We start from the raw sequence: 115,343 nt of genomic DNA, 5'->3' as shown, positions 1-115,343 counted from the left end.
CAAAAGAATTATTTGACGCAATTCATGGAGAGAGCAGAGATTTAATAATTACGAATAATGATTATTTAAATGCTCAAGTGAATTTTAAGGTTACTGATAAAAATATAGCTTCATTTTTTGAAAAAAACAAACATCAAGTTGTTGTTTTAGGTGGCTTTATTTCTTCTGATATAAATGGAGAAACTACAACATTAGGAAGAGGTGGATCTGATTTTACCGCAGCAATTTACGCTGCTGCTTTAAATGCTGATGAATTACAAATTTGGACAGATGTTTCTGGGATGTTTACTGCAAATCCGAGAGTTGTGAAACAAGCATATCCTATTTCAGAAATTTCTTATGAAGAAGCAATGGAATTGTCTCATTTTGGCGCAAAAGTTTTATATCCACCAACAATTCAACCAGCTTTAAGAAAAGAAATTCCTATTAGAATTAAAAATACTTTTGAGCCAGATAATTTTGGAACATTAATTTGTAATAATCCAAAAAACAGCAATGAAGTTAAAGGAATTTCGCATATTGAAGACATCAGCTTAATTACTTTAGAAGGCGGAGGAATGATTGGCATCCCTGGTTTTTCTAAGCGTTTGTTCGAAACACTTTCTATAGCAAAAATAAATGTTGTTTTTATAACACAAGCTTCTTCTGAACATTCAATTTGTGTGGGTGTTTATGAAAATGATGCTGCAAAAGCAAAAGAACTTTTAGACGAAACTTTTAGCATAGAAATAGACAAGAAAAAAATAAAGCCAATCATTGTAGAAAAAGATTTGGCAATTATAGCTGTTGTTGGTGAGAGCATGAAAAACTACCAAGGTTTAAGCGGACAAATGTTTAGCGCCTTAGGAAGAAATAATGTAAATGTTAGAGCAATTGCACAAGGTTCATCAGAAAAAAACATCTCTGCAGTTATTAATAAATACGATGCAAAAAAGGCTTTAAACACATTACATGAGCAATTCTTTGAAGAAAGAACGAAACAACTAAACTTGTTTGTAACTGGTGTTGGTAATGTTGGCGAACGCTTTTTAGCTCAAATACATCAACAAAAAAAGTTCTTAAAAGAAAACTTAAAATTAAGTATTAAGGTTATCGGAATTGCGAATTCTAAAAAAATGGCTTTCGATGATAATGGTATCGATCTAAATAATTGGAAAGAAGCTTTAGAAAACGGAGAACCTACAACTTTAGACAGTTTTCATAAAAAAGTAAAAGAAAGCAACCATATTAATAGTGTTTTTATAGACAATACTGCAAATCAGCAAGTTTCTGAAATCTATGAAAAATATTTACGTGATAGCATTTCTGTTGTAACTTGTAATAAAATTGCTTGTGCTTCTAGCTTCGACAATTATAAAACCTTAAAACAAGTTTCTAGAAAATACAATGCTTCTTTCTTATTTGAAACAAATGTTGGTGCAGGTTTACCAATTATAGATACTTTAAAGAATTTAGTAAACTCTGGCGATAGGGTCAATAAAATTCAAGCAGTATTATCTGGAAGTTTAAATTTTGTTTTCAATAACTTTAATGCAGATTCAACTTTTCATGATGTGGTTGCTGCTGCTCAAAAAGAAGGATATACAGAACCGGATCCAAAAATTGATTTAAGTGGTGTTGATGTTGCTAGAAAAATCTTAATTTTAGCCAGAGAAAGTGGTTATAAAATGGAATTAGAAGAAATTGCTAAAAATGCTTTTTTACCTGACGACAGTTTAAACACAACTAATAATGACGATTTTTATGCATCGTTAACTAAAAACGAAGCACATTTTCAAAATATATTTAAAGAAGCAAATGACAAAGACTGTCGTTTAAAATATGTTGCAGAATTTGTTGACGGAAAAGCGAATGTTGGTTTACAACATATTCCTTCAGATCATCCTTTTTATAATTTAGAAGGAAGTGATAATATTGTATTATTTTTTACTGACAGATATCCAGAAAATCCTTTAATTATAAAAGGTGCTGGTGCTGGTGCAGATGTTACTGCTTCTGGTATTTTTGCTGATGTAATTAGAATTGCGAATCAATAAAATAAGTAAACAGTTTTCAGTAGGCAGTTATCAGTAATCAACTGACTGCAAACTGAATACTGCTTACTGAAAACTTAAAAAAATGGATTATTTAAAAATTTTTGCTCCCGCTACTGTTGCCAATGTTTCTTGCGGATTTGATTCTCTAGGTTTTGCTGTTGATGCAATTGGAGATGAAATGACCTTTACAAAAACAACTGAAAAGGGCGTTAAAATAACCAATATTACAGGTGCAAATTTAACTTACAATGTTGATGAAAATGCCGCAAGTGCCGTTGTAAAAAAAATACTGAATGAAGCAAATGCAGATTTCGGAATTGAATTAACAATTCACAAAGGCTTTTCTCCAGGAAGCGGACTAGGAAGTTCTGCTGCAAGTGCTGCTGGTGCTGCTTTTGGAGCAAATCAATTATTAGGAAATATATATTCTGATTTAGAATTGACAAAATTTGCCATGTTTGGCGAAGAAGTTGCTTGCGGAACTCCAATTGCAGACAATGTTTCTGCAGCAATTTATGGTGGTTTCGTTTTAGTAAGAAGCTACAGTCCTTTAGAAATTATAAAATTACCGGTTCCTAGTGAATTAAGAGTTGTAGCCATTCATCCGCAGGTAGAAGTAAAAACAAAAGATGCTAGAGAAGTTTTACCTACAGAAATAGCTTTGAAAGATGCTGTTACACAATGGGCAAATGTTGGTGGTTTAATTAGCGGTTTATATTCAGATAACTATAATTTAATCAGTAATTCTTTAGTAGATATTATTGTAGAACCTCATAGAAAAAAATTAATTCCGTTTTTTGATGATGTAAAAAACGCAGCATTAAAATCTGGAGCTTTAGGTGCTGGAATTAGCGGTTCTGGACCCACAATTTTTGCTTTATGTAAAGGCGATGAAGTTGCTACTAATGTTTACAAAAGCATTGAAGAAAGTTATAAAAATACGGGAATTGATTTTGAAATGTTTATTTCAAAAGTGAATCACGAAGGAATAAAAATATTATAATAATCGTCATTAAGAAGGAAGAATGACTGAAGTAATCTCTTTCGAACAGACAGATTGCTTCGTTTCTCTCGAAATGACTAATAATCAACAAAAAATGAACTACTACAGTTTACACCATAAATCACCAAAATCAACTTTTAAAAATGCAGTTGTACAAGGTTTAGCAAAAGATAGAGGAATTTATTTTCCTGATAACATTCAACAACTTTCAAAAGATTTTATTGAAAATATTTCTGATTATTCAAATCACGAAATTGCTTACGAAGTAATAAAACAATTTGTCGGTGATGAAATTCCTGCTGAAAAATTAAAAGAGATTGTTGCAAAAACGGTTTCTTTCGATTTTCCTTTGGTAAAGATTGATGACAATATTGCTTCTCTAGAATTGTTTCACGGACCAACCATGGCTTTTAAAGATGTTGGTGCTAAATTTATGGCACAATGTTTAGAGTATTTTAATAAAGATAATGATGATGAAGTTACAGTTTTAGTGGCTACTTCTGGAGATACAGGAGGCGCTGTTGCCAATGGATTTTTAGGAGCAAAAGGTGTAAATGTTGTTATTTTATATCCTTCAGGAAAAGTAAGTGACATTCAAGAAAAACAATTAACAACTTTAGGTCAGAATATTACTGCGCTAGAAGTTGATGGCGTTTTTGATGATTGTCAAGAAATGGTAAAAACCGCTTTTTTAGATGAAGAAATTACAAAAACATTAACCTCAGCAAATTCTATAAATGTTGCACGTTGGTTGCCACAAATGTTTTACTTTTTCTTTGCTTATAAAGAATTACATAAAAAACATAAAGATTTAATCTTTTCTGTACCAAGTGGAAACTTCGGAAATATTTGCGCGGGAATTATGGCACAAAAATTAGGTTTACCTATTAAACATTTTGTAGCATCTACAAATGTAAATGACACTGTTCCTAATTATTTAGTTGACGGAGTTTACAAACCAAAACCATCTAAAGCAACCATTTCTAACGCTATGGATGTTGGTAACCCAAGTAATTTTATCAGAATACAAGAATTGTTTGATAATGACTTAGAAGCTCTTAAAAGCGCTTTTTCTTCGTATAGTTTTTCTGACGATGAAACTCGTGAAACAATGAAGGAGATTTACAAAAACTCTGGCTATGTTGCAGATCCTCATGGAGCAGTTGGCTACTTAGGTTTAAAAAAGCATGGATTAAAAGAAAACGAATTCGGAGTTTTTCTTGAAACTGCACATCCAGTAAAATTCTTAGATGTTGTAGAAGAAACTTTACCAGTAAAAGTAGAAATACCAGAACAAATTAAAAAAGTAATCAATAATACTAAAGTAGCTATAAAAGCTTCAACTTATGAAGATTTGAAAGCTTATTTAATGAAATAATAAAATAAGTTATTTCTATAAAAGTAAAAACTCCTAACAAATTTAATTTGTTAGGAGTTTTTTGTTGGCCTACAAGGACTCGAACCTTGAATGTCGGTACCAAAAACCGGTGTGTTACCAATTACACCATAGGCCAATGCTTTTATGCGGGTGCAAATTTAACCTAATCTTTTAATTCTACAAATTTTTTTTTATAAATTTTTAGTTTAACATTTTTTTATGAGCTTTTATCACATCAGAAAATAGAACAAACATACTTTTAATCATAATTATTAGTAAATTCGCCCACAGATTATTAAGGAAACTATGACATCAGAAAAATTTAAAAAATGGAACATCATCTTAGGATGGGCTACATTTGCTATCGCTTTAATTACCTACACCTTAACGCTAGAACCAACTGTTAGTGCCTGGGATTGTGGAGAATACATATCAACCTCAGTAAAATTAGAAGTTGGGCATCCACCAGGAGCACCTCTTTTTCAAATGTTAGGTGCGTTTTTTGCAATGTTTACTTCGGATGTTACAGAAATAGCTAAAATGGTAAACTTCATGTCTGCTTTAGCGAGCGCATTTACTATTTTATTTATGTTTTGGACGATTACCAATTTAGCCAAAAAAATGGCTGTAAAAACTGGTGGAATTACTGACGGAAAATATATTGCAATTCTTGGAAGTAGTTTAGTGGGTTCTTTAGCGTATACTTTTTCTGATAGCTTTTGGTTTAGTGCTGTTGAAGGTGAAGTATATGCGATGTCATCGTTTTTAATGGCTTTATTATTCTGGTTAGGCTTAAAATGGGAAAACGAATTACATCAACCAAGAGGAAATAAATGGTTAATTATAATTAGTTTTGTTGTTGGTTTATCATTTGGTGTTCACATACTTTCTTTATTGGTGATTCCTGCAATTGTATTATTATATTTCTTTAAAACCTATAAAACAATCAACCTAAAAACAACGGCAATTGCTACCGTAATTTCTGTGATAGTTTTAATGTTTGTCTTTAAATTTTTATTCCCTTTTACACTAAAATTCTTTAGTGCTTCAGAATTATTTTTTATCAATACAATTGGATTACCTTATAATTCTGGTTCTATAATTGCTGCTATAATTTTAATTGCTCTGTTTTATTTTGGATTAAACTACACCAGAAAAACTAAAAAAGTTACAGCAAACACTTTAATACTTTCTGTTTTATTTATTATGATTGGTTTTTCTTCTTGGATGATGTTACCAATTAGAGCCAATGCAAATACAACTATTAACGAAAATAATCCGTCAAGTGCGCGTGAGTTATTAGCGTATTATGAACGTGAACAATATGGTGATGCAAATGTTTTTTACGACACCTATTATTCAAATTCTTACAGTAGAGAACAAGATGCTAAAAATCCTACAAAAGACGATAAACCAAAATATGAGAAAAAAGATGGTAAATATGTTATCGTAAATATCTACAAAGATGTGTTGCCTAATTGGTCTGATAAACACAAGGGTTTTATTCCAAGAATGGTAAATCCTGCTTCAGAAAAAATGTACAAAGCTATTGCTGGCATTCCAGAAAAAAGCAACAGAAGACCAACGTTTGCAGAGAACATTAAGTTTATGGTAAGCTATCAATTTGGTTATATGTATGGGCGTTATTTTATGTGGAATTTTGTTGGGCGTCAAAATGATACCCAAGGAAATTTAGACATTTTTAACGGGAATTGGATTAGCGGAATTGATGTTATTGATGAAGTAAGATTAGGTTCTCAACAACAACTTCCAGCAGATGTATTAGAAAATAAAGGTCGTAATACCTATTATTTTTTACCGCTTATTTTAGGAATCATAGGTTTATTGTATCAAATAAAATGGGACAAAGAGAACTTTTTCACCTTGTTTATGTTTTTCGTTTTTACAGGTTTTGCAATTATATTTTACACAAATCCGAAGCCTTTTGAACCTAGAGAACGTGATTATGCAGTTGTAGGAAGTTTCTACATATTTGCCATTTGGATTGGTTTTGGAGTACTTGCTTTATTTGAATATTTACAAAAATTAGGTCCAAAAAAACCGATAGCAATTGCAATTACTTTAATCTCAATATTAGCAGTTCCGTCATTAATGGCGTTCGAAAACTGGGATGATCACGATCGCTCAAACAGATACACAACACATTTAAATGCACAAGCGTATTTAGAAAGTTGCGACCCAAATGCAATTATGTTTACCATTGGTGATAACGACACCTTTCCGCTTTGGTACATGCAAGAAGTAGAAGGTATTAGAACGGATGTAAAACTAGTGAATACAAGCCTTTTTCAAACAGATTGGTATATAGATCAAATGAAACGCGCAACGTATAAAGCAGCTCCTATTCCATCAGAATTAACACATGATGAATATAAATACGGAACTTTAGATGTTGCATATTACTATCATGAATTATTTCCTAGTTTAAAAGATTCTGTAATTGATTTAGACAGTTATATGAAATGGATTCGTAGCGATAGCCCAAGAACTTTTTATGATTTAGATGATGATGGAATTCCTGAAAAAATGCTACCAACTAATAAAATTAGAATTCCTGTTAATAAAGAAAATGTTTTAAAATATGGAATTGTAGCTCAAAAAGATGCAGACAAAATTGTGCCTTATATTGATATTACAGTTGATAGAGCTTTGGCTAAAAACACTATTTTAATGTTAGATATTTTAAATAATTTTAATTGGGAACGTCCAATTTATTTTACTGGTGGCTCTAATACTGATAGCGAATATATTTGGCTTAAAGATTATTTACAGTTAGATGGTGTTGCTTTTAAATTTGTACCAATTAAAACACCAACCAAAATTTATAATGAAAACGGACAATTAGTTAGAGAACTAAGTTTGTTTGACATTGGTAGAATAGATCCAGAGAAAATGTACAAAAATGTACAGAAATGGAATTGGAGAAATATTAATGATGGTAAAATTTATTTAGATGAACAAACCAAAAGAAATGCCATTTCTTTACGAAATAGTTTAATGCGTTTATCTAGTGCTTTTGCAATTGAAGGCGACACTTTAAAAGCTATTGAAGTGTTAGATTTATCATTAGAAAAACTACCAATTGAAGATTTTGATCATTATAGCTTATCTATGGATTATCCAGAAATGTATTACAAATTAGGTGAACCAGAAAAAGCTAGAGCCGCAGCAAAAACCTTAATTAAGCTATTTAAAGATAAATTAGTTTGGCATAGTACTTTTCCGTCAGAAAAGTTTGATATGGTTTTTGATGAGTTTGATATGACGTTTAGATATTTATTTAGAGGCGTTATCGATCAAGTTGTAGAGTTTGATACAGATGAAGCTTTTATAATGGAGTTACAAACAGAGTTTAATCAAACATTACAATTGTTTGATCATATAATACCAAGTGAAGAAGCAAAATAAAACAACAAATGCAGATATTAAAGTTAGTTTAAACCAACTTTAATATCTGCATTTTTTTAAACAAAAGATTTAGAGCTAAAAATATTTTTGCACTAAACCAATTAAAGTATTTGCATCTTGATGGCCCGTTTGGCGCCATTTCATTTCTCCATTTTTATAAATTATAAAAGTAGGATTTCCTTTAACACGCAAAGCATCTGCTAAAGTCTCATTTTTTTTAATGTCAATTTTTATAACTTTTGCTTTATCTCCTAGAGCTGCAGCCACATCTCTTAAAGTATCAGTACTATTTTCTACCTCATTCCAATCAGCATAAAAATCGATTAAAACAGGTATATTTACTCCAATTAATTCTCCAAATTTTGTCATAACAGTTTTTTAGGATTTAAGAACTAATAATTTTACAATTGTAATATAACAAATTTAATTGAAATTAGAAAAATTCTCTTTAAATATACTGATCATCAAGCTTTTTTAAGCTCAATAACTGTAATTTCTGGCCAAATACCTACTCTACCAGGAAATGCATGATAACCAAAACCTCTGTTTACATTTATAAACCTACTAGATTCTTCATACAAACCTGCCCATTGTTTGTACACATATTTAGATGGACTCCATTTTATAAACCCCGGAATTTCAATTCCCAATTGCAAACCATGCGTATGACCGCTTAAAGTAAGATGATAATTAAAATCGTCATTTTTAACTTTTTCTTGCCAGTGACTTGGATCGTGACTCATTAAAATTTTAAAATCTTCTTTTTTAATTTTTGCGGATGCTTTTTGTAAATCTCCAGCTTGATTAAATCCTTTTCCCCAATTTTCTACACCAAGAAGCGCAATTCTTTGTCCGTCTTTTTCTATATAACGATGTTCATCCAACAATAAATCGAAACCAATTTTTTGATGAATATCTTTTACATCTTGAAAATTTTTGACTTTATCTTCTGGTTTATCCCAATCCATATAATCGCCATAATCATGATTTCCAAGAATGGAATATTTACCTTCTTTCGCTTCCAATTTACTAAAAACATCAATCCAGTTATCCATTTCATCCGCTTTATTATTTACAATATCACCTGTAAATAACATCAGATCAGATTTTTGCTGATTTATTAAATCAACTCCGTATTGAATTTTTTCTTTATTCGTGAAGCTTCCAGAATGAATATCAGAAATTTGCGTAATTGTATATCCATCAAAAGCTTCTGGTAAATCTTTAAAAGTTAACTGATATTTTAAAACTTTATAATTGTATTTTCCTTGTACAATTCCGTAGATAAAAGACGCAAAAGGAATTGCCGCCAAACCTAAAGCCAACTGCGAAATAAATTTTCTTCTACCTGCTAAAGGTTCAGTTTTAGAACTAGAAACTGCAGAAATTCCTTTTAAGGCTGATCTAAAAATATCTTCGCCAAAAAGCAAAATAACAATTACTAATTTAGGAACTAAAACTACAAGTAATAAACCAACTGCCATTTGAAATTGTGGTGTTTGACCATCACTTCTAGAATACGTTAACATGGTAACTAAAAAGTTGGTATATGCAGCAATACTTATCAGTAAAAAACCATAACGTAAAAATTTATTTTTAGTAATCGTTTTTAAAGCTTGGAATGTATAAATTTCAAGAACTACAGTTAAAATAAGTAGTATTATAAGAGGAAAAACCCAACGTGGCATAAATATATTTTTAAGAATGCACAAAGGTAACTGTTAAAAAACGAATGAATTTTAACATCATGTTAAAGTTTTTTCAGTAAGTTTATAGATTAAATTTTGATAAAATGATGGATGCTATTGTTGCTTTTTTTGAAAACCTAACAAGTCTACAAAAGTTTTTTTGGGTTGTTGGTTGCCTTTCTTTATTCTGGATTTTAGAAGGCGTTTATCCGTTAAAAAAACATCAATATAACAAATGGAAACACGCTAAAACAAACTTAATTTTACTACTTTCTACGATGATTATTAATGTGGTTTTCGGAATTTTAACTGTCGGAATTTTCTCTTGGATCGACGCCAATAATTTTGGTTTATTAAAGATGATTGACTTGCCAGTTTGGATAGAAATTATTTTAGCAATTATGATTTTAGACTTTATGTCTCAATATATTGTACATTATATGTTACATAAAATTCCTGTAATGTGGCGTTTTCACACGATTCATCATAGTGACACGCATGTAGATGTTACCTCTGGAACTAGACATCATCCAATAGATTTTATTTTTAGAGAAACCTTTGCTTTATTAGGAATTATAATTGCTGGTTTGCCTGTTTCTTACTATTTAATGTACAGAATTTTAACGGTACTTTTCACTTACTTTTCGCATGCGGATATTCAATTGCCACTTTGGTTAGACAAAACGATTAGTTATGTTTTTATTTCGCCAAATACACATAAATTTCACCATCATCATGTAATGCCTTGGACAGACACAAACTTCGGAAATATTTTCTCTTTTTGGGATCGTATTTTTGGAACCTTCATATATAAAGACACCAAAGATATTGTGTACGGAATTGATATTTTAGATGCAGAAAAATCCGAAGATATTTTATATCAATTAAAAGCACCTTTTAAAAAGGAGTTAAAATCTGCTGAATACAAAGCTTAAATTCTGATTTACAATCTAATTAACTTCTTATATTGATAGATTTTTATCAAAAATTTTCAATTTGATAAATAGTCTTTGAAGTTTCCTACTCATCATAACTTTTTGTAGTTTTATCTTTTTTCAATTAAAGATAAAATGGCAGATCAAAAAAGACTTTTTTTAGTTGATGCGTATGCATTAATTTTTCGTGGATATTACGCATTTATAAAGAACCCAAGAATCAATTCTAAAGGTTTAGACACCTCTGCAATTATGGGTTTTATGAACTCTTTGTTAGACGTAATTAAACGTGAAAGACCAGATCATTTAGCGGTTTGTTTTGATAAAGGCGGCAGTGTAGATCGAGTTGAAATGTTTGAAGCCTACAAAGCAAACAGAGATGCCACTCCAGAAGCTATAAAATTAGCAGTTCCTTATATTCAAGAAATCTTAAAAGCCATGCACATTCCGATTATGGTAAAAGACGGTTTTGAGGCAGATGATGTTATTGGAACACTTTCTAAACAAGCAGAAAAAGAAGATTATAAAGTGTATATGGTTACGCCAGATAAGGATTTTGCGCAACTTGTTTCCGAAAATATTTTTATGTATAAACCACGTTTTGGTGGTGGTTATGACATTTGGGGAGTTCCAGAAGTTTTAGAGAAATTTGAAATCACAGATCCTTTACAAGTCATCGATTTTCTTGGAATGATGGGAGATTCTGCTGATAATATTCCTGGTTTACCTGGAGTTGGAGAAAAAACTGCCAAAAAGTTTTTAGCTGCTTATGGTTCTATGGAAAACTTACTAGCAAATACACATGAGCTAAAAGGAAAAATGAAAGAGAAAGTGGAAGCTGCCAAAGAATTAGGGTTGCTTTCTAAACAACTAGCAACAATTATGTTAGATGTTCCTGTGGTTTTTGACGCAACTGATTTTACTTTAGATCAACCAGATACAGAAAAAGTTACAGAACTTTTTAACGAACTAGAATTCAGAAATTTATTAACTAATTTTTTACGAACTTTTGCGGTTGAAAATGCAGAAAAAGTAAATTCAGTAGAAGATTCATCCGAAGAAAAACCAAAAACAACTTCTAAAAAAGCACCTGTAAGTGCAGAAGGTCAATTTGATTTATTTGCAGCTCCAGGAACCGGAAGTGTAACGAAAGAAGAAATAATATCTGGCTTTAAAACTATAGAAAATACCAATCATTTTTATCAACATATAAACTCGCCTTTATCAAGAAAAATCTTGTTGCAAAAATTAATGCAGCAAAAATCTGTTTGTTTTGACACAGAAACTACTGGTTTAAAAGCCTTAGAAGTTGAGTTAATCGGAATCGCTTTTTCTTTCGAAATTGGCAAAGGATTTTATGTTTCTTTTCCGGAAAATCAGGAAGAAACAACAACTATTTTAGAAGAATTTAGACCGTTTTTTGAAGCATCAGAAATTGAAAAAATTGGTCATAATTTAAAATATGATATCAAAGTTTTATCAAATTATAATATGCCTGTAAAAGGGATTTTGTTTGATACCATGATTGCGCATTATTTAATCAATCCAGATATGCGTCATAATATGGATATTTTAGCAGAAACTTATTTAAATTATCAGCCAGTTTCTATCACAGAATTGATTGGTAAAAAAGGAAAAAATCAGCTTTCTATGAGAGTTGTGCCTATAAATGATCAAACAGAATATGCCGTTGAAGATGCAGATATTACACTTCAATTAAAAGAACATTTTACATCAGAATTAGAAAGTGGAAACGTTACCAAACTTTTTAAAGAGGTTGAATTACCACTAGTTTCTGTGCTAACTGCTATGGAAATTGAGGGAATTAACATCAACACAGATTTCTTAAAAGAATTATCAGTTGCTTTAACGGATGACATCAACAGACTTGAAAAAAATATTTACGAACAAGCAGGAGAAGAATTTAATATCGCTTCACCTAAACAATTAGGAATCGTTTTGTTCGAAAATATGAAGTTAGTTGACAAGCCTAAAAAGACAAAAACGGGTCAATATAAAACCGGCGAAGATATTTTATCTTACTTGGCTAAAGACCATCAAATTATAAGAGATATTCAAGAATATCGTCAATATAAAAAATTACAAAGCACGTATGTAGATGCGTTGCCAAATGAAGTAAATCCGAAGACAAAAAGAATTCATACGGAATATATGCAAGCGGTTGCTGCAACAGGAAGATTGAGTTCTAATAATCCGAATTTACAGAATATTCCGATTAGAACAGAACGAGGACGACAAGTTAGAAAAGCGTTTATTCCTAGAGATGAAAATTACGTTTTATTGGCTGCGGATTATTCTCAAATTGAATTAAGAATAATTGCTGCGTTAAGTGAAGAAGAAAACATGATAAATGCTTTTAAAAATGGTGAAGATATTCATGCTTCAACTGCCGCAAAAGTGTTTAATGTTCCTTTGGATGAAGTTACTCGCGAGCAAAGAAGCAACGCAAAAACAGTTAATTTCGGAATTATTTATGGTGTTTCTGCTTTCGGATTAAGCAATCAAACAGACTTATCTAGAAGTGAAGCAAAAGAGTTGATTGATACCTATTATGAAACCTATCCGAAGTTAAAAGCATACATGTCTGCACAAGTTGATTTTGCTAGAGATAACGGGTATGTAGAAACGGTTTTAAACAGACGAAGATATTTAAAAGACATCAATTCTAGAAACGCAGTTGTAAGAAGCGCTGCTGAAAGAAATGCTGTAAATGCGCCAATTCAGGGTTCTGCTGCAGACATTATAAAACTAGCAATGATTAATATTTACAAGCGTTTTGAGAAAGAAAACTTTAAATCTAAAATGTTATTACAAGTGCATGATGAATTGGTTTTTGATGCGCATAAAGACGAGTTAGAAATTATAAAACCAATTATTAAATTCGAAATGGAAAATGCTTTTAAAATGAGTGTTCCTTTGGATGTTGAAATAGGAATTGGAGAAAATTGGTTAGAAGCGCATTAAAAATAAATATGGAATTAGATTACATAGAAAACATTGACGGACACGACCAAAACATTGTTCGTTTATATAACTTTAACAAAGCAGAAGCGATTCTGTTTAGAAAACTGATAAAAGATACCATTATTGACAAAAAACAGAAGTTAGATTTATCTCAAGTAGATTTTATAACGCCACGTAATTGCAATTTAATTTTTGGTTTATTTAAGTCTGATGAAGGAATTCTTACAAAAGATAACCAAACCTTTTTTTGTATTCTAACATTAGATGGTTTTATAAACATGGCAAAACTTATTGAACCATTTTGTAAAAAGGAATCTAAAGGTTATCAGTATTTATATGATATTGACAATCCTACAGATTTATTATTTTGTCCAACGGCTAGTTATGATGAATGATACATTTTTTGAAAAATTAAAAAAACTGATTACAATTTCGAAAACTCTAAAACACATTTTATAATTTAACATAAAAACGAATTTTAAATAGAAAACAACGTAAGATTCTTATAAAACTTTCAGTAGAAAAAAAGTAACTTTGAAATGTAAGATCAAAAAAGAAAAAGAATGAATTTAACGATTGAAAACATACTACTTGTTGGCTCTTTATTACTTCTTGTAAGTATTTTTGCTGGTAAAACTTCTTATAAGTTTGGCGTTCCTACTCTTCTACTCTTTTTAGGAATTGGCATGTTGGCTGGTTCTGATGGTATTGGAGGTATTCGTTTTGATGATCCAAAAACTGCTCAATTTATAGGAATTGTATCTCTAAATTTTATCTTGTTTTCTGGTGGACTTGACACGAACTGGACAGCTGTAAAACCAATTCTTAAAGAAGGAATTATGCTATCAACAGTAGGTGTTTTATTAACCGCAGTTTCATTAGGAACTTTTGTTTGGTTTGTTACAGATTTTACTATTTATGAAAGTTTACTTTTAGGCTCAATTGTATCATCAACAGATGCAGCAGCCGTATTTTCTATTTTGCGTTCTAAAAATTTAGCTTTAAAAACGAATCTAAGACCAACATTAGAGTTAGAAAGCGGAAGTAACGACCCGATGGCGTATGTACTTACGATTGCCTTTTTAACACTGGTAATTCATCAAGATCAAAGTTTTATGTCTATAATTCCTATGTTTTTACAACAGATGATTTTAGGCGGAATTGCAGGTATTTCTTTTGGATTTTCTAGTAAATATATTATCAATAAAATAAAATTAGACTTTGAAGGTCTTTATCCTGTTTTAGTAATTACTTTGATGTTTATCACATTTTCAGCAACAGATTTTATTGGTGGAAACGGATTTCTTGCTATTTATATTTGTGCAGTTTATTTAGGAAATCAAGATCTAATTCATAAAAAAACCATTTTAAAAATGTTCGATGGTTTGGCGTGGCTAATGCAAATTGTGTTATTCCTTACTTTAGGATTACTTGTTTTTCCTTCTGAAATTATTCCTTACATGGGAATTGGACTACTTATTTCTGTATTTCTAATTCTTGTTGCCAGACCAATTGGTGTATTTATTAGTCTTCTATTTTTTAAAATGAGAATGAAAAGAAGGTTTTATATTTCTTGGGTTGGTTTGCGTGGAGCAGTTCCTATTGTGTTTGCAACGTATCCGCTTTTAGCAGGAATTGACAAAGCAAATATGATTTTTAATATTGTGTTTTTTATTTCAGTTACCTCCATATTAATTCAGGGAACTACACTTTCACTTGTTGCAAAATGGTTAGATGTAGGATTGCCAGAAACACTAAAAAAACTATCTCCAACAGATATGTTAATGGCAGAAAATCCGAAAGCAGAAATGAAAGAACTTTTAATAACTCCAGATTGTTTTGCTGTAGACAAAAAAATAGTAGAATTAGGCTTTCCGAAAAATGCAATTATAGCAATGATTAAAAGAGATGAAAGCTATATAATTCCAAATGGTTTAACAATAATTAACGCACAAGACACACTAATTGTACTTGCAGACAGACCTCATATCTTTGATGAAGTTTACAAAACACTTAAAAACAAGTAGAAAATAAGAAGTTCAATTTGAAACATTTCCAATATTTTAAAACTGATATTTCTGAGGTTCAGCTTCCAGAAAAATTTACATTTCCTTTTTATTACGAACCACATTCTTTGGCTAAAATTGCTGCAGAAGAAATTCAAGAATATTTAGAATCTCAAACTGATTTTGAACATAATTTTGGATTAAAAAAAAATCAAACGGATTTACCAATCGGAAAAATGTTTGGTGTTTTAATTGTGCAAAACAAGGAAAATGAAATTGGATATTTAGCAGCCTTTTCAGGAAAACTAGCGGATAAAAGTTTACCAGAAAAATTTGTTCCGCCTGTTTTTAATATGAGAACAGAAGGCAGTTTTTATATAAAAGGGGAACTTGAAATTGATGAAATAAATGCGCAATTAACTCAATTAAAAAATAACGAACAATATTTAACTTTAAAAAAATCGTTTAAAAAATTGAGTGAATCAATTGCTAAAGATTTAGAAAACCAAAGAAAGAAAATGAAACTTTCTAAATCTGATAGAAAACTTCAAAAGAAAAAAGCAATCTCAATATTAAGTGATTTAGAATTTAAAAATCTCACCAAAAAATTAATGCAAGAAAGTTATAATGATCAATTTTTCTACAAAGAATTAGTTGAATATTATGATGACAAACTAGAAAAAAACGGAAAAGAATTCCTTGTTTTTGAAAACAGAATTGCAGCGTTAAAAAAAGAAAGAAAGGAAAAATCAAACTATTTACAGCAAACATTATTTAGTAAATATGCATTTTTAAATCAGCAAAAAGAATTAAAAAACTTATTAGATATTTTTAATGATCCAGCAATAAAACCTCCTGCAGGCTCAGGGGAATGTTCTGCTCCAAAATTATTAAATTATGCTTTTGCTAATGATTTAAAACCTATTTCTATGGCAGAATTTTGGTGGGGAATTTCGCCAAACTCAGCCGTTAGAAAACACAAAAACTATTATCCTGCTTGCCAAAGTAGATGCAAACCAATTTTAACACACATGTTGCAAGGTCTTGAAATGGATGATAATTTATTGTTAGAAAATTTATCAGAAAAACAAGAACTTAAAATCATTTATGAAGATGACGTTTTAATTGTTGTAAACAAACCTGCCGAATTTTTATCTGTTCCTGGTAAAGAAATTACAGACTCGGTTTATAGTAGAATTAAAGAAAAATATCCAACTGCAACTGGCCCTTTAATTGTGCATCGTTTAGACATGTCTACTTCTGGCATTTTACTTTTAACCAAAACGAAAGAAGCTAATAAAATTTTACAAAGTCAGTTTATAAATAGAACCGTTAAAAAACGATATGTTGCCTTATTAGATGGAAATTTAACTGAAAATAGCGGAAAAATAAAACTTCCTTTAAGAGTAGATTTAGACGACAGACCTAAACAATTGGTAGATTTTGTGCACGGCAAAAATGCTGAAACAGATTGGAAAATCATCCAAAGAGAAAACGGAAAAACACGCGTTTATTTTTATCCAATTACAGGAAGAACGCATCAATTAAGAGTACACGCTGCGCATAAAAACGGATTAAACACTCCAATTATTGGTGATGATTTGTATGGAAAAAAAGTAAACAGATTACATCTTCATGCCGAATTTATTGAGTTTTTTCATCCATCAACAGGTGAAAAAATGAATTTTACTGTTGACCCTGAATTTTAAAAGAAAGAAAAACCAATTCCGAAAGAAATACTGTCTAATTGATCATTTTCAAAACCAACAATTCCTTTTCTATGGAAATCTAATCTTATAATTGTATTCCATCTTTTTTCTCCTGCAACTTGAACTCCCAAACCTAAACCATAATAATTTCCATCGGGATAATTAGAAGAAGGTGTCCACATCTTACCATAACGAGCTTCTACAAAAAATGCATCATCATCAGCTTCGCTAATATTATATTTTAAACTTCCATAAGTTGGAAACGCACTTACAGCATAATTCCAATGATAATCGTAACCTGCGTTAAAGCCAACAGCAAGTTTTCGTTTAAATTCGTAGCCAAATCCTACTCTAAAAAATAATGCTGAAGGAACCAAAAAAGTTTCATCGTCATCATTAAAAGGAGTGTAATTTTCATTGATTCCTAGTGTAAAATTAACATCTCCTGTAAAAAAAGACCTTCCTAATTTTTCTTGAGAAAAAGAATTTTGAAAAATAAATAGCAATCCAAAAGCAAGTAGTATTTTTTTCATTGGTAAATTTTAGATAACCAAAACTACCAAAAACTATTCCGTTTTAAATTTCTTGTAAAAGTTAATTTGAAATATGTTGCTGCATCAATTTTATCCGTAATTTTGCAAACGAATTATGAGCATTATTTCTAAAGACATACAAAAAGCAATTGCGCTTTTATCAAACGAAGAATTGGTTGCAATACCTACAGAAACTGTATATGGTTTAGCCGGAAATATCTTTAGCGAAAAAGCGATTAAGAGTATTTTCGAGACTAAAAAACGACCTTTTTTTAATCCGTTAATTGTACATCTTTCTTCTGTTGATGAATTAGAAACGATTGTTTCTGAAGTGCCTGAAAAAGCAAGAATCTTAGCAAATGCATTTTGGCCAGGTTCTTTAACTTTAGTCTTAAAAAAACAAAAAAATATTCCAAATATAATTACTGCTGGTAAAGATACGGTTGCTGTTCGTGTGCCAAATCATCCTGTAACTTTAGAACTTTTACGAAAATTACCTTTTCCTTTAGCTGCGCCAAGTGCAAATCCTTTTAATCAAATTAGCCCAACAAAACCAGAGCATGTAGAACGTTATTTTAAAAACGAACTGAAACTAGTTTTAGACGGCGGTTCTTGTAAAAATGGCATTGAATCTACCATTATAGGTTTTGAAAATGGCGAACCAATTATTTACAGACTAGGCGCTTTGGCACTTGAAGATATTGAAGCTGTTGTTGGTAAAGTTGCCGTAAAAAATAAAAAGGAAGAAAATCCTGATGCTCCAGGAATGTTAGACAAGCATTATTCGCCATCAACTTTTACAGTTTTAACTTCGGATATTACATCAGAAATTAAAAAATATCCAACTAAAAAAATTGGAGTTTTAGCATATAATTCCTCTTTTACATCTGATGAAATTTTTACTGAAATTATTTTATCTAAAACTAGTAATTTACATGAAGCAGCATCAAAATTATATGACTCTCTACACGAATTAGATCATTTAAATTTAGACATTATTATTGCCGAAAAACTACCAGAAATAGGTTTAGGAAAATCTATGAATGATCGTTTACAAAGAGCTGCTTTTAATAATTAGTTTGTTTGTTTTCTTTTAAAAGCGAAAATAAAATAGTTCTAAAAAACGAAAGTAGAATACTAAATAGCAAAGCGGTAAAAAATCCTGGAACCTCAAAACCATCTACTAATTTATCTGCTAATAAAATAATTACTGCGTTTATTACAAAGAGAAATAATCCTAAAGTTACAATTGTTGCAGGCAAAGTAAAAAACACTAAAAGTGGCCTTACAAACATGTTTAATAGCGCAATTACAATAGCTACAATTATTGCTGTTGTGTAACTTAATACCGTAACTCCTGGTAAAATTTTAGCTAAAACTACAACTGCTAGAGCTGTTAATAATATTTTTAAAAAGGTTTTCATTACATTTAGTTTAACTTACTTACAGCCAAAATTATACCAAATAAAAAAACTGCTTTTTTGGCAGATGAAATCTTTTTACTTATTCTTGCTAAGAAGGTCTTCTACAGCTTTACGTTCTAACTCTGCTTGAAATTCTTCCATTACTGGTTTTACAGTACTATCAGGAATGTCTGCAACTTTAATATACATTAATCCATCAACAGCATTGTTAAATTTAGGGTCAACATTAAAAGCAACTAAACGTGCATTTTGCTTTACATACTTTTTAATTAGAACCGGAATTCTTAATGCTCCAGGTTCAATTTCATCAATAATTTTATCAAACTTTTGCATGTCTGCCTTTGTAGAATCAAACACAAAATCTTTATCTGCATCTTTTAATTTTACTTTGTATTCTTTCTTCGGATAAATATATTGTGCAATATATGGATCGTAATAATGAGATTTCATAAACTCAATCATTAACGATTTAGAAAAATCAGAAAATTGATTACTAATAGAAACGCCACCCATTAAGTATTTATATTCTGGATAACGCAATGTAACATGCACAATTCCTTTCCAAAGTAAAAATAAAGGCATTGGTTTTTGCTGATATTCTGCAATAATAAAAGCACGTCCCATTTCTATGGTATTGCTCATCATTTGATGCAATTCTGGTTCTATCCTAAATAAGGTTTGAATATAAAATCCGTTGATTCCGTATTTTTTAAAAATTTCTTTCCCAAGTCCCATTCTGTAAGCTCCTGCTAAACAGTTTGCTTCTCTATCCCATAAAAACATGTGATAATAATACTTGTCATATTTATCTAAATCGATAGATTTGTTTGTTCCTTCACCAACCTCTCTAAAAGTAATTTCACGCAATCTACCAATTTCATGTAATAAATTAGGAATCTCTTTGGCGTTTGCAAAAAACACCTCGTAATTTTTACTTTCTAATAAACGTCCATCTGCTTCTCTTAAAGCATTTATCTCTTTAACAAATAATTCTGAATTTCTTTGAGTGGTTATTTTTTTAGCAGGTTTCTTCGGTATTTTTATATTCTGAGTAGAAATTAATTTATGTGCTTTCTCAAAAGGATTTGCCAACATGTAAGTTTTCTTTCTGATAAACTCATAGAAAGACGTAATATCTTTAAACTCATTTTGATCTTTTACAGAAATTGGTTTTCCGATTCTTACTTTTATAATTTTACCTCTTTGAGACATTAACTCCGATGGTAATTTTGCTGTTCTTAAAGTATCAGAAATTTTTGCTAAAAAATAAAAAAGCGTACTATTTTTTGCATGAAAATAAATAGGAATTACAGGAACATTTGCTTTTTTAATCAACTTAATAGCTCCTTCTTCCCAAGGTTTATCTACATTTAACTTACCATCTTTATATGTAGAAACTTCTCCTGCAGGAAAAAGACCTAAAGGATTTCCTTCTCTTAAATGCAACAGTGCTTTTTTTACACCTGCAAGGCTAGATTTTGCATCCTTTCTATCTTCAAAAGGGTTTACAGGCATTACATAAGGCTTTAGAGGCTCTATTTTATGTAATAAAAAATTGGCTATAATTTTATAATCTGCTCTTTTTTCCATGAGCAGTTTTAACAATAAAATACCATCTATTCCTCCTAAAGGATGATTAGAAATAGTAATAAAAGCACCACCTTTTGGAATTCTTTTTAAATCTTCTTCTGGAATTTCAAATTTTATTTTAAAATCGTCTAAAACTCCGTTTAAAAAATCTAAATCAGACTTATTTTTATTTTTATCATAGATTCTATTAATCGCAGAAATGCGAAGTATCTTTAATAAAATCCAACCAATAAAAGTACCAAGAAAACCAAATTTCTTTAAGCCTATTACTTGTGCAATTTCTTTAGATGTTACTAATGCCATAAATTAAAATTAGACGCGCATTTGCAAACTTACTAAAAAAAGTAAAGCAACTTTTTTTTAATTCGTTTTCACAACAATTTGAGACGTTTCTTTATTAATTTGCGTTAGCAAAGAAGCTCCTTTTTCTTCAATTACAGCTATAGCTTTTGCATCAAAATGACGTACAGTAAATAAATCTACTTCTTTTTGAACATCAATTCTAAACTGCGCTTTTAGCTCATTATAAAATTCATCAAACTTATTAAATTTATCATCTATACAAACAGAAAAGCTAATGGCTGAATTCTGAATTAAATTTACTTTTAGTTGATATTCGTGTAATTGTTGAAAAATATAACTAATATTATTCTCTACCATAAAAGAAAAATCTAATGCAGAAATCGATATTAAAATCTGATTTTTCTTTACAATAAAACAAGGTATATGAGGTACTAAAGTAGTTCCTTTAGATACTTTTGTTCCTGCTTTTTTAGGATTTAAAAAAGAACGAACTAACAAAGGAATTTCCTTTTTCTGAATTGGTTGTAATGTTTTTGGATGAATTACAGATGCACCATAAAAAGCCATTTCTATTGCTTCTTCATAAGAAATTTGTTCTAACAAAGTAGTATCAGAAAAAGCCCTTGGATCTGCATTTAAAACACCTTCTACATCTTTCCAAATTGTAACGCTTTCGGCATTTAAGCAATATGCAAAAATTCCTGCTGTATAATCTGAACCTTCTCTACCTAAAGTTGTAGTATTTTCTGTATCGTTTGCTGCAACAAAACCTTGCGTAATGTTAATTTTATTAGTATCAACTTTTTTGGTAATAATAGCTTCTGTAAGTTTCCAATCTACTTTTGCGTCTCTATAATTACTATCGGTTTTTATATAATTACGCACATCAAACCAAGTATTTTCTGTGCCTATTTTAGATAAATATCCACTTACAATTCTGGTTGATAACAACTCGCCAAAACAAATAATTTGGTCGTATACATAATTATATCTTTGTGATGAATTTCTAGCCAAAAACCAACCTAATTCGCCAAAAAGAATATCAACATCTCTGTAAACTTCATCTTCTTTATCAAACAGAGAACTCATAATATTTTTATGATATTCTTCTATAAAACTTAATTTACTTGGTAATTCTTCTGATTTGTTATAGTAAGCATCTACAACTTCTTCAAAAGCATTTGTAATTTTGCCCATTGCAGAAATTACTACTAAAGTATCTTTTGCTCCTTCATTTTTAATGATTGAAGCAACATTTTTTACCCCTTCTGCATCTTTTACAGATGCACCACCAAACTTAAAAATTTTCATTTTAATTATTTTGAATATATTTTTCTAAATTTTCTTTGTCCATTTGTACCACAGACCAATCGTTTAAATAAGTAGCTCCTGTACTTTTATAAAAATTAACGGCATTTGTATTCCAATCAATTACTTCCCAAGCAACTCTTTTAAAATTGTTTTCAAAAGCATATTTTAAAACAGCAGTGTACAAAGCTTTTCCTGCACCAATTTTTCTTTTACTTTCTGTTACCATTAAATCTTCTAAATGAATTGTTTTTCCTTTCCAAGTAGAATATCTTTCGTAAAATAACGCAATTCCGATAACAACATTATCTTCTTCTGCTACAAAAAGTTTAAATTTTGGAGAATCAGAAAAACCGTCTTTTAACAAATCGTCTACAGTTATTTCTACAGCATCTGGTTCTTTTTCAAAAACAGCCAATTCTGTAATTAAATTTAATACAGATTGTGCGTCTTTTTCTTCTCCTTGTCTAATTATAAAACCCATTTACTACTAATTTTGGTCAAAGATAATGGTTTTGAAATCTCAATAAAATATTTGATATTTTTTACACATTTATTTTTGATTTGTTAAAAATTTATACTTTTCATAATAAAACACCCTTTTTTTTTAGTAAAAACATTGATTACTAAATCGGTATAGTAAAAAAAAAATAGCATCTTTGTATAATCAACTTTAATTAAAAAAATGACTGCACAAAAACAAACTCTTGGAGAATTTATTATTAAAAACCAACATGCTTTCAAATACAGTTCTGGTGAACTTTCGAGTTTATTAAACTCTATAAGATTAGCAGCTAAGGTTGTAAATCACGAAGTAAACAAAGCCGGTTTGGTAGATATTATTGGCGCTGCTGGCGATACTAATATTCAAGGTGAAGATCAACAAAAATTAGATGTGTATGCAAACGACAAATTTATACAGACTTTAACACGTAGAAATATTGTTTGTGGAATTGCAAGTGAAGAAGAAGATAGTTTTATATCTATTAACAGTATCGATGAGAATCATCAAAATAAATATATTGTTTTAATAGACCCTTTAGATGGCTCATCTAACATTGATGTAAATGTTTCTGTTGGAACAATTTTTTCTATTTACAGAAGAGTTACTCCTGTTGGAACCCCAGTTCAATTAGAAGATTTTTTACAAAAAGGAAGTGAACAAGTTGCTGCTGGCTACGTAGTTTATGGCACCTCTACTATGATTGTTTACACAACCGGCGATGGCGTAAATGGTTTTACCTTAAACCCAGCAATTGGTTCTTTTTATTTATCACATCCTAATATGGAGTTTCCAGAAGATGGAAACATGTACTCTGTAAATGAAGGAAATTATTTAGATTTTCCTCTTGGGATAAAAAAATACATAAAATATTGTCAGGAAGAAGAAGGAGAAAGACCTTATACAAGTAGATATATTGGTTCTTTAGTTTCTGATTTTCATAGAAATATGATTAAAGGCGGAATTTACATGTATCCAAAAGGTTCTAGAAATCCTAACGGAAAATTACGTTTATTATATGAATGTAATCCAATGGCTTTTTTAGCAGAACAAGCAAACGGTAAATCTTCTGATGGCTATACACGAACAATGGATGTTGTGCCAACAGAATTACATCAAAGAGTACCTTTTGTTTGCGGAAGTAAAAATATGGTTGATAAAGTTGAAGAATTTATGCGTGAATATGGAGAATAAATCCTTTCTATTCAACTATAAATTATCAAAACGAAATCTACTTGTTAAACCATTTTTTAATTGTTAGATTTGTAAAACAATTATTAATTTAATCAGAAAAAAATATACAATTATGGCTTTTGAATTACCAGAATTAGGATACGCTTACGACGCTTTAGAACCAAACATTGATGCAAGAACTATGGAAATACACCATACAAAACATCACCAAGGTTATACAAATAATTTAAACAACGCAATTGCAGGTACAAATTTAGAAGGAAAATCTATCGAAGATATTCTTACCAACTTAGATATGAGTAATGCTGCTGTAAGAAACAATGGAGGTGGTTTTTATAATCATTCTTTATTTTGGACCGTTTTAAATCCAGAAGATAGAGGTTATTTATCTGGCGAATTAAAAGACGCTATCGAAGCTGCTTTTGGTTCTAAAGATGCATTTATCGAAGCTTTTTCTAAAGCTGCTGCAACACAATTTGGTTCTGGTTGGGCTTGGTTATGTGTATTACCAGGAGGAAAAGTAGAAGTTTGTTCTACTCCAAACCAAGATAACCCATTAATGCCAGGTGTTACTTGTGGCGGAACTCCTATTTTAGGATTAGACGTTTGGGAGCATGCTTACTATTTAAACTACCAAAACAGAAGACCAGATTATATTAACGCTTTCTTTAAAGTAGTTAACTGGAACGAAGCTGAAAAAAGATATGCAGCTGCAAAATAAGTAACGTTTTTACTTTAAGTATTTCTCACAAGTAAAAAAGTGATTTTACTTGAACTCAAATACATAAAAAAGCATCCAAAAATTGGATGCTTTTTTTATACTATTTACTCTTTAAAAGCTTTTAGTAAGCTCTTTTAGAATTCCCTTCATAAAAGTTTATATAAGCCTGATTTACAACCCTATGACCTCCAGGAGTTGGATAATCACCTGTAAAATACCAATCACCTAAATGATCAGGACACGCTTTGTGCAAACCTTCTATAGTTTGATAAATTACCTCAACATCGGCTTTAATATCTTCGGTTTTTAACATTTCAGCAATCTTAGCAGAAATTTCTTCTGTAGTAAATGAACTGTAAATTTCTTTTACATAATTTACAATCTCTACATCTTCATTCTCTTGTTGATTTTTACACTTTTGATAAACATCTGCTACAACATGATATTTATTATGATCTTTTAACAATTCTAATGCAGCTTTAAAGGCAATAAAATCTTCAATTCTTGCCATGTCTATTCCATAGCAATCTGGATAACGAATTTGAGGAGCAGAAGAAACTACTACAATTTTCTTAGGCTCTAATCTATCTAAAATTCTAATAATACTTTTCTTTAAAGTTGTTCCACGCACAATACTATCATCAATAATAACCAAGTTATCTGTAGGTTTTACAACACCATACGTAATATCATAAACATGTTCTACCAAATCATCTCTAGAACTATCATCAGCAATAAAAGTTCTTAATTTCGCATCTTTAATTGCAATTTTTTCAAAACGTGCTCTTTCTGATAAAATTTGAGTAACTTTTTCTGCGGATAAATTTTTTCCGCCTTCTAAAATTTTTGCTGTTTTTTGTTCATTTAAAACATCTTCAGCAGCTTCTGTCATTCCATAAAAAGAAGTTTCTGCCGTGTTTGGAATATAAGAAAAAACGGTGTTAGAAATATCAGAATCTATTGCAGTTAAAATCTTAGGAAACACATATTTTCCTAAATTTTTACGTTCTTCATAAATACCTGCATCACTTCCTCTAGAAAAATAGATACGCTCAAAAGAACAAGCTTTATTTTCTTTAGGCTCTAAAACTTTTTCAATTGATGTAGTTCCGCTTTTTTTAATAATTAGCGCATGACCTCTTTCTAATTCTTTTACATCAGTAATCTTAACATTAAAAACAGTTTGTATAACTGGTCTTTCTGATGCAACTACAACTACTTCATCATCTTCGTAAAAATAGGTAGGTCTAATACCGTTTGGATCTCTTAAAACAAAAGCATCTCCATGCCCAACTAAACCAGCCATTGCGTAACCACCATCCCAATTTTTAGATGATCTTTTTAAAATATTTTTTAAACTTAAATTTTCTTCAATAAAAGGCGATGCATCTTTTTTATTAAAACCTTGTTCTTTAGCTTTTAAATATAAATCAGAAACTTCTGCTTCTAAAAAGTGCCCAATTTTTTCCATAACAGTTACAGTATCTGTATTTTCTTTTGGATGCTGACCTAACTCTATTAACTCTTCTAACATTTGTTTAGAATTCGTCATATTAAAATTCCCTGCAACAATTAAGTTTTGATGTCTCCAATTACTTTGACGCAAAAAAGGATGTACACTTTCTATAGAGTTTTTACCAAAAGTACCGTAACGAACGTGTCCTAAAAACAGATTTCCAACATAAGGCATGTTTTCTTCTTGCCAATCAACATCGTCTTTTTTATCAGGATTTTCTTCTAAAACACTATTTAAACGTCCATTTATTTGCGCAAAAATATCTTGTATTGGTTGCGATTGATTAGAACGAACTCTACTAATATATCTTGTACCAGGTTGTACATTAAATTTTACACTTGCAAAACCAGCACCATCTTGACCACGATTATGTTGCTTCTCCATCAATAAATACATTTTGTTAATTCCGTAAAAAGCAGAACCATATTTATCCTTGTAAAACTGTAAAGGTTTTTTTAATCTAACTAATGCAATTCCGCATTCGTGTTTAATTGCGTCACTCATTTAACTGGGGTTTTGTTGTTTTTTATGTATAAAAAAATCCGCGTTATTAGACGCGGATTTTTATTTATGATAATGTTATATCAAACTGGGTTAAATCTTTAAACGCTTGCAAACGCTCTTTAACTTCATCTGCTGTAAGCTCCTGCATTCGTTCTGTTCCAAATTTCTCTACACAAAATGAAGCTAAATTAGAACCGTAAATAATAGCGTTTTTCATATTCTCGAAAGAAATATCTTCTGTTTTTGCTAAATATCCGCAGAAACCACCTGCAAAAGTATCTCCTGCTCCTGTTGGATCAAAAACTTCTGCTAAAGGTAAAGCCGGTGCATAAAACATACTGCCATCGTTAAATAACAATGCGCCATGTTCTCCTTTTTTAATAACCACGTATTTTGGTCCCATTTCATGGATTTTCTTAGCTGCATTTACTAAAGAATATTCGCCTGATAATTGACGAGCTTCTTCATCATTTATGGTAATTACATCTACTCTTTTAAGAACAGTATGTAAATCTTCAAGTGCAATATCCATCCAAAAATTCATAGTATCTAAAACTACTAATTTTGGTTTTTCTGTCATTTGATCTAAAACAGATGCTTGTGTTAATGGGTGTAAATTACCCAACATTACAATTCCAGCATCTTTAAAATCAGCAGGAACAACAGGTTCAAATTTTTCTAATACATTTAATTCTGTAATTAAAGTATCTCTAGAATTCATATCATTATGATATATTCCACTCCAGAAAAAAGTTTTTCCTTCTTTTATAATTTCAATACCATCAGTATTAATTCCTTTGCCATTCATCATTTTTAAATATGATTCTGGGAAATCTCCACCAACAACAGAAACAACTCCTGTTTTTACACCAAACTGACTTGCCGCTAACCCAACAAAAGTTCCTGAACCTCCAAGAATTTTATCTGTTTTACCAAAAGGAGTTTCAATTGCGTCAAATGCTACAGTACCAACTGCTAATAATTTACTCATGTTACTTTTTTTATTTTTTTCACTTCTAACACCTATAAATAAAGAAGTAAAATTGGAATTTAATACATCAATTACTATTTCTAAATATTATTCTAACTAGAATAACTATTAGTTTACTTTATACTTAACAAGCATTTAAATGCTTTTTTATCGTATTTTTGCCCCTTTAATAAAACGGCTACGATGCCGCAAAAATAACTTTAAAAAATGACTATCAAAGAAATACAAGAAGAAATTATTGATGAGTTTTCTATGTTTGATGATTGGATGGAACGTTATGAATATATTATAGAACTAGGCAAATCTTTACCAATTATTGATGATAAATATAAATTAGATGAAAATCTTATAAAAGGCTGCCAATCTAAAGTTTGGCTATATTCTGAATTAAATAATAACACAATAAAATTTACTGCAGATAGCGATGCTATTTTAACCAAAGGAATTGTGGCATTATTATTGCGCGTTTTTTCAAATCAAAAACCAACAGATATTTTAAATGCAGAAACTACTTTTATTGATGAAATTGGTTTAAAAGAACATCTTTCGCCAACCAGAGCAAATGGTTTAGTGTCTATGGTAAAACAAATAAAAATGTATGCAATTGCACAACAATCAAAATTAAATAATTAAGAATAAACATAATGACAGATAAAGAATTAGAAGAAATTGGAGATAAAATTGTAAGAGTTTTAAAGACAATTTTTGATCCAGAAATTCCTGTAGATATTTACGAATTAGGTTTAATTTATGATGTTTTTGTATCCGAAGAAAATAATGCAAAAATATTAATGACACTAACATCACCTAATTGCCCAGTTGCAGAATCTTTACCAAGAGAGGTTGAAGACAAAATAAAAACACTAAAAGAAATTAACGACTGTGAAGTTGAAATTACTTTTGACCCTACTTGGACTCAAGATATGATGAGCGAAGAAGCTAAGTTAGAATTAGGAATGCTTTAATTTAGTTAAAATATTTAATTCTGATAGATTAAATTAACAATTTTAAAACCTTAATAATGCAAGAAGAAATAATAAATAGGGTATCTAATAGCAAACTAATGACTTTTGATCTTGAGGAAATTTATCCTGAAGGAAAAAGAGTTCTTTTAGATATTAAAGACTGGTTATTTCAAGAAATTATTTTAAAAGAAAAAGATTTTAGAAAATCTGTTAGTGAACATAATTGGTCTGAATACAAAAATTCTTTTGTTGCTATAACTTGTTCTGCAGATGCAATTATTCCTTCTTGGGCTTTTATGTTAGTAGCATCAGAATTAACACCTTATGCAAATAAAGTTGTTATTGGCGATTTAGTTTTGCTTGAAACTGTTATTTATCAAGAATTAATGGAGTTTTTAGATTTAAGAGACTTTGCTGACAAACCAGTTATTATAAAAGGTTGTGCAAATAAACCAATCCCAAATTCTGCTTACAGTTTTTTAATTGCAAAATTACAACCAATTGCAAAAAGCATTATGTTTGGTGAAGCTTGTTCTACAGTTCCTCTTTATAAATCTAAAAAATAATTTTAATTTTTATGAGATATTGTTATTTTTGTATACCAAAGAATAAAAATTTGAAGAACTTTTTCTTACTTTTTTGCATTTTATTTTCAGTAACTTTTTCTGCGCAAAAAAAGAAAGACAAAGAACCACTGCCTACTCCTAAATGGAAAATACAAGGAAGATTTGCATTTATTTTTAATCAATCTTCATTTACCAATTGGGTTTCTGGAGGAGAAAACACTATTGCTGGTAACATAAATATTAACTACGACATTAATCATAAACACAAAAACTTAAACTGGGACACAAGAATTATAACCGGTTATGGTTTAAGCCATTTAAGCGAAAAAGGATATCGTAAAACTGATGACCGTTTTGAATTTAATTCCCTTTTAGGTTTAAAATCTAAAGATTATTGGTTTTTTTCTTTCTTTACAAATTTTAAAACCCAATACTCAGAAGGTTACAACTACAAAACAGAACCTAAAACACCAGTTTCTAACTTCTTTTCTCCTGCATATTTAAGTTATGGACCAGGAATGCTTTGGAAAAAATCTGACAATTTAAATGTAAATATAGCTCCAGCAACAGCTAGATTTACTTTTGTAAATGATGAATTTTCTGGAAAATTTGGTGTAGAAGAAGGCAAAAATTCTGTATTTAGTTTAGGTTTTAATCTTACAGGATATTCTAAATTTTCTCTGATGGAAAATATAGAAATGGAAAACATTGTAGCTCTCTATTCTGATTATTTAGAAAACCCTCAAAACATTGACTTAGACTACCAATCAAATATCCGTTTTAAGGTAAATAAGTTTATAAAAATGCAGATGACTTTTCATACAATTATTGATGATAATTCATCTGGAAAAATTCAATTTAGGCAACTTTTTGGTATGGGACTTAATTATAATTTCCATGAAAAAGTGACTTATTAAAACTTTTTAGGTCTAAACTAGAAAGATTACTTAATCAAATATTTTAAATTTTAATAATGAAAAAATTATCAATCCTATTATTGTTCGTTTTTATAGGTTTATCTATAAACGCACAAACTGCTGATGAACTTAAAAAAACATTAGCTTCTAAAAAAGATTCAATTGCTAAATTACAATCAAAAGCAAAAGCTTTACAAGGCAAAATAGACGCACTTCCAGGTTGGAGAAAAGGTGCTTTTGGTACAATTGGTGCTAGTTTATCTGGCTTTAACAATTGGTATTCTAGAACAGCACCAGATGCATCTGCAGGTAATATTGGCGTTACAATTAATGGTTATGCCAACTTAATTCAAAATGATTTTTTCTGGAGAAACTCTGCGGCAATTAACTTAGGTTGGGTAAAGTTAGATGACAAAACTCCTGGTGTAACTGGTGATGAAGATTTTGAAACCGCAACAGATGTTTTTACAATCTCTTCTTTATATGGTAAAAGATTAAATAAAAAATGGGCAATTTCTGGTTTAGCAGAATACAGAACAACTTTAATAGATAATTTTAATGATCCTGGATTTTTAGATCTTGGGGTAGGTGCAACATGGACACCTACAAACAATTTAGTTGTTGTAATACACCCAGGAAACTACAATTTTGTTTTCAGTAATTCTGGTAGTATTTTCGAATCTTCTTTAGGTGCTAAGATAGTAGCAGATTACACCAAAAAATACGGAGGTTTAAGTGTAAAATCTAACTTATCTATGTTTCAAAGCTATAAAGATGGTGATTTTTCTAACTGGACATTTACAAACTCTTTTGGATATACTATATGGAAAGGAATTGGTTTAGGCTTTGAGCTTGGTTTAAGAAAAAATAAACAAGAAGCTTTAAATAATGCTTTAATTTCTAATCCTGCAGAAACTTTTAATACTGTAGATAATAAACTACAATCTTACTGGTTATTTGGTTTAAGCTATTCTCTATAAAGAATAATTAAGATAATAAAAACACCCTTAAAAATTTATTTTATAAATTTTTAAGGGTGTTTTGTTTTTAAACGTTTTTTACTATTATTTTCCGGTTAAAAATTTTGGTTTGATTACTAACATTGCCCAAGCCCAATTTTGAGTTCCTGCAGCAGCAGTTTTTGCAATTCCTTTTAACTCATACATTCCATCACTTGCAAACATTTGAGAATATCCAAGAACTAATGCATATCCTTTAAATTTCTTTTTGTAAACTAAATCTACTTCAGTTCCTAAAGATTTTTCTCCACTTGCTAACGCTTGTTCTCCTCTAAAATTAAGAGCTTTTACCATTAAACTTGAAGATTTATTTAAAGAAATATTCGCACTTACATGAAAATCTACTAAACCAATAGAATTTGCATGATTACCTACATAAAAATAATCCATAAACCCGTTAAACTTATGATTTGTTCCATATAAAGGAAAGAAAGCTCCTGTTTCCCCAACTCCACCATCGTTTCCACTAATAGCCTCTACACCTAAACCTAAACTTAATTTAGATGTTACTTTATAAGTTGCATCTAAACCTAATAAATAAGCACCTTTTACATCAACTTTTCCTTGACGTTTTCCAGTTTGTAAATATGCATTTGCAGCTAAACCAATTTTTCCTTCCTTATAGTTTAAATGCGTTCCTAATGTTTGTAAATTACTTACTCCATCTGCAGCATTATTAACATCATACTCTTGAAAACCATTATTTAATAGTAATAAACTACCAGTAATTTTATCCCATTTTTGTTTCATATATAACATCTGCATTGTTTTATATGAGAAATAACCTGTTGTGTTGTATGCAGTTCCTACTGACTGAAAACCAGTTGGATTTGAATAATCTTGATTAAATGCTAGTGCAAAATCTAACATAAAGTTTCCTTTTACATGTTTTAATAAAGCAGCATCATGATTTCTACCTTGCTGTGCCCAATCTAATCCCCCTAAAATTCTTTGATCATCATAAGATAAAACTTGACGACCAATTCTTGTAGATGTATTTTCTCCTAACTTAAGTTCTGCCCAAGCTTGAAAAACTGCAAAAGAATTATTTTGATCGTAAGGTAAAATCTGTCTGTTTTCTCCCCAAACCATTACATCTTGTAAACTAACATAAAACCAATAATTATCTGTCATATAACTTGTATTCAGTCTTACTCTTGTTGAAATCCCAAAACCAGCATCTGTTCCATCCGTTATTAAATTTCCAAATCCATTTCTATACTCTGTACGTGGTCTAAATTCTCCATCTAGAGTAAATTGTGCGTTTATAAACTGACAACTCACCAACATTAGCGCTAATATTATGTATTGTTTTTTCATTTTTATTCTATTTTTAGTATTAAATTAATATATATTTAAAGGCGCAATATAAAAAGACAAAAATATCTTATTTATGACAAATCAGATGTTTTTAACTCTATAAATATCACTATTTTATTTTTTAATGTTCTAGAAAGTCTATTAAATGCTTTCTGTATTTGTAATAATCGTCGTGTTCTAAAACTGATTTTCTTGTTCTTGGTCTTTCAAAATTGATATCTAAAATGTCTCCTATTTTTGCTTTGGGACCACTTGTCATCATTACTACTCTATCTGCTAAAAAGATGGCTTCATCAACATCATGAGTAATCATTACAGCAGTAATTTTTTCTTTATTCCAGATTTCAATTAATATATCTTGTAATTCTCCTCTTGTTAAAGAATCTAACATTCCAAAAGGTTCATCTAATAAAAGTACTTTAGGTTTAATTGCAAATGCTCTGGCAATACCAACTCTTTGCTGCATTCCTTGAGATAATTCGCTTGCTTTTTTATGAAAAGAATCTTCTAAACCAACTTTTTGTAAATAATATTTTGCAACATCATTTCTTTGTGCTTTTGTTGCATCAGGAAAAACTTGATTTACGCCTAACAATACATTTTGTAAAGAAGTCATCCATGGCATTAAACTTGGCGATTGAAAAATAACACCTCTATCTGGTCCTGGTCCTTTTATATGTTTACCAAGTACAGAAATGTTTCCTCCAGAAATTGGGTTTAATCCTGCAATCATAGAAAGCATCGTTGTTTTACCACAACCAGAATGCCCAATAATGGTAACAAATTCTTCTTTTTTTATCTGAAGATTCAAATCTTCTAAAACCACATAATCACCTTTTGGAGTAGGATATACTTTTTTTAGGTTCTTTAAATCCAACATCACTTCACTAGAAGGAAAAAGGCCGTTTTCTATTACATTTTTGGTAGTTGTACTTTTTGTTATCATACTCATTAGTTTCCAAATTTAAACTGGTTAACAAAATCCTTAGGAACTAAATCTGGAAGTATTATTTCTTCTTTAGCCACAGATTTACGCTCATTTCCAATATCCATTAAATACTCAATAATTTCATTTCGAGTTTTCTTAAAATTAGGATTATCATTCATTTCTGTTTTGTCTCTAGGACGCTCTAAATCAATTTTAAACTCTGGACCTAAAGTTGCATTTGGCCCTGGACGTAATGGAATAATTCTATCTGCCATATAAATTCCTTCATCTACATCATTTGTAATTAACAAAGCTGTTCTTTTATCTTTTCCCCAAATATTTAAAATTTCATCCTGTAAATTTCCACGAGTTAAAGCATCTAAAGCACCTAAAGGTTCATCCATAATAATCATCTCTGGTTTCATTGCTAAAGCTCTTGCCACTGCAACTCTTTGACGCATTCCACCTGATAACTCATTAGGTCTTTTATTTATGGCTGGTGTTAAACTCACCATTTCAACATAATTAGCAACTATTTCATTTAATGCTGCCTTATTTTTCTTTGGAAAAGCTTCTTTTACTGCCATAAATACATTTTGACCAACAGTTAACCAAGGTAATAATGAGTAGTTCTGAAAAATAACTCCTCTTTCATGGCTTGTACCATTTACAGGTTCTCCTTTAAACAAAACCTCACCACTTGTTGGTTCTATTAACCCATTTATTAAATTTACTAACGTTGTTTTTCCACTTCCTGTAAAACCAACAATTGCAACAAATTCACCTTCTTCTATTTTAAGGTTTATATTAGATAAAACCTCAGTTTCATCCCCATCATTTCCATAGGTTTTGCAAATATTATTAAGCTCTAAATATGCCATTTTTTTTGATGTTTAATTGTTGAACTAATTATTAAATTGCATCAGTTTTATCAAATGAAACCCAGTTTTGAATTGTTAACATTAATCTGTCTAACAAGAAACCAATGATTCCTATAACAAACATTGCAACAATAATTTTTGCATTAGAATCGTTAGCTCCATTCTGGAATTCTTCCCAAACAAACAATCCTAAACCTGGACTCTGTGCCAAAAGTTCAATGGCAATTAAAACCATCCAAGCAACTGACAACGTGATTTTTAATCCCGTAAAAATTAATGGTAAAGATGAAGGTAATACTACTTTAAATATCTTTTGAAAAGTTCCTAATTTTAAAACTTTTGCAACATTTATATAATCTTTATCTACAGAAGAAACTCCCATTGCTGTGTTTACTAAAGTTGCCCACATAGAACATAAACCAACACTTATAAATGAAATTGTAAATGAACTATCATCTGCAGAACCAATTAGTAACGTTTTTACAATCATAAAAACTAACAAGTACCAAACAACTGGAGATACTGGTTTAAAGATTTGAATAAACCAGTTAAAAGCACTTTTTAAAGTAGGACTTAACCCAATAAAGATTCCTAAAGGAACAGCAATTACTAATGCTAATAAAAAACCTGCAAATACGGTTTGTAAACTTCTATATATTTGATCTACAAAAGATGGTCTACCCGTATAAACAATTGCATCTTTACCAGCAGCAATTCTTTTAGCATTTAAAGCTGCAGTTTTTTCTGCAAATGCAGCTTTGTCTGCACTAATAATATTATGATCTCTTAATAAAGATTGAAAAGAATCCCAAACCTGACTAGGAGAAGGCAAGGTATTTGGCTGACAACTAGATTCACCAGAAGCAATACAAGCTGTTAAAGCATCTGCTGCTGCTTGCCCTTGATCTTGTAACGCTTTTTCAATTTTATATTCTGCCTCTATATTGTATAAAGATTTTGCCCCTAAATGCCATAAAAGAAAGAACAATAAAATGGAAGCAAGTGGAACAATAAACTTGCGTAGTAAATTTTTAAAATCTTCTTTATCTAGCTTTCCAGTAAATAGATCTTTTAATGTTGTAAAAAAACCTAGTCCTATAAAATTAGATACTTTTCCTAATGTTAAACTTGCTTTCATAATATTAGTGTAATTAATGATAGTTTTCTTAATTAAGTTTGGATGTCATTTTGACCAAAGTGATGAAATCTACTGTAAGATTTTCTACTTCATTTCATTTTGCTCAAAATGACAGACTGAACTACAATTTTTTACTTTTTGTCTTTATTTCCTATTGAAAAACTGTTGATATAACCTATTGGATCTTTTGCATCGTAAGTAGTACCATCAATAAAATCTGCTGTTGCTGGTTTATAACCATCTGTTGTAGGAATATCTGTTGCAGGTATGTTACCTTCTTCTATTAAAAGAGCTGCTGCTTTTTTCCAGATATCTGGTCTATAAATATCTTTGATTGTTGAAGAATACCAATCTGCAGTTTTAGCTTCTGGTATTTGTCCCCATCTTCTCATTTGAGTTAAAAACCAGATTCCATCAGAATAAAAAGGATAAGTAGCATTGTACTTATAGAATACATTAAAATCTTCCATATCTCTTTTATCACCTTTTTCAAATTCGAAAGTACCTGTCATTGAGTTTGCTAAAACTTCTACTGGCGCTCCTACATATTGACTCATAGATAAAATCTGTACTGCTTCTTTTCTGTTTTCTGGCTTGTCTAACCATTTACCAGCTCTAATTAAAGCTTTAGTAACTGCAATTGCTGTATTTGGATTTTCTTCAATAAATTTCTCTGTCATTACAAATACTTTTTCTGGGTTGTTTTTCCAGATATCGTAGTTTGTAACTACAGGAACTCCAATTCCTTTAAATACTGCTTGTTGATTCCAAGGTTCTCCTACGCAATATCCAAAAATGGTACCTGCTTCTAAAGTTGCTGGCATTTGTGGTGGTGGAGTTACAGATAATAAAACCTCTGCATCAATCTGTCCTTGTACATTTTCTTTAGTATACATACCTGGATGAATCCCTGCTGCTGCTAACCAATATCTAATTTCGTAGTTATGTGTAGACACAGGAAAAACCATTCCCATTTTAAATGCTTTTCCTGAGTTTTTATATTCTGTAATTACAGGTTTTAAAGCATCTGCTTTAATAGGATGAATTGGTTTTCCATCACTATCCGCAGGTACATTTGGTTTCATTTTAGACCAAACATCATTAGAAACTGTAATTCCATTTCCATTTAAATCCATAGAAAAAGGAGTAACTAATTTTGCTTGACGACCAAAACCTGCACCTGCTGCAATTGGCTGACCTGCTAACATATGAGAACCATCTAATTGACCATCAATAACTCTGTCTAAAACATTTTTCCAGTTAGATTGTGCTTCTACAGAAACAAATAAACCTTCATCTTCAAAAAAACCTTTTTCTTTAGCAATTGCCAAAGGAGCCATATCTGTTAATTTGATAAAACCGAAAGTTAATTGTGGTTTTTCTATATCTAATTGTTTTGTTTTTGATGCTGTTACAACTTCTGTTGTTATTTCTTTTTTTGTTCCTTTACCACCACAAGCAAATAGTAACATTGCTACAGGTAAAATGTAAATTGTTTTTTTGAATAGAGCTTTCATTGTTTCGTAAGTTTTAGTAATCTACGTATTAATACTTATTTTTTTAACAAATATATACCTAGTTCTTATTTCAACTTATGATATTACACATACTAAAACCTCTTTTTAAAACATATTAAAACCTGCCAAAAAACATATAATTTTTACAAAACATTAACAAACAATATTTTAAAATATAAATTAAAGACTAAGTACTATTTAGTTATACTTATTTTAAGCTAATTTTACTACGTAAAAAAGTCTTTCAATTGATAAACTGAAAGACTTTTTATTTAAATAATTAATTTAAGATATATTAATTTTATGAATCTAAATAGTAATTATGTTCACTAATCTCGTTTTTAAGAGCTTGTACATTTGTTATACCAATCTTTTTGCCTTTTGCAATAATTAAACCTTCTTTTTTTAACAAAGAAAAAACGCGAATTACCTGCTCTTCTGTGGTACCTGCATAATCTGCATACTCCTTTCTACTTAAAGGCAAGTTTAAGAACCCTCTTAAATCTCCAAATTTTCTGTTGATGTACAATAAAGTATCTATAACTCGTTCACGAACCGTCATTTGTGAAATAGATTTTACTTTAGATTCACTTCTATTGAGTTCGTTAGCATAAAACAACATCATGTCATAAGCAAACTTCGGATTTTCTAACAAAGCTTCTTGTAAATCCGTTTTAGAAAAATAACACAAAATTGTATCTTGCAAGGCAATAGCTCCAATAGAATAATACTCTTCTGTACCAAAACCTCTATGCCCAATAATTTCACCTTCTTTCGCAAAACGCACAATTTGCTCACGACCATTAATACCTGTTCTAAAAACTTTTACTGTGCCTTTTAAAATAAAAAATAAGCCATTTACAGGTGCTCCTTCAATAATAAATTGTTGCCCTTTTTTACATCTGAGCGATTTTTTATTATCAACAAAAGAAGGATTTATTAAGTTATATATATTTTTTTTAATCAAACAATTAGCATTAGTACAAGACATACAAGAAAAATCGTTTATTACTTTTCTTGTGTTTTTTAATGCTATGTTTTGATTCAGTGCCAAAGTTTTCTAATTTCTATATTTATTTTACCAATACCACTTTTTCAAAATTACTTTTAGGAGCTTCGCAAAGTGGGCATTCATAATTTATTGGTAATTCAGAAAATAAGGTTTCTGCAGCTATATTTTGTGTTACATCTCCATAAGCTTCATCATAAATAGTGAAACAATCTTGACACTGATACACTTCTAATTCTATCTGTTCTTTTTTAATTTCTGCGCCTTTTTCATCTTCTTTTTCACTACCTAAATCATCAAAATACAACTGACTTAATTCCATCAACAAACCAGGTAATTCAACTTTATCAACATCTTGAACGTGCATAATATATTGCCTTGTATTAGGATCAAAGTCTTTAGCATACAATAAATTATAAGTATCTCTTGTTTGAAAATTACCAATCATTTCTGGTTGCTTATTTTTCTGAACTACTATAGATGTAAAATAATAAGAAGCTTTGCTATAGTTTGTAATCGCAAATGTTAATCCATAAGTACTAATATCATTTTGATCGAAATTAGCAACTAAGTATTTTTTTAAATTTAATGCATCTTTATTGGATACTGGCAAATGCCAATTTAACTCTAACATTGAATGACGAACATTGATACCTCTTTTACCTAAAAATTTTTCCCAAATCAATTTAGATTCTCTTGGAATACCTTTTACAATAAAAGATTTCCATGGTGTAATTGAAATTTTACCTATCTTATTTTCTGAACATAATTCGCACATTTCCTTTAGAAAAGAAATATCGTACTTATTATTTCTCCAATATAAACCCAACCAATATTTATCTGATCCTATTTTATTCATCCCTTCAAAATACGGAAAAGGATAAAAAGGGACTTCTAAAGGCTTATCAACAGTTCTATTATTTGCGTCTAAAGCATCGTTTACCAACTCGAAAATAGTTTCAATAGTTTCTGGTTCTTCTTTTAAAATGTTTTCTATTGTTGTTTCAATTTTATCTAAATCCCAAGAATAAATTAAAGCAGGATACATTTTTATTTCATCCCAACCAGGAAGTCTGATGTACAAATACCAATAATCTTCGTGTTCTGAAGCAATAAAATTAATATGCCCTGTAAATAAAGGCACTAAACGTTGTTTTGGATCTGTAATATTTATTTTTAAGGTAGATTTTGATCGGAATTGTTCTAAAATATACAAGTATCGATCTCCTGTTAACCAAGAAGTACTTGGAAAAATATCTGCACAAACATAAGAAGACATAATATTTTCTATACCAACCTCGTCTGCTTCTACCACTCGTAATTTATCAAATTGAGATAAATCTTCTTTTTTAACTTTTTTGGGCAATAAAATATCCTGTCTAGAACCAAAAGAAATCGTTTTTTGACCTAAACTTTCTACAGATTCGCAAATGTATTTTAGTTCTCCTGGAGATAAAACACCACCTTTTACAATAACTCGATTCAATTGCTTGCTCATACCTTTACTTTTGCGTTATTCAAAATTTCTCTTACCTCAGTTTTACAACTTCCACAACCTAAACCAGCACCTGTTTTATTACATAATTCTGTAAAGTTTGTGCAACCACCAGCAATTGCCTCTTCTATATTACCTGCACCCACTTGACTACAAGAACAAACTAGCTCACCCAACATTGGCACATCATTAGAAGAACCTCTTAATAATGTATCTCTTTTATCAGACATTTCGATTTTGCTTTCTATCATTGTTTTGAATTCTGCAAACTCGTTTTTATCGCCCATTAAAACAGCCCCAATTAAAAGATCATCTTTAACAATACACTTTTTATAGTATCGTTTAGACATATCTGTAAAAATGATTTCCTCATAGCTATTATCGTTTTCTGGCACTTTAATTTCACCTATTGAACAGAGGTTTAAATCATTGAATTTTAGAATATTCATTAACACAGAACCTTTATAAGATTCACTAATATCACCTGCAATAAAATTGGCTAAAATTCCTGCTTGCTCTTCTGCTGCAGATGTAATACCAAATAATTGATTGTTAAATTCTGCAATTTCTCCGATAGCAAAAATATCTGGATGTGAAGATTGTAAATGCTGATTTACTTTTACACCTCTACCACAAACAATTCCATTATTTTTTGCAATTTCTATATTTGGTCTTGTACCAATTGCATACACAATTGCATTGGCTGTAATGTATTTTCCTGATTTTAGGTTGATGGTTAATTCACCTGTTTCATCATCATCAAAAACAGTACTTACTTCATTATCAAAATAAATTTGAATTCCTCTTTCTTGCACATCCAAAGACAATAATTTACTAGAAATTTTATCTAATTGACGCTCCATTAATCTTGATGCTCTTTGCACAATTGTAATTTTCACATTCTTGTGCTTCATTGCTGCAGCCAATTCTAAACCTAATAAACCTCCACCCACAATAACTACATGTTGCTCTTCTGGAGGCAAACCTGTATTTTCTAAGTATTTTTTAAATTCATCAGCATCACTTTTATTACGCATTGTAAAACGACCAGGTAAATCTATTTGTACATCTTTTGGTATAAAAGCCCTACTACCAGTGGCTAAAATTAACTTATCAAAAGTATGCGTTTCACCATTTGAATCTGTAACTATTTTAGTTTCTTTATCAATCTTATCAATTAAAGTTTCTGGATGAATATGAATGTCTAAATTACTTAATTCAGCATTTTTAATCTTTAATAATTGCTGCCAAGTCAATTCTTCTGTAATATATTCTGGCAACAAAACACGATTATAAAACAAATTCGATTCTTTAGAAAACACGTGAATTTCATCAACTTGATTATAATCTCTATAATTCTGTAAAAATCGAAAAGCAGCTGCACCTGCACCAGCTACAATTATTTTTTCTTTGGCTTTTTTGTATTTAGAAACTGAAACCGAAGTAAATTTAAAATCGGGTTCTTTAGAAACAGGATCTATATGTGTATTTGTTAAATTGTTTGCTCTATTTAAATTACTTTTTAAAACTTTACCCCAATGCATAGGTAAAAAAACAACACCTTCTTTTATAGCATCTGTAATTTTCGCACGCACTCTAACTACTCCATTTGCGCTTTTAATTTCTGTAACATCGCCATCTTTTATACCATTTAAATACGCATCAACAGGATTAATTTCTAGAACAGGTTTTGGGTAATGCGTTTTTAAGCGCGATACTTTACCTGTTTTTGTCATGGTGTGCCATTGATCTCGAATACGACCTGTTGTAAGTATTAATGGATAATCTTGATTCGTTTTTACTGATGTATTTTCTATGGTTGATGGAACATTAAAAATTGCTTTTTGAGATGATGTATAGAATTTTTTATCTTCAAAAAGACGAGGTGTACCAGAATGACGATATTCATTTACTGGCCATTGAAAAGTACCTTCATTTTTTAAACGATCGTAATTTAAAAAAGAAACATCAATATTTGTGCCTTTAGTCATAGATGCATATTCATCATATATTTCTGCAGTACTATTATAATTAAAGCCTCTAAAACCCATTCTTTGTGCAAAATCACAAAAAATTTCTACGTCTGGTCTTGCTTCTCCTGGAGCATCTATTTCTTTTGGCAAATAAGATATTCTACGTTCAGAATTTGTCATTGTACCTTCTTTCTCTAACCAAGCTGCAGCTGGTAAAACCAAATCTGCATATTTTACAGTATCTGATTTATGAGAAATTTCTTGTACTACAACAAACTTAGAATTTGCCATTGCTTTTTCTATTTGATGTGAATTTGGCATACTTACTAACGGATTTGTACAAGCTATCCAAACCGCTTTTAACTTTCCGCGCTCTAAAGCATCAAACATTTCTGTTGCTGTTAAGCCAGGTTTTGGCGATATTTTTTCTACTCCCCAAAACTGCGCAACTTCCCTTCTATGTTCTTCGTTTCCTAAATCTTTATGAACTGCTAAAAGGTTAGCCATTCCACCAACTTCACGACCACCCATTGCATTTGGCTGACCTGTTAAAGAAAATGGACCTGAACCAGGCTTACCAACTTGACCTGTTATTAAGGATAAATTTAAAAGTGATGTATTTTTATCTGTACCTATAACACTTTGGTTTAAACCCATTGCCCACATACTTATAAAGCCTTTAGATAACCCAATAATTTCTGCTGCTTTTTCTATATCATCTTCAGAAACTCCACATATTTTTGAAGCTTTTTTAAGATTTGTATCTAAAATTATTTTTCTATAATCTTCAAAACCTTGAGTATGTTTTTTAATAAAATCTTCATCAATTAAACCTCTTTTATACAAACGCCTTGCAATTGCATTATATAAAACTACATCTGTACCTGGAGTTAGTTGCAAATGTAAATCTGCAAAATTTGCAGAATCTGTTCTACGAGGATCAATTACTATAATTTTTACATTTGGGTTTTCTTCTTTTCTTTTCTCTATCCTTCTAAATAATATGGGATGACACCAAGCAGGATTTGCACCTGTTATTAAAAAACAATCAGCTAATTCTATATCTTCGTAAGAAACTGGCACACTATCTTCTCCAAAAGTTTTTTTATACCCCACAACTGCAGAGCTCATACATAAACGAGAGTTTGTATCTATATTATTAGTACCTAAAAAACCTTTGGTTAATTTATTTGCGATGTAATATTCTTCTGTTAAACTTTGTCCAGAAACATAGAAAGCCACTGAATCTGGCCCGTGTTTTTTTATGATGGATTTAAATACGTTTGCAGCTCTATCCAAAGCTGTATCCCAAGAAACTCTTTCTCTAGGATGAGAACGAGACCAACGCATTTCTGGATATAAAATTCTATCAGAAACATCATTTGCAACATAATGCAAATTCATTCCTTTAGAACATAACATTCCTTTATTTACAGGATGATCCTTATCTCCTTCAACAAAAACCTTGTTGTTTATGTCTTTTTTTACGATAATACCACAACCTACCCCACAATAAGAACACGTTGTTTTTACTTCATTTTTAATCATATAGACAAAGATTTTACACTAAATACGACATTAAATTTTCACAAACCAAACATTGACTTTATTATTCTTAATAACTTAAAATAGTTTAGTTGGTTTTACATCAAAAAAAAATATTTTTTTCTGATTAAGAATACAACAACTGTAATTCTTTATTTTACAATTACCAATTCTGGTGCTATTTCTTTTACTTTTTCTGGAGCTTCTGAGTATTCATCTTCTTTAGAAAACTTAATAGTTAAAGAAACAATTGCTGTTGCAATTACCACAAAACCAATTAATAAATACCCACTAGAAACTGCGCTTGAAGAAGCTACAGATTGAGCTGCTTTAATTGCTTCTTCTCCCAAACCTTCATTAGCTGCAATAGCTGCTTTTTCTGCTACAGCAGATTTTGATTTTAATAACATTGCTGCTAAAAAAGCACCAACATTACCACCTGCACCAACAATACCAGAAACAGAACCAATTGCTTTTTTATTGATAAATGGCACTACAGAAAATGTAGCTCCTTCTGCCATTTGCACACTTAAACTAAAAGAAATTAATAAAACAATTCCTAAAATTATACTTGATGCTCCCGAAAAGGAAATCAACATAATACCCTGTATGGTTAAGATAAAAGACAAGAATAAAACTCGACCTCTTAATCCTTTTAATTTCCCAAATTTATCACCAAAAAAGCCACCTAAAGTTCTTGCAAAAATATTCATTAAAGCAAATGAAAGCACAATGTTACCAGCAGTAACTCTTTCTAATTGGAACGTATTCTGAAGGTAATCATCCATAGTTCCGTAAACTGTTAATTCAATTCCAAAACTTGCTGCATAAACCACAAAAAGAATCCAAACTCTATAATCTTTTAAAACCTCTAAAAAACCAATCTGATCTTTTTTAGCAGTAACTATTTCTCCTGAAGCTTTTAATTCTTTAAAATTTCCTTTTGGAGTATCTTGTGTAAAAAAGAAATAAACAATACCCATTAAAAAACAAACAACACCTGCAATAACCATAGAATATCTCCAAGCTTCTGCATCTGCAACACCAAATGCTACAACTGCTCCCGCAATTAAAGGCATCCCTAATCTATTTGCTCCACCACCTAAATTACCCCAACCTGCAGAAGTTGCATTTGCAGTACCTACAATATTTGGTGCAAACATTAATGAAGTATGCACTTGTGTAATTACAAAAGACGCTCCTATAAAACCGATAAATAATCTACAAACCAAAAACTGAGTTGGCGTTTGCACTAAACCACATAAAATAACAGGAATTGCACCTAACATTAACAACCAAGTATAACATAATCTTGGCCCATATTTATCACATAATTTACCTATTAGTAAACGCGCAAAGACGGTTCCTGAAACCGCTAAAATGATAGAATTCCATTTTTGATCTGGTGTTAAACCTAAATCTTTTACAACATCTGGCATAAAAGGCACAATACCAAACCAGGCAAAAAAGCACATAAAAAATGAAATAGATGTAATCCAAAAAGTACGAGTGGATACATTTTTAAAATTAAACAGACTTAGTTTTGTTGCTTTTTCTTGAGCTAAAGTAGACATAATACATATATTTATATTACAAAACTAAGTATAAATACTTAATTTTAAGTATAAAAAATACGTATATTCTAATTATTAGGAAATCAACAATTACACAATACTCATTTTAAGGATATTGTAAAATTGACGTTAAAAAAAGATTGTTTTAAAAAACTACTCTACCTTAATAATTATATTAATTGATATTCTTTAACCTTATTGGTTAATTCCATTAGATTTTTTACCTCTAATTTCTTCATTAAATTAAAACGATGTACTTCTGCAGTTCTCTTGCTGATTTTGAGTTCATCAGCAATGTCTTTATTATTTTTTAATTCTAAAACCAAATCTAAAATTTGTCTTTCTCTTTTGGTTAATTTAAAGGGGAGCCCTGTACTTACTTTTTTTGAAACTTCTAAATTAGTTGCGTTTCCGTTAACAAAATTATTCATTATAATAGAAGAAACATCACCTGTAAAATATTTACCGCCAGAAGCTACTTTTATCACGGCTTTTAAAAACTCTTCTTTACTTGCTCCTTTTAACAAATAACCATCTGCACCAGCTTGTATAGATTTTACAACGTATTCTTCTGAATCGTGCATAGAAAGCATTAATGTTTTTACATCAGAAAAATGTTTTTTTACTTCTGAAACCGCCTCAATACCATTCATTTCTGGCATACGAATGTCTATAATTAAAACATGTGGTTTATTTTTGGCTATAACTTCTAAAGCTTCTTTTCCATTAGAAGCTTCATCAATTACAGTAATTCCTGATTGATCTTCTAAAAGTGCTTTTATACCATCTCTTACTAAAACATGGTCGTCTGCTAAAACTACATTTATCATAATTAATTATCGATTTTATACTTACAAAAATAATAAATTTAAGTAAAAATACGTATTTAAATTGGAATGTTTAAGGTAACCCTAGTTCCTTTACCTAGCTCAGAATTCAAAAACAACCTACCATTAATATATGTAATTCTCTCTTTCATAAAAGTCATTCCCATTCCTCCATCTCCTTTTTTCACTTTTTTTACTTTAGATGGCTCAAACCCTTTACCATCATCATCTATTACAATACTTAACATATTTTTACTATGAGAAAGTGATACTAAAATACTGGAAGAATCTGCATATTTAATAGCGTTATTAATAGCTTCTTGGGTAATTCTATAAATATTAATTTCAGTTAAGGAATCTAAACGCTGATTGAAATCTGTTTTATTAAATAAAAGAATTTCCTTACCAGTTAATTTACCCAATTCTTTAGATAATTTAGATATTGCTGGTACAATTCCATGATCTGATAATTCTGGAGGTGTTAAATTAAAAGTAGCTGTTCTAACTCCTTTTATAATATTTGCAGTTAACTCCTTTAAGTGTTCAACTTTAATTTTAGCTTTTTCTATATCATCTAAATTTATACTTTCTAAATTAAATTTTAAACCTGTTAACATTTGCCCTATTCCATCATGTACATCTTTTGCAATTCTATTTTGTTCTTTTTCTTGATTTTCAATAATTTTACTTGAAATTATTTTTTGCTGACTCATTTTCTCTTCAAAGCTAACTTCTGTAAGCCTTTCCACCTCTATTTGAGCCTCTTTTCTGTCTGTAATTTCTGATGCAATAATTAATAATTCGGATTTATTTTCTGTGGGTCTATAGGGTATTATAGACATTTCTAACCAAATAACAACATCATTTTTAGCAGTAGCTTTTACCTCTCCTTGCCACCCTGTTTTTTTATGCTTATTTATTAAATTTTCTATTAATATTTTTTCATTTTCATTGATGGATAAAAGATCCCAAAATAAAATTTCTTTGTTAAAGTTTGATAATCTAAACAAACGTGAAAACTTATTTCCCATATGAATTAAGTTTCCATTTGGAGAAATTCTTGCAAACAACAACGTTTCATCCATTGCATGACTTAAAGCTCTTAATTCTTTTACAGATTCTTCTTTAGCAACACTTAACAGATCTGCATTAAAAGCCATTTTTTTAGCTCTTTTTTCCGCTAACAATAATTCTGACAAAGTAGCTTTTACAGATTTTGCAGTTGGCCAAAAAATGAATAAAAATTCACCTAAAAGAATTATTAAGGTTAATGCCATTAAAAAAAACTCTAGTTTTCTTAACCAAGCTACTTTTTCATTTGCCTCTAAATCATATTGATTAACAATAGCATCCATTTTTAACAAAAAGGAACTTTCATTATTAGTTACTAATTTTATATTAGCAGCTAAATCATCAATATTAATAACAGGATTTTTTTCTAATTTATTGACTATGGCGTTTGATGCTAATTTTATGGTTTTAAAAACAGGATTTATAGCTGTAAATTTTCGCTTAACCTCATCACTATTTTGTTTAGGCAACCTTAAACTATCATTACCTTTTTGAAGAGAAATATGAGATAACTCCCATAAAAATAGCGTTTCTTTAATTTTATTTTTAAGTGATATTCTGTTTTCTAAACTCGGAGAAACAGAAAGAGAAACAATTTCTTTTGTTAGTTTTTGACTTAACATTCGCTGCCTACCAGCAACATTAATTACTGTTGAATCACTTTCTTGATTTTCTAAATGATTTCTTACTAAAACTTGACTAATAATTACAGAAACAGCAATTGTACTTAAAGCAAAGATGTACAAACGGCTTAATTTAGAAAACGTACGTTGATCTAAAGAATTTCCGTTTTTTGTCATTTTAAGTGATTTTTGTTACGAAATAGCTTGTTTTACCAAAGCCAAACTTTTATCAGAAAAAGGAATTGTTAGTGCTGCAGCATGCCCTTTGTCTGACATTTTTACCCAAGTCTTTTTTAAGATATCGATTACTTTTTCGTCTGTGTGTTTTGCAGCAAATTCATCGAAATAATAATCTAAAAAAACCAAACAAATGGCATCTTCTAAAATTTGAGATTCCTCATTTTTCTTAATTAATTTCTTTAGGATTATTTTTTTAACTCTTTCTTGAAATTGCTCATCAAAACCTACTTGTTGTAAAATTTCTACAGTTAAATCTGCATGAATTTTTTTAAGCGTTTCACGCCATTTTAAATATCCAACTCTGTCCATAGGATATTCTTTTCTTTCAATTTTCCACCTGCAAATGTGCTGTGCTCTTGCTGCAATTTGTAATGCTTTTGATGCATTAGGATCAAACTGAAGTAATTTTCTTGTCATTCTTTGTGAGTACAACAATTCTTTAGGATATGCTAAACCAGCAACTTGATACGTATTTGGGTCTTCAGCATTTTTTTTGTCTATTAACGCGATTGCAGTTTCAAATCTTGTAGGTTTCATAGGTAGCTTTATTCAGAAAAGCCAATATACACAATTTCATCTTCTATTTTAACAGGATAAGTTGCAATTTTAAAATCTTCGCCAGTTAAATTAGATCCGTCTTCTAAAGAAAATGTTTTTTTATGTAAAGGACAAGCAACTTTTGGAGTTCCTTTATCATCACCAATCATACCTCTACTTAACACCATTTCCATTTTATGAGGACAAACATTTTGGCAGGCATACCATTTATTTAATCTTGCAAAATTAAAAACAGCAATTTGTTTGTTTTTGTACTTTACACAAGCACCACCATCTAAAGGAAAATCTTGCACAGTTGCAGCTTTAAACCAGACTTTTACATCTTCTAGTTTTGTTGATGTGTATTGTTCTAAAATTTGTTCCATAATTATGTGATTAAAAATCTCCTTACTATCTCTTAATGCAAGAAATAATTATTACTGGAGAAATTGTATTATTTTATTCTGTTAAGACCTCTATGTTTTAAAATTGTATCTATTAAATAATTATTACTAACTTGTATAAACTGGATTTTGCGTTAGGGATTGAAGCATTTGTTTGAGCTCTTTTTTCTTTTTCAGAAAAAAAGCGAGTGCGAAAAGCCCGTTAAAACGCCCAAATTAATTTACTTTTTATTTACACCTACAAGGTTTTGAAACCTTCCTGGATTGTAATTCAATTGAAAACAGCAAAAACCACTTTTTTAATACCTACAAGGTTCTTGAAACCTTGCAGGAATATTTTTCAGCAGGAAACTAAACCCATTGTTCTGGCATTTTTTGATCTCTCATTGGTACAAAAACAATATTATCGTCTTCTTCATCTGAATTTACAAAGTGATTGAAACGCTTCATAACTTCTGGGTCATTTACAGCCTGCGTCCATTCGCACTCAAACTTATTTACTAAAGTTTCCATTTCAGTTTCTAAGTCTTCTACAATACCTAATTTATCTTCAATAATTACCTCTTTTAAATACTCTAAACCACCTTCTAAACGCTCTTGCCAAGCAGCAGTTCTTTGTAAAGGTTTTGCTGTACGCATATAAAACATTAAATATCTGTCTAAATATTTTATTACAGTTTCATTATCAATTTGTTCTGCAAACAACTCTGCGTGTCTTGGGTTTGCACCTCCATTTCCGCCTAAATAAAGATTCCAACCACCTTCTACAGCAATTAAACCAAAGTCTTTTCCACGCGCTTCTGCACATTCTCGAATACAACCAGAAACACCTCCTTTAATTTTATGTGGTGCACGAATTCCTCTGTATCTATTTTCTAATTCGATACCAAAACTCACACTTTCGTCCATTCCATATCTACACCAAGTAGAACCAACACAGGTTTTTACAGTACGTAAAGATTTACCATAAGCATGACCACTTTCGAATCCGTGAGCAATTAATTCTTTCCAGATTAATGGCAACTGATTTAACGTTGCTCCAAATAAATCGATTCTTACACCACCTGTAACTTTAGTATATAAATCGTATTTTTTTGCAATTTGGCCTAAAGCTATTAATTTGTCTGGCGTAATTTCTCCACCAGGAACTCTTGGCACTACAGAATAGGTTCCGTTTCTTTGGATGTTTGCCAAGAATCTATCATTAGAATCTTGAATTGCATATTCTTTATTTGCAGTGTCAGCATGTATAGTTGCCATTAAAGAAGCCACTAAAGGTTTGCATAATTCACAACCATGCCCTCCATTTCCATGACTATCTAAAACTTCATTAAAAGTTGTATAGCCTTTAACTTCTATAATTTTATATAAATCTTGTCTATTATAATCGAAATGTTCGCAAACAGAATCTTTAACTTCTATACCTAAAGATTTTAATGTTGCTGTTGTAATGTCTTTTACCATTGGTTTACAACCACCACAACCTGTACCTGCTTTTGTACAAGAAACTACATCTGCTAAATCTTTAGCTTCTCCACTCTCTATAACTCCACAGATCTGACCTTTTGTAACGTTTTCGCAAGAACACACTTGAGCATCATCTGGCAAATCCATAACATCACCAAAAGAAGAACCACCTTCTGTTGCAGGTAAAATTAATTGTGCTGGATCTTCAGGAATTTTCATTCCGTTTAAATAAATTTGATGCAACATATTATAGTCTGATGCATCACCAACTAAAATTCCGCCTAATAAAGATTTACCATCAAGACTAACGTTAATTCTTTTATATAAATGTTGTGTTTTATTTTCGAAAATGATAGAATGGCCTTTTGAAGCTGGCATAAATGGTTCTCCAAAACTAGCCACATCAACTCCAATTAATTTTAATTTGGTTGACATATCTATATCCGAAGGCATTAAACTTTCTTTATTTCCTAAAATTTGATCTACTGCAACAGCAGCCATATCATAACCAGGAGCTACTAAACCATAAATCATTTGATTGTACAAAGCAACTTCTCCAATTGCATAAATATTTTCATCTGAAGTTTCCATTTTATTGTTTACGACAATTCCTCCACGAACTCCCATATCTAAATCACAGGTTTTTCCTAATTCGTCTCTTGGACGAATTCCTGCAGAAACCACTAACATATCTACATTTAGAACATCATCTTCTCCAAATTCCATTCCTACAATTTTGTCTTCTCCTAAAATTTGATTGGTTGCTTTACTTAAGTGAATATTTAAACCAATAGATTCTAGTTTTAATTGCAATACCCTACTACTTCTTGCATCTAATTGTCTTGGCATTAATTTAGGTGCAAACTCTACAATATGTGGCTCTAAACCCATATCCATAACAGCCTTACCAGCTTCTAAACCCAACAATCCTCCACCTAAAACAGCCGCTTTTGCATTAGGATTTTCATTTCTTAATTTATCTGCATAAGCCAACATCCCTTCTAAATCTTCGATTGTTCTATACACAAAAACCCCTTCTTTTTCTACACCTTTAATTGGAGGTACAAATGCAGAAGAACCTGTAGCTAACACTAAATAATCGTAATTAAAAGTTCTGTTTTTAGCTGTAATAATGGTTTTTGAACCCCTTTGAATATCTGTCACTCTTTCATCTACAATTAAATCGATAGCATTTTCTGCATACCATTCAGCAGGCGCCATTTCTAAAGCCTTTGCATCTTGATTTTCAAAAAACTCACTTAAATGAACTCTATCATAAGCAGGTCTTGGTTCTTCACCAAAAACAATAATTCTAAACCCTTTGTTATTAGCAGCTGAAACAAATTTTTCACAAAATTTATAACCTACCATTCCATTACCTACAACTATAATAGTTTTCATAATTACGTATTTTATATCACAAAACTACGTATTATTACTTACTTTTTAAGTATTGTTAATTCATTTTTTTTAATTAACACATAAAATTATTAATTTAACAAAAGATTCATTCTAATTTTCTAAATCTTCAAAATACTTATAGTACAATTATTAATTATGTATTATTACGAATATTAATAATAAAAACTTTAAAAAAAAATTAAATGGATTCATTTAATAACTATTCAAAACAAAAAAACACTCTTAGAAGATTTCTTTTTTATGTATTTTTGCAATCTAAATTTCTGTAAATGACAATTTTAATTTTATACGCAACAGTTTCTATTTTCTTTTCTTTTTTATGCTCTATTTTAGAAGCTGTTTTATTAAGTATTACTCCTACATTTATCAACCTAAAAAAAAGTGAAGGCGCTGATTTTGCCAAAGACTTAGAAACTTTTAAAAAAGATGTAGACAAACCTCTTATTGCTATTTTAACAATAAACACAATTGCACATACTGTTGGCGCAATTTTAGTTGGTGTACAAGCAAAAGTAGCGTATGCAGAAATGTATGGAACATCTGCTAAAACTATTTTTGGAATTAAAATTACAGAAGATGTTATGGTTGGTATTGTATCAACAATTATGACAATTTTAATTTTAGTGGCATCAGAAATTATACCCAAGACAATTGGTGCAACTTACTGGAAACAATTAGCTAACTTTACATCAAAAGCCTTAAAAATAATGATTTTCCCTTTAAAATGGACTGGAATTTTATGGCTTTTACAATTAACAACAAAACTTATTGGAGGTAAAGGTCATGGAAGTATTTTAAGTAGAGAAGGATTTTTAGTGATGACGGAAATGGCTGAAAAAGATGGCGTTTTTAAGGAAAATGAAAGTAAAGTTATTAGAAATCTTTTAGGTTTTAAAGAGATAAAAGTAAATGACGTGATGACGCCAAGATCTGTTTTAGAAATTGCTGATGAAAGTCAAACTATACAATGTTTTTATAACGAACATAAAAATTTACGTTTTTCTAGAATTCCTGTTTTTGCAGAAAATCCTGATCAAATTACTGGTTATTTTCTAAAAGATAATTTATTAGAATCTATAATTAATGGAAAAGGCGAGCAAACATTAGCCTCTATTAAAAGAGATATTATTATTACAGAAAGAGAATTATCTATTCCTGATTTGTTTGATCAGTTGATAAAAGAAAAAGAACATATCGCTTTAGTTGTTGACGAATATGGTTCTGTTAGCGGTATTGTGTCTCAAGAAGATGTTATAGAAACTTTACTTGGTTTAGAAATTATGGATGAAAGTGATTCTATTGCAGATCTACAAGCTCATGCCAGAAAATCTTGGGAAAAACGTGCTAAAAGAATGGGGACTATTCAAGATAAAGACTAGACATCTTTTGTTTTTTTTACTAAAAATTAACCTTATAATTCTTTATTAAATAGAATAAGTTTAAAGAATTTGTTCTGGTTTTTTATTATTGTAATAAACCGCTATACCAATAATAGTTATAATTTGCGCAATAATAGCCAAATAAGAACCTTCAAAACCAAAAGCACCACCATTAATTAAATTTGGTTCATTTATTTCAAATTCAATTAACGAATATGTATCTCTTCCACTAACATTAAATCCAAAAAGTGTTTGAAATAAATTCCAACTTAAATGCATTGCAATAGGAAACCATAAATTTCTTGTATAAATGTAGGATAAACCTAAAAGTATTCCCGCTAAAAACAAGTTGAATAAAGCGAACAGATCTACATTTTGATTAAAACCATGCATCAACGAAAATAAAATTGATGAAACTATTAGCGCAATATATTTATTAAAAGAAAACAATAAGTTTTTTAAAATATATCCACGTAAAAGAGTTTCTTCTGCAACAGCTACAATTATAAAAAGCAGAATAGAAATAAGTAATTCAATAAGATTAAAATTGGTTTTTAAATAAATAATTTCTTTAAGATAAATTAAAATCAGGTAACCTAAAGACATTGTAAACAAACCAATTACAATGCCGATAATAAAATCAAGTAACCTATTTTTTATTTGAAATCCAAGTTTTACAAATGGCTCTTTATCCACAAACTTCATAAAAATCCAAAGGGCAAAAAATGCACCAATTAATCCAAAAAAACTAATTACCAAATATTGAAAAGAAGTTTGATTTACTTCTAAATCTGTAAAATCTACACCAATAATTAACGAACCAATAAATTGAAAAAATCCAACAAAAATAAAATAAGGAATAATGAGCAACACAACTCTTAACCATCCTCTGTATTTAAATTCATTTTCTACCATTTCATAAATGTAATCTACTCTTCTCCATTATATTCGTGATACAAAAAATCACTATAAGGAAAACGTTGAATGTGAACTTTCTTCACTTCTTCGTACACTTTTTCTTTAAAATCTTCTAAATTATCTTTATTTAAAGCAGAAATAAAGATAGATGGCACCTCATAATCATTCATCCAAGTTTTTTGCCAATCTTGCAAACTATAATGTTCTTTGCCTTTTTGTGTTGACAAATCATCTTCATCTATAATTTCATGAGAATATGCATCAATCTTATTAAAAACCATTAAAGTTGGTTTATCTGCACATTTTATATCTGCCAAAACTGCATTTACAGAAGCAATTTGATCTTCAAAACTAGGATGCGAAATATCTACAACATGTAATAATAAATCGGCTTCTCGAACCTCATCTAAAGTAGATTTAAAGGATTCTACTAATTGTGTTGGTAATTTTCTGATAAAACCAACAGTATCTGTCATTAAAAAAGGAATATTTTTAATCACCACTTTACGAACTGTAGTGTCTAAAGTTGCAAAAAGCTTGTCTTCTGCAAAAACATCACTTTTACTAACTACATTCATTAATGTAGATTTACCAACATTTGTGTAACCAACCAAAGCAACTCTCACCAATTTTCCACGATTTTTTCGCTGAACAGCCATTTGCTTGTCAATTGTTAATAGTTTCTTTTTTAATACATCTATTTTATCACGAATAATACGTCTATCGGTTTCAATTTCCGTTTCACCAGGACCACGCATTCCGATACCACCTTTTTGCTTATCTAAGTGTGTCCAAAGTCTTGTTAAACGTGGTAATAAATATTGATGTTGGGCTAATTCTACTTGTGTTTTAGCAGAACTTGTTTGTGCTCTTTGTGCAAAAATATCTAAGATTAAATTAGTTCTATCTAATATTTTACAATCTAATATTTTTTCAATATTTCGTAATTGTCCGGCAGATAATTCATCATCAAAAATAGCAGTACCAATTTTATTTGCTTGAATAAAATCTCTTACTTCTTCTAGTTTACCAGTTCCTAAAAAGGTTTTAGGATTTGGCCTTTCCATTTTCTGAACAAATCTTTTAACCACAACACCACCAGCAGTTAATGTTAAAAAATCTAGTTCATCTAAATATTCTTTAGATTTAGTTTCATCTTGTTGTTGGGTAATTATACCTATTAAAACAACTTTTTCGGATATAGCTTCTTTTTGGTCTATCATACAATGCAAAAGTACAAACAAATCTTGTTTTATAAATACAAAAAACCTCAATAGAAATTGAGGTTTAGGCTAATTAATTCAAATCTTAGCTAATTAATTCAAATCTGATGGTTTCTAGTCTTATACTTTTTCTTTTTAAACAATTAATTTATGCAAAAATAATATAAGTAAAGTTAAAATAATACATTTAAATGTTAATAAAACATCTATTTTATGTTATAAAATTGTGCTAGATTTACAAAAAACTATAAATGTTCTCATCAATTTCCTCATCAAAACAAAGTAAAAAAATTACTACTGTAGCATTTTATAATGTAGAAAACTTATTTGACACTATAGACAACCCAGCAACTAACGATGATAATTTTACTCCAAAAGGAAAAAACAAATGGACAATTTTACGCTATAAAATAAAAGTAAAAAAACTAGGATCTGTAATTTCTCAATTAGGCATGCAAAAATCTAAAAATCCGCCAGCAATTGTTGGTTTGGTAGAGGTAGAAAACTCAAAGGTTGTATCCGATTTAGTAAACTCATCTTATTTAACAAAGCAACATTATGATTTTGTTCATCATGATTCGCCAGACGAACGAGGAATTGATGTAGCACTTTTATACAATAAAACAGCTTTTGAATTGTTGGTTTCTGAAACTTATCCTGTCTATTTAAAAAATGACAATGGTCAAAGAGATTATACTAGAGATATTTTAAAAATTAGTGGAAATTTACACGGAGAATTAGTACACATTTTAGTAAATCACTGGTCTTCTAGAAGAGAAGGCGCTGCAGAAACAGAACACAAAAGAATTATTGCTGCAGAAACATTGAGAAATATTATTGATACTATTCAGGAAAAAGAAATGGACGCTAATATTATAATTATGGGCGATTTTAATGATGATCCAGAAAGTAAAAGTGTAAAAAACCATTTTGTAAAAGATGATTTTTACAACCCAATGGAAAGCTTACTTGATAAAGAAAAAAAAGGTACCACAACTTATAATAAAAAATGGAATTTATTTGATCAAATTATTTTTTCTAACAACTTTTTAGAGAAAGAAAAAGGAGGGTTACAATTTAAACACGCCGAAGTATTTAATAAAGATTGGTTAAAAATTCATAAAGGAAAACTAAAAGGAAGCCCCTTTAGAACCTATATTGGCAAATGGTATCAAGGCGGATTTTCTGACCATTTTCCTGTGTATGCATTTTTAGAAAAAGAAGATTAATCTTTTCCCTGACTTTTAAAAGCTTTCATCAACTTTTCGTCATTTAAAATATATTTCTTGTATTTTCCATCTCTGTATCTGTAATAAATAAAGAACGGCATAAACAAAAACGAAAAGTAAAATACGCCTAAACCCATAACAATTTGAGCTTTTTCGTGTGCTGTATTTACAAGATACAATCCAGCTGCCATCCAAACTAAAAAGATAACAAACATTATTTTTAACGCTAATTTCATATTGCAAAATTACAAAAGTTATATCTTTAAATCTTAATTTTCATTAAAATGAAATCAATTTCATTATTTTTGATAGGTTTGTTACTCGTTTCTTGCAAACCTTCTAAAAAAGAAATTTATATGAACCCTAAAATTGTTATTGCACACAGAGGTGCTTCTGGTTATTTGCCCGAACATACTTTAGAGGCAAAAGCGATGGCACATGCTATGAATGCTGATTTTATTGAACAAGATTTAGTGTTAAGTAAAGATGACATCCCTATTGTAATTCATGATATTTATTTGGATGATGTAACTGATGTTGCAACAAAATTTTCAACAAGAAAACGAGAAGACAACAGGTTTTATGTGATTGATTTTACGTTTGATGAATTAAAAACACTACAAGTTACAGAACGTTTTAACCCAAAAACTGGAGAACAATTTTATCCAAATCGTTTCCCGAAAGGAAAAGGGAGTTTTAAATTACATTCTTTTCAAGAAGAAATTGAATTAATTCAGGGTTTAAATTTATCAACAGGAAAAAATATCGGAATTTATCCTGAAATTAAAGAACCTGCTTTCCATCAAAAAGAAGGGAAAAATTTAACCAAAATTGTTTTAAAAGTTCTTGCGGACTATGGTTACAAAACCAAAAAAGACAAGTGTATTTTACAGTGTTTTGATGCCAAAGAGTTAGAGAAAATCAGAAAAGAATTAAAGTCTGATTTATTTTTAGTTCAGTTGATAGAATTCCCTGAAGAAACAAAACAATTAGCACATTTTGCAACGTATGCAGATGGAATTGGACCTTGGTACAGACAGATTTTATCAGAAAAAACTGATAACAAATTCACTTTTACTTCACTAGTTTCTGATGCTCATAAACTCGGATTAAAAGTACATCCTTATACTTTTAGAGCAGATGCTTTAAATGAATTCTCAAACTTTAATGAAATGATGCAAACACTATTAATTGATGCAAATGTTGATGGTGCTTTTTCTGATTTCCCAGATTTGGTTGTAAATTTTTTAAAAGATAAAAAATAAAAATTGCTAATACTGAAATATTTATCTTTGTAAGATTATTCTAATTTTCAACACCATTTTTTTATGAGTACTCAAGTATATTCAATAAAACATTTTAATAATACTTTAGATCTTTTTAATGCTGAAAAAAAACTATACAGCTCTAAATGGTTTATGGAATTTGGAAAATTTGGTTCTGAAGTCTTTAATTCTGAAGAAAAAATTATTTATTATATTTCTAAAAAGTTTAAGTTTTGGAAATGGAAAATGGTTTTTACAATCAAAAATAATGATAAAAATTTAATAGAATTAATTTCTCAAAACAACAGAAAAACCATCTATTCAATTGATATTAATGAACTCACTTACGAACTAAAAATTCATTACAAAAAGAAAATTTCCATCTTCAAAAACGGACATAAAATAGCAGAAATAGACGAATCTTTTTTAGAACCAGATTTTAATGAATTCATAAAACTTCAACTTTTAGATAATAAGGATTTAGAAATTTCTTTCTTATTATTTTCTTGCTTAAAAATAGGAGAAGTAGAACAAAGAACAAAAACGATTATTACCAGTCAAAAACAATTAGAACCTAATACAGAACCTTGGAGTTAATATTTGTTAAAGGTATTTTGTAGCAAATCTTTTAGACATTAAAGCCAAATATTTTTTACTGTTTAACATAGAATCGTTTAAATCTTTTGCATAATTTATTACAGCGTCTGTATATTTAATTCCAAAATCACCGACATTCACTCCGCCCAAATCTATGGAACCACAAAAAGCGGCTACTTTAATTTTTTTTGTTTTTGCGGAAGCCAATACACCTTGAATAGTTTTGCCAGACATAGTTTGTGTGTCTAATTTTCCTTCTCCAGTAATAATCCAATCTGCATTTTTAATTTTATCATCAAATTGTGCTAAATTCTTAATTAATTGAATTCCTGGCTCTAACGTTCCGTTTAAAAAAAGTTTTGAAGCAATTCCCATTCCGCCTGCAGCACCTGCGCCTTTTACAGATTGAACATCCGTAGAAAAAACATCATTTAATATTTTAGTAAAATCTTGTAGTCCTTTATCTAACAGTAAAATATCTTCTGTTGACGCGCCTTTTTGAGCAGCATACACAAAAGCTGCTCCATTTTCTCCATATAAAGGATTTGTTACATCGCAAGCAATTTTAAAATCTACGTTACTTAATTCATGGTGAATATTTGTTGCATCAATAGTTTTAATTTTAGATAAATTGGCGCCAATAGGTTTTACTTTTTGATTGTTTTTATCTAAAAATTGATATCCTAAAGCAGTTGCCATTCCAATTCCACAATCATTAGTTGCACTTCCGCCAATTCCTAAAATAATTGTTTTTGCGCCTTTATTAATAGCATCAACTATTATTTCTCCTGTACCTAAAGTGGTTGCGTTTTTACAATCGAATTGTACTGGTTTTAATAATTTAACGCCAGATGCTTCTGCCATTTCAATAAAAGCTGTACTTGTTTTTTTAGAGTAGATATAAGTTGCATTTATAGTTTCGAAAAAAGGATTATTAACTTTTACATCTATTGTTTTTCCTTTTAGGTAATATTTTACTACTTCTATAGTTCCATCTCCACCATCTGCCAAGGGCAAATTAAGTATTTCTGCCTCTGGTGATTTTTCTAAAATTCCTTTTTTAACAATAGAGCAAAATTCTAAGCCAGTTAACGAGTTTTTAAATTTATCTGGCGCAATCACTATTTTCATTTGTTTTATTCTTTAACTTAATATAGTTGGCAAAAAATAACTTAATACTACGATAAAAATAAAAAATGCAATAAGTATATACACTTCTTTTATCATAAAATCTTCCTTTTTTATACTCACATTAAAATTAGAAATGCGTTTCACTTTTATACTTTGAGTAAAAGCACTTACAGTATACGCAACTACCAATGCAATTATTACTCCAGTAAAGTTTAACCAAATCCAAAAAATATTAAACCCTAAATCAATATGAAATAATTCTTGAATGGTTTTAGAAAACATTAAGTTTATTAATACTGCGGATATAATTCCAGCATTCATACCAATATGATTTACTTTTTTTGAAAAGAAAGCTAAGAAAAAAGTGACTAAAACAGGTCCGTAAAACACAGAACCAATAGCATTTATAATTTCAATTACTGCACTTTTACTTCCTCCAAATAAAAATGCAGATGCAATACAAATAACACCCCAAAAAACAACAGAACCTTTAGAGATAAGCATGTAATTTTTATTACTTAACTTTTTCTTACCTCTGTTAAAGAAATCTTCTACAGTTACTGCAGATAATGAATTAACAGTAGAACTTAAAGAAGACATTGCAGCAGATAATATACCAACCATTAAAACACCAATTAAACCATGAGGTAAATATTTCATAATAAAAACAGGAATCATTAAATCTGCTTTTACTCCATGAGTTGCAAATTCTTCTGGAAAATATTTTTGTGTTGTCATAGCAATTTCCTCTAAGAAATCAGGTGCTTGTGCTATTAAACCACCAATAACTAAACCCATAATACAATAGATTAAAACTACCGGAAATCTCAAAAGTCCGTTTGCTAACAAAAGTTGTTTAATGGTTTTTTCATCTTTTGCAGACAACATACGTTGTGCTTGGGTTTGATCGCAACCATAATACGATGCATATAAAAAGAAACCACCAATAATCATTGGCAACAAACCATATTCATTTCCTTCTCCAATTCCTAAATTAAAGTCGATTACTTTTAGTCTTTCAGCATCAAAACCATTAGTTAAACCACCATGTTCTTGTAAAAGAGTCCATCCAAAATATAAACAAATAATTAAACCTGCGAATAAAATAATCATTTGTATGGCGTCTCCCCAAACAACAGCTTTCATACCGCCTTGCCAAGAATAAATAATAGTAATTACACTTATAATTAAAATGGTGTACACAAAATCAATATCTAAAACTGCTTGTAAAATAATAGCTATTGTGTAAACCATAACTCCAGTACCTAAAGCTCTACTTATTTGAAAAACTATACTTAAAATTAATCTAGTAGAAGTACTAAATCTTTTTTCTACAAACTCGTAAATACTAACAACCCCAGATTTGAATAAAGGCGGAATTATAACAATCATAATAAAAATCATTGCTAAAGGAACAGCAAACTCAAAGGTGAGCCATTTCATCCCGCCGCCTAATTTTAGCCCTACAAATGCAGGAGCAGAAATAAAACTGATTGCCGATAATTGTGTTGCCATGGTTGATAAACTCAAAGGAAACCACCCCATACTTTTACCTCCTAAAAAATAATCTTTAGAATCTTTATTTTCTTTAAAGAAAAACCCCATTCCTAAAAAGAAAATAATGTAAAATATTACAATACTATAGTCTAGCCAATTCATAATCAGTTTGTTTTATGTGGATTTAATTTTTAAGCATATCTATTAATAAAGCGGCACTCCAAGAAAAATGATTTCCTCCATAACCAGCTTTACCATCTTTGTGTATTTCTTTTCTAGAATCAAAATACTCGTAAAAGCCATTTTTTTCTATCATATCTATAGAATCTTGTTTTACACGTTCTGCTATTTCTGTAAAACCATATTCTTTTAATCCGTAGAAAAGCATCCAGTTTAAATTAATCCAAACCGGACCTCTCCAATATTTTTTAGGATTAAAACGATTGCTTGTTGGATCAAAAGAAGCACATAAATATTGATCCTTATTTCCAAATTTATCTAGCATTACGTTTACCATTTTTTCTGCTCTTTCTTTTGATGGAATTCCTGCAAACAAAGGAGAAAAAGAAGAAGAAGATAAATATCCTAAAGATTTTTCGTTTCTTAAATCGTAATGAATATATGCTCCAATTTCTTCATCAAATAATTTATTATTAAATGATTCTATACCTTTTTCTTGCCATTTTTCTAGTTGTTTTATTTTATCATTATTACCACCAATCAATTTATATAAAGCTATTAAACTTTGGTTTGATTTTATCAGCATTGCATTAAACAAAGGATCTTGGACTAAAAAAGGAGATAATTCAGCTATTTTTTCATCACTATAATTATGCTCTTTTGCAATTTCTATAATGTGCAAATAATGATCATATTCTCTTTTAGATGGGCGTTGTGCAGCATCTACATGCGTAGTATCTCTTCTTTCAAAAGTATATTCTGGCGGATTCATGGTTGCCCAAATATCATCCCAAATTGGGGAGTTGTCTGTACCAGATTCCCAGTTATGATAAATATAAACTAAACTTTCGTTTTTAGGATCTCTGTTGTTGTAAAAATACTCGTGATTAAAATATACTTTATCAATTACAGATGTTATGTAATTTAAAGAAGCTTCTTTGTCTTCGCTAATTTGATACATTTTTTCTAGTACAAAACCAGTTACAGGTGGCTGCGTCATTCCTGTAGATTTGTATTTTTTTGATGCTAGAGGATGTAAATCTGAACGATGAAAATTTGCACCAGGAAAATAACTATCATTTTCTGTATGAAACACAATGTGTGGAATAAATCCGTTTTCCCATTGTGCATCTAATAAAGTTTCTATTTCTTTTTCTGCTTTTGTCATATCAAAATGTGCAAAACCAATGGCAATAAAGCCAGAATCCCATAACCATTGAAAGGGATATAAATTGGCACAAGGAATACTAAAACCATCCGTCCAATTATTATTAAGTACTTCTATTGCTTGTTTTTCTAATTTATTCATTTTTAAATTGGTATTATATAATTTTAAAACTCACTACTCAAAAAATAAGTTTGAGTAGTGAGAAAACTAAATTGAAAAAGGGGATTAAAAGTTAAAAGTTGCTGTTAAAAACATTCTTCTTGGTAAAATTGGTCTTCCAAAGAAAAATTGTGCATTTCCTGCTTGATTTACATTTCTAGGATCTCCTTCTGTTACACCAGAATCATCAAATAAGTTAAAGACTGAAAAACCTATTCTTAAGTTTTCATTACGCTCTTCATCATTATTTAAACTAAAAGTATAACCTGCTCCTATTCTAAATATGTTTATGGCCTCTAACTCTACATTATTATTATCTGCTGTAAACTTGCTTCCTGTATGATTTAAAGTAAACTGACCATCAAAACTGCTATTGTCATAATGTAAACCCATACTTGTTAGAAAGTTGGGTTGTCTTGCCAATTCGTTACCCACATTTACCTCTGATGAACCACCAGTAACTAAATCTTTGTCTGTGTTTTTAGTAATTTCGTGATCTTGATACGTTGCTGTACCTCTAAAATCGAAATTCTTTGTTAATTTATAAGACCAGTTAGCTTCTAAACCTAAAGTAGATGTGCTTTGTTCAGATCTTGTTAAATCTACCAAAGAACCATTTACAAAACCTTGTGTAATTTTAATTCTATCTTTTAAACTTACATAATAAGCAGCTAACGAACCAGATAATCTATCTGTACCTAATTTTGCTCCGATTTCAAATTGTGTAATTTTTTCTGAATCGTAGTTTGTATTTGGTATCCCTGCAACTGGTGCAAAACCTCTAATTTGCGGAAAGAAAAATCCTCTAGAAAAGTTTGCGTATAAATTTACGTTATCTGTTAAATTGTGTAATGCTGCTAATGATAATGCCCAATCTGTAGCCTCTACATCTGCTCTAACAAAACTACCATCTGCAAATTGTACATTTGCTAAATCTGATGATAGATTTGCATCATCATATACTGTACTACTTACCACATTACCTTTGCTAAAAGTACCTTTTGTACTTTCTATTCTTATACCAGCATCAAAACGCCATTTATCAAAAACCATTTCATCCGTTAAATAAAATGCAGTTTTAGTTTGTGATAAGAAATTGTTCGAAGTCATACCAATTCTGTTGTACAAACCACCTTCTGAATAGGTTACATTATTACCACTTGCATCTACATAACTTAAATTTACCAAACGTGGATTGTTGTTAAATTCTGATAAAACTCTGTATTGATAATTTACATCTTCTGCTTCTGTTCTTGCTAAATAAACACCAGCAGTAATGTTATGACTACCTGCATCTGTTTCTATTGTTTTTGTTAAAGATGCTTCACCAGAATAATCTGTCATTGGTCTTAAACGATCTACATGTAAGTTTTCTACAACTAAATCATTTGAATTTATAGCACCTATTCCTCCTTGATATTGTGCATCATATCCTAAATTTCCTGGAGCCACATTGTTGATATAATCTCCTAAAGTTAGTGGATTATTGTAAGTTCCATTTCCACCAATATACAATGCAAAATTGTGTTTATAGTTTGCGTATTTTACTTTTGATTTAAACTTTAAATCATCAGCAAAATTATAGTTAAAATCTGCCATTACATATCCACCTTGTGTAGAAACACCATCTTCAATTGGACTTTCGTAAGCACCACCAGCAGTTAAAAAAGAAGTATTTGCTAACTGACCAGATAATAATTGAGAAACAGCTTCGCCATCATTCCCTGTAATTCTATTTCTATCACCATCTAAAGGTAAAGGCATAAAGAATTGTGCATTATCATTTATCATTTGTCCGTGAACTGTAAAAGAACCATTTTCGAATTTCTTCTTAATATTTGCTCTAAATTGTACACCTTTTGTTGGCATACCAGTTTCTATTGGTCCATCATCTTTTCTTACAAAACCTGTAAAAGCATAATATGTATTAGAATCTTCACCTCCTAATTTACCACCTGTATAAAAATCAGTTTTTAATCTACCTTTATCTGCCCATTCTACATTTATTAGGTTTTCATCGTTAGAATCACCAGTTTTACTTGTATAGTTAATGATACCAGCAACAGAACCTGCACCATATAAAACAGCTGCTCCACCTCTAACAAATTCAACTCCTTTAAAACCAACATCTGGTCTTGCATACACATCATGTGCAGAAGAGTTTAATCCGAAAGTACTCATTAATGGCATTCCATCATATTGTAAAGGATTAAACACATATTGACCTCCAGAAGGTAAACCTCTTACAAAAACATTTGTAGCCGTTTCTCCACCACCTCCTTCTGCAGTAATACCAGGAATACTTCTAATAATATCTGCCTGACTATTTGCAGATAACTTAGTAATTTCTTTTTGTTTAATAGAACTAATAGACATTGGAGTTTCTTTTTGAGATCTAAAAGTTGACGAAGCTGTTAAAACAATTTCATCTAGTTGTGCTCCTCCTTCTTGCAGAACAACATTTATAGTTAGAGAAGCTCCATTTAAATTTATCTTTTTTTCGTAAGTTTTAAATCCTACATAGGAAACTTGTAAAGTTTGCTCTCCAGTACTTGAAGTTGTAAAATTATAATTTCCATCAAAATCTGATGATCCTCCGGAAGTTGTTCCTTTAATAATAACACTTGCTCCAGGTATAGGTTCACCTATGTTATCTTTAATAGCTCCTTTAATTTTAGTTTGCCCGTTTATTGCATAAAAGCTAATAATACAAATTAATGTTAGTAATGTTTTTTTCATTTTTTTAGGAATTAGTTAATTATACACCAAAATTATTAAGATATACACTATTTACAATCAGTTATTTTACGAAAATATCACGCAAACGTTTGCGGGAACGTTTGTTTTAACTATTTTTACGAAAACGATGTATTTTGAAGAAAGAGGTTACAACACTAAAAAAAATGGCTAAGATGTTGAATTTATCCACATCAACTATTTCAAGAGCTTTAAACGATCACCCAGATATTAGCATAAAAACCAAAAAGAATGTAAAAGATTTGGCAAAAAAATTAAATTATATGCCAAATATATTTGCAAAAGGATTTAGGCTTCATAAAACAAATATAATTGGAGTAATTATACCAAATATAACTTCTTATTTTACATCTACAATTTTAAAAGAAATTTTACTACAATCTGAAATGAAAGGATATAGAGTTATTATTTCTGAATCTAATAATGATATTAACAGAGAAAAAGAAATGTTATTAACGATGTTACAATTTGGAGTTGATGGCATTTTAATGTCGCTATCTAAAAACACTATAAATGTTAACCCAATTCTAAATGCATTAAACAAAAAACCATTAGTACTTTTTGACAAAGTTTCTAATAAAGTTCCTTGCACTCAAATAATAATTGATGGTGAAGAAGCAGCTTTTAATGCTATTGAACACTTAATAAATATTGGTAAAAAAAGAATTGCAATTATTAAGGAATTTGAACATTCTTATAATTCTGAAAGAAGATTTCAAGGATATTTAAGAGCTTTAAGAACTCATAATATTCCTATTGATGAAAAACTTATTTTAAGTACAGATGATATTTCTTTAAAAAAAGGCAAAAGACTTACAAGTCAATTATTAAGTTTAAAAGAAAGACCAGATGCTATATTTTCAATTACTGATGCAGCTGCTGTAGGCGTAATACAAACTCTAAAAAAATTTAACATTAAAATCCCTGAAAATATTGCTGTAGTAGGTTTTAGTAACTCTTTAGTTTCTACAATAGTAGAACCTAATTTAACAACAACAGATCAACCAGGAAAAAGAATTGGAGAAATTGCAGTAGATTATTTAATTAGAGAAATTCAAGAACCTAAAGATTATTTAAGTAGCAAGACTGTTGAAATAAAAACAAACTTAATCATAAGAGAATCTACTTTTTTGCCAGTTTAATACGTTTATTGTGCTAAAATTTGTGGTAGAAATTGCAAGAAAACTAATCCTACAGTAATTAAAATAGATATTATTAAGGGTTGCCAAACTTGTTTCTTTTGATATTCTAATTCTTTTCCTAAATATTTATTCCAAAAAAACTCAACTAAAATTACATAACCAATTAGGTTGAATATTAATGTTATAAAAAAGATTTTTGGTAGATAATTTAATAGTATAACAGAGCCAAATGTGTAAGAAATTCCAAAAATAAGAACTTGAAGTCTTGCTTTTGGTTTATTCATTATTTTTAAATTCTGCATTAATAAAACAGCACCAAATATTGTAGTAAAGAAAATAGTAAAACCTTGAATTGCTTTTTTTGAGTACAAAATAGGTAACACTAATTCCTCAAAAGGACTTTCATTTTTTTCAACTTTTTCTTTAGAATCAGAAAGCACTATTATGTCTTCTTCTTTTTCTGGATCTTTATAAAGAACAGTTGTTTTTTCAATTAAATTTCTGTTTTCTAACTCCCAAATTACTGCCTGTACAGCTTCTTCCGTATACTTTGCTTTTTCTTGAAAAATGGTTTCTAACTCATGGTTAGATTTTTTACTCATTTTTATTGTGAAACTATTTGTCCTCATCTTTATTCTATAGTTTTTAGCCAGTAACTTCTATCAATTTATTTCTGTAAGCAGTTAATAGTTTTGATTTTGAAATAAAACCAATATATTTTCCTTCTCGAATAACAGGTAAATTCCATGCGCCACTTTCTTTAAACTTCTGCATTACTTTTTCTGTAGTATCTGCTGTTAAAATTACTTCTGGCGCGCTTGTCATCACATCTAAAACCTTAATTTTATCATACAATGTTTGATTAAACATCACAGGTCTAACATCATCTAACAAAACAATTCCTAAAAACTGTTCTTTATCATTTAATACAGGATATAAATTTCGGCTAGATTTAGCTACGTTTTCTTTTAACAATTCTCCTAGTGTTTTTTTAGGTTTTGTTGGTATAAAATCTTTTTCTATTAGCGTATCAATATCTAAAAACATTAATACATTTTTATCTTTATCATGTGTTACCAATTCTCCTTTTTTAGCTAACTGTGCTGCATAAATATTATGAGGAATGTATCGTTTCGTAATCATAAATGAAATAGAACTTACAATCATTAAAGGTATAAACAACTCATAACCTCCAGTAATTTCTGCAATTAAAAAAATAGCCGTTAAAGGTGCTAATAATACTCCTGCCATTAATCCTGCCATACCAACCATAGCAAAATTAATTAAAGATAATTTATGTCCGAAGAAATTTGTGTAGTTTACAAGTAATGCAAAAACATAACCCGTTAAACTTCCTGTAAATAAAGTTGGCGCAAAAATACCACCAATTCCTCCTGCTCCAAAAGTTAAAGAAGTTGCTACTATTTTAAAGAGAATTAACCCTAATAAAAACAAAATAATTAATAAGAAATTATCAGAAATGGCATTAAAAATATTGTTTTCTACAATTTGTAATGTATTTCCTCTTAAAACATTATTAATTGTTTCATATCCTTCACCAAATAAAGGCGGAATTAAAAAAACCAATAAACCCAACAAGATTCCTCCTATCAATAATTTTTTATACGGATTTTTAATTTTTTTAAAAAAATCTGCAATAACAAAATATACCTTACTAAAATATACAGAAATTAAAGCTGTAAAAACACCTAATAAAATATAAAAAAGCACATCATTTAGTGCAAATTTATCTTGAATATCAAAATGCAATAGCACGTCATCTCCTAAAAAAAAATAAGAAGTTAAAACCGCTGTTATAGAAGCCAATAATAAAGGAATCATTGATGCCAAGGTTAATTCTAAACTAAAAATTTCTACTGCAAAAACAATTGCAGCAATTGGTGCTTTAAAAATTGAAGACATTGCACCTGCTGCTGCTGCACCAATTAATAAAGTTTTTGTTGTTTGACTTAATCTAAATAGTTGAGCAAAATTAGAACCTAAAGCTGCTCCTGTTGCAACTGTTGGTCCTTCTAACCCAACAGAACCTCCAAAACCAACCGTAATTGGCGCTGTAAGAATTGATGCCCACATTTGATATCTTGGCATTATTCCTTTTTGTTTTGAAATTGCGTATAACGTTGATGGAATTCCGTGTCCGACTCTCTTTTTTATAACGTATTTAATAATCAGAATTACGATTAATAATCCAATTATTGGAAAAATAAAATAGAATGCACTATGAATATCTTTAATAAACTCACCTTCTAATAAATGTTGAATAAGGTGGGTTGCATTTTTTAAAGTAACAGCTCCCAAGCCTGCTAATAACCCAATAATGGCACTTGCTATATTGGTAAATTGTTTGTTAGAAATATGTCTATATTTCCACTTTAAAATTTTTCTGTAAATATCTTTTGTTGTTGGCACTTGTTGTAATTGTAAGAAATTATATTTATAATATTATTATTTTTCTTGATGCTTTAAATCTTTTAATAAGTTGTAATTATTAAAATGTAGAAGTTAAGTTAGTTTTTTTATTTTTAAATATAATAAAAAATCCCGCATTTAGCGGGATTTAAAATTTTATGATTGAATATCAAGTTTTAAACTCAATTCTTTTAATTGATCATCATCAATAAATGCTGGCGCATCAATCATTACATCTCTTCCTGAATTATTTTTAGGAAACGCAATAAAATCTCTAATTGTTTCTTGTCCGCCAAGAATTGCGACCAATCTATCCAATCCAAAAGCCAAACCTCCATGAGGTGGCGCACCATATTCAAAAGCATCCATTAAGAAACCAAATTGTGCTCTGGCATCTTCATTAGAAAAACCTAAATGACGTAACATGGTAGCTTGCATTTTTTTATCGTGAATTCTTATAGAACCTCCACCAATTTCATTTCCGTTTAAAACCAAATCGTACGCATTTGCTTTTACTGCTCCAGGATCTGTATCTAACAATTCCATTTGACCAGGTTTTGGAGACGTAAATGGGTGATGCATTGCATGATAATGCCCAGTTTCTTCATCCAATTCTAATAAAGGAAAATCAATTACCCAAAGTGGCGCAAATACTTTTGGATCTCTTAATCCTAAACGTGTTGCCAATTCCATTCTTAAAGCAGATAATTGTGCTCTTACTTTATTTTTTTCTCCGGATAAAACACACACTAAATCACCAGGTTTTGCGCCCGTAATTTCTGCCCATTTTGCCAAATCTTCTTGATCGTAAAATTTATCAACAGAAGATTTAAAAGATCCATCTTCGTTTACACGAGCATAAATCATTCCTAAAGCACCAACTTGCGGACGTTTTACCCACTTAATAATATTGTCTATTTCTTTTCTTGTATACGAATTTCCTCCAGGAACTGCGATACCAACAACCAATTCTGCGCTATTAAAAACACCAAAATCTTTATGTTGTGTAACTGCGTTTAACTCGCCAAACTCCATTCCAAAACGGATATCTGGTTTGTCATTTCCGTACAAACGCATTGCATCATCATATAACATTCTAGGGAATTTCTCTACCTCAACATTATTAACTTCTTTTAATAAGTGACGTGTTAATCCTTCAAAAACATTTAAAATATCTTCTTGCTCAACAAACGCCATTTCACAGTCTATTTGTGTAAATTCTGGTTGTCTGTCTGCACGTAAATCTTCGTCTCTAAAACATTTTACAATCTGAAAATATTTATCCATTCCACCAACCATCAACAATTGTTTGAAAGTTTGTGGAGATTGTGGCAACGCATAAAACTGACCTTCGTTCATTCTACTAGGAACCACAAAATCTCTTGCGCCTTCTGGTGTAGATTTTATTAAATAAGGCGTTTCAACTTCTATAAATTCTTGATCAGACAAGTATTTACGAACTTCCATAGCTACTTTATGACGAAAAATCAAACTGTTTTTTACAGGATTTCTTCTAATATCTAAGTATCTATATTTCATTCGGATGTCTTCTCCTCCATCCGTTTTATCTTCAATTGTAAAAGGCGGCGTAACAGATGCATTTAAAATTTCTAATTTAGAAACCAACACTTCCACGGCTCCAGTTGCCATTTTATCATTTTTAGATTCGCGCTCAATTACCGTTCCTGTAACCTGAATTACAAATTCTCTTCCTAATGATTTTGCTTTTTCCATCATTTCTTTTGGCGTGCGCTCTTCATCAAAAATAAGTTGCGTAATTCCGTATCTATCACGTAAATCTACCCAAACCATAAAACCTTTATCACGGCTTTTTTGTACCCAACCCGCTAAGGTTACTTCTGTATTTATATGCGATGCTCTTAACTCGCCACAAGAATGACTTCTATACATTTCTTTTCTTTTAATGAAGCGCAAAATTAAACAATTTCGTTTTAATAATAACTTTTTGGGCGTTCATTTCTAAAGAGAAATGCCCCGCTTTTCGCACTCGCTTTTTTTAAACAAAAAAGAGCTCAAACAATTGCTACAATCGGTAACGCAAAATCCGTACAATTCTTAATGGTTTTTTAATTAAATAAGACCTCAGAAATTAAAAAAATTAACGATTTAGCTTTATCTTTGATTAGGAACAATTTAATATGAGGTATTTCTTCCTTTTTTGGTGCGTTTTAATTTTATCTTTTCCTTTATTTTCTCAAAATAAATCAAATGCAGTAGATAGTGCTTTTCAAGTACTAAAAAACACACCTAATTCTACAAAAAAAGTAGATACTTTAATTGCTTTATATAAATTATCTATAAAGCAGAAAAAAATTAATAAACGTATTTTAGAGGATGCTTTAGCTATTTCTCAACGCATTTTTTACATTAAAGGAATTGGTATTTGTTATGATAGAAAGGGAATTAATGCCCGGTACGAGCAAGATTACAGCAATTCTATAACCAATCATAAAAGAGCATTATCTTACTTAAAACAAACTACAGATACTTTATTAATTGTAAAATGCTTAAATAATCTTGGCGTTACTTATAGAAAAGTAAATCTTGAAAAAGAAGCTTTTAATCATTATTTTGAAGCGTTAAACTTATCAGAAAAAATAAAAAACAAACGCAGTCAATCTATTGCCTTACACGGAATTGGAAATGTTTTTATTGATTCTGAACAATATGATAAAGCACTTTATTATTTAAGAAAAGCAATCTTGCTTGAGAAAGAAATGAATAATATTAAAGGGCAAGAGTATGGTTACGCCAATTTAGGTGAAGTTTTTACTGAGAAACAAGTCTATGATTCTGCTTATTTTTACATTGATAAAGCATTAGAAATTGCCATCAAAAATCCAAGAAAAGAAGGTGTTGCTATTAAATATACTTTGCTTGGAAAATTATATCAAAAAAAAGGAGATTATAAAAAATCGAACGAGTTCTATTTTAAATCAATTCCGCAATTAGAAAAGTTTGAGAATACGCGTTATCTAAGTAAAAGTTATTTGAATATCGGAATAAATGAGCTGTATTTACATCAATTTAAGGAAGCAAAAAGAAACATTGATATTGGTCTAAAAAAAGCAAAACAAATTAATTCTAAAGAGAATATTTTATTAGGTTTTAAAACTTTAACGGACTATTATTCTAAAACCAATCAATTTGAGAAAGCACTAAATGCTCAAAAACAAGTTCTTGTATTTAGAGATAGTATTATAAATGAAGCTTCTTTAAAGAGTTTTATTAGTACAGAAATTAGTTATGAATCGTCTAAAAAAGACACTAAAATTCAATCTTTAGCAAAAGCAAAAAATAAAAGTGAACAAGAAGCAAGTTCTAATTTTTGGCTTTTTATTACAAGTGTTGTTATTGGTGTTACTAGTGTTCTCATTTTATTTTTGCTTAGAAGAAATAAAATACTAGAATTAGATCAAAAAAATACAGAAATTAAAAACTATTTGCTTCAGATTAAAAAATTAAAAACGAGTCATCAACAAAATCCTTCTTTTTCTAAAAAAGAGTTAAAGGAATTTCAATTATCTAAAAGAGAAATAGAAGTTCTAAAACATATTTCTAACGGACTTAGCAATGCCCAAATTGCTGAAAAAATGTTTGTTTCTAACAATACAATTAAAACCCATATTTCTCATATCTACACAAAACTTGATGTAAAAAACAGGGTACAAGCAGTTCAAAAAATATCAGCATAAATTATTCCTTTTTTTTATTTTAAATCACCCTTTTGGGTGATAGAAATCACCTTTCCTTATGGTCTTTTTTGTTTATTCTACTCATAACTTTGTAGTATAATTCAAAACTAAATTAATATGAAAAATTTAAAAAAAGTACTCGTATTGTTGCTAGCATTTTTACTATTTAATGTTTCTTGTTCTAGCGACGACAGCCCAAACAGTGATTTTTGTAAAAATTATATTGAAAACATTGAAGAAGGACTTCAAGATTATAGTAAAGCAATAATGGCCCAATATGAAAATCCTTCAGATGCAAATTGTGCGGCATTAAAAACAGAAATTCAAAGTATGATCACTACAATTGAAAATGGAAAAGAATGTTTTTCAGATTCAGAAACAGAAAGTTATAACGAATTAATTGCAGAACTTAAGGAGGCTTTAACCACAGCTTGCGATTAGTCAAAGAAGTTAAATTTTAAGTATTTTAAATTAAACCTACTTTAAATTCCTGTATTAAATTATTGGTTACAAAAATTGATGTATTCACTTAAAACATAGCATTCTCTCAACTTTTATATTAAATACAGAATGTAAGAATGTAGTAAGTAACATTAATTTTAGTACAGGAATTTATTAATTTATCATTTTCGAATGAATTCCCCTAGTTTTTCGGTGATGATTTTAAACAAACACATTATGAAAACAAAACTATTTTTACTACTAGCAATATTTTTTGGCTTAATCGTAAAAGCACAAACAACAAGTATCCCTGATGCTAATTTTGAACACTATTTAGAAACTCACAGTAAAATTAACTTATCTCAAATATCTGTTGGAGATGCCAATAGTATGGGAAATGGAATTGATGGCGATCATTTAGTTACTACTGCAAATATTAGTGCTGTAACATATTTGAGTGTAAATGAGCTAAATATTTCTGACTTAACAGGTATTGAAGATTTTACTTCTCTTACAGATTTATCTTGCTCAGATAATAATCTAACAACGCTTACACTACCTCCTGTAACATCTTTAGCAAACCTTATTGTTGAAAGAAATAACTTAACAACAATTAATCTACCTAATACTTTAGTAGAAATATTAGAGTTTAGTTGTGCAGATAATAAAATTACAAGTATAAATTTTAACAATGTTAATTATATCAATTTTCTTTACTTAGTCAATAATAAATTTACAACTTTAGATTTTTCAAATACAAATGTACAAGGGTTAGAATTTAGCGACAATCCTTTTCTTACAAGTATTGATCTAAGAAATGGTGCAGATTATACAGAAATATACGGATTTTACGGAGTTAACAACCCTTTATTAACTTGTGTTTTTGTTGATAATGTTTCTTATGCTAACGCAAATTGGAAAAACAATGTTGATTCTACTACAAACTTTGTAGATTCAGAAGCAACTTGTAATTTATTATCAACTCATACATACGTGCCAGATGATAATTTTGAACAAGCTTTAATTGATGAAGGTTTAGATGATGTTTTAGATAATTATGTTCTTACAAATAATATTAATTCAATAACCTTCTTAGATGTTTCTGATAAAAACATATCAGATTTAACAGGAATTGAAGATTTTTTAGAGTTAGAAACATTTGGTTGTGAAAATAATCAACTTACAACTATTGATCTTAGTAATAATCATATTTTAGAATTTGGCTGTAATAACAATCAATTAACAAGTTTAATATTAAATGCTGAAGCAAGAGTAGTAGATTGTAGTTATAACTTATTAACTGCGTTAATTGTACCTTCAGGAATTGCAAATTTACAATGTAATAACAACAATATTACTTCACTAGATTTAAGTAGTACAACAGAACTAAGTAGATTAAATGTAAGTAATAATAATCTAGAATTCTTAGATTTTAGAAATGGAGAAAACGACCAAATAAGCAGCAGTTACGACTATAACACTGGTTATGATTATAGTTTTGACGCTACAAACAACCCAAATTTAACCTGTATTTTTGTTGATGATGCTACTTTTAGCACAACAAATTGGAAAAAAGTAGATGCAACTGCTCATTTTGTTATAGACCAAGCAGGTTGTGACGCTAGTATTACAGTTACAACATATGTTCCAAACAACAACTTTGAACAAGCTTTAATAGACGGTGGGTATGATAATGTTTTAGATGATTATGTACTTACAGATAACATAAGAGTAATTACTGATTTAGATGTATCAAATAAAAATATTTCTGATTTAACAGGAATTGAAGATTTTAAATCTCTTGTAACGCTTTCTTGTAACAATAATTCATTAACAAGTTTAAATGTAACTCAAAATACTTCTTTAAAATATTTAAACTTTTCTTTTAATCAAGTTTCAACTATTGATGTATCTAAAAATATTGCTTTAGAAAAACTTACAGCAGTACAAAATCAACTAACAAGTTTAGATGTAACTACAAATACTTCTTTAAAACATTTAGAATGTTGGCAAAACCAAATAACGAGTTTAGACGTATCTAAAAACACTATTTTAGAAGAATTGTACGTTAAAGAAAATGCGTTATCAGAATTAGATGTTACAAATAATATTGCTTTAAAATTCCTTTCGTTTGGTGGAGAAATGAATACAGCAAGTACAATTTCTAGTATAGATATCTCTAATAATACACAATTATTTAGTTTAGATTTTATTTATACTCAAATTTCAGAATTGGTAACAACCAACAACCCAAATTTAGAAAGATTGTTTATTAGAAATAATAAATTAAAAAATCTAGATGTTTCTCAAAACCCAGTATTAGAAGATCTTGTTTGTGAAGATAATCAACTTAGAACTTTAAATGTAAAAAATGGTAATAACATCAATTTTTATAGATTTAGCGCTTTTAATAATTCTTTCTTAAACTGTATTCAAGTTGATGATCCTTCTTGGAGTAACACAAACTGGACAGCCATAAACGGAACAGAAACTTTTGGAGATAATTGTCATTATTATCAAACCTATGTACCTGATGATAATTTTGAACAAACATTGATAGATTTAGGGTTTGATACTGGTTCTTTAGATGATTATGTATCAACAAATAATATAAATACGGTTACTGATTTAGAAATCATCAATAAAAATATTGCAGATTTAACTGGTTTAGAAGATTTTGATGCACTTACTTATTTAGATTGTTCCTATAATCTTTTAACAAACCTATCAACTATTTTTAATGAAAATTTAGAGGTTTTACGATGTGATCATAATCAACTTACTTCTTTAGATATTAATGGTAATGTTAATTTAACACAGTTGTTTTGTGGAGATAATAACCTTACTTCTTTAGATTACTTATATTATGCACAGTATTTAAATTTTCTTAGCATTGAAAATAATCAAATTTCAAATATAGATATTGCAGGAAATAGTGAGCTATTAAATTTACTTGTAGGTGGTAATAATTTATCAGAATTAGAAATTAATAACAATACCAAATTAACCGTTTTAAGTGTTAGTAATAATAAATTATCAAGTTTAAATACCTCTAACAATCCAGATTTATTTCACATTTTTTGTAGTGGAAACTTAATAACATCCATAGATATTTCTAACAACCCAGCAATCACAAGATTTATTTGTTTCAACAACCTATTATCTTCTTTAGACATGAGAAATGGAAACAATACAAATATTTCTGACGGCACATTTAATGCAAAAAGCAACCCAGATCTTACTTGTATTTATGTTGATGATACAGATTGGAGTTATAAAAATTGGAAAAATAAAGATGCTGCTTCTCATTTTGTAGCAGATGAAACGGCTTGTAATGCTCTGTCTGTAGAAAATCATAAAATTAATGGGCTTAAAATACTATCTAACCCAATAATTAATAACATCAAATTATCTACAACAGAAAAATTAAATTTTGTTTTAACAGACATTAATGGAAAAACTCTAAAAAGCGGAAAATTAACTATTGGAAACAATACTATAAATGTTTCTAAAATGGCAAAAGGTATTTGTTTTTTAAGAGTAACAAGTACAAGAAACAGCAGCGTTAAAAAAATTATTATCCAATAATCGCTTCTTATTTCATTTACCAAACTTACAAAAGAGTTTTACACAATTCTTTTGTAAGTTTGTGTTTACAATAGTAATTCTTATTAATGAGCAGATTATATTTAGTTCCTACACCAATTGGTAATTTAGAAGACATGACTTTTAGAGCCATTAGAATTCTAAAAGAGGTCGATTTTATTTTAGCAGAAGACACGCGCACAAGCGGAAAACTCTTAAAACATTTTGAGATTTCTACACAAATGCACAGTCATCACATGCATAATGAACATAAATCTGTAAAAGGAATTGTTCAAAGAATACAAAACGGAGAATCGTGTGCATTAATTTCTGATGCCGGAACGCCTGCAATTTCAGATCCTGGTTTTTTATTAACGAGAGCGTGTGTAGAAAATAATATTGAGGTGGATTGTTTACCTGGCGCAACTGCTTTTGTACCTGCTTTGGTAAATTCTGGATTGCCAAATGATAAGTTTGTTTTTGAAGGTTTTTTACCGGTTAAAAAAGGAAGACAAACTCGATTTTTATTGTTATCCGAAGAAAAAAGAACCATGATTTTTTATGAATCTCCACATAAATTAGTAAAAACTCTTGGGCATTTTGTAGAATATTTTGGTGCTGAAAGACAAGTTTCCGTTTCTCGTGAATTAACAAAAATGTTTGAAGAAACCATTAGAGGAACTGCCACAGAAGTTTTAGCGCATTACACCGCAAAACCGCCAAAAGGAGAAATTGTTGTGATTGTTGAAGGTAAATCTTCAAAATAAAATATTTTGAACTTCTTTATAAAATAGAACCGATTATTTGAAAAAACCAAATAAAAAATAGTAATAATACTTTTATCATGTTATTAAAATAAGTCACCCAAAGGTGTTGTTATTAACTTTGTTGTTAATCGTAAAAATTAACTTTTATAATTAATCTTCTTCTTCAATATCAAATAAATACTCTACAGTAACATTAAAAAAACGCGCCATTTTAATAGCCAACGTTACAGACGGATTAAATTTGTTATTTTCAATTGCATAAATTGTTTGTCTAGAAACTCCAACTTTTGTAGCTAAATCTCCTTGTGTTAAATTATGTCTTGCACGCTCTACTTTTATTAAGTTTTTCATTTAGTAGATACGTTTTTTGATGGCAAAAATGATTAAATAAAAGATCATAAATAAATTAATTATATAATCTAACTTCAAACTTACATTTCCCCATATCATATAAATAACAACAGTTAACCCTAAACCAATTAATATAGTGAATTGATAAGATTCTAACCGTAATATGTTTATATAATCATCTTCTACTTTTTCTTTAGAAAACATATACAACATCATTCCAATAACTGCTAAAACCTCAAAAAAATGCAAAACCGGATTATTATATAAATTTTCAAAAAAATCAAATTTTGTAGAATCTGGATTACACTCTGCTGTAAGTCCATGCATAAAACCTTTATACCCAGAGACAATACTTCCTATTAAAAACACAACTATCCCTACTTTTTTACACCAATTTGGTAACATCTTAATTTTCATAATGCTATTATTTTTATACAAATGTAAATAAAACTTTACATTTATTAATTAATTGTAGTCATTTTTTTATTTTTTTTAAAAAAAATTAATTTAAAGCATATTACAACGACTAAAACCAAAATGAAATCCAAAGAAAATATATAAACAATCAATATTAACAAACCCCAAAAAATAAAATTATTAATATTGTACTTTCTTAGAAAAAATAATAAAATCACTTACACATGCATTTTAAATCAATAATATTTACATCTTATTTCTTATTAACCTTGTTTTTAAGTAGTTCTTTAACGGCTCAAGAAAAAAATATTAAGGTGTTATTTGTTGGTAATAGTTTTACCTATTATAATAATTTACCACAAGTGGTTTCTGCAATGGCAAAGTCTCAAGGTGTTAATATAGATACAAAACATTCTACTGTTAGTGGTTCTAGTTTAGAAAATCATTGGAAAAGCGAAAGAGGAACTCAAACTCGTATCATGATTGAGTTAGAAAAATGGGATTATGTGGTTTTTAACAATCATAGTTTAAGCTCAATTTATTCGCCAGATAAATTTTTAGAATACAGTAAAAAATTTGCTGATTTAGTAAGATCTAAAGGTGCTGAACCCATTTTTATAATGACTTGGGCGTATAAATCAAATCCTTTAATGTTACCAGAAATTGAGAAAATGCACAAAAAACTTTGTGAACAAACCAACACAAATTACATTCCTGGCGGGCCACTTTTTGCAAGTTCAATAAAATACAGACCAGACATAGAATTATTTCATGATGATATTCATCCATCATCAAACGGAACCTATCTTTTAGGCTTAGCCTTTTATAAATTTTTTACAGGAAAAAGCGTTTCTGGTATTCCGGGAAACATATCAACATTAGATACAAACGGACAGATTTTATACTTAATTTTTATGAAAGATTATGATGTTCCTTTTTTACATCAATTAGTAAATGAATTTCCTTTTAAAACTTTAGCATCAAAAACAGAGAAAAATTTAGAACATAAAACTATTATGAACATACAGCAATTTAAAGAAAAACTAAAAACAACTCCAGCAGCAATAACATTCGCAGAAACCCTGCAGGTAATTGATGACAATTATAACTTTACACCCACAGCTTTTACTAATGGAAACTTAAAAAATAAAGCTGGTGAGAATTCTGGTTCTTGTAAAATATTTGCATTTGCTATTCAGCAGAAATTAACAAAAGCAGAAACATTACTTTGTTTTGCAGAACACTTTAGAACTGTATTAAATGACGACAAAGGTACTTCTCATCAAAATATTAGAAATTTTATGAAAACTGGTTTCGAAGGGTTGTCTATTGATGGCGCTCCTTTATCTTTAAAAAATTAATTATTTAAAAACCAAATAATTGCAAAATCTTTTATCAGAAATAAAACAATGTAAAATTTGCGAATCTTATTTAGATTTGGGCGCAAATCCTGTTGTTACAGCTCATAAAAATTCTAAAATTGCAATTATTGGTCAAGCTCCAGGAATTAAAGTTCATAAATCTGGAATTCCTTGGGATGATGCAAGTGGAAAGCAATTAAGAAAATGGCTAAATGTTTCTGATGAAGATTTTTACAATCCAGAAAATTTTGCAATAATACCAATGGGATTTTGTTATCCAGGAAAAGGTAAAACTGGAGATAAACCGCCAAGAAAAGAATGCGCTCCTAAATGGCATCAGCAAATATTTGAGTTAATGCCAAATCTTAAAATGATTATTTTAATTGGTATGTATGCTCAAAAGTATTACTTAAAAGACAAAGCAAAAAAAACGCTCACAGAAACTGTGGATAATTATCCAGCATATTTACCCAAGTATTTTGTATTACCTCATCCTTCGCCTAGAAATCGTTTTTGGCTGACTAAAAATCCTTGGTTTGAGAAAAATGTAATTCCGGAATTACAAAATAGAGTTGCTAAAATTCTCAATTAAAATAACTATTTTTAGGACTTCTAAAATAGAGTTATGTTCAAAAAATTTATTCCTTTTTTATTTATTTCAGTCTTTTTCATTAATTGTAAAGATGAGAAACCTTTAGTATTATCATCTTTAAATTATACGGATATAATCAACCAAGAATTTACTGGAGATTTAGCTTTTGAAACTACTTCTTTTGTAGAAAAATATTGGCGAGTTGTTGGCAATACTGGCTTTAATAAAAGCATTTATAAAATTGCTGACGAACTAGAAAAAGCAGGTTTTATTTTAGAAGAAAATGCTACTGAAAATGATATTTTAACCTACAGAATAGAAAAACGAGCACTTAAAAAACCAACTTGGGAATCTGTAAATGCAGTTGTAAAAATTGAAGGAGAAAACGAACCTTTATTGCAACATAGCACAAACAGAAACATGATTGCTTTAAATTCTTACAGCACGCCAAAAGAAGGAATTATTGCAGAAGTTGTTTTTATTGATCACATAAAAAAACTTTCTACAATGGATGTTAAAGGGAAAATTGTTTTTGCAGAAGCAAGTCCATATCAAGTTTACAAAACTGCCATTATTGATGGAAAAGCAGCAGGAATTATGACTTACAATAATCCTGATTATTTACAACCAGAAAAAAATACAACTTCTATTCAGTTTCGCTCAATTCCTTTAGATTCTGTAGATAAACCTTGGGCAATTGCACTTTCTTATCAAGCAAAAGAAAGATTAAAAAAAGCTTTAGAAAAAGGAGAAACAACTTTAAATGTTAAAGTAGAAACTAATATTTATCCTTCGGAAGAATTAACAATTGTTGCAGATATTAAAGGGAATCAACATCCAAAAGAACGTTTAGTTTTTAGCGCACATGTTCAAGAACCTGGTGCAAATGATAATGCAACTGGAGTTGGAGTTGCGCTTGAAATGGCAACTTTAACTGCAAAATTTATCAAACAAAAAGAATATCAACCAAAAAGAACTTTAACTTTTTTATGGGGTGATGAAATTGTGTCTACAAGACGATACGTGCAAGAAGATTCTATAAGAGCAAAAGAAATTAAATGGGGAATTTCTTTAGACATGGTTGGCGAAAATACCGAGAAAACTGGCGGAACTTTCTTGATTGAAAAAATGCCAGATCCGAGTGCTATTTGGACGCGCGGAAATGACAAACATACAGAATGGGGAGGTTCTAAAATGAGTTTAGAACAAATGAAACCTCATTATTTAAACGATTTTTTAATTGATAAATTTAAATCACAAGGAAAAAGAGCAAATTGGATTGTCAGCACAAATCCGTTTGAAGGAGGAAGTGATCACGTGCCTTTTTTACGTGAAAATATACCAAGTGTTTTGTTCTGGCATTTTACAGATCAGTTTTATCATACAGATAATGACCGAATTGATAAAGTATCTAAAACCACTTTAAAAAATGTAGGAACAACTGCTTTAATTGCAGCTTACACGTTGTTAAATGCTGATGAAAATACTGCGAAATCTATTTTATCAGATTTAGAAAAAGCAGCAATAAATCGTTTAAATGAAGAGTTAAAACAAAGTAAAATTGCACTAAATAAAGGTGAATCTTTTGCAACACAAATAGAAATTATTTCTGCTTGGAAAGATTGGTATCAAAAATCTTTTACAACAACTAAAGACTTGGTTTCTGATAAGAAAATCATCAGCAAAGAAATAGAAAAATCTAAAAAATTAATTGATTCTGTTGCCACAGAAATTGAGAAAATATTAAAGGAAAATCTTTAATATTCTATTATCAATCTTTTGATTCATTGCATTAAAAAACCTTCTCCGTTCCATAGAAACAGTGCCAGAAAGATTATTAGAGAAGTCTAATTGCCCATTTAAATAAGCTTCTATTTGATTCGTTGTATTTTTATCTATAACTTTAAAATACGTTAAATTGGTGTAAGGCACAAAAACGGTTGACTCAACATCCGATTTCATTAAAATTGTATTTAAAAGAGAAATTACGTTGTTGTGGTATAAAGTAAAACTATTACTGCCTTGGTTTCTCTTTTTATTTTTTGCTTGCGCTTGTAAAGATTTTAATGATTCTTTTAAACCATCAGCAATTAAGATAGTTTCCTTTTTTGTAGTAAGACCAATTTCAAAAAAATATTGAATTTGGTTTAAAATATTGTCAATAGTAGAATCATTCCAAACTTCTATTAATGCAACTTTTTTATATTGATTTAAAAAAGCATTATAGTTTTCTAAAATGGTTTCTGATGGATTAAATTTAGAAAAAGGAACCTTCTTTTCTTCTGGATCTTTACTTAATGTGTTTATAAAAACGTAAAGTCTAAAATTCTTTAATGCTCCCCTATCCGAATGATAAAAAGGAAAATCTTTAGCACAATTAATTATTTGTCCATTTTTAGAACTTATAACATTTTTTGCTTCAACTGTAGCTTTCTCAAAAAATACTTCTAACGCATTATTAGATAAAATTGGATGCGTTTTTTCTACAAGAACCCTATCATTATCAACCTCTTTATCAATAAAAAGGTCATTTAAATTAAATTTAAAATGATTAGAAAGTAGTAAACCTTCTTTTAAAGTTAACGCGGTTTTACCTTTAATTCTTCTATAAGCAGCATCGTAACTAATGTCTAAAATGTCTGCAATTTCATCTGTAAATGAAAGGTTTTTTGGTATCTTAACCTTTAAATAATTAAATAATTTATCTTCTACTTCATTCATCTTTTTCCCTATTTTACTTAAAAATCACAAAAATTAAATATGTGCCTTTGTAAATTTCACAACGGCTAAATTACACATTTTTATTATGTTTGTATTATAAAACTACTAAGGTTGGGGGACCTAATAGATTATTAACAACCTTCTCTATAAAAAGAGAAGGTTTTTTTAGCGCTAATTTTAATATTTAGAGCCATTATGTTTCCCTACTTCAAAACCATGTTTTCCTAAAAACTGATTTCCACTTTCAATAGCATCTTCTTCTAAGGTTGTTCCCATAGAATCATTCCAACGATTTAAATATCCAAAGAGAGAAATTACGCCCAACATTTCTACAATTTCGCCTTCGTTCCAATATTTATATAATTCTTTTTTAATAGTTGCATCAACAGCATTTGGCACCATAGAAGCTGCTAAAGAAAAATCTAAAGCCGCTCTTTCTGCGTCAGAAAATGCTTTATGAGTTTTATATTCCCAAATATTATCTAATTGTTCTTGCTCTGCTCCATAACGTTCTGCAGCTCTAATTGCGTGCGCTTGGCAATATCTGCAACCTGTTGCATTACTAGAAACCCAAGCAATCATTCTTTTTAAAGCAGATGTAACTCGCCCTTCATTTGCCATAACAGCTTTATTTAGGTTGATAAATGCTTTAGAAATTGCGGGTCTGCGTTGCATTGTTAAAACCGAATTTGGGCAAAAACCCAACGTTTCATTAAAGAATTCTGCAAGCTTTTTTGTTTCTAAATCGTGTTCTGCATTTAACGGACTTACTAATGGCATAATGTTATTTTTGTCGATTATTTATTTAACTTTACCCTAAATATAACCTTAAAAAATGAAAATTAAACTACATTCTTTTAATCTTGAGTTAAAACACACGTTTACAATCTCTAGAGAGTCTCATGATTTTCAAAAAACATTAATTATAGCGTTAGATTCTGATGGTTTTTCTGGTTTTGGTGAAGCAACTTCAAATCCTTATTACAATAGCACTATTGATAAAATGATTGCTGTTATTTCAAATAACAAAGCTTTTATAGCATCATTATCCGCAGAAAAACCTGCCGAATTTTGGCGAAAATTACAACCTTTTTTTAAGGATGATATGTTTGCTTTATGTGCTTTAGACATGGCTTTTAATGATTTATATGCACGTAAACAAAACAAAAAATTATATGAAGTTTGGGATTTAAAAATTGATAAAAATCCGATGACAAACTATACAATTGGTATTGATTCTGTTGAGAAAATGGTTGCCAAAATGAAAGAACTTCCTTGGCCAATTTATAAAGTAAAGTTAGGTACAAAAGACGATATAAAAATTGTAACCGAGTTAAGAAAACATTCTGATGCTATTTTTAGAATTGATGCAAATTGTGGTTGGACAGTAAATCAAGCAATAGAAAATTCGTTTAAACTAAAAGAATTAGGCGTTGAGTTTTTAGAACAACCTTTAAAAGCTGATGATATTGAAGGCGCAAAAAAATTATATAAAGAATCTGCTTTGCCAATTATTGCTGATGAAAGCTGCATTGTAGAAAGTGATGTAGAAAAATGTGTTGGCTTATTTCATGGTGTAAATGTAAAACTCACAAAATGCGGTGGTTTAACTCCTGGTAAAAGAATGTTAGAAAAAGCTAGAGAATTAGGTTTAAAAACAATGGTTGGTTGCATGACAGAATCTACAATTGGTATTTCTGCAATTGCGCATTTATTGCCTTTGTTAGATTATGTTGATATGGATGGAAGTCTGTTATTAAAAAATGATATTGCAACAGGAATTACGATACATAATGGTATAATTTCTTATGCTGATAAAAACGGAATTGGAGCTTCCTTACTTTAATGTATGCAACTAGATAAACTACCAAATACCACTGCGTTTTTTAATGACGTTGAGCATCTTTATTTTAGCGGAACTTCTTATTTAGGAGTTGCTGCTTTGCCCGAATTTCAAGAAATTGTTTTTAAAAACATGAAGAATTTGGGAACTTCTTATGGGAGTTCTAGAAATGCAAATCTTAAATTAAATGTTTACAAAAGAGGTGAAGATTTTTTATCCACTTTTATAAATCATGAAGATTGTACAACTGTTTCTTCTGGAACTATTGCTGGGCAATTTGCAATTGCTACTTTAGAGAAAATTGTTGATACTTTCTATTTTATGCCAAAAACACATCCTGCAATTTTACCTAAAAATGCATTGCCTGTTTTTGAAGAAAATGGTTTAAATTCTTTACTGATAAATCAAAAAGAAGAAACCATTTGTATTGTTGTTGATGCAATTGCTGCTCTAGAAACCAAACCTTTTAATTTTGATTTTTTACTTGAAATATCATCCCTAAAAAAAGTATTTCTTTTGGTGGATGAATCTCACAGTTTTGGTATTTTAGGTGAAAATGGAAACGGAATTTCATCAACAATTAACATTCAAAAAAACATAGAAATTGTAACAGTTTCTTCGCTTACAAAAGCATTCGGAATTAACGGTGGCGTTATTTCTGGCACAAAGAATTTTATCAAATTAATTAGAGAAAATCCGCTTTTTGTGGGAAGTTCTGGTATGAATCCAGCTTTTTTAGAAAGCTTTTTAGACGGACAAGATTTGTACAAAAATCAGCAAAAAAAATTGCAAGAAAATTGTACGTATGTGTATGAAAACTTGAAACATTTAGACAAAATAAATATCTCTAAAAATTATCCTGTTTTTTTTATAAATGATGAAAACATCGCTGATTATTTATTGACTAAAAAAATAGTAATTACCAGTTTTTATTATCCAACTTCATCAAAAAAAATTAACAGAATTGTTTTAAACGCCAATCACACAAAAGAACAATTAGATATTTTAATTGAAAGCTTACTTTCTTATTAAGCTAAAATTTCCTGTTTTTTCAACAGAATATCCATTTATATCAGTTAAAATCGTTTTAAACCAATAATCGTTTGATGGTGCTTTTCCGTTGTTAGAATCTCCATTCCAACCATCAGAATTTTTATCAATCGTATAAATTAATTTTCCAAATCTGTCATAAATATACACTTCAGAAACTGTGTAGAAATCTTTGTTGTAACCTTCTATTTTCCAAATATCATTGTCACCATCTTCATTTGGTGTAAAAAACCTTGGATAACCTAAAATAGCAAACTGATATTCTTGAGTTCCACATTCTAAAGTATCCTTAATATATAAAGTGTGAATTCCTGTAGAAATATATTCGAAAAAACCTACGTTTCTATAAATTCCAAACTCATCATCCAATGCAAATTCATAATTTCCAATTCCTAAATTAGGATTGTTTACATAAATTGTATTATTGTTTGAATTTTCAACAATAATAAAATCGTTTTTTGTGATGCTTGCAATTTCAGAATTTATAACAGAAATCGCCTTTTCTTCGGATGTACAACCTGCATCAGAAATTGCACTTACAGTGTAATCTCCAATCGTAGAAACAGTATTTGAAGTTGTATTTCCAGAAATAATTACGCCATCTTTTTTCCAAACATAAGTATAATTCCCTTGTTGATTTGTAGTTTCTAAAGTTACAGAACCTACATCGTTACATAAAACATAGGTGTTTTGCATTACATCAAACTCAGGTATTGTAGCATCCACAACTGCTGTAACTGGTGTTCTTGATACTGAATTACAATCAGCATTAATTGCTGCTACATAATAAGTTGTTGTGACATTCAGATCTGGTGTTGTATAATTAGTTCCTGTAAAAAGTGGAATTGTACTTGTTAAAGATTCATACCAATTTACTTGACCAGCAGAAGCAGTAGCTTTTAAATTTGCTGTTCCAGAACAGATTAAATCGTTATCTGTAGCAATTATAACTGGTATTTGATTTACGGTTACAGTTATTGGCGTTCTTTGCAAAGTTGTACATCCGTCAACAGAAATTGTTGCATAAAATGTTGTACTTGTTGTTAAATTAGCTGTTGTATACGAAGTTCCTTTTGCCAATTGTGTTCCTCCTGAAGAAGCATCAAACCATAAAATTTCACCTTCACTTGGCGTTGCTGTAATTATTGTAGAACCAGATTCGCAAATAGTTGCAGTTGTTGTAGAAAGTATTTGAGGAATATAAATACTTGTTGTCGCTACTATATTTATTGGTGAATCTGTAGGAATTCCATATTCTACAATATAGCCTTTAGGTTCATAATCTCCAGTGTCATCACCAATGTTCGTTAAATCGTTCCAAGCACCTGAAACACCAATACCTGGAGCTGTAATATGTACATAATCTTCTCCTCTATTATCAAAATTATTAGGTTCTCCTGTATTCCAAAATGCAAAATTTGGAGAACTCCCATTTACGCCACCATTCCAAAAAATTGTTCCTGCTTCTGGTCCAGTAACCCATTTCCAAACATCGGGAGAACCTGCATCAGAACCACCAATCCAACCAGCACCTGAAGCTTGTTTTCCTGCAAAATCGGCTTCTTCTTTACTTGTTAACGTTGCTAAATAACCTTGTCTGCCAAAATAAGTTCTATTTTCTGCAGCTATTTTTGCATCAGACCATGTAATACTTTGGTTGTCTACAAATTCATAAAAATGATCTGTAGAAGGTAAATAATTTGCATCACCAATACTTAAAGAAAAGAATTTTTCTGCAACCACATTTGTTGTAGAACTTGTAAAAACAACATCCTTTACAGCGCTTTCTAAATCTGTTAGTAACATTTCTAGTCCAACAACAGAAGATGTTAAGGTTAATTTTCCTTCGGATGAACTCCAAGTAGATCTAATACTTGGATGAATTCCTGATACTTCTAATTTATCAAAACCAACTTGATAACCTGTAGAAATCTGAATAAAAAAGGTTTCTATTGTTGTATCATCAATATCTGTAATAGAAAAATCTGTAACAATATATATAGCGTTTCCAGTACAAAAAACTTGCCTTCCGTCTGCAGTTATTGATGGTGCATTATCGGTTTGAGAATACAAAAACGTAGACAACATTAATAATAGAAAAACTATTATTTTATTTACAAATTGAACAGTTTTAGTCATTTTAATCATTAACTTATACGTGTTTTCTTATTTTTGTAAGAATGCACAATTTAATACTTCAATTTTTAAATAATATACATAATGGTAAAAAATTTAGTTACAACAGTTTGGACACAGAAATCTCAATTTGAAACAGATAATCCTAGTGGACATAAATTTACAATGTTTGATAAATCACAAGACAATGGAGACACTGTTGGTTTTGCTCCTAAAGCTTTAATGTTATCTTCTTTGGCGGGTTGTTCTGGTTTAGATGTCGTTTCTTTATTAACAAAAATGCGTGCAGAAGTTGCCGATTTTAAGATTGAAGTTACTGCAGAATTAACAGATGAACATCCAAAATTTTACAACAAAGTAAAAGTTGATTATCATTTTACGGATAGTGATTTACAGCCAGAAAAAATTCAGAAAGCGGTAAATTTATCTGTAACAAAATATTGTGGAGTGATGGAAATGTTTAGACAATTTGCTGATGTAAAAATAGAAATTCACTTGCATAATTTAGAAACTAATTAAACAGATGTTGAAATAAATTCAGCATAAACAAATTGCTATGAGATGGACGTTAAAGTCAAAACCAGAAAAAGAAAAAATTGATAAATTAGCCAAAGAATTACAAGTAAATTCAACAATTGCAAGTATTCTTTGTCAAAGAAATATAGAAACATTTGAGGAAGCTAAAAAATATTTTCGCCCAAGTTTAGACGATATTCATGATCCTTTTTTGATGAAAGATATGGATTTGGCAGTTGCTAGAATTGAAACTGCAATTGCTAACAACGAAAATATTTTAGTTTTTGGCGATTATGATGTGGATGGAACAACTGCTGTTTCTTTAGTTTCATCTTACTTAAAAACAATTTATCCAAATATTGCGACTTACATTCCTGATAGATATGCTGAAGGTTATGGCGTTTCTTATATGGGAATTGATTTTGCGCATGACAATGATTTCTCTTTAATTATTGCGTTAGACTGTGGAATAAAAGCAATCGAAAAAGTAGCATACGCATCAGAAAAAAACATCGATTTTATTATTTGCGATCATCATAAACCTGGACCAGAAATTCCGAAAGCTGTTGCTGTTTTAAATGCAAAAAGAGAAGATTGTAAGTATCCTTTTGATGAACTTTGTGGTTGTGGAGTTGGTTTTAAATTGATTCAGGCTTTAGGGGTTTCTCGAAATCAAACTATTGAAGATTTTGTGCCTTATTTAGATTTGGTTGCAACTGCAATTGCCGCAGATATTGTACCAATGAATGGCGAAAATAGAATTTTAGCTTTTCACGGATTGAACGTTATCAATAATAATCCAAGAAACGGAATTAAAGCAATTATTCATCAGATTAAAAAAACAGAACTCACCATTACCGATGTTGTTTTTATAATTGCGCCAAGAATAAATGCTGCTGGCAGAATGAAACATGGTAATTATGCCGTTGAATTGTTAACAGAAATGGATTTAGTTGCTGCAATAGAATTTGCTGCCGCGATAGAAATTTTTAATGCTGATAGAAAAGATTTGGACAAAAAAATTACTTCAGAAGCTATTATTCAAATTATTGATAATGAAGAAGAAAACAGGTTTTCTACCGTAGTTTTTCAAGAGGATTGGCATAAAGGTGTTATTGGTATTGTTGCATCAAGATTGATAGAAAAATATTACAGACCAACGTTGGTTTTCACTAAAAGTGGCGATAAATTAGCTGCTTCTGCCCGTTCTGTAAAAGGTTTTGATGTGTACAATGCATTAGAAGCTTGTACTGAATTTATAGAACAATTTGGCGGACATAAATATGCTGCTGGTTTGACTTTACTGCCAGAAAATTACGAAAATTTTAAAAATAAGTTTGAAGAAGTTGTTTCTAAAACCATTGATAAAGAATTATTAACTCCAGAAATTTCTGTGGATGCAGAACTCCATTTATCAGAAATTACACCTAAGTTTTTTAGAATAATTCAGCAAATGGCACCTTTTGGACCAATGAATATGAAACCGACTTTTAAATCTACTTGTGTTAGAGATAATGGTTATGGAAAACAAGTTGGCGTCGATAAAACACATTTAAAATTAAATGTTTTTCAAGGTGATAATCAAAAAACATATAACGCTATTGGTTTTAATTTGGGTGATAAAATGGCTTTTGTACAAAATGATTTTGATATTGTGTATGCTTTAGATGAAAATGAATGGAATGGCTATAAATCAATACAATTGTTGTTGAAAGATTTGAAATAATTTACTAAAAAAATACATCATTATTAAAAAACAAACTTCTCAAAAAAAAAACATAAAACTCTAATTTTCCATTGAAAGTAAAACCATTCTTAATTCCATAAAAGTAAATGATTTATCTACTTTTTCTTTGAGTTCTGTAAGATTTTTAAACTCGGTTTCTTCTATAGCTTTTATAATTTCCTTATACTTTTTAAGTTCTACTAATTCTAGAATATCAACTTCGCCAGAAGGAATAAAACTTGCTAAATGACTTTCTATAGTTCCTTTTGTTAAGCTACGTTCTTTAGCAATTTCTTTAATAGACAAACCCGATTTAAATAACTCGAAAGAAATTTGTTTTGTAGATTTTTTATCTTCCTTTTTTTGCTCGTTTTGTTGATTAATTCCGTTTTCTTTACAATATTGTTCTATAACTTCTAATATTTCTTCTCCGTATTTAGAAACACGAATTTTACCCATTCCAGAAATTTTTAACAATTCTTTTTCTGATCTTGGCAATGCATCACATATTGCGTATAGAGTTTCTTGCGTAAATATTTGAAAAGCAGGTACATTTTCATTTACCCTAATTTCATCTCTTAACGCTCTTAATTTTAAAGCCAACAAAGGATCTTTTCGAATAGAAAGTGTTTTCTTTTTTGTTTTTGGTGCAGATTTTTGTAAAACAGCATTTGCTCTAACTTTTAAATATTCTTTAACCTTAAAACCGTTATTCATTTTATTTAAAGCAAATAATTTTTCTAATAATTTTTCTTGTAAAGAATCAAACTGAGTAGTAAAATCTTTCTTTACAGCTTTATTATCCGAAGAAAACTCAATTGCATTTAAAGGTTTTAAAATGTTGTTTTTTGTCTGATTTAAAAAATAATCGACAGCTTTAGTAAATCGTTCTTGAACTTGCGAACTATTTTCTGGTAAAACCATGTCTTTTGATAAATCTTTTAACTGATTTTTAAATCCGTTAGAAACCTTCATTAATGCAACAACACCATCATCTTTTATGGTTTGCAAATGATCTATAACATCACCTTTTATACTTGATTTATTTTTATAAAAAATATCTATCAATCTTGTTATTGGATACAAAAAACTCTTATAATCAAACAATTCTGAAATTAAATTTAATTGAAATTGTATTTCAGATTCGTTTAAAATTATTTCATCAGGATGATTTTCTTCAACACCTTCATTAAAAATACTTACTGTTCTATCATTAATTATTGCATTGCTTGTAATTGGCGTTTTTAAAACTAAACCTTCTAAAGAAGTACATCTACTTAACGCCACATACGTTTGCCCATGTGCAAAAGAAGCTTCTGCATCAATTATGGCTTTATCAAAAGTTAAACCTTGACTTTTATGAATGGTAATTGCCCAAGCTAATCTTAAAGGAATTTGCTTAAATGAGCCAATAACATCTTCTTTAATCTCTTTGGTAGCTTCGTTTATAGAGTAATTTACATTATCCCAAATTTCTCTCTCTGTAACTATTTCATCAATTTCGTTTGCACATTGTACAGTTACATTTTCCTTAGAAATATCTGTAACAATTCCTATTTTTCCGTTGAAATATCTTTTTTCTGAAGAAGAATCATTCTTGATAAATAGTACTTGTGCACCAATTTTTAATTCTAACTTTTCGTCATTTGGATATGAATTTTCATTAAATTTCCCTGAAATTTCAGCATCAAAAAAATAGCTTTTAGTTTTAAGCTTATTCAACTCAGAATCGTTAATTAAGTTTGCTCTTTTATTATGCGTTGTAAGCGTAATATAACCATCATCTTTTGTTGGTGAAAAAGTAGGGTTGTATTGGTCATTTAAAATTTTTGATGACTCATCTGATAAAGTATCTGTTCTAATTTCATTTAAAATTTTAATAAAATCTTCGTTTTTTTGACGATAAATATGTTTTAATTCTATAGAAACCACATTGGCTTCTTGGTAGGCTTTAGAGCTAAAAAAGTAAACGGTTTTGTAATGTTGTTGTAATAAACTCCATTCGTTTGGTCTAACAACTGGCGCTAATTGTTGTAAATCTCCAATCATTAAAACTTGAGCGCCGCCAAAAACTTTGTTTCTGTTTTTATAACGACGCATCACTTGATCTATTCCGTCTAATAAATCTGCACGAACCATAGAAATTTCATCAATAATTATTAAATCTAACGATTTTATAATATCTATTTTAGTTTTAGAAAACTTACGTTGCTGATTTGTATTTGCAATTTGATCTGGTAAAATAGGACCAAAAGGCATTTGAAAAAATGAATGAATTGTAACACCTTTTGCATTAATTGCAGCGACACCAGTTGGCGCTACAATAACCATTCTTTTTAAAGATTCTTTTTTAATTTGATGTAAAAAAGTGGTTTTCCCTGTACCTGCTTTTCCTGTAACAAAGATATTTCTATCTGTTTTATTTATAAATTGTAGGGCAAGTTCTAATTCAGGATTTTTTGGCATCTTACTTTTTACTCTTTTTTTGTCTATGTAAAAGTAGTTTTTTACAATAACTTTTTATTCAAAAAAAACAATTTAAGTTTTTAAATTTTACTTAGAATAACATATTATTAAGAACGTAAAATCTTATCCATTTTTCTACCTTTTGCCAATTCATCAATCAACTTTTCCATTTGTCTACATTGTTTATACAATTTAAACTCATCTTCTATTTCTTCAATACGGTAACCACAAACAACGCCTTTAATTAAATTTATATTTTTATGTAATGTTGCTTTTTCAAAAAAAGTTCTATAAGTTACTTTTTCATCGATAAGAGCTTGTAATTTATCTTCGTTATAACCCGTTAACCATTCTATAACTTTATTTAGTTCTTCTTTGGTTCTACCATTTTTTATCAATCTATTTAAATAAAGTGGATAAATAGTTCCGAATATCATATTAGCAACTTGTTCATTTTTTTTAGCAGTAACTTTCATTATATCTATGTGTTAATAAAGCAATTTACAAAATTCTATGAAACAATAAGCTAACAAACAAGCTTAGCCCAGATTGAAGCATTTGTTTGAGCTCTTTTTTGGCTTTTTCTGGCAAAAAAAGCGAGTGCTGAAAGCTGGAAATAGCTTCTAATAAAAAAACCTTTCTGATTTCTCAAAAAGGTTTTTTAAGTATTTATAAGTCAAAATGTTTGACTACATTTCTAATGCTTTTGCTGGATTACCATCCATCAATAATTCTACTGGGTTTTCTAAAGCTTCTTTAACAGCCACTAAGAAACCTACAGATTCTCTACCATCTACAATTCTATGATCGTAAGAAAGTGCAACATACATAATTGGCTGAATTACAATTCCCCCATTTACTGCCATTGGTCTGTTTACAATATTATGCATTCCTAAAATTCCACTTTGAGGAGGATTTAAAATTGGTGTTGATAACATAGAACCAAATACACCACCATTGGTGATTGTAAACGTTCCACCAGTCATTTCATCAATAGTAATTTGACCATCTCTAGCTCTAATTGCCAAACGTTTTACTTCTGATTCTACCCCTCTAAAAGATAAGTTTTCTGCATTTCTAATTACTGGAACCATTAATCCTTTTGGTCCAGAAACTGCAATAGAAATATCTTGAAAATCGTTCTTAATTTGGTAATCTCCATCAATCATAGAGTTTACATCTGGATACATTTTTAAAGCTCTTACTACCGCTAAAGTAAAGAAAGACATAAAACCTAAACCAACACCATGTCTTGCTTTAAAAGCTTCTTTATATTCTGTACGTAAATCAAAAATTGGTTGCATGTTTACTTCGTTAAAAGTAGTTAACATAGCCGTTTCACTTTTAACAGCTACCAAACGTTCTGCAACTTTTCTACGCAACATAGACATTTTCTTACGCTCTGTTCCTCTAGAACCATAAGCCGGTTGCGTACCCATAGAAGGCACTGCTTTTACAGCATCATCTTTGGTAATTCTTCCATCTTTTCCTGTTCCTTTTATAGCTGAAGCTGTAATTCCTTTTTCTGCTAAAACTTTTTTAGCAGCAGGAGAAGCTGTTCCTGTTGCATACGTTGCTGCTTTTGGCGCTTCTTTTACTTCAACTTTCTTTTCTTCTTTTGGTGCTTCTGTTTTAGCAGGCGCATCACCCTCTGGCTTTTCTGCACTTGTGTCTATTAAACAAACAACAGCACCAACAGCAACAGCATCACCTTCTTCTGCTTTTAAAGTGATAATTCCACTTTCTTCTGCAGGTAATTCTAAGGTTGCTTTGTCAGAATCTACCTCTGCAATTGGTTGATCTTTTTCAACATAATCTCCATCCTCAACTAACCAAGTTGCAATTTCTACTTCTGTAATTGATTCCCCTGGAGAAGGAACTTTCATTTCTAAAATCATTAGTTCTTTATTTTTTTTAATCTGAAATTCTATTTTATTATTTGGGCGTTTTAACAGGCTTTCCACTATATCTTTTTATTTTTTTTCTTATCAGTCAAAAAATAAAAAGGATGCCGTTTCAATCCTTAACGCAACTTACTCATTACTAAAAACACTATCAATAACAGCTCTATGACGTTTTTTAAATCGTGTACTAGAACCTGCTGCCGGAACTGCATAATATTTACGAGAACGAACACTTAATTTTACAAGTTCAAAACGTTCTAACATATAACTCCAAGCTCCCATATTTCTAGGTTCTTCTTGCGCCCATATATATTCTTTTACGTTAGGATATCTGTCTATTACTTTCTGAATTTTTTCTAAATGCAGAGGAAATAATTGTTCAATTCTAACCAAAGCTATATCTTCTCTTTCTAAAAGCTCTCTTTCTTCTAATAAATCATAATAGAATTTACCCATACAGAAAACTAATTTAGTAACATTCTTTGGGTTTAATGTATCATCTATTACTTCTTGGAATTCTCCGGTTGCTAATTCTTGAACAGTATTTATTGCTTTTGGATGACGTAATAAACTCTTAGGAGTAAATACAATTAAAGGTTTTCTATAATTACGTTTCATATGTCTACGTAATAAATGATAGAAGTTTGATGGTGTTGTACAGTTTGCCACCGTCATATTATCTATAGCACATAATTGTAAATAACGTTCTATTCTTGCAGATGAATGCTCAGAACCTTGCCCTTCATATCCGTGAGGTAACAAGACAACAATTCCGTTTTGTAATTTCCATTTATCTTCTGCTGCAGAAATATATTGGTCAAACATAATTTGTGCACCATTAGAGAAATCTCCAAATTGAGCTTCCCAAATAGTTAAGGTATTTGGATTTGCCATGGCGTAACCATAATCAAAACCTAACACACCATATTCAGATAATAACGAGTTGTAAATCGTCATTTCCCCTTTATTATTTGGATTTGTGTTTAGTAAGTTTATACGTTCTTCTGTAACTTCGTCACGCAAAATAGCGTGTCTGTGAGAGAAAGTTCCTCTTTCTACATCTTGTCCAGAAATTCTTACATTATAACCTTCTTCCATTAAGCTTCCATAGGCAAGTGTTTCTGCCATCCCCCAATCTAAGGTATTTGATTCAAAAGCCATTTTTGCTCTTCCAGCTAAAATACGTTCTGCTTTTCTAACAAACTTTGCTCCTTCTGGTACAGTAGAAACTACTTTTGCAATTTCTTTTAATTTTGTTTCATCATACTTAGTATCATCCGTAAGTAACATTGCTTCTAAGTCTTCACGCTCAAAACCTTCCCAAGTAGATTGCATAAACTCTCTAACAATAGATTTTTCTACTTTTTTAGCTTCATCAAATTCTCTTTCAAGCATTTGTTTAAACTCAGTAGTAATTTCATTTAAATAAGAATTATCTATAGATCCTTCTGCAAGTAATTGTGCAGCATAAATATCTTTTGGATTTTTATGTTTAGAAATTGCTTTGTATAATGTTGGTTGTGTAAAACGAGGTTCATCTCCTTCATTATGTCCGTATTTACGGTAACCTAATAAATCGATAAAAATATCTTGCTTAAACTTCATTCTAAATTCTAACGCCATTTCCATTGCATGACAAACAGCTTCAGTATCATCTGCATTAACATGTAATACTGGAGATAATGTTACTTTTGCAACATCTGTACAATACGTACTAGAACGTGCGTCTAAATAATTGGTTGTAAAACCAATTTGATTATTAACAACAATATGAATTGTTCCTCCTGTTTTATAACCATTTAATTTTGCCATTTGAGTTACCTCATAAGCAATACCTTGTCCTGCTATTGCAGCATCACCATGGATTATAATTGGCAATATTTTACTTTCATCACCATTATATTTTCTATCAATTTTTGCTCTTGTAATACCTTCTGCAACCGCAGCTACAGTTTCTAAGTGAGATGGGTTAGGAACTAAGTTCATCTTAATTTCATTTCCGTCTCTATAAGTTTTACTTAACGTTAAACCTAAATGGTATTTTACATCACCATCAATATCTTCATCTTCGAAATCTTTACCTTCAAACTCGCTAAATAAATCTCTAACTGGTTTTTTAAAGATATTAACTAAAGTGTTTAAACGACCTCTATGTGCCATTCCAATAACACATTCTTTAACTCCGTATATTTCTGCAGCGTCTCTTAAGATAACACTCATACCTGGAATTAAAGTTTCTCCTCCTTCTAAAGAAAAACGTTTTTGACCCACATATTTTGTTTGTAAAAAACTTTCAAAAGTAACAGCTTGATTTAATTTACCTAAGATATACTTTTTAGCTTCATTAGAATAATTAGGGTGATTATCATTTTTATTGAATCTTTCATGCCACCACTTTAATTTTTCTGGATTACGCATGTACATATACTCAACACCAATAGAGTCGCAATAAATACGTTTTAGATTCTCTATGATTTTAGAAAGAGTTGTTTTACCTAAACCTAATAATTCTCCAGCAGAAAATTCTTTATTTAAATCTTCGTTAGATAATCCAAAATTTTCTATATCTAATGTTGGATGATATTTTCTTCTGTCTCTTACTGGGTTTGTTTTAGTAAAAAGATGTCCACGAGTTCTATATCCGTTAATTAGATCTACTACTAAAAATTCTTTACGAACCTCTAAAGGTATTTCTACGGAATCGTTTTCGTCTTTTAAAAAATAATTTTCATTGGCTAAATCATAACCTTGAAAAAAACTCCTCCAACTTGGTTCAACCGAATCTGGATTTATTAAATACTGATCGTATAAATCGGCTATAAAGCCTGTATGTGCTGCGTTTAAGAACGAGAATTTGTCCATATAATATTTTGTGCTTTTTATATAAGCTTATTATTTATACAAAAGTACAATTTTTAGCAATAAGGGGCTTGTTAAAATTAAATTATAACTATTTAAAATTTTTTGAAAAAAAAATAAAAAATATTTGCGCATATTCAAAAAAGACTTATATTTGCACTCGCTAATCACAATCTAGTGAAGCAAACTCCTCCTTAGCTCAGTTGGTTAGAGCATCTGACTGTTAATCAGAGGGTCCTTGGTTCGAGCCCAAGAGGGGGAGCAAAATAAGTCTTAACATTAATTTGTTAAGGCTTTTTTTTATGCTTTAAAATAGATTGATTTAACAAGTCAAATCCCAAAACCTCAGCACTTATAACATTATAAATAAATCACTTAAAGAACAAAAATACAATTACTCTTCCCTCATAAATTTAGATAGAAAAGCTTTTAATTTCAGAACCACATAAGAAACAAGATAGCATCAAGTCCATAAAAAAACTTATCTTTTTTATTGATGGTTTAAAAAACAATTAAACAACACCTGCATTATTTTTTTAAACACTTTTTTAGATTTCAAAAGTATAAATATTATTAAATAAAAATCAAAAAAAAAAAGCGTTACAGATGTAACGCTTTTAACAGTTTTATAAGTGCAAATTTATTCTGCAGTCGCCTCAGCAGCTTCCTCTTGTTCATCTTCATCAGCTCCTACAGTTGCATTACGAGAAGTTCTCACTTGCACTACAACAGTATTATCTGGATGCATAAAAGTATAATCATCATTAAATAATGACGTAACAAATAATTTATTTCCAATTTTTAATTTAGAAATATTTGCTACTACAAAATCAGGCAAATTAGCAGGTAATGCTTTTACTCTTAATTTACGGTTTGTAAAACGTAAAGACCCTCCATTTAAAACTCCAGGAGAAGTACCTTCTAATTGTACTGGAATACTCATTGTAATCTCTTTATCATCAAATAATTGATAAAAATCTACATGCAAGATTTTATCTGTTACTGGATGAAACTGAATATCTTGTAAAATTGCAGCTATTTTTTGGCCATCAACGTCTATACTTGCTGTATATACATTTGGAGTGTAAACCAAGTTTTTAAACGCTTTTTCTTCTGCTGAAAAATGTATTGGTGTTTTTCCTCCGTATATAACGCAAGGAACCATACCAGCATTACGTAAGGCTTTAGTTGCTACTTTACCTACGCTTTCTCTTTTTGATCCTTTAATCGAAATTGATTTCATTACTTTGTTTTATTGTTTATTTTACATTAAAAATTGTCCACTAATTGAAGTATTGTCTTGCACTTTGTGCATTACATCTGCAAATAATGGGGCGCAAGATACTACTTTTATTTTTGATGTCTCCTTTTTTAATGGAATACTATCAGAAACTATTAATTCTGTTAATCCTGAATTTTGAATTTTTTCATAAGCTCCTCCAGAAAGAATAGGATGTGTACAAATTGCACGTACACTTAAAGCTCCTCTTTCCATCATTAAATTAGCCGCATGTGCTAAAGTACCTCCAGTATCTATCATATCATCAACCAAGATTACATTTTTTCCTTGTACATCTCCAATCAACTCCATATGACCTATTACATTGGCTTTTATTCTTTGTTTATAACAAATTACAACATCAGATAATAGGTGCTTAGAATATGCATAAGCTCTTTTAGAACCACCCATATCTGGAGAAGCAATTGTTAAATTTTCTAAATTTAAACTCTCTATATAAGGTAAAAATATAGTGGAAGCATATAAATGATCTACAGGTTTTTCAAAGAAACCCTGAATTTGATCAGCATGTAAATCCATCGTCATAATTCTTGTTGCGCCTGCCGATTGTAATAAGTTTGCAACTAATTTAGCACCAATAGCAACTCTTGGCTTGTCTTTTCTGTCTTGTCTTGCCCAACCAAAATAAGGCATAACTGCAGTAATATGTCTTGCTGATGCTCTTTTTGCTGCATCTAACATTAATAACATTTCCATTAAATTATCTGCATTTGGAAATGTAGAACCGATAATAAAAACTCTTCTTCCTCTTACAGATTCTTCGAAAGCTGGCTGAAATTCTCCATCACTAAAGTAAGTTGTATCTACTTTACCTAAGGTAGTATTGTATTCTTTTGCAATATTCTCTGCCAAAACTGTGCTTTGCCTGCAGGCAAAAAGTTTTGGGGCTAACTGATTTGTAGGCATTTAGTTGTTTTTTTTTATTATGTTGTTGTTTACCTACAAAAGTAGAATTTATTTATTGACTTTGAAATATATTTATAGACTTTAAAATAAAATAATTTTATACATTTGCAATCTTAATTAATACTAGCTCAAGTGGCGGAATTGGTAGACGCGCTGGATTCAAAATCCAGTTCTTTCGGGAGTGTGGGTTCGATTCCCACCTTGAGTACCAAAAGAAAACCTCAACTTTTAAAAGTTGAGGTTTTTTTATTTCATAGTATTATTAATATCAAACCAATAATTATAACTCACTTTTTAGAAAAAGAGAATATAAGAACAAAAATCTACAAATAATTTTTCATCATTAACGCTGCTCCTAAAGCGCTTTCGTTTTTACATTCTGATATTTTAACAACGATGCCTTTTTTTAACAGTGTTAAATATTTAATAAAGATTTCATTTTTATTAAATCCACCAGAAATATGGATATTTTTTATTGATTTATCTTTGTCGGTTATTAAATTGATACCGGCAATTACTTTTTTAGAAATTTCAAATATTAATTGATAATAAGCAGTTTCATAAGAACCAAAATACTTAAATAGATTTTCATTCGCTTCAAAATTAGTATCAATACCATCAGCTAAAAAAATCTGTGCATTTTCTGCTATTAAACCCTTACATAATTTCTCGTTTAAGCCAAGATGTAAATGCTTGTTAATATCAACATTAAAATGTTCACTTAACGGCTTTAAATACACTTCATGTATACGTCCTAAAAACTGCATAGAAGATTTTACTTGTTGTTTTTTAGGAGTCATAAAACACAAACAATTATTGGTTAATTGATGTTGTGTTAAGGTTTCACTACTAAAAGGATTCATAGCAATAATCCAAGTTCCTGTAGAAAGCAATACAAAATCATTGCCTTTTTCTTTTTCTAAAATAGGAATTATAGAAGAAGAACTGTCGTGCAAGCCAGAACCAACAGCTACTTGCTGTCCGTTAATTTCTGTACTAATTGCTTTTTCTCCGTTTACTGGTCCGGGTAAGGTAATATTTGCAGCCTTTAACCAAGGATGATATTCCATTTTATCAAAATTCCAAGTAGCTGTATGTGCGCCAACAGACGTAAAATCTGCTGTAATTTTTTTTGTAAATAAATAGCTTAAGTACTGAGGATAGTGTAAAATAGATGCTACATTTTTCCATACTTCTGGTTTGTCTTTTTGCATCCATTGCATTTGTAAACCGGTGTTTAACATACCGTAAGCAGGTGAAGCTGTTATTCTAGAAAACTCTTCTACACCACCATTAGATTGATAAAAATCTGTATAATTTTTAATGTCTAAAGGTTTTAAATAATTGTATAAAGGAGCAATTCTGTTTCCTTGTTTGTCTAAATAAACAAGAGAGGCTCCGTGAGTAGAAAAATTAATCGCTTTTAAAAGAAAATCAGAATTATTTTGTACTTGTTTTATTTGTTCTAAAATCCAATTCTTTATAGATTCTAGGTCATCACAAGGAAAACCATCGTCATCTAATATTTCTTTGAATTTAGTAGCGTTCTGAAAACAAACGTCAAAATTTTCATCAAACAAAAATATTTTTTTATTCGTTTTTCCAATATCTATAACTGCGATTACGTTTTTCATTTTATTGAAGCTTAAAAAAGGATAGAGTTTCCTTTTAACGATTAGCAGATCGTTAAAAGGAGAAACTTTATCAGTATTAAAAAAGTATTGGTGCTCTGCTAATAAATCTAATAATAAAGAGAACCAATTCTAATTAAAAAAGTATTTATTATTCTTTAAATCCGTATAACGGACCATAATTATCACATGCTCTATAATCTGCTCCTTCTAGGTTTTCACCAAAAGCAGACCATGCACTTGGACGGAAAACATCATCTTCAGAAACATTGTGCATATTTACTGGTATACGTAACATAGCAGCTAATGAGATTAAATCTGCTCCAATATGTCCGTGAGAAATTGCTCCGTGATTTGCACCCCATTTAGCCATTACTGTATACACATCTTTAAAGAAACCTGTACCTGTGGTTCTTGGTACAAACCAAGTTGTTGGCCATGTTGGATCTGTTCTTTCGTTTAAAATGGTGTGTACATCTTCTGGTAACTCAACACTCCAACCTTCTACAATTTGTAAAACAGGTCCAATTCCTTTAATTAAGTTAAGTCTACACATTGTTAGTGGCATTTCTGCTTTCGTTAAGAAATTAGAAGAGAATCCTCCTCCTCTAAAGTATTCTACAGTAGCTGGTGGCCATTTTGTATTGTCTAAACATCTTTGAACATCGTCTTTAGTAATATCCCAGAATGCTTTCATTGTTGCATTTCCATCAGCATCTTGTTGTTGTGCTGTTGCATCTAAAGTTGTAGAACCAGAATTAATTAAGTGAATAATTCCGTTTTCTGCCAATCCTGTTAATTTTTTACCAGTAACTCTTTCTACAGATTCTGGACTCCAATATGTTCTTACATCAGAGAATAACTGTGCTTTATTAGTCAATAAATGACCAAATAACATAGAAATTGCATTTAAACAATCGTTTTCTGTTGCAAATGTATATGCTTGACGAATTCCGTTCCAGTCGAAAGAAGAGTTTAAAATAGACTCTGTAAAATCTGCATTTGGTTGGTAATCTGTCCACTGACGTTGTCCTTGGAAACCACCCATAATGGCATTTCTTCCTTTAGATTCTTCACCAAATCCCATTTCTTTCAATTTAGGATTTCCATTCATTAAATCTTTACAGATTAAAGTCATTTTCACAACTTTTTCCCACTCAGCATCTTTTTGTACACGCGTTTTTTGTGCTTCAGGATTGTTTCTATCTTCTCCTTCTTTACAGTTTTCTTTTGTCCAAGCTAATGCTTTTGCATATTCTTCTTTATCGTAAATCCCTTCATCCATACGTCTTAACAACTCTACAGATTCTACAAATTCTGCTCTTACGCCTAAATAGTCTTGTAAGAAATTTACATCCACCATAGAACCAGCAATACCCATAGAACTATATCCTATAGATAAGTAGGATTTTCCTTTCATTTGCGCAACGGCTAAAGCGCCTTTTGCAAAACGAATAATTTTTTCTGAAACATCTTGAGGAATGGTTTGATCTCCACCATCCTGAACTTCTTTACCATAGATACCAAATGCTGGTAATCCTTTTTGAGAATATCCTGCTAAGGCAGCAGCTAAATACACCGCTCCTGGTCTTTCTGTTCCGTTAAATCCCCAAACTGCTTTAGGCAATAATGGGTCTGTATCCATTACTTCTGTACCATAACACCAACATGGCGTTACTGTTAAAGAAACTTCTACACCTTCTCTTTTAAATTTATCTGCACAAGCAGCAGCATCTGCAACACCTCCAATAGTAGTATCTGCAATAACACATTCTACTTTTTCTCCACTAGGGAAACGTAATGTTTCTTCAATTAATTTTGCTGCGGCTTTCGCCATATCCATCGTTTGAACCTCTAAAGATTCTCTTACTCCTAATTCACGTCCGTCTATAACAGGGCGAATTCCTATTTTTGGTAATCTACCAATAAGTCTACTACTCATTATATATCAGTTTTTTAAGTCCTATGTAAATTGTTCTAATTCTGTTAATTGCTCGTTAGATAAACCTGCTGGTTTAAAACCTGCTGCCCAACACATCATTAATAATTTGGCTCCTTTGTTAGCTACATCTAAAAAGTCCCAAGCTTTCATTACATCTGGTGCTGTAGCTGTTGCTCCGTGTTTTTCCCAAAGAGAAACATTTCTTGTTTTAAAAGCTTCCATAGTTACTTCTGCCAAAGCTGCAGTACTAGAAAGTGCATAAGGAGTACAGTGAATTCCTTTAGGTACAAATACTTTTACCTCTGGGCACATCATCCAAATTTGTCTGTTTAATTCTTCTTCATCATCAAATAATTCATGATGACTCATACAAATTAGCTCTAGAGGGTGCGTATGCACTACTGCTAAGTTTTCTGGGTGATGAATAGAATTGAATAAATGGATACTAGCATGAGAAATTAACTCACAAGTTGGTCCAAAATTAGGTCTTTTTCCACCCCAAATAATAGAATAAGCTGTTGCTGTTTCGTTAATGTAAAGAATACAAGACACCTCTTCTAGCATGTCTACTAAATCTCTTAAATAACAACCTGTACCAGTTATATAAAGTACAAAACCAGCTGATTCTTTAGGGAAATCGAAAGGGACTTCTGTACCAATGCCTTGTACTTCTTCTTTTGTAAAGAATGAAGTTAAATTCATTGATATGTTTCCTGCATTTCTTTCTGCCCATTCACGTTGCCATAAATATCCGGCAACGGTTGATACTTTTTTTAATTCTATCTCTACTTCTGATGGAAGGCTTAATGTTTTCATAATATTTAGTAAATTTGATGTAACAAAGATATTTACTAATGAAATGAAATTAAATATTCAAAATCTGTATTTTTGTATCTAATTTAAACAATTCAATAATTGACGTTTTCAAAAAACATAGCATTAGGAGACCCTTCTTCCAATTATCAAAATTTTATAGATTTAAAATTAAAATTGTTATGTTGTAGGTATTGGTTGTTAAATTTGTGGGATTGTCATGATATGATTTTTCCGTTTTGGAGAATTTATTGGAATAGAAACGAAGGCGGAGAATTAATTCATTTAGAGGATATATATAAAATGACGCCAAATACTTTATATATAATTCCACCCTTTACTTCTTTTTCTTCTCGTTTTTCTAAAAAACATATTTACAATGATGGCATTCATGTTTCAGGTAGGCATTTAACAAGCGATTATGATGAAAATGATTATTTAGAATCTTCTTTAATCCATTTTTTTATTCACTTTAATTTAGGAGTTCCTTTTGATAATGTATATCCAGGTATTATTGAAATACAAGTTACCGATTATTTAAGAGATCGATTAGAATATTTAACAGAAAGATTAAAGATTGAAAACAAAGATTTTAAATTGACTTTTAATTTAAAACTACAAGCATTTATTAAAGAAGTACTAACTAATATTGGTCCAGAACTTTGGAAAGCAATTAACATTGATGATCGCGTTTTAAAAGTAATTCGTTTTATTGAAGCCAATATCAGTAAGAAATTAACCAATACAGAAATTGCAGCTATTGTAAATATGGCACCTAATTCTTTTGCGCGCTTATTTAAGGAAGAAATGCATATTACGTTGCACAACTTTATTCAGAATAGAAAAATTGCAAGATCTTGTGAATTATTTGAGCATACCAATAAAACCATAGAAGATGTTGCTTTTTATTTAGGTTTTTCAGACCGATATCATTTTTCTAGAGTTTTTAAACTCGTTACGGGATTAACACCGGGTGTTTATAAATCTGGAAAATATACATAAATAGCTAAATATTTTTTAAATAAAAATAGCTCTTTGTTTCTTTTCTATAAGGTTTTAAAACATATTTTTTGCTTTATTTTCAACCCTTATGTTTAAATTATACATATTATTGTGCAATATGGATAAATATTTTAGACAATTCTATGTATATGTTTGCGTATTGGCTTTAACAACCAATAACTAAATAACAATAGATGTTATAAACTCAACTTGAATTTTAACACCTTTTACTTAAATGACTAATAATAACTAAAAACAATATTTTATGCAACAATTCAATCAATTTATAAATGGAAAATTTGTAAAATCTACTTCTACAGATGTAATTGAAATTTTAAATCCTTGTACAGAGGAGGTTTTATCTTTAATGCCAATCGGAAGCGTTAAAGACGCTCAATTAGCCTTAGAAGCAGCTCAAGCTTCTCAACACGCTTGGAAATCTCTTCCAGCAATTCAAAGAGCCAATTACTTAAATAAAATGGCCGATGTTATTCGTGAAAACAGAATATCTTTAGCAAAAACATTAGCCGCTGAACAAGCTAAAGTAATGGGCTTAGCACAGGTAGAAATTGATGTTACTGCAGATTATTTTGACTATTACGCAGGATTTGCAAGAAGAATTGAAGGAGAAATTATACAAAGTGATCGCAGCAAAGAACATATCTTTTTACACAAAGCACCAATTGGTGTTGCTGTTGGTATTTTACCTTGGAATTTTCCTTTCTTTGTAATGGCTAGAAAGGTTGCTGGCTCTTTAATTACAGGAAATACCTGTGTTATAAACCCAAGTTCTATTGCTCCTAATACAGTTATGGCATTTGCTAAATTAATAGAAGCAATAAAACTTCCCGCAGGTGTATTAAACTATGTTTGTGGTAAAGGTAGTATTGTTGGCGATGCACTTTCTAGAAGTCCAATTACTGGCATTATTAGCTTAACAGGTAGTGTTGGTGCTGGCCAAATGGTAATGCGAGCAGCAGCAGAAAATATTACTAAAGTATCTCTAGAATTAGGTGGTAAAGCACCAGCAATTGTTTGTGCAGATGCTAACTTAGAATTGGCCGTGAACGCTGTTGTTACTTCTAGAATTACTTTTAGCGGACAAGTATGTAACTGTGCAGAAAGACTTTATGTAGAAGAATCTATTCATGATCAATTTTTGGATATGGTTGCAGCAAAAATGAAAACTCTAAAGGTCGAAGATGCTTTTTCTGACAACAATCCAGATATGAGTGCTTTGGTTTCTAAAGCACAATATGATAAAGTTTCTGAAATGGTAGAATATGCTAAAAAAGAAGGTGCTGAAGTATTAATTGGTGGATCTAGAACTCCTGGATTTGATAAAGGATATTTTTATCAACCAACCTTAATAACAAATGTAAAACAAGAGATGCAAATTATACAAGAAGAAGTATTTGGCCCTGTTTTACCAGTTATGAAATTTAGTACTTTGGATGAAGCTATTGCTCTAGCAAATGATTGCGAATTTGGATTAACATCTTCTATCTTCTCAGAAGACTTTAACAAAGTAATGCATGCTGCAGAAGAATTACAGTATGGTGAAACTTACATCAATAGAGAGCATTTTGAAGCTATTCAAGGTTTCCACGCAGGTTGGAAAAAATCTGGTATTGGTGGAGCCGATGGTAAACATGGTATGGAAGAATATTTACAAACCAAAGTAGTTTACGCTCAATACAGATAAAATTACTATTAAAATATATATAAAACACTTTTACTACTTTAAATCCCCAACTTAAATTTCTTTTAAAAGTGTTTTTTTTACTAAAATAAATATTTATGGCTGAGTCAAAAAAAATCCCCGTAGTTTCCAAAGAAGTTTTAATTCCTTTTATAATTATTACCTCACTATTTTCTCTTTGGGGTTTTGCAAATGATATTACAAACCCAATGGTTGCTGCATTTGGTACCGTTATGGAAATATCAACAGCAAAAGCTGCATTAGTGCAACTTGCTTTTTATGGCGGATATGCAACAATGGCAATACCAGCAGCTTTATTTGTTAGAAAATACAGTTATAAAAAAGGAATTCTTTTAGGACTAACTTTATATGCTATTGGTGCATTATTGTTTTTTCCAGCTGCTAAATTTGAAGTTTTTGGCTTCTTTTTAGGATCGCTGTATATTTTAACATTCGGGTTGGCATTTTTAGAAACCACGGCAAATCCTTACATCCTTTCTATGGGAGATCAAAGAACAGCAACTCAACGTTTAAATTTAGCACAAGCGTTTAACCCTATAGGTTCTTTATTTGGAATGTTTGTCGCTTCAAAATTTATTTTAGTCGCCTTAGATTCTGATAAAAGAAATGAAGCTGGTGAACTTATTTTTAACACATTAGATGAAGCACAAAAAGCAATTATTAGAACACACGATTTAGCAATTATTAGAAATCCATATGTAATTTTAGGTTTTGTTGTAATTGCCATGTTAGTTTTAATTACAGTAACTAAAATGCCTAAAAGAGATACTTCTGTAACCTATTCTAGTGCAGCCGACTCTTTTAAACGCTTGTTTGCAAACGGAAAATACAAAGAAGGTGTTTTGGCACAAATGTTTTATGTGGCTGCACAAATTATGTGTTGGACATTTATCATTCAATATGCAGGAAATTTAGGTATTGCAAAATCAACAGCACAAAACTTTAATATTGTTGCCATGTCTATTTTCTTAGGAAGTAGATTTATTAGTACTTTTTTAATGAAATACATCAACGCTAAAAAACTACTGATGATTTTTGCACTTGGTGCAATGGCAACCACATCTGGAGTAATTTTAATTGAAGGAATGACTGGTTTATACTTATTAGTAGCAACTTCTGCATTTATGTCTTTAATGTTCCCAACAATTTACGGAATAGCATTAAACGGATTAAGTGAAGAAGATTCTGCTCTAGGTGCTGCTGGTTTGGTGATGGCAATTGTTGGTGGCGCATTAATGCCAATTTTACAAGGGTTAATGATTGATATGGATAAAATTGGTCCTTTTTCTGGAGTAAATTTTTCGTTTATTTTACCTTTTATCTGCTTTTGTTTTATTGCTATTTACGGATATAGAACTTTAAAAATCTATAAATAAAATGACAAAATATTGTTTTGCTTTAGATTTAAAAGAGGATATAAAACTCATTGAAGAGTATAAAAAATATCATCAAAAAATATGGCCAGAAATAACGAAGAGCATTCTAGATTCTGGTATTTTAAACTTAGAGATTTACAATATTAGGAATCGTTTATTTATGATTATGGAGGTTGATGACTCCTTTTCTTTCGAGAAGAAAGATGAGATTGATAAAAACAATGCAAAAGTTCAAGAATGGGAAACCTTAATGTGGAAATATCAGCAAGAACTCCCAATGGCTAAAAAAGGAGAAAAGTGGATTTTAATGGAAAAAATATATCAATTAGATCCACAACAGAACAGCAAATAAATCTTAAAATAATGAAAGTAGGTCTTTTTATACCTTGTTACATCAATCAGTTATACCCACAAGTTGGTATTGCTACCTTAGAACTTTTAGAAAAATTAAATATTGATGTTGGTTATCCTTCAGGACAAACTTGTTGCGGACAGCCAATGGCAAATTCGGGTTATGAATACGAATCTGATGGTGCTTGTCATAATTTTGTAGACAATTTTAAAGATTTCGATTACATCGTTACGCCTTCTGGAAGTTGTGCCTATCATGTAAAAAAACATTATAATATTATTCCGCAAACATCAGAAGTAACAAAAGTGCGTGACAATGTCTATGAATTGTGCGATTTTATCCTAAATATTTTAAAAATAAAAGATGTAGGAGCTTCATTTCCTTATAAAATAGGTGTTCATAAAAGCTGCCACGGATTAAGAGGACTTAGACTTGGTTCTTGCTCAGAGGTTGTTGGAAAACCTTATTCTTATATAGAAGAATTACTACAAGAAGTAACAGGTGCAGAACTGATGCCTATTAGTAGAACTGATGAATGTTGTGGTTTTGGAGGAACTTTTGCAGTGACTGAAGAAGCTGTTTCTGTTAAAATGGGAAAAGACAAAATTAAAGATCATTTAGAAAGTGGTGTTGAAGTTATTACAGCTACAGATACTTCTTGCTTAATGCATTTAGAAGGATTAATTAATAGAAACAACCAACCTTTAAAAGTTTTGCATATCGCAGAAATTTTAAACAGTAACCTTTAAAATACTAGAAAATGAGTCATTCAAAATTAGCAAGTATTTTTAATAAAGATGAAAAAAGGGTTGATTGGCATGATAAAGCTTTGTGGTTTGTGCGTCATAAAAGAGATCTATCTGTTCACAATGTTAAAGGTTGGGAAGAGTTAAGAAACCTTGGCCATGGAATTAAAGCTCACATGTTATCGAATTTAGACAACTATTTAATTCAGTTTGAAGAAAATGCAAAAAAAAATGGTGTAGAAGTTCATTGGGCTGCAAATGCCGAAGAACACAATAAAATAGTTGTTGACATTCTTAATGAGCATAAAGCAAAGAAAATTGTAAAAAGTAAGTCGATGTTAACAGAAGAATGTCATCTAAATCCGTTTTTGGAAGAAAATGATATCGAAGTAATCGACACCGATTTAGGTGAACGTATTGTACAGCTAGCCAAAGAAAGACCAAGCCATATTGTGTTGCCGGCAATTCATAAAAACAGACATGAAGTTGATGAATTATTTCAAGAACATCTAGGAACGAAACCTTGTGATGGAGATCCGCAATATTTAACGAGTGAAGCAAGAAAACATCTTCGAGAAAAATTTATTGCTGCAGATGCAGCGCTTACAGGTGTAAATTTTGCAGTTGCAGAAACTGGTGGTTTTGTAGTTTGTACTAATGAAGGTAATGCAGATATGGGGGCACATTTGGCACCTGTTCATATTGCTTCTATGGGAGTTGAAAAAATCATTCCAAAACAAGAACATTTAGGTGTATTTTTAAGATTATTAGCAAGATCTGCAACCGGGCAACCAGTTACCACCTATTCATCACACTTTAAAAAACCTCAAAAGGGAACAAAAATGCACATTGTTATTGTTGATAATGGGCGTTCTGAACAATTAAGCAGACCTGACTTTAGAGCTTCTTTACACTGTATTCGTTGTGGCGCTTGTATGAACACATGTCCTATTTACAGGAGAAGTGGTGGCCATAGTTACGATGCTACAATTCCTGGACCAATTGGTTCTATTTTATCTCCCGGAAAAGATTTAAAAGAATACAGCACTTTACCATTTGCATCTACATTATGTGGTTCTTGTTCTGATGTTTGTCCTGTAAAAATTGATATTCATTCTCAACTATACAAATGGCGACAAATAATTACCAAAGAAACCCCTCAGCCTTTTGTAAAAAAACAAGCAATGAAAGCTATGGGTACAATTTTTGCAAAACCAAAACAATTTGAGATTGTAGGAAAAGTGGCACGTTGGTCTTTAAGAAATTTACCAAAATCAGTTATCAACTCAAAACCGAATGCCTGGGGTAAAGCAAGAGATCTACCTTTAGGACCAAAACAAAGTTTTGATCAGTGGTTTAAAGAAAGAGAAAACGAGAAAAAAAATTAAATTATGGGAAGTAGAAATCAAATATTAGATAGAATTAAAGCAAACAAACCAAGTCTTCTATCTTTGCCTAATATAAATAGCGCTCTTTTTCATGAAGATTTAGATCTCTTAAAAGAGTTTACAAAAAAAGTAGAAGTTGTTGGTGGTAATGTGTTGAATGCAAATTCTAATGAAGATATTATGCTTCAAATTGAAAAAATATTTCCGGATACAAAAGTGAAATTTTCTTCTTTAGAAAATTCACAATCTTTTAATACCATTGATTTAGCTTCACTTCAAAAACCTCATGATTTAGAAAATTTAGACCTTTTAATTTTAGAAAGTAAATTAGCAGTTGCAGAAAATGGTGCTATTTGGATGTCTGATGATGAAATCCCTGTTCGTGTACTACCTTTTATTGCACAGCATTTAGTTTTAGTTTTATCAGCAAAAAACATTGTGCCTTACATGCATCAAGCTTATGATCAACTAAACAATTTTGGTTTTGGTGTTTTTATTGCTGGCCCTTCTAAAACGGCAGATATTGAACAATCGCTTGTTATTGGTGCACACGGAGCTTTAAGTTTAACAGTGTTTTTGAAAGAGTAAATTCTTAAAAACCACACCCAATCCACATAATAGCATAGAAAACATAAACTATATATCTGATGAAACTCTGTCATGGTGAAATTATTTCAGTATTTTATCAGATTAAGAACCAAAAAAATTACCCTACAATTTTAGATACATTCCGTTTTGTTATTTCCATTTTTAAGAGAAATCTCATAAACTTTCTAAATATTTTGTATCAATTTTATCGGCATTCACATAAACTGAGAATGAGAAACTTCTTCTACTTTTGATGTTTAAAACGAAATATTTGATTGAGCACATTCGAAACCTACTATAGAAAACCATTAGCTCTCGACTACTCTCGAACAGAAATGGAAAATATAGCTACGACCATAAAATTAATATCGATTAATTTCAAACATAAAACCATCCGATAGGGAAGCCTTATGGATGGTTTTTTATAATAACAATTAATGAAGTATAATCTATTTTATTTCTTTTATTTTTTCTCCTCTTAAAGATTCATAAACTTGAATCATTTCTGCTAATTTTTCGGGATTAGTTGCCGCTAAATCCTTTTGTTGCCCAATATCTTCTTTTAAATTATACAATTGAATTTTTGGTAAAACACCTAAATCTGTATTTACTTTTTTATTAAATTGCTTTCCTTTGTATGACGGAATCATTAACCAGTCTCCACTTCTTAAAGCCGTTTTAGAATTTGCTTCAATTAACAAATGATCTCTACCTTTACCAGCATCACCTAAAAAAGCATTTAAAATATCTTTACTATCTGTCGTTTCTTCAGACGTTCCTGTTAAGTTTGCCAAAGATGCTAATAAGTCCATCTGACAAACAATGGCATCAGAAACCGCCGGTTTAATAGTTCCTTTCCAATAGGTAATAAAAGGCACTCTTGTACCTGCTTCTAACAAACTGTATTTACCACCTCTTAAACCTCCTTTCGGATCGTGTTTTCCTAATTTCTCTACTGCATCATCATAATAACCATCATTTAAAACAGGGCCATTATCACTAGAAAAAACAATTAACGTATTTTCTAAAAGCCCTTCTTCTTTTAAAGTGTTTATAAATTCACCAACTACCCAATCTGCTTCTAAAATTACATCTCCTCTTGGTCCCATTCCAGATTTACCTACAAAACGAGGATGCGGAGTTCTTGGCACGTGTGGTTGCTGCATAGCGTAATACAAAAAGAAAGGTTGCTCTTTATGTGATCTTACATACTCTTGCGCTTTTCCTAAAAAATGATCTGCCATATCAATATCTGTCCATTTTGCAGACTCACCACCTTTCATATACCCAATTCTAGGAATTCCGTTTACAATGCTATTATTATGTCCGTGATGCCATTTCATCGTTGTCAATTCTGGGTTTGATTTGGCTGTTGGTTCTCCTTCAAAATTCTTTTTATAATTTACTTCAATAGGATCATTTTTATCCAAACCTACTACATGTCCGTTATCTATATAAACTGTAGGAACTCTATCTTGCGTAGCTGCCATAATATAAGAAGAATCGAAACCTACTTCATTAGGTCCTGGAGTTATTTTTCCGTTCCAATTCACATTCCCAGATCCTAAACCTAAATGCCATTTACCAACAATTGCCGTTTGATAGCCTTGTTTCTTTAACACTTTTGGTAAAGTTTGTTGCGCTACATCAATAATTAAAGGAGCAGAACCTGCTAAAATTCTTGCTTTTTTATTTCTCCAAGGATACACACCTGTTAACAATGCATATCTACTTGGTGTACATGTTGCCGAAGAAGCATACCCATTTGTAAATTTAATTCCGCCATTTGCCAAGGCATCTATATTTGGCGTTTGTAATTCTGTGGCTCCGTAAGCACTTAAATCTCCGTAGCCTAAATCGTCTAAATAAATAACAACAATATTTGGTTTTTTATCTGAATTACTAGATTTACTCTCTTTTTGCTCCGACTTACAACTTGATAGTACAAATGCAGACAAGAAGAAACATTTAAAAATAATACTTTTAAAACTCATGCGATTTCTATTAATTAATTTAAAATAATGAATGTAAAATTAGGTATATAAATTGAACAATTGGGGGTAATATTCGTTAGAAAACAGTATCAAAATGATTCTTATGTTTTTTATATTTTTTCTTTTTTAAATTAGCCAACTTCAAAACAGAAAAATAGACGAACACAAAAATAGATGTAATTACATAATAATAAGCCACTTAAATACTTTAAAATCATAAAACAAACGTAGTAATTGATTTAGCTGAAATTACAATATCTTTTTTATTTGCATTAGGTTGTATCAATTCTAAATCTGAATCTCTATCTGTAACATAAACTTGCTTTATAGGATTTTTAAAATTTAGTTGTACCGCTGTTTCTTTTAAGTTGACCACCACCACAACAATGGATTTATCTTTATTTTTATATGCAGAAACCAAAACTCCTTTTTCCAAATTTTCAAGAGAGTTTTTACCTTTATAATCAATCTTTATTCTTTTTGCTTCTGGTCTTATAAATCTAGAAAAATTACCCAATCCCCATAATAATTTTGAAGTTACAAAAGCACCATCTTCTTTATTTTTATCATGATAAATTAAACCGTCTTTATAATTATAAGGTGTCATTGCCAACCACCAATGCCACGCACTTGCATTGGCAATCGTTAAATCGGCATGTATTAATCTAGCCACATACAAAGCAGTTTTCATGGTTAAACCTTTGCCTCTTCCTCTAATTTCTGCATTGTTTTCTAGAATACAATATTCTGTCATCCAATATTCTAAATTTGGGAATTTCAGTAACTTTTCTTTAATTTCTTCTCGTTTCCTTTTCAATTTAGAAACATCCCAAGTGGTAAAATAACTATGTCCTGCAAATTTTTGCGAAACCGTTTCTAAATTCCCAAGATATAAATCACTCGTAGGGTTAAAAAAGACTTCTATTTGATTACTTCTATTTTCTTTTCCCTTTTTTATGGACGTTAAATAATCTATTTGTCCTGCTTCTGAAATTTCTAATTTTGTGGCCAAATTAGAACTTGTAAAAACGGAATCTATGGTTTTCGTTGCTGCTGATAATTCATCATTATTCCAAGGAGAACCTTCTTGTTTTCCGTTTTTCCAATCCCATTGTGGCTCGTTAAATGGGCTGATATAATTAAAATGAAGATTTAAACTATCTCTAAAATGCGTAACCACATTTTTTAAAAATAACGCATAATTACTATACTTACTCCTTTTTAAGTTTGATGACAATCCGTCTTCAGAAAATGCTTTATTATTTTTTGTAAACTGTACTGGCGGACTATTTACAAAACCTATAAAAGAAGAAACACCTCTTTCTTTTGCTGCTTTTAAAAACCATTGCTGCCCCAATTGTCTGTTCCAATTATAAGAACCATCATTGTTTAAAAAGCCTTCTGCCCTTCTCCATTCATCTTTAATACTGCTTTCTTCTCCTTGTTCTGCACTTCCTGCGCCAATATTAAATCGCCAAGTTGTAAGACCAATTCCTTTAAGAGTTCCATCGGCATTTTTTTCTGTGCTAAACAATAAATCTGCCATAGCTTCTTTTTTCTCTAACGGCCATTTTCCTACAAACTGCCCAGACCAAGCGTCTGAGGCTCCGAAATTATGTATGGTTTGGAATTCTTTATCAGAATGAATCTCTATATTAATTGGATCTATTTTACTTTGAGAAAACAATAATCCACTTAAAAACAAAAATAGAACTATCGCTTTATCCTTCATTTTTTCTTAAACTTCTTAGGCACAAAATTAGCCTCATACTTCGGATTTAACTCTGTTGGAATTGGTGCATTAATCTCAGTTCTCCAACTCTTTAATTTTTTTAATAACGCTGCTACTTTCTCTGGATGAACGTCTACAAGGTTGTTTCTCTCGCCTAAATCTGTCTTTAAATTATACAACTCAATCTCATTATTTTCAAAATATTGATGTAATTTCCAATCACCATCAATAATCACAGAACCTGGTCTTGTTCTAAAAAACGGATCTCTACCATCATCTATTTTAAAATTATATGCTTGTAAATAAATAGGAAAGTGAAAAAACAAACTTCTATCATTTATTGTTTTCCCTTTTAAAATTGGTAAAATAGAAGTTCCATCTACTATTTTATTTAGGTTTTCTACATTTAAAATATCCATAAAAGTTGGATAAAAATCTAGATTGGTAATAGGAGTCTTAGAAACTGTATTTGGTTTTACAACTCCATCCCAAGAAATAATATATGGCACTCTAATGCCGCCTTCGTAATAAGAACCTTTCCCTGCTCTTAAAGGATCTTGATGAGAAATAGCTCTTATTCCTCCATTATCCGAAGTAAAAACAATTAAGGTATTTTTTAGATTTAAAGCTTTAATTTCATCTAAAATTAAACCGATATTTCTATCAACCGTTTCAATCATACCTGCATAAACCGCCTTATTTTGAAAAGGATTTCCTCCTTTTTCTTTATATTTTTGTTCTAAAGCATTTGTTGTTGATAATGGCGTATGCACCGCATAATAGGGCAAATACAGAAAAAATGGCTTTTCTTTATGCTCTTTTATAAATGAAATGGCTTCTTGTGTTAATCTATCTGTTAGGTTTTCTCCTTTTTTATTATCAACAATATTTTTTATGTTATACGGACTAAAAAAACCATCTTTACCCGGATTACCATGCTTTGCTCCCCCAACATTTACATCAAAACCTTGTGTTTTAGGGTCTTCTCCTAAATGCCATTTACCAAAAGTACCTGTTATATAACCTTCTTGTTTTAGCATTTCTGCAATAGTAATATTATTGTCTGCTAAAATTTCTGTGTTTTTAATAGGAATTATTTTTCTAGTTTTTTCATTTCCTCTATCAGAATTA

90 protein-coding genes, 3 tRNA genes and 1 pseudogene (2 of these 94 cut by a window edge) are annotated in these 115,343 nt (G+C 30.1%); 43 read left to right on the top strand and 51 right to left on the bottom strand.

Translation table 11 applies throughout. The features are described 5' to 3' along the window. The 3 genes from thrA to thrC all read left to right on the top strand — a co-directional run. Positions 1 to 2,036, top strand: partial view of a bifunctional aspartate kinase/homoserine dehydrogenase I gene (thrA, locus tag BLT70_RS00640; protein ID WP_091890122.1) — the 3' portion only. The gene continues 403 nt to the left of window position 1, outside the view; 2,036 of the gene's 2,439 nt are visible here — the last part of the coding sequence; the start codon falls outside the window, past its left edge; the stop codon is at positions 2,034 to 2,036. Between the two features lie 82 nt (positions 2,037 to 2,118). Further along, positions 2,119 to 3,039, top strand: coding sequence for a homoserine kinase (locus BLT70_RS00635; RefSeq protein ID WP_091890119.1), 921 nt, complete (start codon positions 2,119 to 2,121; stop codon positions 3,037 to 3,039). Positions 3,040 to 3,133: 94 nt separating this feature from the next. Beyond that, positions 3,134 to 4,417, top strand: coding sequence for a threonine synthase (gene thrC / locus BLT70_RS00630; RefSeq protein ID WP_091897278.1), 1,284 nt, complete (start codon positions 3,134 to 3,136; stop codon positions 4,415 to 4,417). A 64-nt stretch (positions 4,418 to 4,481) separates the two neighbouring features. On the opposite strand, the gene BLT70_RS00625 is transcribed toward thrC, so the two are convergent. Next, positions 4,482 to 4,553 (bottom strand) — tRNA-Gln (locus tag BLT70_RS00625). Between the two features lie 170 nt (positions 4,554 to 4,723). Between BLT70_RS00625 and BLT70_RS00620 the strand changes: the two genes are divergently transcribed. After that, positions 4,724 to 7,846 carry a DUF2723 domain-containing protein gene (locus tag BLT70_RS00620; RefSeq protein ID WP_091890116.1) on the top strand — a complete coding sequence of 1,041 codons (3,123 nt, stop codon included), beginning with the start codon at positions 4,724 to 4,726 and terminating at the stop codon, positions 7,844 to 7,846. Positions 7,847 to 7,921: 75 nt separating this feature from the next. On the opposite strand, the gene BLT70_RS00615 is transcribed toward BLT70_RS00620, so the two are convergent. Next, entirely contained in the window at positions 7,922 to 8,215 is a 294-nt protein-coding gene (locus tag BLT70_RS00615) for a co-chaperone YbbN (RefSeq protein WP_091890113.1), read from the bottom strand. Positions 8,216 to 8,310: 95 nt separating this feature from the next. Then, complete coding sequence (locus BLT70_RS00610) at positions 8,311 to 9,534, bottom strand: metallophosphoesterase (RefSeq protein WP_091890110.1); 1,224 nt, start codon at positions 9,532 to 9,534, stop codon at positions 8,311 to 8,313. 104 nt (positions 9,535 to 9,638) lie between these two features. Between BLT70_RS00610 and BLT70_RS00605 the strand changes: the two genes are divergently transcribed. The 5 genes from BLT70_RS00605 to BLT70_RS00585 all read left to right on the top strand — a co-directional run bounded on the left by BLT70_RS00605 (position 9,639) and on the right by BLT70_RS00585 (position 17,169). After that, the gene (locus BLT70_RS00605) at positions 9,639 to 10,469 is read left to right on the top strand and encodes a sterol desaturase family protein (RefSeq protein ID WP_231962771.1); all 831 of its coding nucleotides are present in this window, start codon (positions 9,639 to 9,641) and stop codon (positions 10,467 to 10,469) included. A 135-nt stretch (positions 10,470 to 10,604) separates the two neighbouring features. Next, positions 10,605 to 13,454: a DNA polymerase I gene (gene polA / locus BLT70_RS00600; protein WP_091890104.1), complete on the top strand. Its 2,850-nt coding sequence runs from the start codon at positions 10,605 to 10,607 to the stop codon at positions 13,452 to 13,454. An 8-nt stretch (positions 13,455 to 13,462) separates the two neighbouring features. After that, positions 13,463 to 13,849 (top strand): hypothetical protein, encoded by a 387-nt coding sequence (locus tag BLT70_RS00595; RefSeq protein ID WP_157691806.1) that lies wholly within the window; start codon positions 13,463 to 13,465, stop codon positions 13,847 to 13,849. 168 nt (positions 13,850 to 14,017) lie between these two features. Continuing rightward, positions 14,018 to 15,481, top strand: coding sequence for a potassium/proton antiporter (locus BLT70_RS00590; protein WP_091890099.1), 1,464 nt, complete (start codon positions 14,018 to 14,020; stop codon positions 15,479 to 15,481). Positions 15,482 to 15,498: 17 nt separating this feature from the next. Then, positions 15,499 to 17,169 carry a pseudouridine synthase gene (locus tag BLT70_RS00585; RefSeq protein WP_091890096.1) on the top strand — a complete coding sequence of 557 codons (1,671 nt, stop codon included), beginning with the start codon at positions 15,499 to 15,501 and terminating at the stop codon, positions 17,167 to 17,169. On the opposite strand, the gene BLT70_RS00580 is transcribed toward BLT70_RS00585, so the two are convergent. Then, on the bottom strand, positions 17,166 to 17,702 hold the full coding sequence (locus tag BLT70_RS00580) for a hypothetical protein (RefSeq protein ID WP_091890094.1): 537 nt from the start codon (positions 17,700 to 17,702) through the stop codon (positions 17,166 to 17,168). The two genes, BLT70_RS00585 and BLT70_RS00580, sit on opposite strands and share 4 nt — an antisense overlap. A gap of 115 nt (positions 17,703 to 17,817) precedes the next feature. Between BLT70_RS00580 and BLT70_RS00575 the strand changes: the two genes are divergently transcribed. After that, positions 17,818 to 18,780, top strand: coding sequence for an L-threonylcarbamoyladenylate synthase (locus tag BLT70_RS00575; protein WP_091890091.1), 963 nt, complete (start codon positions 17,818 to 17,820; stop codon positions 18,778 to 18,780). Here BLT70_RS00575 and BLT70_RS00570 read toward each other — a convergent pair. From BLT70_RS00570 to BLT70_RS00555, 4 genes are all read right to left on the bottom strand, one after another. After that, on the bottom strand, positions 18,770 to 19,126 hold the full coding sequence (locus tag BLT70_RS00570; RefSeq protein ID WP_091890088.1) for a phage holin family protein: 357 nt from the start codon (positions 19,124 to 19,126) through the stop codon (positions 18,770 to 18,772). The genes BLT70_RS00575 and BLT70_RS00570 overlap by 11 nt on opposite strands. Before the next feature lie 75 nt (positions 19,127 to 19,201). Beyond that, positions 19,202 to 21,019 carry a lysophospholipid acyltransferase family protein gene (locus BLT70_RS00565; RefSeq protein ID WP_091890085.1) on the bottom strand — a complete coding sequence of 606 codons (1,818 nt, stop codon included), beginning with the start codon at positions 21,017 to 21,019 and terminating at the stop codon, positions 19,202 to 19,204. A 57-nt stretch (positions 21,020 to 21,076) separates the two neighbouring features. Beyond that, positions 21,077 to 22,330: an aspartate kinase gene (locus BLT70_RS00560; protein ID WP_091890083.1), complete on the bottom strand. Its 1,254-nt coding sequence runs from the start codon at positions 22,328 to 22,330 to the stop codon at positions 21,077 to 21,079. A gap of 1 nt (position 22,331) precedes the next feature. Then, entirely contained in the window at positions 22,332 to 22,811 is a 480-nt protein-coding gene (locus BLT70_RS00555; protein WP_091890080.1) for a GNAT family N-acetyltransferase, read from the bottom strand. Between the two features lie 201 nt (positions 22,812 to 23,012). Here BLT70_RS00555 and fbp point away from each other — a divergent pair, with 201 nt between their 5' ends. Both fbp and BLT70_RS00545 read left to right on the top strand, forming a co-directional pair. Further along, positions 23,013 to 24,023, top strand: a complete 1,011-nt coding sequence (gene fbp / locus BLT70_RS00550) for a class 1 fructose-bisphosphatase (RefSeq protein WP_091890077.1) — start codon at positions 23,013 to 23,015, stop codon at positions 24,021 to 24,023. Between the two features lie 112 nt (positions 24,024 to 24,135). Next, a complete protein-coding gene (locus tag BLT70_RS00545; protein WP_091890074.1) occupies positions 24,136 to 24,744 on the top strand; it encodes a superoxide dismutase in 609 nt (202 codons plus the stop codon). 121 nt (positions 24,745 to 24,865) lie between these two features. Here BLT70_RS00545 and BLT70_RS00540 read toward each other — a convergent pair whose 3' ends face one another. Both BLT70_RS00540 and BLT70_RS00535 read right to left on the bottom strand, forming a co-directional pair. After that, positions 24,866 to 26,764: an amidophosphoribosyltransferase gene (locus BLT70_RS00540; protein ID WP_091890071.1), complete on the bottom strand. Its 1,899-nt coding sequence runs from the start codon at positions 26,762 to 26,764 to the stop codon at positions 24,866 to 24,868. A gap of 64 nt (positions 26,765 to 26,828) precedes the next feature. After that, positions 26,829 to 27,755, bottom strand: a complete 927-nt coding sequence (locus tag BLT70_RS00535; RefSeq protein WP_091890069.1) for a PfkB family carbohydrate kinase — start codon at positions 27,753 to 27,755, stop codon at positions 26,829 to 26,831. A 207-nt stretch (positions 27,756 to 27,962) separates the two neighbouring features. Here BLT70_RS00535 and BLT70_RS00530 point away from each other — a divergent pair, with 207 nt between their 5' ends. Genes BLT70_RS00530 through BLT70_RS00510 form a run of 5 tightly spaced genes read left to right on the top strand, consistent with a single transcriptional unit; the run spans position 27,963 to position 31,183 of the window. Next, on the top strand, positions 27,963 to 28,388 hold the full coding sequence (locus BLT70_RS00530) for a SufE family protein (RefSeq protein ID WP_091890066.1): 426 nt from the start codon (positions 27,963 to 27,965) through the stop codon (positions 28,386 to 28,388). Between the two features lie 11 nt (positions 28,389 to 28,399). After that, a complete protein-coding gene (locus tag BLT70_RS00525) occupies positions 28,400 to 28,720 on the top strand; it encodes a DUF59 domain-containing protein (RefSeq protein WP_091890064.1) in 321 nt (106 codons plus the stop codon). A gap of 56 nt (positions 28,721 to 28,776) precedes the next feature. Further along, a complete protein-coding gene (locus tag BLT70_RS00520; RefSeq protein WP_091890061.1) occupies positions 28,777 to 29,286 on the top strand; it encodes a DUF2480 family protein in 510 nt (169 codons plus the stop codon). 50 nt (positions 29,287 to 29,336) lie between these two features. Next, positions 29,337 to 30,203, top strand: coding sequence for a DUF3078 domain-containing protein (locus BLT70_RS00515; RefSeq protein ID WP_091890058.1), 867 nt, complete (start codon positions 29,337 to 29,339; stop codon positions 30,201 to 30,203). A gap of 56 nt (positions 30,204 to 30,259) precedes the next feature. Then, positions 30,260 to 31,183 carry a DUF3078 domain-containing protein gene (locus BLT70_RS00510; protein WP_091890055.1) on the top strand — a complete coding sequence of 308 codons (924 nt, stop codon included), beginning with the start codon at positions 30,260 to 30,262 and terminating at the stop codon, positions 31,181 to 31,183. Positions 31,184 to 31,267: 84 nt separating this feature from the next. Here the strand turns inward: BLT70_RS00510 and BLT70_RS00505 are convergent, their stop codons facing one another. The 14 genes from BLT70_RS00505 to nirB all read right to left on the bottom strand — a co-directional run bounded on the left by BLT70_RS00505 (position 31,268) and on the right by nirB (position 51,172). Continuing rightward, on the bottom strand, positions 31,268 to 32,542 hold the full coding sequence (locus BLT70_RS00505; RefSeq protein ID WP_091890052.1) for an alginate export family protein: 1,275 nt from the start codon (positions 32,540 to 32,542) through the stop codon (positions 31,268 to 31,270). Between the two features lie 121 nt (positions 32,543 to 32,663). After that, positions 32,664 to 33,488 (bottom strand): ABC transporter ATP-binding protein, encoded by an 825-nt coding sequence (locus BLT70_RS00500; protein WP_091897276.1) that lies wholly within the window; start codon positions 33,486 to 33,488, stop codon positions 32,664 to 32,666. 5 nt (positions 33,489 to 33,493) lie between these two features. Continuing rightward, positions 33,494 to 34,351, bottom strand: a complete 858-nt coding sequence (locus BLT70_RS00495; protein ID WP_091890049.1) for an ABC transporter ATP-binding protein — start codon at positions 34,349 to 34,351, stop codon at positions 33,494 to 33,496. Between the two features lie 31 nt (positions 34,352 to 34,382). Next, on the bottom strand, positions 34,383 to 35,489 hold the full coding sequence (locus tag BLT70_RS00490; RefSeq protein ID WP_091890046.1) for an ABC transporter permease: 1,107 nt from the start codon (positions 35,487 to 35,489) through the stop codon (positions 34,383 to 34,385). Positions 35,490 to 35,620: 131 nt separating this feature from the next. Next, entirely contained in the window at positions 35,621 to 37,006 is a 1,386-nt protein-coding gene (locus BLT70_RS00485) for a CmpA/NrtA family ABC transporter substrate-binding protein (RefSeq protein ID WP_091890044.1), read from the bottom strand. 301 nt (positions 37,007 to 37,307) lie between these two features. Then, on the bottom strand, positions 37,308 to 38,060 hold the full coding sequence (locus BLT70_RS00480) for a Crp/Fnr family transcriptional regulator (RefSeq protein WP_231962769.1): 753 nt from the start codon (positions 38,058 to 38,060) through the stop codon (positions 37,308 to 37,310). A gap of 19 nt (positions 38,061 to 38,079) precedes the next feature. Then, positions 38,080 to 39,513: a rubredoxin gene (locus BLT70_RS00475; RefSeq protein ID WP_091890039.1), complete on the bottom strand. Its 1,434-nt coding sequence runs from the start codon at positions 39,511 to 39,513 to the stop codon at positions 38,080 to 38,082. Then, positions 39,510 to 43,031 carry a nitrate reductase gene (locus BLT70_RS00470; protein ID WP_091890036.1) on the bottom strand — a complete coding sequence of 1,174 codons (3,522 nt, stop codon included), beginning with the start codon at positions 43,029 to 43,031 and terminating at the stop codon, positions 39,510 to 39,512. Before BLT70_RS00470 ends, BLT70_RS00475 begins: the two co-directional genes overlap by 4 nt. 149 nt (positions 43,032 to 43,180) lie before the next feature. After that, positions 43,181 to 44,602: an MFS transporter gene (locus tag BLT70_RS00465; protein WP_091890033.1), complete on the bottom strand. Its 1,422-nt coding sequence runs from the start codon at positions 44,600 to 44,602 to the stop codon at positions 43,181 to 43,183. 170 nt (positions 44,603 to 44,772) lie between these two features. Continuing rightward, entirely contained in the window at positions 44,773 to 45,432 is a 660-nt protein-coding gene (locus BLT70_RS00460) for a response regulator transcription factor (protein ID WP_091890030.1), read from the bottom strand. Between the two features lie 56 nt (positions 45,433 to 45,488). Beyond that, positions 45,489 to 47,300, bottom strand: a complete 1,812-nt coding sequence (locus BLT70_RS00455; RefSeq protein ID WP_091890027.1) for an ATP-binding protein — start codon at positions 47,298 to 47,300, stop codon at positions 45,489 to 45,491. 15 nt (positions 47,301 to 47,315) lie between these two features. After that, a complete protein-coding gene (locus BLT70_RS00450) occupies positions 47,316 to 47,900 on the bottom strand; it encodes a DUF4202 domain-containing protein (protein ID WP_091890024.1) in 585 nt (194 codons plus the stop codon). A gap of 8 nt (positions 47,901 to 47,908) precedes the next feature. Further along, positions 47,909 to 48,286, bottom strand: coding sequence for a nitrite reductase small subunit NirD (nirD, locus tag BLT70_RS00445; protein ID WP_091890022.1), 378 nt, complete (start codon positions 48,284 to 48,286; stop codon positions 47,909 to 47,911). A gap of 369 nt (positions 48,287 to 48,655) precedes the next feature. Next, positions 48,656 to 51,172 (bottom strand): nitrite reductase large subunit NirB, encoded by a 2,517-nt coding sequence (gene nirB, locus BLT70_RS00440; RefSeq protein WP_091890019.1) that lies wholly within the window; start codon positions 51,170 to 51,172, stop codon positions 48,656 to 48,658. Between the two features lie 290 nt (positions 51,173 to 51,462). On the opposite strand from nirB, the gene BLT70_RS00435 reads away from it, so the two are divergent. Next, positions 51,463 to 52,572 carry a CNNM domain-containing protein gene (locus tag BLT70_RS00435; RefSeq protein WP_091890016.1) on the top strand — a complete coding sequence of 370 codons (1,110 nt, stop codon included), beginning with the start codon at positions 51,463 to 51,465 and terminating at the stop codon, positions 52,570 to 52,572. Between the two features lie 60 nt (positions 52,573 to 52,632). Here BLT70_RS00435 and BLT70_RS00430 read toward each other — a convergent pair whose 3' ends face one another. Together BLT70_RS00430 and hflX are read right to left on the bottom strand one after the other, a co-directional pair. Further along, complete coding sequence (locus BLT70_RS00430; RefSeq protein ID WP_091890013.1) at positions 52,633 to 53,487, bottom strand: CPBP family intramembrane glutamic endopeptidase; 855 nt, start codon at positions 53,485 to 53,487, stop codon at positions 52,633 to 52,635. A 14-nt stretch (positions 53,488 to 53,501) separates the two neighbouring features. Next, positions 53,502 to 54,713, bottom strand: a complete 1,212-nt coding sequence (gene hflX, locus BLT70_RS00425; protein ID WP_091890010.1) for a GTPase HflX — start codon at positions 54,711 to 54,713, stop codon at positions 53,502 to 53,504. 251 nt (positions 54,714 to 54,964) lie between these two features. Between hflX and BLT70_RS00420 the strand changes: the two genes are divergently transcribed. Next, positions 54,965 to 55,942, top strand: a complete 978-nt coding sequence (locus BLT70_RS00420; protein ID WP_091890008.1) for an endonuclease — start codon at positions 54,965 to 54,967, stop codon at positions 55,940 to 55,942. Here BLT70_RS00420 and BLT70_RS00415 read toward each other — a convergent pair. Continuing rightward, positions 55,939 to 56,178, bottom strand: a complete 240-nt coding sequence (locus BLT70_RS00415) for a hypothetical protein (protein WP_091890005.1) — start codon at positions 56,176 to 56,178, stop codon at positions 55,939 to 55,941. The genes BLT70_RS00420 and BLT70_RS00415 overlap by 4 nt on opposite strands. A gap of 48 nt (positions 56,179 to 56,226) precedes the next feature. Here BLT70_RS00415 and glpQ point away from each other — a divergent pair, with 48 nt between their 5' ends. Both glpQ and BLT70_RS00405 read left to right on the top strand, forming a co-directional pair. Continuing rightward, complete coding sequence (gene glpQ, locus BLT70_RS00410; RefSeq protein ID WP_091890003.1) at positions 56,227 to 57,207, top strand: glycerophosphodiester phosphodiesterase; 981 nt, start codon at positions 56,227 to 56,229, stop codon at positions 57,205 to 57,207. A 63-nt stretch (positions 57,208 to 57,270) separates the two neighbouring features. Beyond that, positions 57,271 to 57,804, top strand: a complete 534-nt coding sequence (locus BLT70_RS00405) for a hypothetical protein (protein WP_091889999.1) — start codon at positions 57,271 to 57,273, stop codon at positions 57,802 to 57,804. Positions 57,805 to 57,810: 6 nt separating this feature from the next. Here the strand turns inward: BLT70_RS00405 and BLT70_RS00400 are convergent, their stop codons facing one another. From BLT70_RS00400 to BLT70_RS00385, 4 genes are all read right to left on the bottom strand, one after another. After that, positions 57,811 to 58,935: a glycerate kinase gene (locus tag BLT70_RS00400; RefSeq protein WP_091889997.1), complete on the bottom strand. Its 1,125-nt coding sequence runs from the start codon at positions 58,933 to 58,935 to the stop codon at positions 57,811 to 57,813. A 12-nt stretch (positions 58,936 to 58,947) separates the two neighbouring features. Further along, complete coding sequence (locus BLT70_RS00395) at positions 58,948 to 60,594, bottom strand: sodium/solute symporter (protein ID WP_091889994.1); 1,647 nt, start codon at positions 60,592 to 60,594, stop codon at positions 58,948 to 58,950. A 22-nt stretch (positions 60,595 to 60,616) separates the two neighbouring features. Then, on the bottom strand, positions 60,617 to 61,921 hold the full coding sequence (locus BLT70_RS00390) for a trehalase family glycosidase (protein ID WP_091889991.1): 1,305 nt from the start codon (positions 61,919 to 61,921) through the stop codon (positions 60,617 to 60,619). A gap of 84 nt (positions 61,922 to 62,005) precedes the next feature. Then, complete coding sequence (locus tag BLT70_RS00385; protein WP_091889988.1) at positions 62,006 to 64,678, bottom strand: TonB-dependent siderophore receptor; 2,673 nt, start codon at positions 64,676 to 64,678, stop codon at positions 62,006 to 62,008. A gap of 173 nt (positions 64,679 to 64,851) precedes the next feature. Between BLT70_RS00385 and BLT70_RS00380 the strand changes: the two genes are divergently transcribed. Beyond that, positions 64,852 to 65,838, top strand: a complete 987-nt coding sequence (locus BLT70_RS00380; protein ID WP_231962767.1) for a LacI family DNA-binding transcriptional regulator — start codon at positions 64,852 to 64,854, stop codon at positions 65,836 to 65,838. Positions 65,839 to 65,843: 5 nt separating this feature from the next. On the opposite strand, the gene BLT70_RS00375 is transcribed toward BLT70_RS00380, so the two are convergent. From BLT70_RS00375 to aspS, 3 genes are all read right to left on the bottom strand, one after another. After that, a complete protein-coding gene (locus BLT70_RS00375) occupies positions 65,844 to 66,440 on the bottom strand; it encodes a hypothetical protein (protein ID WP_231962765.1) in 597 nt (198 codons plus the stop codon). Positions 66,441 to 66,483: 43 nt separating this feature from the next. Then, entirely contained in the window at positions 66,484 to 68,268 is a 1,785-nt protein-coding gene (locus BLT70_RS00370) for a chloride channel protein (RefSeq protein WP_091889978.1), read from the bottom strand. Between the two features lie 156 nt (positions 68,269 to 68,424). After that, positions 68,425 to 70,179 (bottom strand): aspartate--tRNA ligase, encoded by a 1,755-nt coding sequence (gene aspS / locus BLT70_RS00365; RefSeq protein ID WP_091889974.1) that lies wholly within the window; start codon positions 70,177 to 70,179, stop codon positions 68,425 to 68,427. Positions 70,180 to 70,427: 248 nt separating this feature from the next. Here aspS and BLT70_RS00360 point away from each other — a divergent pair, with 248 nt between their 5' ends. From BLT70_RS00360 to rsmI, 4 genes are all read left to right on the top strand, one after another. Then, positions 70,428 to 71,984, top strand: coding sequence for a tetratricopeptide repeat protein (locus BLT70_RS00360; protein WP_091889971.1), 1,557 nt, complete (start codon positions 70,428 to 70,430; stop codon positions 71,982 to 71,984). Between the two features lie 117 nt (positions 71,985 to 72,101). Then, on the top strand, positions 72,102 to 72,425 hold the full coding sequence (locus BLT70_RS00355) for a hypothetical protein (RefSeq protein WP_091889967.1): 324 nt from the start codon (positions 72,102 to 72,104) through the stop codon (positions 72,423 to 72,425). 237 nt (positions 72,426 to 72,662) lie between these two features. After that, on the top strand, positions 72,663 to 76,013 hold the full coding sequence (locus tag BLT70_RS00350) for a T9SS type A sorting domain-containing protein (RefSeq protein ID WP_157691805.1): 3,351 nt from the start codon (positions 72,663 to 72,665) through the stop codon (positions 76,011 to 76,013). A gap of 86 nt (positions 76,014 to 76,099) precedes the next feature. Continuing rightward, entirely contained in the window at positions 76,100 to 76,777 is a 678-nt protein-coding gene (gene rsmI, locus BLT70_RS00345; protein ID WP_091889961.1) for a 16S rRNA (cytidine(1402)-2'-O)-methyltransferase, read from the top strand. Positions 76,778 to 76,927: 150 nt separating this feature from the next. Here rsmI and BLT70_RS00340 read toward each other — a convergent pair whose 3' ends face one another. Beyond that, a complete protein-coding gene (locus BLT70_RS00340) occupies positions 76,928 to 77,128 on the bottom strand; it encodes a helix-turn-helix transcriptional regulator (RefSeq protein ID WP_091889958.1) in 201 nt (66 codons plus the stop codon). After that, positions 77,129 to 77,545 carry a hypothetical protein gene (locus BLT70_RS00335; protein ID WP_091889955.1) on the bottom strand — a complete coding sequence of 139 codons (417 nt, stop codon included), beginning with the start codon at positions 77,543 to 77,545 and terminating at the stop codon, positions 77,129 to 77,131. It abuts the gene before it with no gap. 224 nt (positions 77,546 to 77,769) lie between these two features. Between BLT70_RS00335 and BLT70_RS17535 the strand changes: the two are divergent. From BLT70_RS17535 to BLT70_RS00315, 4 genes and pseudogenes are all read left to right on the top strand, one after another. Beyond that, positions 77,770 to 78,393, top strand: a pseudogene (locus tag BLT70_RS17535) (hypothetical protein); the annotation flags it as partial. Positions 78,394 to 78,561: 168 nt separating this feature from the next. Further along, on the top strand, positions 78,562 to 78,906 hold the full coding sequence (locus BLT70_RS00325; RefSeq protein WP_091897273.1) for a HopJ type III effector protein: 345 nt from the start codon (positions 78,562 to 78,564) through the stop codon (positions 78,904 to 78,906). A 19-nt stretch (positions 78,907 to 78,925) separates the two neighbouring features. Continuing rightward, entirely contained in the window at positions 78,926 to 79,498 is a 573-nt protein-coding gene (locus BLT70_RS00320) for a uracil-DNA glycosylase family protein (protein ID WP_091889952.1), read from the top strand. A 33-nt stretch (positions 79,499 to 79,531) separates the two neighbouring features. Then, positions 79,532 to 81,259: a M28 family peptidase gene (locus BLT70_RS00315; RefSeq protein WP_091889949.1), complete on the top strand. Its 1,728-nt coding sequence runs from the start codon at positions 79,532 to 79,534 to the stop codon at positions 81,257 to 81,259. Here the strand turns inward: BLT70_RS00315 and BLT70_RS00310 are convergent. Together BLT70_RS00310 and BLT70_RS00305 are read right to left on the bottom strand one after the other, a co-directional pair. After that, entirely contained in the window at positions 81,242 to 82,219 is a 978-nt protein-coding gene (locus BLT70_RS00310) for a hypothetical protein (RefSeq protein WP_091889946.1), read from the bottom strand. The two genes, BLT70_RS00315 and BLT70_RS00310, sit on opposite strands and share 18 nt — an antisense overlap. Before the next feature lie 177 nt (positions 82,220 to 82,396). Further along, complete coding sequence (locus BLT70_RS00305) at positions 82,397 to 82,999, bottom strand: carboxymuconolactone decarboxylase family protein (protein WP_091889943.1); 603 nt, start codon at positions 82,997 to 82,999, stop codon at positions 82,397 to 82,399. A gap of 55 nt (positions 83,000 to 83,054) precedes the next feature. Here BLT70_RS00305 and BLT70_RS00300 point away from each other — a divergent pair, with 55 nt between their 5' ends. Further along, positions 83,055 to 84,065, top strand: coding sequence for a dipeptide epimerase (locus tag BLT70_RS00300; RefSeq protein WP_091889938.1), 1,011 nt, complete (start codon positions 83,055 to 83,057; stop codon positions 84,063 to 84,065). Positions 84,066 to 84,068: 3 nt separating this feature from the next. After that, positions 84,069 to 85,094 (top strand): aminotransferase class I/II-fold pyridoxal phosphate-dependent enzyme, encoded by a 1,026-nt coding sequence (locus BLT70_RS00295; protein ID WP_091889935.1) that lies wholly within the window; start codon positions 84,069 to 84,071, stop codon positions 85,092 to 85,094. Here the strand turns inward: BLT70_RS00295 and BLT70_RS00290 are convergent. Continuing rightward, positions 85,080 to 87,251: a T9SS type B sorting domain-containing protein gene (locus tag BLT70_RS00290; RefSeq protein ID WP_231962763.1), complete on the bottom strand. Its 2,172-nt coding sequence runs from the start codon at positions 87,249 to 87,251 to the stop codon at positions 85,080 to 85,082. The two genes, BLT70_RS00295 and BLT70_RS00290, sit on opposite strands and share 15 nt — an antisense overlap. Before the next feature lie 81 nt (positions 87,252 to 87,332). Here BLT70_RS00290 and BLT70_RS00285 point away from each other — a divergent pair, with 81 nt between their 5' ends. Then, positions 87,333 to 87,767, top strand: a complete 435-nt coding sequence (locus BLT70_RS00285) for an OsmC family protein (protein ID WP_091889932.1) — start codon at positions 87,333 to 87,335, stop codon at positions 87,765 to 87,767. A gap of 37 nt (positions 87,768 to 87,804) precedes the next feature. Continuing rightward, positions 87,805 to 89,490 carry a single-stranded-DNA-specific exonuclease RecJ gene (recJ, locus tag BLT70_RS00280; RefSeq protein WP_091889930.1) on the top strand — a complete coding sequence of 562 codons (1,686 nt, stop codon included), beginning with the start codon at positions 87,805 to 87,807 and terminating at the stop codon, positions 89,488 to 89,490. 60 nt (positions 89,491 to 89,550) lie between these two features. Here the strand turns inward: recJ and BLT70_RS00275 are convergent, their stop codons facing one another. The 4 genes from BLT70_RS00275 to BLT70_RS00260 form a co-directional block, all read right to left on the bottom strand. Further along, on the bottom strand, positions 89,551 to 91,956 hold the full coding sequence (locus tag BLT70_RS00275) for a helix-turn-helix domain-containing protein (protein ID WP_091889927.1): 2,406 nt from the start codon (positions 91,954 to 91,956) through the stop codon (positions 89,551 to 89,553). 107 nt (positions 91,957 to 92,063) lie between these two features. Beyond that, positions 92,064 to 92,432 carry a DUF2200 domain-containing protein gene (locus tag BLT70_RS00270; protein ID WP_091889922.1) on the bottom strand — a complete coding sequence of 123 codons (369 nt, stop codon included), beginning with the start codon at positions 92,430 to 92,432 and terminating at the stop codon, positions 92,064 to 92,066. 213 nt (positions 92,433 to 92,645) lie between these two features. Then, positions 92,646 to 93,854 (bottom strand): 2-oxoglutarate dehydrogenase complex dihydrolipoyllysine-residue succinyltransferase, encoded by a 1,209-nt coding sequence (gene odhB / locus BLT70_RS00265; protein WP_091897267.1) that lies wholly within the window; start codon positions 93,852 to 93,854, stop codon positions 92,646 to 92,648. Positions 93,855 to 93,989: 135 nt separating this feature from the next. Further along, positions 93,990 to 96,722 (bottom strand): 2-oxoglutarate dehydrogenase E1 component, encoded by a 2,733-nt coding sequence (locus BLT70_RS00260; RefSeq protein ID WP_091889919.1) that lies wholly within the window; start codon positions 96,720 to 96,722, stop codon positions 93,990 to 93,992. Between the two features lie 185 nt (positions 96,723 to 96,907). On the opposite strand from BLT70_RS00260, the gene BLT70_RS00255 reads away from it, so the two are divergent. Then, positions 96,908 to 96,981, top strand: a tRNA-Asn gene (locus BLT70_RS00255). A gap of 378 nt (positions 96,982 to 97,359) precedes the next feature. Here the strand turns inward: BLT70_RS00255 and BLT70_RS00250 are convergent. Then, positions 97,360 to 97,962: a 50S ribosomal protein L25/general stress protein Ctc gene (locus BLT70_RS00250; protein ID WP_091889915.1), complete on the bottom strand. Its 603-nt coding sequence runs from the start codon at positions 97,960 to 97,962 to the stop codon at positions 97,360 to 97,362. Positions 97,963 to 97,983: 21 nt separating this feature from the next. Next, a complete protein-coding gene (locus BLT70_RS00245) occupies positions 97,984 to 98,925 on the bottom strand; it encodes a ribose-phosphate pyrophosphokinase (protein ID WP_091889912.1) in 942 nt (313 codons plus the stop codon). Positions 98,926 to 99,051: 126 nt separating this feature from the next. Here BLT70_RS00245 and BLT70_RS00240 point away from each other — a divergent pair. Then, positions 99,052 to 99,136: transfer RNA gene (locus tag BLT70_RS00240), tRNA-Leu, on the top strand. Between the two features lie 112 nt (positions 99,137 to 99,248). On the opposite strand, the gene BLT70_RS00235 is transcribed toward BLT70_RS00240, so the two are convergent. The 3 genes from BLT70_RS00235 to rhaD form a co-directional block, all read right to left on the bottom strand. Continuing rightward, entirely contained in the window at positions 99,249 to 100,559 is a 1,311-nt protein-coding gene (locus BLT70_RS00235; RefSeq protein ID WP_091889909.1) for an FGGY family carbohydrate kinase, read from the bottom strand. Positions 100,560 to 100,707: 148 nt separating this feature from the next. Beyond that, positions 100,708 to 102,498 carry an L-fucose isomerase gene (locus BLT70_RS00230; RefSeq protein ID WP_091889907.1) on the bottom strand — a complete coding sequence of 597 codons (1,791 nt, stop codon included), beginning with the start codon at positions 102,496 to 102,498 and terminating at the stop codon, positions 100,708 to 100,710. A gap of 21 nt (positions 102,499 to 102,519) precedes the next feature. Beyond that, positions 102,520 to 103,314, bottom strand: a complete 795-nt coding sequence (rhaD, locus tag BLT70_RS00225; RefSeq protein ID WP_091889904.1) for a rhamnulose-1-phosphate aldolase — start codon at positions 103,312 to 103,314, stop codon at positions 102,520 to 102,522. A 99-nt stretch (positions 103,315 to 103,413) separates the two neighbouring features. Here rhaD and BLT70_RS00220 point away from each other — a divergent pair, with 99 nt between their 5' ends. From BLT70_RS00220 to BLT70_RS00190, 7 genes are all read left to right on the top strand, one after another. Beyond that, complete coding sequence (locus BLT70_RS00220; protein WP_091889901.1) at positions 103,414 to 104,313, top strand: AraC family transcriptional regulator; 900 nt, start codon at positions 103,414 to 103,416, stop codon at positions 104,311 to 104,313. Positions 104,314 to 104,578: 265 nt separating this feature from the next. Further along, a complete protein-coding gene (gene aldA / locus BLT70_RS00215; protein WP_091889898.1) occupies positions 104,579 to 106,018 on the top strand; it encodes an aldehyde dehydrogenase in 1,440 nt (479 codons plus the stop codon). Positions 106,019 to 106,113: 95 nt separating this feature from the next. After that, complete coding sequence (gene fucP / locus BLT70_RS00210; protein WP_091889892.1) at positions 106,114 to 107,412, top strand: L-fucose:H+ symporter permease; 1,299 nt, start codon at positions 106,114 to 106,116, stop codon at positions 107,410 to 107,412. A gap of 1 nt (position 107,413) precedes the next feature. Next, positions 107,414 to 107,764, top strand: a complete 351-nt coding sequence (locus tag BLT70_RS00205) for an L-rhamnose mutarotase (protein ID WP_091889889.1) — start codon at positions 107,414 to 107,416, stop codon at positions 107,762 to 107,764. Between the two features lie 11 nt (positions 107,765 to 107,775). Further along, positions 107,776 to 108,513, top strand: a complete 738-nt coding sequence (locus BLT70_RS00200; RefSeq protein WP_091889887.1) for a (Fe-S)-binding protein — start codon at positions 107,776 to 107,778, stop codon at positions 108,511 to 108,513. An 11-nt stretch (positions 108,514 to 108,524) separates the two neighbouring features. Beyond that, positions 108,525 to 109,898 carry a lactate utilization protein B gene (locus tag BLT70_RS00195; RefSeq protein ID WP_091889884.1) on the top strand — a complete coding sequence of 458 codons (1,374 nt, stop codon included), beginning with the start codon at positions 108,525 to 108,527 and terminating at the stop codon, positions 109,896 to 109,898. A 3-nt stretch (positions 109,899 to 109,901) separates the two neighbouring features. Then, entirely contained in the window at positions 109,902 to 110,486 is a 585-nt protein-coding gene (locus BLT70_RS00190; RefSeq protein ID WP_091889881.1) for an LUD domain-containing protein, read from the top strand. Between the two features lie 449 nt (positions 110,487 to 110,935). Here the strand turns inward: BLT70_RS00190 and BLT70_RS00185 are convergent, their stop codons facing one another. The 3 genes from BLT70_RS00185 to BLT70_RS00175 form a co-directional block, all read right to left on the bottom strand. Then, entirely contained in the window at positions 110,936 to 112,480 is a 1,545-nt protein-coding gene (locus BLT70_RS00185) for an arylsulfatase (protein WP_091889878.1), read from the bottom strand. 214 nt (positions 112,481 to 112,694) lie between these two features. Continuing rightward, the gene (locus BLT70_RS00180; protein WP_091889875.1) at positions 112,695 to 114,212 is read right to left on the bottom strand and encodes a glycoside hydrolase family 30 protein; all 1,518 of its coding nucleotides are present in this window, start codon (positions 114,210 to 114,212) and stop codon (positions 112,695 to 112,697) included. Further along, positions 114,209 to 115,343, bottom strand: partial view of a sulfatase gene (locus BLT70_RS00175; protein ID WP_091889873.1) — the 3' portion only. Its footprint extends 290 nt past the window's final position; only the last 1,135 of its 1,425 coding nucleotides appear in the window; the start codon falls outside the window, past its right edge; it ends in the stop codon at positions 114,209 to 114,211. Before BLT70_RS00175 ends, BLT70_RS00180 begins: the two co-directional genes overlap by 4 nt.

The organism is Polaribacter sp. KT25b, assembly GCF_900105145.1.
Taxonomy (GTDB): Bacteria; Bacteroidota; Bacteroidia; order Flavobacteriales; family Flavobacteriaceae; genus Polaribacter.
The sequence above is the reverse complement of the archived record's forward strand: the minus strand, read 5'-3'. Positions and strand labels throughout refer to the sequence as shown.

Bases quoted from the DNA above. Each gene is read 5' to 3' on its own strand.
- BLT70_RS00635 (WP_091890119.1), top strand. From the start codon at position 2,119: ATGGATTATTTAAAAATTTTTGCTCCCGCTACTGTTGCCAATGTTTCT.
- thrC (WP_091897278.1), top strand. From the start codon at position 3,134: ATGAACTACTACAGTTTACACCATAAATCACCAAAATCAACTTTTAAA.
- BLT70_RS00620 (WP_091890116.1), top strand. From the start codon at position 4,724: ATGACATCAGAAAAATTTAAAAAATGGAACATCATCTTAGGATGGGCT.
- BLT70_RS00615 (WP_091890113.1), bottom strand. From the start codon at position 8,215: ATGACAAAATTTGGAGAATTAATTGGAGTAAATATACCTGTTTTAATC.
- BLT70_RS00610 (WP_091890110.1), bottom strand. From the start codon at position 9,534: ATGCCACGTTGGGTTTTTCCTCTTATAATACTACTTATTTTAACTGTA.
- BLT70_RS00605 (WP_231962771.1), top strand. From the start codon at position 9,639: ATGATGGATGCTATTGTTGCTTTTTTTGAAAACCTAACAAGTCTACAA.
- polA (WP_091890104.1), top strand. From the start codon at position 10,605: ATGGCAGATCAAAAAAGACTTTTTTTAGTTGATGCGTATGCATTAATT.
- BLT70_RS00595 (WP_157691806.1), top strand. From the start codon at position 13,463: ATGGAATTAGATTACATAGAAAACATTGACGGACACGACCAAAACATT.
- BLT70_RS00590 (WP_091890099.1), top strand. From the start codon at position 14,018: ATGAATTTAACGATTGAAAACATACTACTTGTTGGCTCTTTATTACTT.
- BLT70_RS00580 (WP_091890094.1), bottom strand. From the start codon at position 17,702: ATGAAAAAAATACTACTTGCTTTTGGATTGCTATTTATTTTTCAAAAT.
- BLT70_RS00575 (WP_091890091.1), top strand. From the start codon at position 17,818: ATGAGCATTATTTCTAAAGACATACAAAAAGCAATTGCGCTTTTATCA.
- BLT70_RS00570 (WP_091890088.1), bottom strand. From the start codon at position 19,126: ATGAAAACCTTTTTAAAAATATTATTAACAGCTCTAGCAGTTGTAGTT.
- BLT70_RS00565 (WP_091890085.1), bottom strand. From the start codon at position 21,019: ATGGCATTAGTAACATCTAAAGAAATTGCACAAGTAATAGGCTTAAAG.
- BLT70_RS00560 (WP_091890083.1), bottom strand. From the start codon at position 22,330: ATGAAAATTTTTAAGTTTGGTGGTGCATCTGTAAAAGATGCAGAAGGG.
- BLT70_RS00555 (WP_091890080.1), bottom strand. From the start codon at position 22,811: ATGGGTTTTATAATTAGACAAGGAGAAGAAAAAGACGCACAATCTGTA.
- fbp (WP_091890077.1), top strand. From the start codon at position 23,013: ATGACTGCACAAAAACAAACTCTTGGAGAATTTATTATTAAAAACCAA.
- BLT70_RS00545 (WP_091890074.1), top strand. From the start codon at position 24,136: ATGGCTTTTGAATTACCAGAATTAGGATACGCTTACGACGCTTTAGAA.
- BLT70_RS00540 (WP_091890071.1), bottom strand. From the start codon at position 26,764: ATGAGTGACGCAATTAAACACGAATGCGGAATTGCATTAGTTAGATTA.
- BLT70_RS00535 (WP_091890069.1), bottom strand. From the start codon at position 27,755: ATGAGTAAATTATTAGCAGTTGGTACTGTAGCATTTGACGCAATTGAA.
- BLT70_RS00530 (WP_091890066.1), top strand. From the start codon at position 27,963: ATGACTATCAAAGAAATACAAGAAGAAATTATTGATGAGTTTTCTATG.
- BLT70_RS00525 (WP_091890064.1), top strand. From the start codon at position 28,400: ATGACAGATAAAGAATTAGAAGAAATTGGAGATAAAATTGTAAGAGTT.
- BLT70_RS00520 (WP_091890061.1), top strand. From the start codon at position 28,777: ATGCAAGAAGAAATAATAAATAGGGTATCTAATAGCAAACTAATGACT.
- BLT70_RS00510 (WP_091890055.1), top strand. From the start codon at position 30,260: ATGAAAAAATTATCAATCCTATTATTGTTCGTTTTTATAGGTTTATCT.
- BLT70_RS00505 (WP_091890052.1), bottom strand. From the start codon at position 32,542: ATGAAAAAACAATACATAATATTAGCGCTAATGTTGGTGAGTTGTCAG.
- BLT70_RS00500 (WP_091897276.1), bottom strand. From the start codon at position 33,488: ATGATAACAAAAAGTACAACTACCAAAAATGTAATAGAAAACGGCCTT.
- BLT70_RS00495 (WP_091890049.1), bottom strand. From the start codon at position 34,351: ATGGCATATTTAGAGCTTAATAATATTTGCAAAACCTATGGAAATGAT.
- BLT70_RS00490 (WP_091890046.1), bottom strand. From the start codon at position 35,489: ATGAAAGCAAGTTTAACATTAGGAAAAGTATCTAATTTTATAGGACTA.
- BLT70_RS00485 (WP_091890044.1), bottom strand. From the start codon at position 37,006: ATGAAAGCTCTATTCAAAAAAACAATTTACATTTTACCTGTAGCAATG.
- BLT70_RS00475 (WP_091890039.1), bottom strand. From the start codon at position 39,513: ATGAGCAAGCAATTGAATCGAGTTATTGTAAAAGGTGGTGTTTTATCT.
- BLT70_RS00470 (WP_091890036.1), bottom strand. From the start codon at position 43,031: ATGATTAAAAATGAAGTAAAAACAACGTGTTCTTATTGTGGGGTAGGT.
- BLT70_RS00465 (WP_091890033.1), bottom strand. From the start codon at position 44,602: ATGTCTACTTTAGCTCAAGAAAAAGCAACAAAACTAAGTCTGTTTAAT.
- BLT70_RS00460 (WP_091890030.1), bottom strand. From the start codon at position 45,432: ATGATAAATGTAGTTTTAGCAGACGACCATGTTTTAGTAAGAGATGGT.
- BLT70_RS00455 (WP_091890027.1), bottom strand. From the start codon at position 47,300: ATGACAAAAAACGGAAATTCTTTAGATCAACGTACGTTTTCTAAATTA.
- BLT70_RS00450 (WP_091890024.1), bottom strand. From the start codon at position 47,900: ATGAAACCTACAAGATTTGAAACTGCAATCGCGTTAATAGACAAAAAA.
- nirD (WP_091890022.1), bottom strand. From the start codon at position 48,286: ATGGAACAAATTTTAGAACAATACACATCAACAAAACTAGAAGATGTA.
- nirB (WP_091890019.1), bottom strand. From the start codon at position 51,172: ATGAAAACTATTATAGTTGTAGGTAATGGAATGGTAGGTTATAAATTT.
- BLT70_RS00435 (WP_091890016.1), top strand. From the start codon at position 51,463: ATGACAATTTTAATTTTATACGCAACAGTTTCTATTTTCTTTTCTTTT.
- BLT70_RS00430 (WP_091890013.1), bottom strand. From the start codon at position 53,487: ATGGTAGAAAATGAATTTAAATACAGAGGATGGTTAAGAGTTGTGTTG.
- hflX (WP_091890010.1), bottom strand. From the start codon at position 54,713: ATGATAGACCAAAAAGAAGCTATATCCGAAAAAGTTGTTTTAATAGGT.
- BLT70_RS00420 (WP_091890008.1), top strand. From the start codon at position 54,965: ATGTTCTCATCAATTTCCTCATCAAAACAAAGTAAAAAAATTACTACT.
- BLT70_RS00415 (WP_091890005.1), bottom strand. From the start codon at position 56,178: ATGAAATTAGCGTTAAAAATAATGTTTGTTATCTTTTTAGTTTGGATG.
- glpQ (WP_091890003.1), top strand. From the start codon at position 56,227: ATGAAATCAATTTCATTATTTTTGATAGGTTTGTTACTCGTTTCTTGC.
- BLT70_RS00405 (WP_091889999.1), top strand. From the start codon at position 57,271: ATGAGTACTCAAGTATATTCAATAAAACATTTTAATAATACTTTAGAT.
- BLT70_RS00400 (WP_091889997.1), bottom strand. From the start codon at position 58,935: ATGAAAATAGTGATTGCGCCAGATAAATTTAAAAACTCGTTAACTGGC.
- BLT70_RS00395 (WP_091889994.1), bottom strand. From the start codon at position 60,594: ATGAATTGGCTAGACTATAGTATTGTAATATTTTACATTATTTTCTTT.
- BLT70_RS00390 (WP_091889991.1), bottom strand. From the start codon at position 61,921: ATGAATAAATTAGAAAAACAAGCAATAGAAGTACTTAATAATAATTGG.
- BLT70_RS00385 (WP_091889988.1), bottom strand. From the start codon at position 64,678: ATGAAAAAAACATTACTAACATTAATTTGTATTATTAGCTTTTATGCA.
- BLT70_RS00380 (WP_231962767.1), top strand. From the start codon at position 64,852: ATGTTGAATTTATCCACATCAACTATTTCAAGAGCTTTAAACGATCAC.
- BLT70_RS00375 (WP_231962765.1), bottom strand. From the start codon at position 66,440: ATGAGTAAAAAATCTAACCATGAGTTAGAAACCATTTTTCAAGAAAAA.
- aspS (WP_091889974.1), bottom strand. From the start codon at position 70,179: ATGTATAGAAGTCATTCTTGTGGCGAGTTAAGAGCATCGCATATAAAT.
- BLT70_RS00360 (WP_091889971.1), top strand. From the start codon at position 70,428: ATGAGGTATTTCTTCCTTTTTTGGTGCGTTTTAATTTTATCTTTTCCT.
- BLT70_RS00355 (WP_091889967.1), top strand. From the start codon at position 72,102: ATGAAAAATTTAAAAAAAGTACTCGTATTGTTGCTAGCATTTTTACTA.
- BLT70_RS00350 (WP_157691805.1), top strand. From the start codon at position 72,663: ATGAAAACAAAACTATTTTTACTACTAGCAATATTTTTTGGCTTAATC.
- rsmI (WP_091889961.1), top strand. From the start codon at position 76,100: ATGAGCAGATTATATTTAGTTCCTACACCAATTGGTAATTTAGAAGAC.
- BLT70_RS00340 (WP_091889958.1), bottom strand. From the start codon at position 77,128: ATGAAAAACTTAATAAAAGTAGAGCGTGCAAGACATAATTTAACACAA.
- BLT70_RS00335 (WP_091889955.1), bottom strand. From the start codon at position 77,545: ATGAAAATTAAGATGTTACCAAATTGGTGTAAAAAAGTAGGGATAGTT.
- BLT70_RS00325 (WP_091897273.1), top strand. From the start codon at position 78,562: ATGAACATACAGCAATTTAAAGAAAAACTAAAAACAACTCCAGCAGCA.
- BLT70_RS00315 (WP_091889949.1), top strand. From the start codon at position 79,532: ATGTTCAAAAAATTTATTCCTTTTTTATTTATTTCAGTCTTTTTCATT.
- BLT70_RS00310 (WP_091889946.1), bottom strand. From the start codon at position 82,219: ATGAATGAAGTAGAAGATAAATTATTTAATTATTTAAAGGTTAAGATA.
- BLT70_RS00305 (WP_091889943.1), bottom strand. From the start codon at position 82,999: ATGCCATTAGTAAGTCCGTTAAATGCAGAACACGATTTAGAAACAAAA.
- BLT70_RS00300 (WP_091889938.1), top strand. From the start codon at position 83,055: ATGAAAATTAAACTACATTCTTTTAATCTTGAGTTAAAACACACGTTT.
- BLT70_RS00295 (WP_091889935.1), top strand. From the start codon at position 84,069: ATGCAACTAGATAAACTACCAAATACCACTGCGTTTTTTAATGACGTT.
- BLT70_RS00290 (WP_231962763.1), bottom strand. From the start codon at position 87,251: ATGACTAAAACTGTTCAATTTGTAAATAAAATAATAGTTTTTCTATTA.
- BLT70_RS00285 (WP_091889932.1), top strand. From the start codon at position 87,333: ATGGTAAAAAATTTAGTTACAACAGTTTGGACACAGAAATCTCAATTT.
- recJ (WP_091889930.1), top strand. From the start codon at position 87,805: ATGAGATGGACGTTAAAGTCAAAACCAGAAAAAGAAAAAATTGATAAA.
- BLT70_RS00275 (WP_091889927.1), bottom strand. From the start codon at position 91,956: ATGCCAAAAAATCCTGAATTAGAACTTGCCCTACAATTTATAAATAAA.
- BLT70_RS00270 (WP_091889922.1), bottom strand. From the start codon at position 92,432: ATGAAAGTTACTGCTAAAAAAAATGAACAAGTTGCTAATATGATATTC.
- odhB (WP_091897267.1), bottom strand. From the start codon at position 93,854: ATGATTTTAGAAATGAAAGTTCCTTCTCCAGGGGAATCAATTACAGAA.
- BLT70_RS00260 (WP_091889919.1), bottom strand. From the start codon at position 96,722: ATGGACAAATTCTCGTTCTTAAACGCAGCACATACAGGCTTTATAGCC.
- BLT70_RS00250 (WP_091889915.1), bottom strand. From the start codon at position 97,962: ATGAAATCAATTTCGATTAAAGGATCAAAAAGAGAAAGCGTAGGTAAA.
- BLT70_RS00245 (WP_091889912.1), bottom strand. From the start codon at position 98,925: ATGCCTACAAATCAGTTAGCCCCAAAACTTTTTGCCTGCAGGCAAAGC.
- BLT70_RS00235 (WP_091889909.1), bottom strand. From the start codon at position 100,559: ATGAAAAACGTAATCGCAGTTATAGATATTGGAAAAACGAATAAAAAA.
- BLT70_RS00230 (WP_091889907.1), bottom strand. From the start codon at position 102,498: ATGAGTAGTAGACTTATTGGTAGATTACCAAAAATAGGAATTCGCCCT.
- rhaD (WP_091889904.1), bottom strand. From the start codon at position 103,314: ATGAAAACATTAAGCCTTCCATCAGAAGTAGAGATAGAATTAAAAAAA.
- aldA (WP_091889898.1), top strand. From the start codon at position 104,579: ATGCAACAATTCAATCAATTTATAAATGGAAAATTTGTAAAATCTACT.
- fucP (WP_091889892.1), top strand. From the start codon at position 106,114: ATGGCTGAGTCAAAAAAAATCCCCGTAGTTTCCAAAGAAGTTTTAATT.
- BLT70_RS00205 (WP_091889889.1), top strand. From the start codon at position 107,414: ATGACAAAATATTGTTTTGCTTTAGATTTAAAAGAGGATATAAAACTC.
- BLT70_RS00200 (WP_091889887.1), top strand. From the start codon at position 107,776: ATGAAAGTAGGTCTTTTTATACCTTGTTACATCAATCAGTTATACCCA.
- BLT70_RS00195 (WP_091889884.1), top strand. From the start codon at position 108,525: ATGAGTCATTCAAAATTAGCAAGTATTTTTAATAAAGATGAAAAAAGG.
- BLT70_RS00190 (WP_091889881.1), top strand. From the start codon at position 109,902: ATGGGAAGTAGAAATCAAATATTAGATAGAATTAAAGCAAACAAACCA.
- BLT70_RS00185 (WP_091889878.1), bottom strand. From the start codon at position 112,480: ATGAGTTTTAAAAGTATTATTTTTAAATGTTTCTTCTTGTCTGCATTT.
- BLT70_RS00180 (WP_091889875.1), bottom strand. From the start codon at position 114,212: ATGAAGGATAAAGCGATAGTTCTATTTTTGTTTTTAAGTGGATTATTG.